Source organism: Nocardia vermiculata NBRC 100427 (assembly GCF_001613265.1).
Taxonomy (GTDB): Bacteria; Actinomycetota; Actinomycetes; order Mycobacteriales; family Mycobacteriaceae; genus Nocardia; species Nocardia vermiculata.
Genome location: NZ_BDCA01000004.1, coordinates 1 through 115,343 on the forward strand (window position 1 = coordinate 1; position 115,343 = coordinate 115,343).

The window sequence follows — 115,343 nt, forward strand, 5'->3', positions numbered from 1 at the left end:
CGCCGGGATAGTCGACGATGGTGTATGCCTGCCAGGTGCGGTAGCCGACCCCGAGGCGCCCGGAGATCATCTCGGCCGACACCACACAGATCCAGGCCACACCGATGCCCACCGACAGACCGCTGAACACGCCCGGCAGACTGCCCGGCAGCACCACCCGCAGCAGCACATCCCAGCGGCTGCCACCGAGGGTTCGCACCGATTCCTCCCAGATGGTGGGCAGTGCGTGCACCGCGTGCCGGGTGCTGACCATGATCGGGAAGTATGCGGCGAGAAAGGTGATGAATACGATTCCCGACTCGTCGCTGGGGAACAGCAGAATCGCTACCGGCACGATCGCGATCGCCGGAATCGGGCGGGCCAGCTCGGTGAGCGGGCCGAGGATGTCGGCGAACCACCTCGAACGACCCAGCGCAATCCCGCTGGCTACACCGAGCACGGCCGCGAGGCCGAAGCCGGTCAGAATGCGGATCAGGGATTGGGCGAGATCGAGCCAGTAGGTGCCGGTCTGCAGTTGTGCCCCGAGTCGGTCGACGACCTGTGTCACGGTCGGCAAGGTGTCGAATCGGACCCAGATGCGAATGTGATTGGCGGTCAGTACCTGCCATGCGCCCAGGGCGACCACCACCGAGGCGATCCGCACCAGGCGAGAACTCCGGACCCGCTTGCGTGCACTGCGTTCGAGCGTCGGTTCCGCCGCGCCCACCGCGGTCTCGGGCGCTGTGGTGAGGGTCGTGGTGCTCATGCGCGCACCTCGTTCACGGCCTGATCGAAGCTCAGGACCACGGCATCGGGATGCGCGGTCCGGTATCGCTGCACCGCGCTGGGGGTGATGAACGGCAGGTAGGTGTCACCATTGCGCACCCACTGCGCCTTGTCCGCGAACCAGCGGGTACCGAGTTCGGCGTCGGGGACGTAAGCGGCGCGGACCTTTTTGCCTTGTGCGCGACCATGTTTCACGGCGCGCAACAGTGCGGCCGGGTCGGCTGCCGGCTGTGCCTCGGCGGCACCATCGAACCAGACCTCGCCCGCGGTCGCCGGATCGTCGACCTGGTTCCCGCTGATCGGGTCGGTACCGGCCACCGGGGCGGGATTGGCGAAGTTCGATACCGCGGCGTCGTAGTCGAGCCCGCGTTCGGCGAAGACTTTGCGCAGCGGGGCATCGTCGACGAAGGAGTCGATATCGAAATCGGCGAAATCGCCGATGGACTTCAAATAGGGGACGTCACCCTTGAATGCCTCGATGAGCTGCGGCTTCAGCGGGGTGTCGAACGAGGTCCCTCCGGGTCCGTTGTAGAGGTAGACGACTTCCGGCGGCAGTCCGGAGTTGTCGGCCACCAGCTGCGCGGCCTCGGTGGTTCCGCATGCAGGAAGTCCGTGGCGTCGATTTGGGCCTGCAGAAATGCATCGAGTACCTCGGGATGAGAATTCGAATAAGCACGGCGCGCGACCACACCATGGAAGGTCGGGACATCGAGTTCCGCGCCGTCGTAGAGGAGTTGGGCCTTGTTCTGGAAGACCAGTAGCCCGGGCCAGGCCACGAACTGGGACAAAGCCTGCACCTGACCGGATTCGAGCGCCGAAGCGCCGATCTGTGGTTGCTGATTCAGTACTTCCACGCCGTGCGCGGGGTCGATATTCGCTCGGCTCAAGGCCTGCCGGAGGGTGCCGTCACCAGCGGAGCCGACGCTGGCCGACACCTTCTTGCCGGCCAGGTCGGGCAGGGACGTCGCGGTCGACTCCGGTGCGGTGACGACCATATTCAGCGACCCGTGCGGCTGGTAGCCGGTGATCGATACCAACTCCGTGGCCGCGCGTTCGACGGGAGAGGTCCGGGAACCGTTGATCAACAACGGATAATCTCCCATCGAACCGATATCTATCTTCTCGGCGACCATCTGGGCGGTGATCGGTGCGCCGGTATCGTAATCCTGCCATTCGACCCGATATTCCGGCCCGCCGGCCGCGGTCAGATCGTTCAAGCGTTTCTCCAGGAAACCCTTGGCGCGCAGCAGAGTACCGGCGGTGACGGTATTGATCGTTTTGGACTGATAGCCGACGACGACGCGGACGGTATCGCCGGAGCCGGTGTCCTCGAGCGAGCATCCGGCCGCCAACGTCGCGATGAGTGCGGCGGCGAGTATTCGGGCACGGCGGTACTTCATGGTTTTCCCCAGAGATTCGGCGCAACGAGGTTCAGCGCAGCAGATACGGCATATTCACGGAGACAGCACCGGTGGGACAGCGTGCCGCGCACGGCCCGCAATACCAGCATTCGTCGACATGCATGTAGGCCTTGCCGTTGTCCGGGTTGATCGCCAGTGAATCGAGCGGGCAGATCTCCACACACAGGGTGCATCCTTCGATGCACAGCGATTCATCGATGGTTACCGGGACATCAGCCCGCTGATCGACCGACGCCATGGTGGCTCAGCCTCCAATCGTTACCTTCGGTGGTTCGGAACAAGCTGTCGCGCAGCGTGATTCGATCGCCCCGCATCCGGATGTACTCCAGATCGACCGGCCGGCCGTCGGCGAGGTAGGTGAGTCGCTCCAGGAGCAGTAGCGCGCTGCCTTCGGGCGCCTGCAGGGTCGCGGCGCTGTGGATATCGGCGGTGATCGCCTCCACCGCCAGGTCGGCCTGGCCGAGCGGCCGGCCACCGATCTGTTCGATCAGGGCGAAGATGTCCTGTGATCCCAGATCACAGTCGAGCACCTGTTCGCCGATGTCGGGGGCCAAATAGGTGTGGTCCAGGCTCAGTGGCAGATCACCCAGATAGCGCAACCGCTCCAGGTAGACCACTGTTTCATCGGTGCCGAGCCCGAGCCGGCGTGCGACGGCCGGCGGTGGGGTGAGGCGCAGTGCGGCGCGCACCTCGTTGCGTACCTCGCCGTGTCCGCGCAGGGTTTCCTTGAGTCCGCGCAGGCTGTCCAGCCCGTGATCGTATTTCCGCTGCGCCACGTAGGTGCCGACCCGTGGCACCCGGCCGACGAGTCCTTCATCACGTAGCAGGGCCAGCGCCTCACGGACGGTATTGCGCGAGATCGAGAATTCGGTGGCCAGTTCGGTTTCGGTGGGGAGTGGGTCGGGGCACTGGCCGCAGTGGATCTGCTGCCGCAGCAGATCGGCGACCTGCCGGGCCCGATCCGCCTTGCGAATGGTTGCCGGGTTCGCCGTCATCTGCACCTCCTCACGCTTGTGACCTGCGATTCGGCGAGCGTAATGGCGGGCGGCGGCGTTCGTTGCTCGCTCGCCCGGCGCCCGCGCGGGCAAGGAATCGTTTGCGCCACCCGCCCATCGGATGGACCTGGCGTGATGATGTGATGGACGGTGAATGCGCCACCCGGCGCCCGGTAGCGCCGCCTTGAAATCAGGGTGAGCGCAATTGCATCCTGACCCGTTCTCTGGCGCGCGACAGAATCGTGATGTTACCTTTGTGAACATGCCCACCAGTCGCTCGAACCGCGCAAAGGTCACCTACGTGACCGTGGCGCTCGGTGTGCGGCTGCCGCGGCAGCGGGAACTGTGTTGTTCCTGGCCGCGCAGCTGAGACCGCTCCAGTCGTTCATCAGTCGACCCTTTCCGGGCCCCTCTCACTGCCTTGTTGCCGTTGTAGATCTCTCCGCGAAATAGCTGGACACATGTCCGGTCGTGGATGTTGAACAAGGAACACACCATGACGAGCCCCGCCCTAGAACGCCCGTCCCGAACCGTACGCCCGGCCCGTGGTGTACCTCGTCCGGTGGTCGCGCCGGAACTACGGATCAGTGACAACCCCGCCGCCATGGTCCTGCGGGCCGCTACCGCCGGGCCGATATTTCGTGATAATGCCGCTCGGACAACGGGTTTGAGTATTGCCACGGTGAATCGTCAAGTTTCGGCGCTGCTTACCGCGGGTCTGTTGCGAGAGCGCGCCGATCTCACCGCATCCGGAGCCGTCGGCCGTCCTCGGATTCCGTTCGAGGTGGAAACCGATCGTTTCGTCACCGTCGGGGTGCATATCGGTGCCAATCTCACCCGTATCGTGGCCGCGGATCTGTCCGGGCGCATCCTCGGCGGTCTGGAGATCGCCACCCCGCAGGCCGCGCAGGATGCCGCGATCACCATCATCGCGCGCAGTGCGAAGGCATTCCTGGATCGGCTGCCGCGCCGCCGCCCGCTGTGGGTCGGTGTGGCATTGGCGGGGCGGGTCGATCCGGTCGCCGGTGTGGTGGATCATCCCCGGCTGGACTGGCATTCGGCACCGGTCGGCTCGATCTTCGGCACCGTGCTGGACCTGCCGGTATCGGTCGCCGCCCATGTGGAGGCGATGGCTGCCGCGGAACTACTGCTCACCGGGACGAGCCAGGAGCGCACCGGCGCGGCGGAACGTCCGGGAAGCAGCCTCTACCTCTACGGCCGTGAAACCGTGGGTGTCGCGGTGACACTGCACGATCGGGTGTACACGCCGGCCAACGGTCCGGGTTCCATCGCGCATCTGCCGACCGGCTCCGAAGTGGAATGCTCCTGCGGCCGGCGTGGCTGCTTGGAGGCCACGGTCGGGGAGGCAGCGGTGCTGGCACGCGCGGTACGTGCAGGCGTGGTGCCCCGGCGGGAGGCACCGCGCAAACCGGTAATCGCCGATCTGTACCGGGCCGCCGACCAAGGGTCCGAGCAGGCGCGGTCCATACTGTTCGAACGGGCCGAAATCCTCGGTCGCACCGCCTCTCTGGTGCGGGACATGTTCAACCCGGACCGGGTGGTACTGGGTGGGCAGGCCTTCACCGGGTACCGGCCGGCCCTGGAACGGGTCGTACGCTCGTTCGGCGAGTCCACCACGCTGGCGCCGACCGATCTGCGCATCAGTCGATTCGGGGGCCGGGTGCAGGAGCACGCGGCGGCGGTCACCTCGCTGAGCGTCTGCTACGCCGACCCGCTGTCGGCGCTGCGCCGGTCCACCCGCGCGCCGCGCTGAGCGGCGGGCGGGCACCGGCCCGCATCAGTGCCTGGAATCGCTCGCGGTGGTGAACAAGCCCTGCAGTGCGGTGATGAAATACGGGAACTGCCCGGCGAATCGGTGCAGATTGCGATCCTGGTCGAAGCCGGCGAACCAGTACAGTCCGGCCTGCCGGTCCGCACTCGGGTCGAGATCGCGGAAGGTCCGGATCCAGTTGTCGGTCCGGCCACCGATGATCGTGAACGGCAGTGCGCGGGAGAACAGCATCTCCCGGCTTGCCGCGGCGATCTCCTCCGGGCGCTGGGCATCGAGGCCGTTCTGCAGCGCCTTCACCTGCGCGGCCAGCGCCCGGCCCGCGGCGGTCCGCGCCGGGAGGTAGCGGCCCAGCATCAGCATGGCCGCGCCACCCAGCGCGACGGCCACCCCGACCAGCGCATAGCCACCCGAGATCGCCAAGCCGACCGTCGCCGCCACACCGACCACCAGCAGGACGACGCCCAGCCAGAACGCGAGGCCGCGGCGGTCGTGGTCGGTCAGAGTGCCGCGCGCAAGCGCATCGGCACGCAGCGCGGCCCGGATCGGCTCGGCGGACAGGCGGCCGGGGGCGCGCAACTCCGACATCAGCACCGCATCGGTCCCGTCGGGTAGCAGTGCGGCGTACACCTGCTTCTCGTACTCACGCAGTTGGTCGTCGACGGCGTTCACCCGGGTGATGCGCCAGTCCGAATCGCCGGCCGGGGCGATCCACAGATATCGGCGCACCGCCAGATCCACCACTGTCGCGGCGATATCGACCGCGTCGGAGGATCCGTCGAGCAGCAGCCCGGCCTCACCGGGCAGCACTCCTTCCGGCGAAACGAATTCCGCATTCCTGCCACTGCGCTGCACCGGATCCAAGGTTGCCGAGGAGGTGAGCGCCGCGGCGTCCTGCCGGCGTGCCCACATGAGATATCCGCCGAAAGCGGCCAACGCCAGCAGCAGCAGACCGAAGGAGACGAGTACCGGTGCGGTCACCGCGAACGGGCCGGAACCGCGCCCCTCGGTGATATCGGCATTGGCCTGCACGGTCCCCGGGGGCATCTGCAAACTCACGTCCAGGGCGTCACCCTTGTGCAGATTCTCCTCGTGCATGGTGAGTACGCCGTCGGGCTCCACCCGTGCGTCGTTGCACTTGCGGGTGCTACCCGCGGCGCCGACCGTGCAGTCGACGATGCCCATCCGGTAACTGGGGCTGATGATCGAACCGTCGAACGAGGCCACATCGGTGTTCAGCAGCCCACTCCAGTGGAACAGCTGGGTACCGGGCGCATCGCTGACGGCGCCGTGCACCGTGTACGCGAATGTGGACTCGCCCGGTGGCGCATCCACACTGAACACCTCCTGCGCGGTCTCGGCCTTACCGGGACCGGTCGTGGAGATATCGGTGACGCTGAAGCGACGTTCCCCGCCTTCGCCGTGGGCGACCCGCAGCGGAATCGCCATATGGAACTGCCCACCCGGCGGGACCTGGACGGTTTCCTCGACCTCGAGCAGACCGTCCTCGCTGAGTTTGATGTCCGCGACGATCGATACCCCGGCCGGTTCCTGCGCCTGCGCGGACGGCGCCGCGGCGAAAATTCCCGCCGCTGTCAGCAATAAGGCGCCGAATGCGCCCCCCCGAAAGTTCAGCATGGGCCCATACCTTAGCGGGGAGGTTCGGCGCGAAGCAGTCCGAAAGTGCACACCGCGACCCGCTCCGCTGCTTGCTATCCTGCCTCCGGGCCTGTCGTACGTGCGGATGAACAAGGGGGAGGGCGGGGGAGTGAGTCGACCACCGTATGGGCCCGGCCCGAATATGCCCGGCGGACCACCCGATCCACGCTATGGGCAACCGCCCGGATATCGCCCCGCACCACCGCCCGGCTACCCACCGCCGCCCGGATATGGGCGACCGCCCGGCTACCCGCCGCCGCCTGGTTACGCACCGCAGCCCGGTTACGCACCGCCGCCGGGGTTTCCGGCTGCACCGCATCGACCACCGCCGGGATATCCGGCACCGCACTCACATCGACCGCCACGGTTTGCTCCGGGGCATCGCGCGCCGATCCCACCGCCACGCCCGTACGGTCCCGCGGGTTCTCGTCCGCCGCAGCGTAAAAGCGGTGGTGGCGGCAAGTTCGCCGCGGTACTGGTGGCGCTCGTGGTCGTGGTGGTCGCGGGCATGATCCGCGCCGCGGTCGGTAACGGACTGCACGACGGCGAGGGCTCCGGCTTCAAGTACGGGCCGGACGAGACAGCCTCCGGCGTGCAGGAAACCGCGACGAATCCATTGGTGACTGCGCCGGGTTCGCCGCTGAGCCCCGCCCAATGCCCCTACACCCCCTGGGGGACGGAGGTCGATACCGCCCGCGCATTCTTCGCCGGCGCCGCCGATTGTCTCGCCGCCGCGTGGAAACCCGCATTCGAGGCCGCCGGACTCGACTTCGTCGCGCCGGAGCTCAGCGTCAGCGCTTCGACCGAGGGGATCACCACGCCGTGCAGCGGGTCGAGCAGTAATTTCGCGGCCTTCTACTGTGGCGCCAACCAGACGATATACATGCCGATCAGCCAGTTGCAGACCGATATCTTCGGTACCCACTGGGAGGTCTACCTGTCGGTCTTCGCGCACGAGTACGGCCACCACATCCAAGCGTTGTCCGGAATTCTCAGCGCCGCTAACAAGGAGCGCGGCCGGACCGGACGCTACAGCGACACCGGACTGGAACTCTCGCGCCGGATCGAATTGCAGGCCAACTGCTTCGACGGAATGTATTTCGCCTCCTCGACCGGCGGGCGTTCGCTGACCCCGATCCAGGCGCAGAATGCCCGCACCGATGCCTACGGTCGTGGCGATACCGCGGGTGACATGCGCAGTCACGGCACAACCGAGAACGCCGGCAACTGGTGGAGCGCCGGATTCGACCAGAACCTGACGGTGCAGTGCAATACCTTCACCGCGCCCTCGGGGCAGGTGAACTGATCGAATATGGCGCCGCCGAGAAATACACCGCCGCCGGGTAATCCGCCGTCCGGAGGACGGCCACCACACCGACATCCGCCCGGAGCGCCGGGATACGGACCGCCACCCGGGTACCGGCCGCCGCCCGGCTATGCACCGCCACCCGGGTACGGACGGCCACCCGGCTACGGACCACCACCGGGATACGGACCACCGCCCGGCTATCGCCCGCCGCCGGGCTACCCGCCGCCTTACGGTGCGCCCCTGCCGCCGCCCGGGATGTACCCCGCCGGTCCGAATCTGCGCCCGCTGCCGCCGCCCGGCTATCACGGGCGCCCCTATCCACCACCGAAATCCGGCAGCGGGTGGGGCACGGCCTTCGCGGTCCTGCTGGTTGTCGCGATGGTGGGCGGCCTGGTCGGCTTCGCCACCCTGGGCGGACACGACAATTCGTCTGCGGCGTACACGACATCCACGCCCAGCTATACGTATTCGACGCCGAGCTCGTCGAGTGCCGGCGCCGATCCGACGACCACCACCGCCTATCCGTCGCCCACCCGGACGACGACGCGCTATCGGATCACGACCACGGTGCCGCCGAAACCTGCTGGACCACAACCGGTTGTCGCGACCGCGACCAATCCGCTGTTCAGTGATCACAACTCCGGTCTGATCAATATCGTGTGCGATTATCCGACCTGGGGTGCCGACGTCGCCTCGGCCCGAGCGTTCTTCACGGCGGCCACCTCATGTCTGGACCGGATGTGGACACCGGTCCTGCAGGCGCAGAACCTGCCCTCCGACACGCCGTCGGTCAGCGTCACGGCCACCGGTGCGGAAGCGATCTCCCCCTGTGGCAGCTCGGGTGGAAGCTATGCCGCGTTCTACTGCTCGGTGAACGACACCATCTACATGCCGCTCGACCATATCCAGACCGAGATGTACGGCGACCGCTGGGCCATATACCTCGCGGTGTTCGCCCACGAGTACGGCCATCATGTGCAGGGCATCACCGGGATCGCCGAGCGAGCGCACTCCGACCGGTACCAGGCCGGAACCTATTCGCCCACGGGCCTGGAGTCCTCACGCCGGCTGGAACTGGAAGCGCAATGCTTCGGCGGGATGTTCATCACCTCCAACGAGGCAGCGGGAACGATCGCCGGACCCGACGCGGCTTTCGTGCGGCAGGACAACTTCGGGCGCGGAGACGACAACTCCGATATCCGTGATCACGGCACCAACGACCATTACGGCGCCTGGTACGCACAGGGCGAGGACAACAACCGCACCTGGATGTGTAATACCTGGGCCGCGTCGTCGGACGCGGTGTCCTGACCGGCAGTCGTCAGCGGGTCTCCCGCACCTGCGCCAACCAGCGCGCGCCCTCGTCGGGACTCGGAGTGCCACCCATGATGTCGAGCACCGCGTGCCCCAGGCAGGCGGCCGCCATCACCCGGTCGGCGATGACCTCGACGTCACCCCACGGGAGATACGGCTTGGCGATCACCAGCGAGACGATGCCGTGCGCCGACGACCACATTTCCAGCACCATCGGCATCGGGTCGCCCGCGGCGAATACGCCGGAATCCATCGCCTCCTGCACCGTTTCGGAGAACCGTTGGAACGCACCACTTCCGAGCACCTGATCGACTGCGCTCGGACCTTCCCCGATGGAGGAGGTAGCGACGCGGTACTGCCCCGGATGTTGCAGGGCGAACCGCACATAGGCCATGCCCTGGTCGCGCAGCCGGGTGATGGGTGAGGTATCGGGGTCGCCGGCGGCGGCGATCGCAGCGTCGAGTTCTTCGAAAACCTCCGCGACCGCGGCGTCGATCAGTTCGTCCTTGTCGGCGAAGTGCCGGTAGATCGACGGCGCGGTCACCCCCACCACCTTGCCGACCTCCCGAATCGACACTGCGTCGGCATTCCCGTTGCGCGCCAGCAGTTCGCGGGTGGCCGCGAGAATCTCCGCACGCAGTCCGGGCCCGGAACCGCGCGCCGATCGGGGACGCCGCGGGCACATCATCGTCGTCCCGCGGGCTCGCGTAGGCGCACCGCTGTCGCCTCGGTGTTGTCGGAATGCTCAGTGAGACCGAACCTTTCGTGCCAGCGAGCCAGTGGGCCCGGCGCCCACCAGTTCGCGCGGCCGATCAGGCGCATCAGAGCAGGTACCAGCAGCATGCGGATAACGGTAGCGTCGGCGAGCACGGTGATGGTCAAACCCAGCCCGAACATCTGCATGAACGACACCTGCGAGGTGATCATGGCACCCAGCACGATGGCCATCAGCAGGGCGGCCGCGGTGACGATCCGGCCGGTGCGCGCCACGCCCACCGCGACCGAATGTTCGTTGGCGGCAGCGCTGCGATCGGAGGCCAGCCAGGCCTCACGCACCCGGGACAGCAGGAATACCTCGTAATCCATCGACATGCCGAAGGCCAGGCAGAACATCAGAATCGGCATGGTCGGTACCAGGAATCCGGTGGGGGTGAAGCCGAGTAGATCGGCGAAATGCCCCTCCTGGAATATCCACACCATCATGCCGAACATGGCGGTCAGCGACAGCGAATTGATCACCACGGCCTTCAGCGGCAGCACCAGACTGCCGGTGAACAGGAACAGCACCACGAACGTCGCGAGGGCGATCAGGGCGATCGCCAACGGAAGCTTGGCACCCAAGGCATGCAGGGAGTCGACATTCATCGCCGCCGCCCCACCGAACAGGGCGGGCGCGGGGGCAGGCACCTCGCGCAGCGCCTGCAATTGCTCCTTCGCCTGCGGGGAGAACGGATCGAGAGTGGAGGTGACCGTGAGGTATTGGCCGCTGTCATTGGCCATACCCGGTGGCGCCTGGCCCATCCGGGCACCCGAGACGTAGACACCGCCGCTGGAAAGTACCGCGCTCACCCCGTCCACCTTCGACAGCGACTCGGCGTAGCCGTCGACGACCGCCGGATCTTCCGAGACGCCGGGGAGCACGATGGTGGTACCGGTTCCGGAATCGACGGCCGGGAATTCCTCGCGCAGCACATCTCCCACCGCGCGGCTGGCGTGCCCTTCGGGCAGTACCCGGTCGTCGGGATAGCCGAATTTCACGCCGAGGAACGGTGCGCCGACGGCCAGCAGTACTGCGATGATGGCGATCGACACCGGCACGGCGCGGCGCATCACCCAGGTGACCGTCCGGTACCAGGCGGTCTTCTCCTCCGGCTTCGGTGCGGGCTCCGGCCGGCCGGTCAGCCTGCGCAGCGCAGTACGCAGATTCCACGCGTTGATCCGGTCGCCGAGCAGCACCAATGCCGCCGGCAGGATCACGATCGAGGCGAGTGCGGCGGTCGCCACCACCGCGACGCCCGCATAGGCGAACGATTTCAGGAAGTACATGTCGAACACGGCCAGCACCGCCAGCGCGAGTGCCACGGTCAGTGCCGAGAACAGGACGGTCCGTCCGGCGGTCTGCACGGCGCGCACCGCGGCCGCCTCATGGGTCGCGCCCGTGGCCAATTCCTCGCGATACCGGCTGACGATGAACAGGCTGTAGTCGATCGCCAGTGCCAGGCCCAGCGCCGTGGTCATATTCAGCGCGTAGATCGAGACATCGGTGAACAGGGTGAAGCCGCGCAGCAGCGCGAGTGTGCACAGGATGGCGAAGACGCCGACCGCCAAGGGCAGCGAGGCGGCGACCACGCTGCCGAAGACCAGGATCAGCACGACGGCGGTCAGTGGAACCGCGATGCCCTCGGCCATCGCCAGATCCTTGGTCACCTGGCTGTTCACATCGTGGTAGATCGCCGACAGCCCGCCCGGCCGCACGGTGATTCCCGCGGGCGTGTCCGCCAGGTTTCCGGCGATCTCGCCGGCGGCTCGCTGCGCCTTGTCGTCGCCCCCGGTGAGGTAGGCCATGATCAGCGCGCTCTTACCGTCGGTACTGCGCAGCGCCGCGGCCTGCTGCGGTGGACTGGTCCAGTAGGACCGCACGCCCACGGCGTCGGTGCGCGCGCTCAGACGTCCGGTGACCTCGGTCGCGGTCGCCCGCGCCGCCGCGGTGTCGACACCGTCCTCCGATTGCACCAGCAGCACCAGATTGGGCTCGGCACCGTCGAATTCGTCGGCGACGAGGCTCGCGGCCCGGGTGGATTCGGAGTTGTCGGAGGTGAAGCCGCCGGCCTGCAGGCGATCGGTCACGGTGGCGCCGAAGCCGCCGCAGAGCAGTGCGAGCGCGAGGGCGGCGAGTAGCACCCGTTTCGGATAGCGGGTGGCGAGCCGTGCGATTCGGGTCAGCATCGGTGCTCCTCGGTGCAGATAGGTAACGCCGTTATCGTAACGCTGTTACCTAACCTGGACGCAAGGCCCGATGCCGAGAAATGTGGTGTTCCAGATCACCGAATGTGCGGTGCGGACTACTCGGGTCTGCGTGCCCGCCTGGTCAGGGCATGGCGTCCGCGTGGGCCCGGGACGGGGAGATCGTTCTCGACCGCGAGCCACTGCGCGGTGATCAGCCAGTGTTGCTGGGCGCGCAGATCGGCGGTGTCGGCGAAGATGCGGCGTCCGCGGCCGTCACGGAGTTCGCGGGCGACCACCGACCACTGAGGTGGATGCCGGTGTTCGGTCCGGTGGTCGTCCAGGAAGCCGGCCAGCAGCGTGCCGATCGTGTTCACCGGCTGCCGGGAGACGCGGTCGCCGTAGCGCGCGGAGTAGAACTGCCGCGCGGCACACAGCGATCGGGGGCTGGCGTCGTAGGCGATCCAGCCGGCGCGCTGAGTCCGCTCCACTAGCCGGAGATGTTTGATCGCAGGAGGTGCGACGTCGCCGACCCGTTGCCGGATGAGGGTGAGTACCGGTTCGGCGCTCAGAATATCGCGCCGGGTGGGCCCGATTCCGTGTGTGTGCCGATAGTTCTGGGTGAGTTCGGCGAGCAGTCGGCCGAATTCGTCGACACTGCGCTGCGCCCGCCGGCCGAGCCCCTCGATGCGTTCGGATTCGGCGCGAATCCGATTCTGTGTGATCAGTGTGTGGATCGCCGGCAGGGTGGGCACCTGGCCGCGGTCGAGCAATTCGAGAATTGCGTCCGAAGTAGCCGGATCGGCCGCCGCCGATACCGGCAGCGAATCGCGGTTGCGGGAGAAATCGCGCGGGCTGATGGCGCGGCTGAGTAGGTCGGTGGCGGCGGGATTGCCGGCGAATTCGGTGTAGGAGAGCCAGGCGGTGGCGATGTCGTCGCAGGACGGCATGGTGTCACACCTCCGGAACGATCCGATCGTTGCTGTGGCGAAACATTGTTGTGCCCCGGCCGGGATGAGGGACCGACCGGGGCGACCAACCTGATGAAGGTTTGGCTACCGAAGTTGCCGAAATCAACGGTATCCAGACGATTGCGGCGGCGGCCAACCCATTGACGTAATCGTTACGTCCTGAAAATCGTTGTCGATCGGGGATCGAGTTCATACTTTCGGCCGCGCACCTGGTGTGCGCCGAAATTGCTCGGCGATTTGCCTGGAAACCGAATTGTGCTATCCGGCAATAATGTTGATCCAGTCGGTTGTTCGGGCAACGAACAAGTGACCAGGATGTATGTGATATGGATCACTGTTTAATCGGCGTCATCTCCGTGCACGCCGATCGCCACGGTACCGGGTGCGCGAATGGATAGCTGTCGGTGCGCGCCGGTACCCTCGGGCCGTGGCTCTGTACCGGAAGTATCGACCGGCAACCTTCGCCGAGGTAGTGGGGCAGGAGCACGTCACCGATCCGCTGAGTACCGCGCTCGACACCGGCAGGATCAGTCATGCCTATCTGTTCTCCGGCCCGCGAGGTTGTGGCAAGACGTCCTCGGCGCGCATCCTGGCGCGCTCGCTGAACTGTGTCGAGGGACCGACCTCGCGTCCGTGTGGCGTGTGCCCGTCGTGTGAGGCGCTCGCACCGGGCGGGTCGGGCAACCTCGACGTGATCGAACTCGACGCCGCCAGTCACGGCGGCGTGGACGATACGCGTGAACTACGCGACCGCGCCTTCTACGCACCGGCGGAATCGCGCTACCGGGTCTTCATCGTGGACGAGGCCCATATGGTCACCACGGCCGGCTTCAACGCGCTGCTCAAGATCGTCGAGGAACCACCGGCGCATCTGATCTTCATCTTCGCCACCACCGAGCCGGAGAAGGTGCTGCCGACCATCCGGTCGCGCACCCATCACTACCCGTTCCGGCTGCTGCCGCCGGCCACCATGCGTGGTCTGCTCGGCACGATCTGCGACCAGGAACAGGTCCGTGTCGAGGAATCGGTCTACCCGCTGGTGATTCGCGCGGGCGGCGGATCACCGCGCGACAGCCTGAGTGTGCTGGATCAGTTGCTGGCCGGTGCGGGGCCCGAGGGTGTCACCTATCCGCGCGCGCTGGCCCTGCTCGGGGTCACCGATATCGCTCTGATCGACGAGGCGGTCGACGCCCTCGCCGCAGACGACGGCGCAACCCTGTTCGCGACGGTCGACCGGGTGGTCGAGGCCGGGCACGACCCGCGGCGCTTCGCCACCGACTTGCTCGAACGCATTCGCGACCTGATTCTGCTGCGCGCGGTACCCGATGCGGCCGAACGAAACCTGGTCACCGGCCCCGGCGATGTCATCGCCCGCATGTCCGCCCAGGCCGATCGGATCGGTGCGGCCACGCTCGCGCGCTACGCGGAACTGTTGCACGAGGGCCTGGGCGATATGCGCGGGGCAACCGCACCGCGCCTGCTGCTCGAGGTCGTCTGCGCGCGCATGCTGCTGCCGGGTGTTTCGGAGGCCGAATCCGCCACCTTGCAGCGGCTGGAACGCCTGGAACGCCGGGTCGAGTCGGGCGCAGTCCCTGCCGCTGGGGCGGTACAGGCGCCCGCCCAGGCGGACCGCGAGCCCGCTCCTTCCGCACCGGTGGGAGGAGCGCCCGCCGCATCCCGCCCGTCGGGTGAACCACGCCGCCGTGGCGCGGAAGTACTCGCAGCCATGCGCGAACAGAAGAACGCGGCACCGCATCCCGCGCAGCGGGCCCAATCACCGACCGGCCCGCAACAGTCCAGGCCACAACCGGCGCCGGACACCGGAGCCGCACATCCTGATTTGCCGGCAGTCGCAGGGCCGCCGGAATCCGGTGCTCCCGCCGCGAACTCCGAACGGACCGCGTCCGATGCCGCCCGGCCCGCCGCCGATGCCGAACGGGATGCTCGCGGTACCGAAGAGACTGTGGCCGATGCCGATCGGACCGACGTCCGCGCCGAGCGGACTGCGGAGAACCCCGTTCGGTCTGATTCCGATGCCGAACGGAACAGTTCAGGTGCCGAGCAGCAGGCCCGTGGCGCCGCACGGCCCGGTGTCGATGCCGAACAGGACCCCGTCGAACAGGCTGCCGCCGATGCTGTTCGGACCGGCAGCGGGTCCGAACGGACTGCTTCCGGCGCGAAGCATGCCCCGGATTCCGAACGGACTGTTTCCGAAGCCGGGCGGCCCGCCGACGATGCCGAACGGATGGGTAAGGCCGCCGAACGGCCCGCGTCTGATGCCGAACGCGCCGATCATCAGGCTGAGGGGGCCGCGGCCGATGCTGTTCGGATCAGTGGTGAGGCCGAACGGCGCAATGCCGACTCCGTCCCGAGTGGTGCCGATGCCGAACAGGCCGATCGGCGTGCCGAGCGGGCTCCTGATGCCGAACGGACTGTAGGCGAATCCGGTCGGCCTCCTGGGGAGTCCGAACGGACCGTTGACGCAGCTGAACGGACTATCGACGCCGGCCGCGCCGGATTCGAGTCCGAACGACCCGCGGCCGAGGCCGGACAGCCTGCTCCCGATGCCGAACCGATCACTGAGGCCGCCGAACGGCGTGCTCATGATGTCGACGAGCGCGTGGCCGATGCCGTTCGGACCGCTGGTGGGGTGGAACGGAGTGCAGCGGCCGGCGAGCGCCCCGCCGCGGATGCCGAACCGGCTGCGGTGCAGGCCGTGCCGACCGGTGATGGGGGTGAACGGGCGGCTTCCGAGTGGAATGGCGCGTCCGATCGACACGGTGAGGACTCCGAGCGGGCTGCCGGTTCGCCGATCCGGGCACCCGAGTCGAGCCCCGCCGAGCCGAGTGCCGCCGGGGCGACGGACACCCCGGGCGGTGGCGCGGAGGTTGCTGGTGCGGCCGGTGGCGATGTCCTCGGTGAGGTCGAAGGCGCGTGGGCCGATATCCGGGCGAAGGCCCGGGAGTCCGCCGCCACGCTGCATGCATTGTTGTCGGCCGCGGCGCCGGTGCGGGTGGAACAGGACACCATCGTGTTCGCGCACCCGCATGCGCCGCTGGCCGAGCGGTTGTCCGGGCCGGGGAATATCCAGGCGCTGCAGCAGGCGGTGGTGGCCGTGCTCGGCCGGGCGTACAGCGTGCGCTGGGAGGTCGGGTCGGCCACCGGTTCCGCAGGCTCGCGAGGGCAGGGCAGCGGCGCGGCCGAGAAACCCGCGCGCGGTGGTGAGCGCTCCCCGGCGCGCGGCGGTTCCGGGCAGGCACCACCGCGGTTCGTGCGGCCCAGTCAGGCGCAGGCGCAGTCCCCGGAGGGGGAAACCCGGAGCGGTGCGGCCGATGCGTGGGGCAGCGGTGGTACGGACGGCGCCGGGGCGGGACCCGGGCGCCGGGACAACACCGGTCAGGCTCCGCGGCGGGAATTCCACCCGCCCCGGGGCGGATCTCACGGCGCTCACGGTGCCTCCGACGACGATATTCCACCGCCCGAGGCGCCGGACTATCCGGACGATCCCGGGCCTCGGGACTACTCGCCGGTAGGTTACGACGGTGTCCCACCTGCGTTGACGCCGGAGGAAGAGCAGGAGATGCTCGCGGAATCCGCGCGCCCGGTTCCTCCCGAGCAGCGCCGCGACCCTGATGAGGTGGCCTTGGAGTTGCTGCGAACTGAGTTGGGTGCCACACAGCTGGGTGGTTGACAGCCACCCGTCATCCTGCGTTAAGTTAACCGGAGTTCGCATCCCGCTGTACTATGAACGGGTGGTCGTCAGCACCTGCGCGACGAGGTTCTATGGTGGGCCCAGGCATACGGGCTCCCCGGAGCGTGCGTGGGCCGGTGCGTGTCGGCGTTTGTACAGCGTTATGCGCTCGGTGTGCCCGGAAGGAAGGTTCGTTCGACCTCGAGGGCCCGCCGGTGTGGTGAGTCGCTGCCGGCTCACCGGGATCGAACACGGTCGGTCGGATGGCCGGTCGGCACCTTTAAGGAAGGAAACACTCCGATATGACCACAGAGGCCTACATTTTCGAGGCCATCCGCACTCCGCGTGGCCGCAACAAGAAGGGCTCGCTGCACTCGGTCAAGCCGATCGATCTGACGACCGGTCTGGTCCAGGAGCTGCGCAACCGCTTCCCGAACCTGGATGAGGATCGGATCTCCGACATCATCCTGGGTGTCGTCTCGCCGGTCGGAGACCAGGGCGCCGATATCGCGCGCACCACCGTGCTGACCGCCGGCCTGCCCGACACCGTCGGTGGTGTGCAGATCAACCGCTTCTGCGCCTCCGGCCTCGAGGCCGTCAACATGGCCGCGCAGAAGGTTCGTTCCGGCTTCGAGGACCTGGTCATCGCCGGTGGCGTCGAGTCCATGTCGCGGGTGCCGATGGGCACCGATGGCGGTGCGCTGTTCACCGACCCGGCCACCAGCTACGACCTCTACATCGCCCCGCAGGGCATCGGTGCCGACCTGATTGCCACCATCGAGGGCTTCTCCCGCGAAGATGTCGACGCGTTCGCGGCGCGCTCGCAGGAACTGGCCGCCCAGGCCTGGACCGGCGGCTACTTCGCCAAGTCCGTCGTTCCCGTGAAAGATATCAATGGCCTGACCGTCCTGGACCGCGACGAGCACATGCGTCCGGGCACCACTGTCGAGGATCTCGGCAAGCTCAAGCCGTCCTTCGCCGGAATCGGTGAAATGGGTGGCTTCGACGCGGTGGCGCTGCAGAAGTTCCACTTTGTCGAGCAGATCAACCACGTCCACCACGGTGGCAACAGCTCGGGCATCGTCGACGGTGCCGCGATGGTGCTGGTCGGTTCCCAGGAAGCGGGGGAGGCATCCGGTTTGACCCCGCGCGCCCGCATCGTCGCCACCGCCACCAGTGGCGCCGACGCCACCATCATGCTCACCGGCCCGACCCCGGCCGCGCACAAGGCGCTGGCCAAGGCCGGTCTGTCGGCCGAAGACATCGATCTCTACGAGATCAACGAGGCCTTCGCCTCCGTCGCGCTGAAGTTCCAGAAGGATCTGAAGATCCCGGACGAGAAGCTGAACGTCAACGGCGGAGCCATCGCGATGGGCCACCCGCTCGGCGCCACCGGCGCGATGATCACCGGCACCATGGTCGACGAGCTGGAGCGCCGCAACGCCCGCTACGCCCTGGTGACCCTGTGCATCGGCGGCGGCATGGGTGTGGCCACCATCATCGAGCGCGTCTGATTCTCACCCTTCACATTCTCCAGGAGAACGAAAAACTATGACAGAGAACATGATCGGCTGGGAAAAGGACGCCGACGGCATCGTCGTGCTGACCATGGACGACCCGAACCAGGGTGCCAACACGATGAACGAGCTCTACAAGAGCTCGATGCACGCCACGGTCGAGCGCCTGGTGGCCGAGGCCGACGACATCACCGGTGTCGTCATCACCTCCGCGAAGAAGACCTTCTTCGCGGGCGGTGACCTCAAGAACATGATGCAGACCACCGCGGAGAACGCTCCCGACATCATGGAGGAGCTCACCAGCATCAAGGCCGACCTGCGTCAGCTCGAGACGCTGGGCAAGCCGGTCGTCGCCGCGATCAACGGCGCCGCGCTGGGTGGCGGCCTGGAGATCGCGCTGGCCACCCACTACCGCGTCGCCGCCGATATCAAGGGTGTGCAGATCGGCCTGCCCGAGGCTTCGCTGGGCCTGCTGCCGGCCGGCGGTGGTGTCACCCGCATCACCCGCATGCTCGGAATCGCCGACGGCCTGATGGGCGTGCTGTTGCAGGGCAACAAGTTCAACGCCCAGAAGGCCAAGGCCAAGGGCCTGATCAACGAGACCGTGGGCAGCGTCGACGAGCTGGTCCCGGCCGCCAAGGCCTGGATCAAGGCCAACAAAGATGACGCCAACGCTGCCGTGCAGCCGTGGGACCGCAAGGGCTACCGTATGCCCGGTGGTTCGCCGTCGAGCCCGTCGCTGGCCGCCAACCTCCCGGCGTTCCCGGCCAACCTGCGCAAGCAGATCAAGGGCCAGAACATGCCGGCTCCGCGTGCCATCATGGCCGCGGCGGTCGAGGGCGCACAGGTCGACTTCGACAACGCCTCGCTGATCGAGTCGCGCTACTTCGTCTCGCTGCTCACCGGCCCGGTCGCGAAGAACATGATCCAGGCGTTCTTCTTCGATCTGCAGCACATCAACAACGGTGGTTCGCGCCCCAAGGATGTGCCCAAGCGTGAGATCAAGAAGGTCGGCGTGCTCGGTGCCGGCATGATGGGCGCGGGTATCGCCTACGTCTCCGCGAAGGCCGGCTTCGAGGTCGTGCTCAAGGACATCTCGCAGGAGAATGCCGATCGCGGCAAGGGCTACGCCGTCAAGATCGAGGAGAAGGCGCTCTCGCGTGGCAAGACCACCGAGGAGAAGTCCAAGGCGCTGCTGGACCGCATCCACCCGACCGCCGATCCCAAGGATCTGGCCGGGGTGGACTTCGTGGTCGAGGCCGTCTTCGAGAACCCGGATCTGAAGGCCAAGGTCTTCCAGGAGATCGAGGACGTCGTCGATGCCGACGCGGTGCTGGGTTCCAACACCTCCAGCCTCCCCATCACGCTGCTGGCCAATGGTGTGAAGCGGGCCGAGGACTTCATCGGCATCCACTTCTTCTCCCCGGTCGACAAGATGCCTCTGGTGGAGATCATCAGGGGCGAGAAGACCTCGGACGAGGCGCTGGCCCGGGTGTACGACTACACCCTCGCGATCCGCAAGACCCCGATCGTGGTCAACGACAGCCGCGGCTTCTTCACCTCTCGCGTCATCGGCACGTTCATCAACGAGGCCATCATGATGCTCGAGGAGAACATCGACCCGCAGAGCATCGAGCAGGCCGGTCTGCAGGCGGGCTACCCGGCCGCGCCGCTGAAGCTGAGCGATGAGCTCAACTTCGAGACCATGCAGAAGATCTTCAAGGAGACCAAGGAGGCCGCCGAGAAGGAGGGCCAGAAGATCTCCGAGGCGTCGCTGGCGTCGGGTCGCGTGGTCGACACGATGATCGACAAGTACAACCGCAAGGGCAAGCTGCACGGTGCCGGCTTCTACAACTACGTCGACGGCAAGACCGCCGGCCTGTGGGAGGACCTGCGCAGCACCTTCGATTCCAAGCAGGATCTGCCCGAGGGCGTCACGCTGCAGGATCTGAAGGACCGCATGCTGTTCGCCGAGGCCATCGAGACCCAGAAGTGCTTCGACGAGGGCGTGCTGACCAGCACCGCCGACGCGAACATCGGCTCGATCTTCGGCATCGGCTACCCGGCCTGGACCGGTGGTGTGCACCAGTTCATCGTCGGTTACCCCGGCGGCACCGCGGGCTTCGTCGCCCGTGCCGACGAGCTGGCCGCGAAGTTCGGTGAGCGCTTCCAGGTGCCTGCTTCGCTGCGCAAGTAGCGTCGAGTCGCCTGCTCGGTGTACGGCCCGGACCATGCTGTGGTCCGGGCCGTCACGCGTTTTCGGGCCGGGCCGGTACCGACCGCCCGGAGACGGCTGGTCGCGGGCCCTGGATCAGGGAATCGGCCCGTTCGGCGATCGTGCGCGCTACGTTGGAGTCAGGCGGAGAGCGTTCGAGGTGGCCACATGAATCCACAACCGGGCAAGGTCCGCAGTACCGATACCGCTGCCGGGGAATCCCCCGCGCAGGATTCCGGTGTCTCCGGGGAATCCGGAGAACCGGGGAAGAATACCGAGCGCCACCAGCCGATCGACATCGCCGGCGAACTCGAGGCGATGGGGTTGTTCGACGCGCGCGAGATCGGCCGTGGCGGATTCGGCATCGTATTCCGCTGTGCGCAGCGGGCATTGGATCGCATCGTGGCGGTGAAGGTGCTGTCCTCCGAGATCGATGAGGAGAGCCGGGAGCGGTTCCTGCGCGAGGAACATGCGATGGGCCGGTTGTCCGGCCATCCCAATATCGTCGATGTGCTGCAGGTCGACGTGACGCCCAGTGGGCTGCCGTTCATCGTGATGCCGTATGCGGCGCACGGGTCGCTGGAGCAGTTGGTGCGCGATCACGGCCCGTTGAGCTGGTCGGATACCGTGCGGGTGGGGATCAAGCTGGCCGGCGCGATCGAGAGTGCGCACCGGGTGGATGTGCTGCACCGGGATGTGAAACCGGCGAATGTGCTGCTGAGTCGCTTCGGCGAACCGCAATTGACCGATTTCGGCATCGCCCGGATTCCCGGCGGGTTCCAGACCTCCACCAATATGATCACCGGTTCGCCGGCCTTCACCGCCCCCGAGGTACTGAAGGGGGAGGAGCCGACGGTCCGCTCCGATGTCTACGGTCTGGGCGCCACTCTGTTCGCGCTGTTGACCGGCCACGCCGCATTCGAACGCCGCTCCGGTGAGCGGGTCGTGGCGCAATTCCTGCGAATCACCACCCAACCCGTCCCGGATCTGCGTGAACAGGACATCCCGGCCGATGTGGCGGCCGTGATCGAGGCGGCGATGGCGCCCGACCCGGAGGAGCGCCCGGCCTCCGCGCTGGAATTCGGTCAGGCATTGCGGACGGTGCAGATCGCGCACGGTGAGAGCCCGGACGATATGGCCCTGCCCGATGGTGACCTCGCGGACGGGCAGTCACACCGGGCCGGCGGTGGCACCCCCTCGCTCACCTCACGCCGCCGCCGCTCGGTTTCGGGACTGCCCGCGCTCCGCAGTGGCGGGCTGCCTGCGCTGCCGAATGCCCGCCCGCCGGCACTGCCGGACGCCGGCCCACCCACGGTCGCGCAGCCGGCCACCCTGCCGCCGACGGCCGCGACGAAATTTCGTCCACCCACCCCGGCACGGGAGCCTCTCACCCGGCCCCGGCTCCTCGACACCCTGCGGGCGGGCGGGCGCCGCCGCCTGGCGGTGATCCACGCTCCGGCCGGTTTCGGCAAGAGTACGGTCGCGGCGCAGTGGCGCGCGGACCTGTCCAGGCACGAGATCCCGGTGGCGTGGATCGGTCTGGACCGCGACGACGACAACGAGGTGTGGCTGCTGGCCCACCTGATTCAGGCCATTCGCCGAGTGGCGCCGGAAATCGGTACCGGGCTCGAAGAAGTGCTCGAGGAGCGTCCGGCCGAGGCCGTCGGTTACGCGATCACCACGCTGATCGACGAGGTACACAGCGGGGGCGAGACGATCGTGGTGGTCGTCGAGGACTGGGACCGGATCGCCGACGACGGCGCGCGCAGAGTTCTGGATACGTTGCTGGACAACGGTTGTCATCATCTGCGTTTCGTCGTCACGACCCGGGACCAGGACGGGTTGCCGCTGAGCCGGATGCGGGTGCAGGACGAGCTGGTCGAGATCGACAGTAACGAACTGCGGTTGACTCTTGCCGAGACCCACGAAATCCTGGTGGAGCACAACAACTTCGACCTCACCGACGAACAGGTCGAGCAGATTCACACCGCCACCGACGGCTGGCCCGCCGCCATCCAGCTGGTGAGTTTGTCGCTGCGGGCCGAGTCCGGTGAGCAATGGGATGCGGCCCGGCTCATCACGCACCTGACCGGCGGGAATCAGGCGATCCGCGACTATCTGGCCGAGAATGTGCTCGCGGGCCTGGAACCGCGGATGCTCGAATTCCTGATGTCGATCTCGGTGGTCGAGAAGCTCGACGGTGGGCTCGCGGCGGCTCTCAGTGGTGAACTCGATGCCGCGCAGCTGCTGGAACAGGCGCAGCTGCGCGAACTGTTCGTCACTCGGGTCGAGCACGATCCCGAGTGGTTCCGCATCCAACCGCTGTTCGCCGAACAACTGCGCGCCCGGCTCGAGCGTACTCATCCGGGGAAGGTGAAGGTACTGCACCGCAAGGCCTCTCGCTGGTACGCCGAGCATCAGCAGCTGCGCAAATCGGTCGATCATGCCCTCGCCGCCACCGATCTGAAACTGGCGGTGGATCTGGTCGAGAACGGCGGTATGGATCTGATCGACACCTCGCGGCTGGCCACATTGCTCGGCACCGTGTCGAAACTGCCGGTCCAGCAGGTGACTTCGCGGTCCAAGCTGCTGATGGCGCTGGCGCGGGCCAATGTGAATCTGCAGCAATCGCACGCCGCACGCACCGCGCTGGGCCGGCTGTCGAGCATGCTCGCTCGCTCTCCTTCCGATGCGGACATCGTGAGTCAGCGCTGCGAAGCCGCGGTGCTGGCCGCGGCCGACCTGGTCGCTCGCGACCGCACCGACGGTGTGCTGGACAAGGTGCTGCCCTGTGTGGAGCGCGCCGACGACCTGCCGCCGTGGACCGTGTCGACGGCAGCGAATCTGCTGTCGTTCGTACGACTGTGCGATATCGATTTCAGTGGTGCGCTGGCGGTGCAGGAGTGGGCCGCGCCGTATCACGCGCGCTCGAAGGATCCGCTCGGGGTGGTGCTCGGGCTGCTCAGCAAGGGTGCGGTCGCCTATGAGCAACTCGAGGTGGACGCTGCCACCGCGAGTTTCGACAAGGCGTGGCGAATCGGCAGACAACGGTCCGGTCCACGCTCCCATGCGGTGGGAGTGTCGGCGGCGCTGCTGGGGGAGCTGGCCTATCGGCGCGGCGATCTGGACACCGCCGATCGGCTGCTCGAACAGAGCCATCAGCTTCCGGCCCGGGTCGGCGCGGTGGACTTCACCATCACCACGTTCGTGGTGGGCGCACGGGTCAAAGCCGCACTCGGCGATCTCGAAACCGCGCGGGCCCGCTTGGACGAGGGCGCTCGGATGGCCGGTGAACGCAAGTTACCGCGGATGGCGGCCCATATTCGCGCCGAACGGCTGCGCCTCGGGCCGGCGGAGCTGCCCCTCGGGCCGGATCCGGTGCCGTCCAGTCTGCGGCACGGTTCCGGAATCGCGGCGCTCACCGCGGAAGCCGAGGAGACGGCGGCGGTGCGATTGCTGCTCGCGCGTCATTACCGCGGAATGGACGGGGTGGGCGCCGAGGCCGAGGGGATCGAATCGGCGGTGAAGCGGGCCCGCGCCCTCTACGGCAGGATGATCGAGCAGTCCCGTCCCCGTGCGGAATTGGATGCCGCCCTGCTGCTCGCCGAATGTCTGTCGGTGGCCGGCTGGAACGGTGAAGCCATCACCGCGCTGCTGCCGGTGCTGGATCGGTGTGCCCGGTTGGAGTGGACCAGACCGCTGCTCGATGCCGGCCCGGAGGTGCGGCGCCTGCTGCAGTCGTTGCACGACGATGTGCTGCTGACCGGCGAGCAGACCGGCTCGTTCGCCATACCCCGGCCGTTCCTGAACTCGCTACTGCGGTAGCGCTGTCGAGTCCGACGCACAGGCCGGATCCACCGCGCGGGTGAATCCGGCCGGGGTGTTCCGGCGTCAGGCCTTCCACCAGGGGCGCAGCGGTACGTCCCAGGTCTGCTCCGCGCCGAGCTTCATTCCCAGCACCTGATGCAGCTGAACGACATTGCGCTCGAAGCCGAGTCGGCTACCGGCCATGTACAGACCCCACACCTTGGCGGTGCCCTCGCCGGCTTCCTCGACGCAGGCATCCCAGTTCTCGACCAGGTTCTTGCACCATTCGTGCAGTGTGAGGGCGTAGTGCGGCCGCAGGTTCTCCTCGTGCAGCACCTCGAGGCCGACATTCTGGATATCGGTGATGATGCGGCCGGAACCGATCAACTCACCGTCGGGGAAGACATAGCGGTCGATGAAGTGCCCGGCCTTGGTGGCCCGGGAGTTGGCCGGGCGGGTGATGCAGTGGTTCAGGAACAGTCCGCCGTCGCGCAGCTTGCTCTTCATGAAGCCGAAGTAGCTGGGATAGTTCTGCACACCGATGTGCTCGGTGAGGCCGATGGACGATACCGCGTCGAAACCGGATTCCGGGATGTCTCGGTAATCGCTGTGCCGCACCTCGGCGAGGTCGGTGAGCCCTTCCTCGGCGATCTTCGCCTGCGCCCACTCGGCCTGTTCCTTGGACAGGGTCGCACCGATGACCCGGACTCCGCGGTGCGCCGCGTAGCGGACCATTCCGCCCCAGCCGCAACCGATGTCGAGCAGCCGGTCGCCCGCCTTCAGGTTCAGCTTCTCGAACACCAGGCGGTATTTGTTCTCCTGCGCCTGCTCGAGCGTCTGACTCTCGTCCTCGTAGCACGCGCAGGTGTAGGTCATCGAGGGACCGAGGACCAGTTCGTAGAACCGGTTGGACACGTCGTAGTGATGATGGATGACCTCGGCGTCGCGAGCCTTCGAATGCCGCAGCCCTTCCAGAGCGATGCGGCGCCAGCGCGGCAGCGTCTCCTGCGGCGGCGGCGGGACCGGCCGCAGTGCCTCCCAGCCCAGCGACCGCGCGATCGTGACGAGTTCCAGCGCCGACGGGCGACGGAACTTCATCTCGCCCATCGCCTTCAGGATGTCGTACGGGTCGCCGGGGTGGATCCCTTCGGCGGCCATATCGCCCGAGACGTAGGCGCGGGCCATACCGAGATCCCCCGGCGCTCCGGCGATATAGCTGATACCGCGCGGGTTGCGGATCTCCAGGCTGAATTTCGACTCGTCCGACCCGGTCGCGCTGCCGTCGTAGGCCGACAGCCGGACCGGCGCCTCGCCGTTGATCAGTAGTTCGAAGATCTCGGCGATGGTGAGTTTCGTGCCCAGCTCCGAGAAGGGGGGAACCTGAGAGTCCTTGAACGTGGTCACTTGCGTTGCACCGCCTTCGAATACAAATCCAGCAAACGATGATCGGGGTCGTATCGTTTCTTCAGATTCGGATAGATATCGCCACCTCCGTAGAGGCGTGTGAATTCTTCTTTTTCGTAATAGGAATCCGAGTAGAGGGATTTGTGCCCGTCCAGCCGGGCGACCTCGTCCTCGATGGCCCGGTTGGCCGCACCTTCGCGCTGCCCGGGCTGTTTCGGCACCGCCGACCAGAAGCCGACGTTGACGTAGCTGCGCTTCGGTTCCAGCGGATACAACGGCCAGGGCCGGCCGGGATCGCCGGCGGCCGGCTCGTCGCCGGTGTCGCGCAAGCGGAGTGGGCACAGCCAGATCGGCTCGATCGGAATCTCGTCCAGGAACCAGTGCACGAAATCGGCGGTGCGCTCGATCGGCACCTCGATGTCCTGAACCACTCGTTCCTGCGGCGGATTCCCCTTGCGGGCCTCCAGCTTGTCGCCGATGTTGTACTTGTGGTCCAGCGCGATGAGCTTCCAATAGAAGCTGGAACGCCGGTACTGCCGCGGCCAGAAGCGCCGGATCTTCGGGTTCTGTGTTCCGAAGGCCCGTGAGCACCAGAACCAGTCGGTATCCCAGCGCCACAGATAATCGTGAATCGTCAGGCGGTCCCGCTTGGGCGCGGTGCTGTCGTGCCGGATGGACTGGTAGTAGATGTCCATATCGGTGTAGTCGCTGACCGGACCCGGTTCATCGGTCTGGCGGCCCAGGACGAGATAGCTTTCGTCCGCGGTGAATACGACGCCGTCCAGGTAGTCGACGGGCTCGCCGTCGTAGGTGCGTTCGTCGACGATCCGGATCATCTCGGCTTCCAGCGCACGCACGTCGTGGAAACGCACATGGCGCAGCGCCACATACGGTTGCACCGACTCCAGCTCGATCTTCAATCGCGTCGAGTAGCCGAGCGTGCCATAGGAATTCGGGAAACCCCGGAAAAGGTCGGCGTACTCACCGTCCGGTGTCGCGGTGATGATCTCACCCGCCCCGGTGAGCACGTCGATCTCGAGGACCGATTCGTGCGGGAGACCGTTACGGAACGACGAGGATTCGATTCCGAGCCCGGTGACCGCACCGCCGAGTGTGATGGTCTTCAGCTGCGGCACGACCAGCGGCGCCAGGCCGTACGGCAGCGTCGCGGCGACCAGATCCTCGTAGGTGGTCATCCCGGCCACGTCGGCGGTTTTCGCCACCGGATCGACCGCGATAACTCGGTTCAGTCCCGAAACGTCCAATCCGGGTGCGGGGTTCTCGGCCCGGGCGCGAAACAGGTTCGAGGTCTTCTTCGCCAACCGCACGTTGGCATCGGAAGGAATCGCACGATAGCTGGCGAGCAGACGCTCGACACCTTCTCGATGCGCGGCAAATCCTGATTCGCGTGCGGCCGGCGCCCGGCCGGCCTTCCCCAACAGACTCACTGCCACACCCAGACGCTATCTCTCCGGGTTTGCCGCGGCCACCGGGAGGGTACCTATGCCGCGTTTTCTTGACGCATCTGTTGCAATCGGCGCGACGCTGCGACACTACTGTCCGGTAATAGTGTCGATGCAGGTGAGCGGCATGGTTTCGGTCTCTCGCGATGGCTTCTCGGCGCCGGATTCGGCCCTCGCGCGATGGTTGAAAAACGTGGCCGATCCCGGAACCAGCGTTCCGCTTCGGCCCTCCGGCGTCCGCCCGCACCCCACCGTCCGCATGGTCCGTGTCCACCCCGGGCGCGGCGTAGCATTGCCCCGCAGAACGACCCGAATCAACCGATCCAGGATCGAACGAGGAGCTCATTGTGGGACAGGTCAGTGCATCCAGCTCGACCGTCGTCGCTGCCGAACCGCAGCGTGTGCTGGAGGCCATCGCGGACTACCAGGACGTGCGGCCCCGGATTCTGTCCGCGCATTATCGCGATTACAAGGTCCTCGAGGGCGGTCACGGCGCCGGAACCGTCGCCGAATGGACCCTGCAGGCCACCGAGAAGCGCTCCCGCAACGTGCACGCCGTCATCACCGTCTCGGATTCGATGGTGACCGAACGGGATTCGAACTCGACCCTGGTGACGACCTGGACGGTGAGCCCGTCGGGAGAGGGCAGCCTGGTGACGGTGCGCACCAACTGGACCGGCGCCGGCGGTGTCGCGGGAATCTTCGAGGGAATCTTCGCACCACTGGGGCTGAAGAAGATTCAAGCCGAGGTGCTGGAGAATCTGAAGCGCGAACTGGCCTGACAAGCTCTCCTTCTATTGTTCGGTCAGGGCGAAGGTGAGCAGTAGGGGAGTCTGCAGTGCTCCCCGCCACCACGAGTAGCCGAACCAGACGCCCGGGGTCACTTCGCGGATCTCGTCGAGAACCTGCGGGGTGATCGACGGGGCGTAATCCAGCAGCCAGGCGTCTCGGCCGTCCAGCCGGGCCGGCCCGGTGAATACGTTCGCCGGGAAGCCCCGTGTCCCGGCGGCGGTGATGCGGTTGGTGAGGGTGCCGCCGTCCGGGCCGGTGTAGAAGGTCTTGCCGATCCACAAGGCGGGGGCGATGCCCTCGATCGCGGGCGGCCGGGTCACCCAGCCGTTGGTCACCCCGTGTGGCACGGTGCCGCGGGAGGCCGCGCGGAAGATCTGATCCTGTTGTTCCGCCGAACAGTTGTCGCGCAGCGCCGCGATGGTTGCCTCACGATTGCCCGGATAGAGCGTGCAGCCACCGCCGTAGTCGGTGTCGGCGGCGGCGGTGGGTGCCGCGACCGCGGGGGCGATACCCGCGGCGGCGATTGCGCCGATTGCCGACAGTGCGGTTAGAAACCGCAAATACCTGGTCTTTTGTTGCCGATCGTGGCGCCTGTCGGGTGCCTGATCGACATTCGGGACAGTTGTGGGTGACTTCGGATTCCGATGCATGGTCGACCTCCGTCGGATTGCCCCCGACTTGTTTGCCGATGCCCGACCCGTTGCTGATCGTAAGCCCGCACATTCGCGCCCGGTACCTACCTCAACCCGAACGTGACTACGCTGGTGCGCATCCGCATTCCGCAGAGAGGACGTCCCGGTGGAGCCTGGTGGCCAGTTCGATATGCAGGCATTGCTCGCGCAGGCGCAGCAGATGCAGCAGGCGGTGATGGAGGCGCAGGCCGAGATCGCCGAAACCGATGTCACCGGGGAAGCCGGTGGTGGTCTGGTCCGGGTGCGTATCAAGGCATCCGGTGAGGTGCAGTCGCTGGATATCGATCCGAAGGTCGTGGACCCGGAGGATGTCGAGACCCTGCAGGACCTGGTGGTCGGCGCGTTCAACAACGCGATGGAGAACGCCCAGCAGCTGGCCGCCGAGAAGCTCGGCCCGCTCGCCGGCGGTATGGGCGGCGGCGGATCCCTGCCCGGTCTCCCGTTCTGAGCCCCCGGTGTACGAGGGTCCGGTACAGGATCTGATCGACGAACTGGGCAAACTGCCCGGAGTCGGTCCCAAGAGCGCCCAGCGCATCGCCTTCCACCTGCTGTCGGTGGAGCCGCCGGAAATCGACCGTTTGCAGGCGGCGCTGCAGAAGGTGCGCGACGGGGTGCGCTTCTGCGCGGTCTGCGGCACCGTGTCCGACGGCGAACTGTGCCGGATCTGCGCCGATCCACGCCGCGACCGCACCATGATCTGTGTGGTCGAGGAGCCCAAGGATGTGCAGGCAGTCGAGCGCACCCGTGAATTCCGCGGCCGGTACCACGTCCTGGGGGGTGCCCTGGATCCGTTGTCCGGGGTCGGACCGGACCAGTTGCGGATCAGGGAACTACTGGGGCGGATCGGCAACCAGGAGGACGGCGTCGATGTCACCGAGGTGATCATCGCCACCGACCCCAACACCGAGGGGGAGGCCACCGCCACCTATCTGGTGCGCATGCTGCGCGACTTCCCGGGATTGTCGGTCACCCGGCTGGCCTCCGGACTGCCGATGGGCGGCGATCTGGAATTCGCCGACGAGCTGACCCTGGGCCGGGCCCTGTCCGGGCGCCGATCGCTCTAGCGGCGCGGACCGGGCGGCCCGGTCAGAAGCTCACCTGTTCCCAGTCCAGAGCGTCCAGCCCGGCGTGGCCGCCCGTGGTCCACTCCCAGATGATCGCGGCGACCTGCGCCCCGTCCTCGACCTTGGTACCGAAGTGCCGGTCCGGGCTGCCGTCGCGGTATTCGAGCAGGTACAGCCCAGGCTCATCCCGGTAGGTCTGGATGTAGCGGTGCTCGCCACGCTCCACGATCAGATACGGATTCGGTTCGGCCAGCTCGGTCACCCATTGCCGGGCGAGCTGCTCGGTCAGGTAGGGAAACTCGCCGGCGCCACCGTGGGTGACCGTCGCGTCGACTCGTCCGGCAGGGTCGATCAGCCAGTTCAGCTGCGGATCGTAGAGCGCGTAATCCTGCGGGGTGCCCAGTTCGAACAGCAGGGCGCGCACATGGCCGATCGCGTCGTACGGGCTCGCCACGTACAGCGCTGCGCCGGCGACGTCCACCGGAGCGCTGAGGAAGGCATCCTGTTCGGGCAGCTCCTCGTTGCGCCGGTTCACCTCGGCCGCGATGGTCGCCACGGCGTCGGTTTCGGGCTGACCCTGCTGGGTGGCCAGATAGGCTTCCACCGCATCGGCCGAGGTGGCGACACCCGAGGGCAGCAGCACGTGGTCGTAACTCATTCGGCACAGGCTACGCGGTGGTGTAGTGAGGCTCCTTTCGTCGCGATGCCGGCGGCCTGTAAACTGGCCCCATCATGCAGCGGGCACTCCTCCTCGGCCGCCGCGACGGGGTCTGAATCGGACCGGCTCCCGTCGCGGGGTTCAGCTGTGCCGGTCGACCCAAAAAATTGGGACACCTACCCACACTCTCGGAGAAACGCCATGTCACCCGCTGACGCTTTCGTATCGGGCACGCGCTCCATCACCGCGCCGTCCAAGCCCGCACCCGCCGACCAGCCGGTGTGGAACACCCAGAAGAATTCCTCCATGCCGGCCTTCCGGTATCGGCCCTACGCCGAAGAGGTCCAGCCGATCGAGGTGCCGGACCGCAGCTGGCCGGACAAGATCATCGACCGGTCGCCGGGCTGGTGCGCGGTGGACCTGCGCGACGGCAACCAGGCGCTGATCGATCCGATGAGCCCGGCCCGCAAGCGCCGCATGTTCGACCTGCTGGTGCGGATGGGTTACAAGGAGATCGAGGTCGGCTTCCCGTCGGCCAGCCAGACCGATTTCGATTTCGTGCGCGAGATCATCGAGGACGGTGCGATCCCCGACGACGTCAGCATCCAGGTGCTGACCCAGTGCCGCCCGGAGCTGATCGAGCGCACCTTCGAGGCCTGCCAGGGTGCCGGCAATGTGATCGTCCACTTCTACAACTCGACCTCCATCCTGCAGCGCCGCGTGGTGTTCCGCGCCGATCGCGATGCGGTGAAGAAGATCGCCACCGACGCCGCGACACTGTGCCTGGAGATCGAGCAGCGTTTCCCGGACACCAACTGGCGCTACGAGTACAGCCCCGAGTCCTATACCGGAACCGAACTCGACTACGCGCGTGAGGTGTGCGACGCCGTATCCGAGATCATCGCACCGACGCCCGAGAGGCCGCTGATCATCAACCTGCCGGCGACGGTGGAGATGGCGACCCCGAACGTGTACGCGGATTCGATCGAGTGGATGAGCCGCAATCTGGCCCGCCGCGACTCGATCGTGCTGTCGCTGCATCCGCACAACGACCGCGGCACCGCCGTCGCCGCCGCCGAACTGGGCTACCAGGCCGGCGCGGACCGCATCGAGGGCTGCCTGTTCGGTAACGGTGAACGCACCGGCAACGTCTGCCTGGTCACCCTGGGCATGAATATGTTCTCCCGCGGCGTGGATCCGCAGATCGACTTCTCCGATATCGACGAGATCCGCCGCACGGTCGAGTACTGCAACCAGCTGCCGGTGCACGAGCGCCATCCCTACGGTGGCGATCTGGTGTACACCGCCTTCTCCGGCAGCCATCAGGACGCCATCAACAAGGGCCTGGACGCCATGAAGGCCACGGCCGACGCGGCCGGGTCGGATGTGGACGACATCGTCTGGGAGGTGCCCTACCTGCCGATCGATCCGAAGGATGTGGGCCGCACCTACGAGGCGGTCATCCGGGTGAACTCGCAGTCGGGCAAGGGCGGCGTCGCCTACATCATGAAGACCGATCACGGCCTGGTGCTGCCGCGCCGGCTGCAGATCGAGTTCTCCCAGGCGGTCCAGGCGATCACCGACGGCGAGGGCGGTGAGGTCACCCCGAAGGAGATGTGGGACGTCTTCGCCGAGGAATACCTGAACCCGATCCTGCCGCTGGAGCGGATCCGGCAGAAGATGACCGCGGCCGAAACCGATTCCGGCACCGACTCGATCACCGCCGTGGTGAAGGTCGACGGGGTCGAGCAGGAGATCGTCGGTACCGGGAACGGGCCGCTGGCGTCCTTCGTCGACGCACTCACCACGATCGACTACGACGTACGGGTGCTGGACTACTCCGAGCACGCGATGTCCTCGGGGGACGACGCTCAGGCCGCCGCCTATGTGGAATGCGCGATCGGCGACAAGGTGACCTGGGGCGTGGGTATCGCCACCTCGATCACCACCGCCTCGCTGCGTGCCGTGGTGTCCGCGGTGAACCGCGCACTGCGCTGATTCTCCGCTCACCCGAATCCGCCCGCCCACCGTCGCCGACGGTCGGCGGGCGGTCGGCTGTCACCACCCTGTTCGACCGGGTGCGGTCTCACCCGTCCGGCGGGGTCTGCCTCCCATTCACCGGCGAACCGCTATCAGGCCAGCGTGCTAGCGTTGTGGCGCATTGGCCGCGAGCTCTCTGCTCGAAATCTCCGAGCAGATGGGGGAAACGTGACGACTAACGACAACTCCACTTCACCGCCGTGGTTGCAAGGTCCGGGAATGGGCGATTCAGCCGCCGATCAGGACAATCAGACCTCGTCGCCGTCGCAGCACCAGACAGATGCGCAACCGTCCGCCGGTTCCGCGCCCGACTTCGACCCCACCGGCCCGGCATCGGACGGGGTGTCCGCCGACTCCGAGCACGCCGCATCCGGAATCATTCCGCCGGTCCCGGACAGCATCGAACAGACCACCGTCTCGCCGGGGCAGTTCGGCCCCGAGGGCGGCCCCTTCGCGCCTCCGGGACAGGGCGGATTCCCGCCGCCCGGGTTCGCGCCGCCGGACGGCGGACCGTATCCGCCGGATCCGGGCTTCGCGCCGCCCGGCGGATTTCCCATGGGTGACCACTCCGGCCCCTTCGCGCCGCCCGCCGATCCCAGCGGCTTCGCCCCGCCGTGGGCCGGCGGTCCGGGTGGATTCCCGGGCGAGCAAGGCGGTTTCGCGCCCCCGGGCGACCCGAACGGCTTCCCCCCGCAGCACGGTGGTTTCGCGCCGGGGCAGCCCGGTGACCCGAACGGTTTCCCGCCGCCCGGCGACCACGGTGGTTTCGCGCCGGGACAGGGCGGTTTCCCGGAAGGGGTCCCGCCGCCGGCTGGCTTTCCCGGCGAGCAGCACGGATTCGCACCGGGACCGCCGGCGGACCAGGGCTTCCCGCAGGGCCAGGGTGACCCGAACGGTTTCGCGCCTCCCGGGCCCGATGGGCCGGCGCCCGGTTACGGGGAGGTACGTCAGGAGACTCCGTACGGCGACGCCCGGCAGGAGATCGGCAGTGACGGCATGGTGCGCCGAGTCTTCGATCAGCAACAGGGGCCGCCGCCCGGATTCGACCAGCCCACCGGTGACGGTGCCGCTGCGGGAGCTCCCGCGACGGGTGGCTGGGCGCCGCCCGCACCGCAGCCCCAGCAACAGCCCGAACCACAGCCGCCGCAGACCGGCTGGCCCGGCGGTCCGGGTGGTCCCGGGCCGCAGCAGGGATATCAGCAGCCGCCCTTCCAGCCACAGCATCTGGGACAGCCCGGGCAACCCGGGCAGCCAGGACAATCGGTCGGCGACCTGAACCTGCTCAGGCGGGCCCGGCGCTCTCCGCGCAGTGGCTGGCGCCGCGCCGTGCACAAGATGTCCGGTGGCGCCATCAATCCGGGGGAATCCTCGGCCGATGTGGTGCATCGTGAACTCGTCGACCGGGTGAATCAACCGGTGCGTGGCGACTATCGCATCGCCATCCTCTCGCTCAAGGGCGGTGTCGGAAAGACCACGACCACGGTGGGCCTGGGCTCCACCTTCGCCTCGATGCGCGGCGACCGGGTCATCGCGATCGATGCGAATCCGGACCTCGGCACGCTGGCGCATCGCGTACCGCGCCAGACCCGCTCCACCGTCCGCAACCTGCTCGAGGATCAGCACATCAGCCGGTACTCCGATGTGCGGGCACATACGTCCCAGGCGCCGAGTCGGCTGGAAGTGCTTGCCAGTGAACAGGATCCGGCCGTTTCCGAGGCTTTCAGCGAGGACGATTACCGGCGCGCGATCGGCATTCTGCAGCAGTTCTACAACATCATCCTCACCGATTGCGGTACCGGACTGATGCATTCGGCGATGGCCGGTGTGCTGGATATGGCGAGTTCGCTGATCCTGGTGACCTCTCCCGCCATCGACGGTGCCCGCAGCGCCTCGGCCACGCTGGACTGGCTCGAGCACCACGGCTACAGCAAGCTGGTGGAACGAACTGTGGTGGTGGTCAACGCTTCTCGTCGTGGCGCCTCGACGGTCGATCTGGACCAGCTACGCAAGCTGTTCCTCGATCGGACCCGCGCGGTGCAGGTGGTTCCCTTCGACGACCACCTGGCCGAAGGGGCGGAGATCGACCTGGAACTGGTCAGCAAGCCCACCCGGACCGCGCTGCTGGAGCTGGCGGCCATGGTCGCCGACGACTTCGGATATCACGTTCCGCAACCCCCGTTCCCGGGCCCGCAGACCCAGTACCCCGGTCAGCCGCCGCAATATCCCGGTGCGCCGGGGCACTACCCGGGGCAGCAGGGCTACTGACCCAATCGTTACCCCGACCGGCCCGCGACCCCGCCGCACCGCATACAGTTACCCGCGGTGTGGAGGTCTCGATAGATGACAGAACGATACGGGGCTGTCTCGCGAAGGACGGTACTTCGCGGTGCGGCCGGGGCGAGTGTGATCACTGCGGGTGCGCTGCTGCACCCGGTCGGCGCCGGGGCCGAACCCGCCCGCCCGGGCGGCCCCGGGGCGAAGGTCGCGATATTCGGTGGTGGTGTCGCGGGCCTGACCGCGGCACACGAGCTGGCCGAACGCGGATTCGACGTCACGGTCTACGAGCGCCGGGCGCTCGGCGGTAAGGCGCGCAGCATTGCGGTGGCCGGCACCGGCCGCGACGGGCGGCCTGACCTACCCGGTGAACACGGCTTCCGCTTCTTCCCCGGCTTCTACCATCACATCCCCGACACGATGCGACGAATCCCCTTTGCAGGCAACGCAAATGGCGTCTGGGACAATCTGGTACCGGCGGTCGAGGCTCGATTCTCCCGGGCCGACGCCGACGACACCCTGATCCCGATGGGGCGCTCCGGGCAGCCGTGGGCGAATCCGGAAGATTTCCGGCAGAGCGTGGCCTCGGTGATCGCCACGACGATGAAGATGCCCATGGCGGATGCGGTCCACTTCGCCAATCGGCTGCTGGTTTTCAATACCAGCTGCGACGATCGCCGGCTGGGTCAGTGGGAGAAGCTGGCCTGGCGCGACTTCATCGGCGCGGACGAGCGGTCCAAGGAATTCCGCATGCTGATGTCGCGGACCCTGACGACGTTGCTGGTCGCGGCGAAGGACGATCACGCCAGCGCCCGAACCATCGGCACCATGGGTGAGCAGTTTCTGGGGAATCCGCTGGAAATCGGCAACGACGGACCGATGGACCGGCTGCTCAACGGCCCCACCAATCAGGCGTGGATCGACCCGTGGGTGGCGCACCTGCGCGGACTGGGTGTGCGGTTCGAGACCGCCGAACTACGCGCGCTCGAGATGCGCGATCGGCGTATCGCCGGTGCCACGGTCCGCGCTGCCGAGGGGGATCGCTCGGTTCGGGCCGACTACTTCCTGCTCGCGGTACCGGTCGAGGTCGCGCGCCGATTGTGGACGCCGGAGATTCTGGCGGTCCGTCCCGAGCTGGCCGCCATGGACAACCTGGTGGTCAACTGGATGACCGGTATGCAGTTCTATCTGCGCCGGCCCACCGACATCGCCCGCGGCCACGTTGCGTATGTGGATTCTCCGTGGTCGCTGACCTCCATTTCGCAGAATCAGTTCTGGTCACGTACCCGGCTGCCCGAATTCGGCGACGGTTCCGTCCAGGATTGCCTCTCGGTCGACATTTCGGACTGGCAGACCCCGGGGATTCTCTACGGCAAACCGGCGATCGAATGCACCCACGACGAAATCGCCAGGGAAGTCTGGGCGCAGCTGCGCGCACATCTGGAAGGCCGTAGCGCACCGCAGGATTCGGATCTTATCTCCTGGTTCCTCGACACCGGTGTCGGCTGGGACGCCGCGCGTGGGCGCAATACCAACGACGATCCGCTGCTGATCAACACCGTCGGGTCCTGGCAGTCGCGTCCGGATGTGCACGGTGGTATCGAAAACCTGTTCCTGGCAGGTGATTACGTGCGTACCACGATCGACCTGGCGACCATGGAGGGGGCGAACGAGGCGGCACGCACCGCGGTGAACTCACTGCTGGACGTATCCGGTTCGGATGCACCGCGCTGCCGCCTGTTCTCCCTGTATCGCGCGCCGGAACTGGAACCGTTGCGCCGAGCCGATATCGCCCGGTACGCGGCCGGTGAGCCGAATATGTTCGACATTCCGGCGTGACCGCCCGGTAGGCCGCGCCGCGAATTGTGGCGGCCGGCGCCCGCGCCGCCGGGCTGCGGTCGAGCTCACAGCGACCGCTCGCGCGCTGCACGAGGACCACCAATACACTCACGGCGTGGCAGACATTTCGGTGCGCGGACGGCTGGCGCTGCGGGCGGCGGCAGCGGCGTCGTGGGCCTCGCAGAAGGCCGGACGCGGTAAAGGGTCGATGATCGGCGGATTGATCGCCCTGCAGATCGCCCCGGACCTGATGAGGCAGCTGGGCCAGGAGTGCCCGGGCCGGCGCACGGTGTTGATCACCGGCACCAACGGCAAGTCGACGACCACCCGGATGACCACCGCCGCACTCGGTGAGCTGGGCCGGGTCGTCACCCAGGCCGACGGCGCCAATATGGACGCCGGAATCGTCGCGGCGCTGACCGTGGACCGCACCGCGCCGCTGGCCGCCATCGAGGTCGACGAACTGCATCTGCCCCATGTCGCCGATGCGCTGGACCCGGCCGCGGTCGTACTGCTGAATCTGAGCCGGGACCAGCTCGACCGGGTCGGCGAGATCAATATGATCGAACGCAAGCTGCGCGAGGGGATGGCCCGCCATCCCGGCGCCGTCCTGATCGCCAACTGCGACGACGTGCTGATCACCTCGATCGCCTACGACCACCCCAACGTGGTGTGGGTCTCGGCTGGTAGTGGCTGGGCCGCGGATGCCACCAGCTGCCCGCGCAGCGGTGAACCGATCGTGTGGGAGGGAAAGCACTGGCGCAGCACCGGTGCCGATTTCGCGCGCCCGGAACCGCAGTGGTGGGTGGACGGGGAATACCTGTGCGGACCCGACGGGCTGAAATTGCCGCTGCATCTGGCTCTCCCCGGCCGCGCCAATCGTGGTAACGCCGCGCAGGCGGTGGCCGCGGCGGTGGCGCTGGGCGCGAAGGCCGACACCGCTGCCGCTGCCGCGGGGACGGTGCGCGAGATCGCGGGGCGGTACCGGACGGTGCAGGTGGGTCAGCACTCCGCGCGACTGCTGCTGGCCAAGAACCCGGCCGGCTGGCAGGAGGCACTGTCCATGATCGACCCGGCCGCAACGGGTTTGGTGATCTCGGTCAACGGTCAGGTGCCCGACGGCGAGGATCTGTCGTGGCTGTGGGATGTGCGCTTCGAGCACTTCGAGGGCACTGCGGTGGTCGCGGCCGGGGAACGCGCCACCGATCTGGCGGTGCGGCTGACCTATGCCGGAGTCGAGCACACCACGGTGCCGGATACTTTGCAGGCCATCGAATCCTGTCCCCCAGGACAGGTCGAGGTGCTCGCCAACTACACCGCGTTCCGTGATGTGAACCGCGATCTGGACGCCCGCGCGTGAGCGCCGGGATGCCCGAGAGGAGACAGGCCATGGGTGAGTCGACGGTGCGCATCGGCCTGGTGCTGCCCGACGTGATGGGCACCTACGGTGACGGCGGAAACGCGCTGGTACTGCGGCAACGGCTGCGGATGCGCGGGATCGACGCCGAGATCGTCGAGATCACGCTCGCGGATCCGGTGCCGGAAACGCTGGATCTGTACACCCTCGGCGGTGCCGAGGATTCGGCGCAGCGGTTGGCGACCCGGCATCTGCAGCGCTTCCCGGGACTGCAGCGGGCGGCCGCGAAAGGTGTTCCGGTGCTGGCTATCTGCGCAGCGATCCAGGTACTCGGCAACTGGTACGAAACCTCGTCGGGTGAGCGAGTGGACGGCGTCGGACTCTTCGATGTGACCACCGCGCCGCAACAGGTGCGTTCCATCGGCGAGGTCGCCACCACACCGTTGCTGCCCGGCGTGACCCAGCCGCTGACCGGGTTCGAAAATCACCGCGGCGGAACGTCGCTCGGTGCGGATGCCACCGGCCTCGGCCGGGTCACCAGGGGAGTCGGCAACGGGGTGGGCGACGGTCTCGAGGGCGTGGTGCAGGGGTCGGTGATCGGAACGTACATGCACGGTCCGGTCCTGGCACGCAACCCGGAGCTGGCGGACCATCTGCTGCGACAGGCGCTGGGCGTCACCGACCTCGAGCCGCTGGACCTGCCCGAGGTGGACCGGTTGCGCCGCGAACGCCTGCGCGCCTAGATAACGATCCGGCAACCGAGCTCGATCATGTTGAGGCGGCGGCGGTTCGACGGTAATCTCCCGCCCGCCAGGCGTGAGGGAAAGAGGTGGCCGGTGCGTAGACGCGCCTTTCTACAGGCGGCCGCTGTGGCCGCACTGCTCGGTGCCGCGGGAGCGGTTCGTGGCACCGGAACCGCCACCGCCGATCCGACGTGGAACGGCCTGTTCCGGGACTGGGTGCCCGAGATCTTCCAACCGGTTCCCGATCCGCCCGAACACACCTCGGCCATCGTGGTGGGCTCCGGATTCGGCGCCTCGGTCGCGGCGCTGCGCCTGGCTCAGGCGGGAATGACCACGACCGTGCTGGAACGCGGTTCGCGCTGGCCCAACGACCCGTGGCGCGAGATCTTCACCGGCGACGATCTGCCCGACGGCCGCGGTTTCTGGCATCGCACCAGTTTCACCGGTGTCACCAAGGTGCCCATGTCGTTCGCCGATTTCGGTGGCGTTCTCGACGTCACCGAATTCGACGGTATCGATGTGTGGCATGCCGCGGCGGTGGGCGGCGGTTCGGTGGTCTTCACCGGCTGCATGATCGCCCCCGAGCGCCGCCACTTCGACGAAATATTCCGGGGGACGGTCGATTACGGCGAGCTCGAACGCATCTACTATCCGAGGGTCCGGGAGTTGCTGCGGCTGTCGCCGATGCCGTCCGACATCTACGAGTCGTCTCCGTTCGCCCATTCACGCATGTGGGACGACCAGGCCCGCAAGGCCGGGTACGAACCGACGCCCAGCGATTCGATCTTCGACTGGGATGTGCTGCGCGCCGAGCTGTCCGGTGCCAGCCGTCCGTCGGCCACTGCCGCGCGCAGCAACCTCGGCAACTCCAACGGCGCCAAATTCGATCTGAATCAGAACTATCTGAAGTACGCGCAGGACACCGGACGTTGCGGCGTGTACCCGGGGCACCGGGTGGACGGTATCGGGCGCGACGGCGATCGGTTCGTGGTCCGGGTGAGCAAGCTCGACCCCACCGGCGCCGTACTCGGTACCCGCACCCTGACCTGCGACAAGCTATTTCTCGGCGCAGGTTCGATCGGTACCACCGAACTGCTGGTCCGCGCCCGTGACACCGGCGCGCTGCCCGAACTCAACGAGCACGTCGGAGACGGCTGGGGCACCAACGGCGATGTGGTGCTGGCGCGCGGAGAGAGCCGCCTGGCCGGTCTGGGCCAGGGGGTACCCAGTGCCAGTCGCATCTTCGACGATTCCGAGCTGCCGTTGACGCTGGAGAGCTGGTACATCCCCGGGATTCCGGTGGAGACCGGGGCGCTGGCCTCGCTGGGGCTGGCCATCGACCCCACCCGCGCACGCATCGGCTACGACGCCGGACGCGACGCCGCGGTACTGAACTGGCCGAGTGCGGCCCAGCATCGGATCATCGACGCTTGCCGCGCGGTCGATCGGCGGATTGCCCAACATGCCGGTGCGTTGTTCGACTACGACGCGATCGGATATGCCGCCAATGCTCCGTTCACCGCACATCCGCTGGGTGGTGCGGTGCTGGGGCAGGCCACCGACAACTACGGCCGGGTCGAGGGCTACTCCGGGCTCTATGTCGTCGACGGTGCGGCGATCCCGGGCAGTACGGGCGCGGTGAACCCCTCGCTGACGATTACGGCTGTGGCCGAGCGCAATGTCGAGGCGATCATCCGCGCGGGCCACTGATGTGGCGGCCGGCTTCCCGGTGCCACGGGTGCCGCTAGTCTCGGCGGGTACCCATTCGACGTGGAAGGGACCGTTTTGCCGCAGCACACGGGTGTGACCGGATCGGTGCGCGAGGAGTATCCCCGAAAACCTCCGGCGCTGTGGACCGATATGGCCATGCTGGTACTGGCCGTGGTGTCGGTGGTGCTGGTCGGCTGGATCACGTTCTTCCCGGTGTCGGGCCACACCTATCACGTGATCATGGTGGTCGATTATTCGATCTGCGCCATCTTCGCGGCCGAATTCCTGTGGCGCTGGCGCCGAGCGGACTGGTCGTGGACCTTCCCGTTCGTGTATTGGTACGAGGTGCTGGGCATGATCCCGGTGACCAGCCCGTTCTTCCGTGGCTTCCGGTTGCTGCGCATCGTGGTGATCCTGGTCCGGCTGGCCCGGGTCGCCGACCGGGCTTTCGGTGATCGGGTCACCGCCGCGGTGGTCAACCGTTCGGTGGGCGTGATCGTGGAGGCGGTGAAGCGACCGGTGACCATGGCGGTGCTCGATCAGGTCGCCGATGTGCTGCAGCGTGGGCAGTACACCCGCAATATCGCCGCGGCGCTCGAGGAGAACCGCGGCGAACTGGACGCGATGATGCTCGAATTGATCAAGCGCGATCCGGCGGTCGGGCGGGTTCGCTATGTCCCGTTCCACGACGAGATCATCCGCACCATCGCCGACACCAGTTTCCGGATCGTCTTCCAGGTGCTGGCCGATCCGCGTACCGATGAGCTGGTCAGCGATGTGCTGCGGGAAAACATCGATCAGATGCGGGATGCCGTGCGCGACGGCGAGCCGGTATCTCCGCCGTCGCGCAGCGATATGCCCGGCCGGAGGTCCGGCGAGATGCCGGTGTCTCAGCCGACCTCGTAGTTCTCGCTGAAGGGGAATTTCTCGATGTATTCGATGAGGTTGGCGACCGCCTCGTCGTTGGCCCGGGACAGGGTGCGCTTGAGCAGCAGTCCGGGGACGGGGATCGGCAGATACACCTCGGAGTGGTACCAGACCTCGGTGCCGTCGTCGGTCTCCTCGATATCGAACCAGCCGGAACCGCCGCCGCCGGCGGCACTCTCTACCACTTCCCAGGCGATGCGGTCTGCGGTGCAGGTGTACTCGAGCACCTGGCGATCGGAGTTGTTCAGGGTGGTCACGGTTGCATAGACCCGGCGCGGACGGTCGAATTCGTCGCGGGTCGCCACGCGCACATCACGATGTGCCGGCGACCACTCCGGGATCCGGTCCACGGCGATCAGTGCGTCGTGCACCTGGTCGGCGTCTACCTCGATGATGAATCGGTGGTCGGTCTTCGTGCGCATGTCTGTCTGTCCTCCACCCCCCGAACTGCTTCGGCCGATTGTCTCCGTGGTCACACCCGGCCGTCAACCGTTTGGTCTGTTCCAGAGTTACAGAGACCGTCCAGTTTTATTTGGACACAATCGGGGCGCATCGTTTGCGGTCGCGCTGCCGGACGGCGCAACTCTCGTCGCCGTTCGTGCGGTGGATGCGTCGGCTCGCGAGGTCGACCCACAGATGATCCCTGTCGATCCCCTGTGCTGGGAAGAGTGCTTGACGTAGTCGGCGGTCACGGTTAACCGTGGTGGTGGACCTGTTCGCGGAAATCACGCGGACCGTCCGTATCGATCGACCTCGGCGCCCGGAGTGACGATGCCGCGGAATTCGCTCGCCACGAGCGTCCGATATTTTCCCCGGACTTTCGAGTATTTCCACGATATTGCTGTCGGCCGGCCTGTGATCGCAGCCATATTGCTGCACAGTCGGCATCAACAAGCTATGTGACAAGCTTCACAGGGTTTTCGGTGTGTCCTGCCCTGTCGGGAGTCTGCTGCCCACTTCTCGGCAGCACTACCCGTACCGGCAGCTGCCGGGCACGAAGGTCAACTGGCCGCGCGCAGGAAAGAGAGGCGTACCCGCCGGATCGGGTTATCGACGTTGAGGTCCACGAACGCCACCGATTGCCAGGTGCCCAGTGCCATGTCACCACCCAGCACCGGCACGGTGGCGTAGGGCGCGATCATGGCCGGCATGACGTGCGAGCGGCCATGTCCCTGCGAGCCGTGGGCGTGCCGCCAGCGATCGTCGGCCGGCAGCAGCTCGCCCAGTGCGCGCAGCAGATCGTCGTCACTGCCCGCGCCCAGTTCGATCAGGGCCACTCCGGCGGTGGCGTGCGGCACGAATACGTGCAGTAACCCGTCCGCGCCCGCGGCGACCTCACGTAAGAACATGGCGCACTGCGGGGTGAGATCGTGCACGACCTCGCGCTTGCCGGTGCTCAGTTCGATCTCGATGCTGTCCATTCCCTCATCCTGCGCTCTCTGCGCGCTGTGCGGAGTCCGTATCACCGGGGCCGGACCGATATCGAGGCGTGCCACGCCGCGCTGTTCGAACGGTTTCACAAGGGGGCCCATTCGGACGGTGTGGCGGACCAGGTGCGCTTTCTCACATCCGACGTCGCGCCGGCGCATGGCAGGGGTGCGGTGGTGAAGGGAAAACAGCAGCGCAACCGCCGTAATCCGAAGGTGCAGACATGGGTTGCGGTGCGCCGCAACGGCCTCTGGGAGGTCGCCGCATTCCACAACACCGAATATCACTGGTTGATGGTGGCGCTGACCTCGAAATTCGACGCGAGAACGGGCGCCTCCGCGCTGCCCGGCCCGGAGGTAGGCGGCCTACCGGCGTAGGCCGGTCGGTAGTCTGGGTAGCTGGTAACAGCAGCTAGTCGATCTTGGAGGACCCCACTGTGGCTCTCGTCGTTCAGAAGTACGGAGGATCTTCGCTCGAAAATGCCGAGCGAATCCGGCGCGTCGCTGAGCGGATCGTCGAGACGAAGAAGCAGGGCCACGACGTCGTGGTCGTCTGCTCGGCCATGGGCGATACCACCGACGAACTCCTGGATCTGGCACAGCAGGTAGCTCCCGCGCCCCCGGCGCGCGAACTGGACATGCTGCTGACCTCCGGTGAGCGCATGTCGAACGCCCTCGTCGCAATGGCGATTCATTCACTCGGTGCCGAAGCCTGTTCGTTCACCGGCTCCCAGGCCGGTGTCGTCACCACCGGTACGCACGGCAACGCACGCATCATCGACGTCACCCCCTCCCGGGTGCGCACCGCCCTCGACGAGGGCATGATCGTGCTGGTCGCGGGCTTCCAGGGGGTATCCCAGGACAGCCGTGACATCACCACGCTGGGGCGTGGTGGTTCCGACACCACCGCGGTCGCGCTCGCTGCCGCGCTCGAGGCCGATGTCTGCGAGATCTACACCGATGTCGACGGAGTGTTCACCTCCGACCCGCGCATCGTGCCGGACGCGCAGAAGCTGGATCAGGTCAGTTTCGAGGAAATGCTCGAACTGGCCGCGACCGGCGCCAAGGTGCTCATGTTGCGCTGCGTGGAGTACGCCCGCCGCTATAACGTTCCGGTGCACGTGCGGTCGTCGTATACCGACCGCAAGGGCACCTACATCTACGGATCGATGGAGGACATCCCCTTGGAGGACGCAATTCTCACCGGCGTCGCGCACGATCGCAGCGAGGACAAGGTGACCGTGGTCGGCCTGCCGGACGAGCCGGGCTATGCGGCCAAGGTGTTCCGTGCCATCGCCGATGCCGAGATCAACATCGACATGGTGTTGCAGAACATCTCCAAGATCGAGACGGGCAAGACCGACATCACCTTCACCCTGCCCAAGGCCGACGGCCCGCGGGCGGTGGAGTTTCTGACCAAACGGCAGGCCGAGCTCGGTTTCTCGCAGGTGCTCTACGACGATCACATCGGCAAGGTGTCGCTGGTCGGCGCGGGAATGAAGAGCCATCCCGGCGTCACCGCCACCTTCTGTGAGGCGCTGGCCAACGCCGGTATCAACATCGACCTCATCTCCACGTCCGAGATCCGTATCTCGGTGCTGGTCACCGACACCGATCTGGACAAGGCGGTGCAGGTGCTGCACAAGGCTTTCGATCTGGGCGGCGACGAGGTCGCGGTCGTCCACGCCGGGACGGGGCGATAAGCATGGGTGTACGCGTAGGAGTTGTGGGCGCGACCGGTCAGGTCGGAGCTGTGATGCGCGCACTGCTGGAACAGCGCAATTTTCCGGCCGACGAGGTGCGATTCTTCGCCTCGTCCCGCTCGGCCGGGAAGAAGCTGCCCTGGCGGGGGGGCGAGATCGTGGTCGAGGACACCGAGACCGCGGACCCCTCCGGCCTCGATATCGCGCTGTTCTCCGCCGGCGCGACCATGTCGCGGGTGCAGGCGCCGCGCTTCGCCGCCGCCGGTGTCACCGTGGTCGACAATTCCTCGGCCTGGCGTAAGGACCCCGAGGTGCCGCTGGTGGTCAGCGAGGTGAATCCCGAGCAGACCAGGAATCTGGTCAAGGGCATCATCGCCAACCCGAACTGCACCACGATGGCCGCGATGCCGGTGCTGAAGCCGCTGCACTCCGAGTCCGGGCTCCGGCGCCTGGTCATCTCCAGCTACCAGGCCGTGTCCGGTAGCGGCCTCGCCGGTGTGGAGGAGCTGGCCTCGCAGGTACGCGCGGTCATCGGTGACGCCGAGAAGCTGACCCACGACGGCAGCGCCGTGCAGTTCCCGGCGCCGAACAAATATGTCGCGCCGATCGCGTTCAATGTGCTGCCGCTGGCCGGCTCGCTGGTCGACGACGGCTCCGGTGAGACCGACGAGGATCAGAAGCTGCGCAACGAGAGCCGCAAGATTCTCGGCCTGCCCGAGCTGCTGGTCAGCGGTACGTGCGTGCGTGTTCCCGTCTTCACCGGCCATGCGCTCTCGATCAACGCCGAGTTCGATCGGCCGCTGTCGGTCGAGCGGGCGCAGCAGTTGCTGGGTGCGGCACCGGGGGTGCGGCTCGTCGATGTGCCGACTCCACTGGAGGCGGCGGGTAAGGACGAATCGCTGGTCGGCCGGATCCGTCAGGACCCCGGTGCACCCGAGGGACGCGGCCTGGCCCTATTCGTCGCGGGCGACAATCTGCGTAAGGGCGCCGCGCTCAACACCATTCAGATCGCGGAGGTGCTGCTGGCGCAGCGCTGACAGATCTTTTCGAATGGGCCGTCCGGATCAGGGCGGCCCATTCGTCTGCCCGGCGGCTGCGATCAGCGGCAGGTGCGCAAACCGTCGAAGACGATGGCGAAGGTGCGGGCGCGCTGCTCGGCGGTCGCGGTATGGGTGACGGCGAAGGCGCCCTTGAGGGTGCGCAGGAGGTCCTCGCCGTCGATATCGGTGCGGACCGCGCCGGCTTCCTGTGCACGGGCCAGAATTCGCGCGGCCACTTCTTTGAATTCCATGGTGGGGCCGGTGATCTCGATCGTCTCGTGACCGCCGAGGGCCTCGGCGAGGTCGCGCTTCACGCCGCCCTGGGCGACCATGTGGCCGAGGAGTTCGAAGAAGGCCGCGCCCGGATCGTCGGCGTTCTCCAAGCCGCGCGCATAGTCGATCATTCGCTCGATATTGTCCACGATCGCGGCCTGGAACAGGGCTTCCTTGGTGGGGAAGTGGCGGTACACGGTGCCGGGCCCCACTCCGGCGCGGCGTGCGATCTCGTCCAGCGGCACCGAAATGCCTTCCGCCGCGAAGGCTGCGCGTGCGGCCGAAAGCACCCGTTCACGATTGCGGCGAGCATCGGCACGTAGGGCGCGCCGCGGTGCCGCCCCGGCCTCTGCTGTCTGATTCTGCGCCACAGCGAAAGTCTACCTGCAGAGCACGGATAAGCGGGGCAGACGTTCCGCTTATCCGTGCTCGCCGATATCCGGCCCGGAACTTTCACATGCCGGGCTCGGCTCAGTGGATGCCCGGCGTGCGAGGGTCGGGCCCCAGGCACACCACCAGGAGGCAGCCGGGTGGCGTGTCGGCGAACGGTGCGGCCAGGGGAGTGTTCAGGCAGGACAGCACGTTGCAGTCGGGATAGGCATCCGGGCCGATACCGAACAGGGCCAGGCTGATGTTCGGGTCGAAAAAGGCGCGCGGGTCCAGCGTGACCGGCGGCTCGGTATACGGTCCGGGGTCGGGGATCGGCGGGTCCTGGAATGCGGCGAGCAGTCGCCGGAAGAATTTCCAGGTCAGTTCGGTCGGGTTCTGCAGGATCCCGGCTGGGCCGCCCGAACTGTGGTTGCCGAAGATTCCGGTCCACACGACGGTGAGATCCAGGCTGGGAATGAAGAAGGCGTTCTGCAGGCCCATGCCGGACATGGTGAACACATCCGCGGGCAGGAAGGCCGGCATCTCGATGCAGCCCGGGCCCACCCAGAACAGGTAGCCGTAACAGGTGTGGGTGGCGCCCGGCTGCTGCGCCCGGTGCAGATAGTCCGCCGAGATCACCTGCCGTCCGTCCCACCGGCCGTTCGAGCTGACCAGGAGTGCGAGTTTTGCCAGGTCGTCGGGTGGGATGAACAGGTGGGCGTAACCGTAGGTGTGGCCGGAGCGGTCTCGGGCCCAGTAGTAGTCGCCACGTTCGATACCCAAGGGGGAGAACAGTTCCCGCTGCGCGAACTGCTGTAGTGGTTCGCCGACCGCCAACTCCACCACATACGACAGCAGGTCGACATTGCGCTGGCTGTAGGAGAATTCGGTTCCGGGAGGACTATCGAACCGCAGCCCCAGGGCCTGTACGGCGCTGTTCGGATCGACCGGGACGACACCGGATATTCCCTCGTTGACCACGCCGACGCGCAGGCCGGAGGTCTCGGTCAACAGATTCTCGACCGTGATCGCGCGATGGGCGGCATCGCCGAGCCCGGGTGGCAGGTAGGTGCCGATCGGAGCATTCAGGTCCAGCCGGCCCTGGTCCCGGGCGATGCCGGCGATCAGCGATACGACGGACTTGGTGACGCTCCAGACGTTCCATGCGACCGTGCCTGCCGTCTCGTTGTGTGGACCGGAGCCGACCAGGCAGTTGTGTCTGAATACCTTGATGTCGAGCCGGTTTCGCTCGGATGCGAAGTTCACGGCCGCGGCGAGGCGGTCGGTGTCCATACCCACTGCCTCGGGGGATGCGGTGGCGAACTCCCGGCCGGAGGTGGGCGTGCAGTGTGTTTCACCGCCCGGTTGCGCCTGTGCCGGGGTGGTGCAGAGTCCACCGATCAGCATCGTCGTCACAGCCCCGATCACCCAACCACGTAGGCGTCCCATGGGTCGAGGCTAAACCGGCGGTGTCGGTGTCGATGGTCAACACGCAACGCCCGCAACCAAAACGGAATAGGCCGGAGCGTTCGTGGCCGCATGTGCCCGATGAGGTGCGCGACACACCGCCACACTCTTTTCTTGACTTATTCCAGAAAATGGGCAGACTGGGTTCATGCACACCGAGGGCTTCGATCCACGACAGCGCTTACGCGAGGTCGGCTTGCGGGTTACCCGCCCGCGGGTGGCGGTGTTGGAAGCGGTAGCAGCCCAACCGCATTCGGACGCCGACCGGGTCACCGCCACGGTGCGTGCGCAGCTGGGTTCGGTGTCCACCCAGGCCGTCTACGACGTACTCCACGCCTGTGTGGGCGCCGGCCTGCTGCGCCGTATCGAACCGGCCGGATCGCCGGCGTTGTACGAGGCCCGTATCGCCGACAACCACCACCATCTGGTGTGCAGGAGTTGCAACACCGTCGTGGACGTGGACTGTGCCGTGGGTGGCGCGCCCTGCCTCGATCCATCGGACACGCACGGTTTCACGATCGACGAGGCCGAGGTCGTGTACTGGGGCCTGTGTCCACAGTGCCGGCGCTCCGGTGACGCTTCACCTCGATAGTCCGGGTCTCCTCCCGGGCAGTAGCACCACTACAGGAGGATTCGATGACAGAGTCGACGACCAAACCCACGACGACCAACACCGGAACCCCGGTACCCAGCGACAACGAATCGCTGACCGCGGGCACCGAAGGCCCGATTCTCCTGCACGATCACTACCTGATCGAGAAGCTGGCGCAGTTCAACCGGGAGCGGGTGCCCGAGCGCATCGTGCATGCCAAGGGTGCGGGCGCATTCGGTGAGCTGGTCGTGACCAACGACGTCAGTCGCTTCACCAAGGCGGCGCTGTTCCAGCCCGGTGCGCGGACCGAATCACTGGCCCGGTTCTCCACCGTCGCCGGTGAGCAGGGCAGCCCCGACACCTGGCGTGACCCACGCGGTTTCGCGATCAAGTTCTACACGCCCGACGGCAACTACGACCTGGTCGGCAACAACACCCCGGTGTTCTTCATCAAGGACCCGATCAAGTTCCCCGACTTCATCCGGTCGCAGAAGCGCCTGCCCGACAGCGGACTTCGCGATCACAACATGCAGTGGGACTTCTGGACCCTGCGACCCGAGACCGCACATCAGGTGACCTGGTTGATGGGCGATCGTGGCATTCCGAAGACCTATCGCCACATGAACGGCTACGGCTCGCACACCTACCAGTGGATCAACGCCGAGGGGGAGCGCTTCTGGGTGAAGTACCACTTCAAGACCGATCAGGGGCAGCAGCATCTGACCCAGGCCGAGGCCGACACGTTGGCCGGCACCGATCCCGACTACCACCGCCAGGATCTGTGGGACGCCATCGAGCGGGGTGAATTCCCCAGTTGGACCGTGTATGTCCAGGTGATGCCGGTGGGCGAGGCGGCGAACTATCGCTTCAACCCGTTCGACCTGACCAAGGTGTGGTCGAAGCAGGACTACCCGCTGATCGAGGTCGGCACGTGGACGCTGAACCGCAACCCGCGCAACTACTTCGTCGAAATCGAACAGGCCGCGTTCGAGCCGTCGGCCATCGTGCCGGGTATCGGTTATTCACCCGACAAGATGCTGCTGGGCCGGGTGTTCGCCTATGCCGACGCGCATCGGTATCGCATCGGCACCAACTACCATCAGCTGCCCTCGAATCGTCCGCGGGCAGCCGAGGTGAACTCCTACTCGAAGGAGGGCGCCATGCGGTACGAATTCAACGCGCCGGAGGTGCCGGTGTACGCGCCCAACTCCTTCGGCGGCCCGCATGCCGATCCCGCGGCGGCGCCGGAGGAGGCGGCGTGGAGCTTCGAACCAGAACAGGTCCGGGCCGGCTACCTGCAGCACGCCGAGGACAGTGACTGGGCGCAGCCCGGCACACTGGTCCGCGAGGTCTTCGACGACGAACAGCGTGACCGGCTGGTGAGCAATGTGGTCGGCCACGTGCTGGGCGGCGTCCGGGAACCGGTGCTCGGCCGGGTCTTCGAGTACTGGAAGAACGTCGACCCCGAGATCGGCAAGCGCATCGAGGAAGGTGTCCGGGCCGGATCGAACGGCAACGACTGACAGCATCGGACCGACGGGCCCGCATCGCGGTAGGCGATGCGGGCCCGTCGTCGTTTCGGAAGGGACCGCGAGGGCTCAGGCGTGCCGCCGGGCATGTAACCCGTCCATGATGAGCCCGATTTCCTCGTCGAAGTTCTCTTCCCGGATTCGCGCGGAATCACCGCCGCGCTGGTCGAGATAGCTCCGGTAGATCCGCGGATACGGTCGCGCGGCACTTTCCGCGGCAGCCATGAACCGGGCGAACCATTCCTGCTCGGCCAGCCCGCTACGGGTCACCGAGGTGAGCATCGCCGCCTCGGTCGAGCTGGTGCCGATGACGTAGGCCAACAAGGTATTCGAGGCGCGGTCCGCGGCCGACGGGCCGAACCCGGCGTTCTCCAGGATGGTCAGCAGCGATTCGGACAACCGCATCATGTTCGGGCCCAGATAGGCCAGGCCCGCACTGCTCATCACCACGGGAATCCATGGGTGCCGCAACATGATCCGGCGGATGTCGCGGCACAACTCGAGCATCGTGGCACGCCAATCGGCCGCGGTGCCGGTCGGCAATCGCAGTTCGCCGAAGGCCTCGTCGACCACGAGTTCCAGTAGTTCGTCCTTGTTGGCCACATGCGTGTAGAGCGATGTCGCGCCCGCGCCGAGCCGGGTGCCCAGCTTGCGCATGCTCAGCGCTTCGAAACCGTCGGTATCGAGCAGTGCGATGGTCTCGGCAACGATCTGCTCGCGGCTCAATGCCGGTTGCTCGCGCCGCCGGCGCTGCTCCCGAGTCCACACCGATTGCAGCTGCGCGGGTGCGGACTCGCTCGCCTCGGTGGGCGCGGTCGGCTCCGGGTGCGGCGCCATGGCTCTCCCTTCGGATCCTGCTGATCCCCTGTCCAACTCCGGCACCAGCATAGCCCGGTCCGTACATTGTTCGAACCCCCGCACGCCGTACCCTTGCCGAACACTGTGCGGTGACCGTACAGTGTACGGAATAGCGTACGGTGTGCGCTCGAGGATTTCGAGAGATATCGAAAGGTTCGGCAATGGATAGTTCGGAATCGACCTCGATCGGCAGCTCGCGCCGCTGGCTGATCCTGGTCGTGTTGTGCCTCAGCTCGCTGGTGCTGGTGATCGACAATATGGTGCTCACCGTGGCGATCCCGCAGATCGCGACGAACCTGCACGCCGACGCCCAGCAGATTCAGTGGATCATCGATGCCTACCTGCTGGTGTTCGCCGGTCTGCTGCTCACCTCCGGCATCCTCTCCGACCGCTTCGGCCGGCGCCTGGTCATGGTGATCGGTCTGGTGGTCTTCGGCGCCGCCTCACTGCTGGCCGCCTATGCAGGCAGCCCGGAACTGCTGATCGCCGGACGTGTCCTGATGGGTATCGGCGGGGTGCTGATCATGCCCAGCACCCTGTCGATCCTGATCACCGTGTTCGATGACCGGGAACGGCCGAAAGCGATCGCGGCCTGGAGTGCGGTGGCCACCCTGGGGATGGTCGGCGGTCCGGTCCTCGGCGGCGTCCTGCTCGAGCACTTCTGGTGGGGTTCGGTATTCCTGATGAACGTGCCGATCGCCGGCCTCGCCATCGTGGCGGCCCTGGTCCTGATGCCGGAATCGAAGGGGCCGTGGCGCACACCCGATCTGCCGGGCATCGTGCTGTCCAGCGTCGGGATGGCAGCGCTGGTATGGACGATCATCGCGGTGCCGCAGCGTGGGTGGACCGATGCCGGAACTCTCGCCGCGGCGGTCGTTGCGCTCATCGCCCTGAGCGGTTTCGTCGTGCGTGAGCTGCGGACGGATGCACCAATGGTCCCGCTGCAGTTGTTCGCCGACCGCACCTTCACCGGTTCCAGCTTCTCGCTGGTACTGGTCACCTTCGCCAACGGCGGACTGGTTCTGGTGCTGACCCAATATCTGCAGTTCGTCCTCGACTACTCGCCGATGCGCACCGCGCTGGCATTCACCCCGATGGCGGTGGCGCTGCTCGCATTCAATGCGCTGGGGGCAGGTGCGGTGCCGAAGCTCGGCGCGAAAATCGTCACGGTGGTGGGCTTGGTGATCGTCGCCGCCGGTTTCGGGGTATTGGCGACCCTCGACGCGGGTACCGGCTTCTGGTTGCCCGCCCTGGCCATGGCCCTGCTCGGTGCCGGTGCCGGACTGGCGATGCCCGCCGCGATCGGTGCCCTGATGAGCGCGGTGCCCACCGAGCATGCCGGTGTCGGTTCCGCACTCAACGACACCATTCAGCAGACCGGCGGCGCTCTGGGCGTGGCCGTCCTCGGCGCAATTCTTGCCGGTACCTATGCGGCGGATATGCCGGATTCGGCACCGGCCTCGGCGCGTGAGTCGATCGCGGGGGCGCTCGGTACCGGTGACGACGTGCTGGCCGGCCTCGCGCGTGCGGCCTTCAGCTCGGGTATGCAGGCGGCATTCGCGGTCGGCGCGGCGGGTGCGGTGGTCGCCGCGGTGGTGGCGATGCTGCTGATGCGGAATGCGAAGAATGGTGCGGCACAGACAGACCCGGACGAATCCGGGGAACTGGTCGAAAGCCGCTGACCAGGTCTGATCGAGGACTACCGACCAGGGCTGGTGGAAACTCGCCGACCAGCCGGGTGCGGGCTGCGTCTCCCGCGGACGCGAAGCCCGCGGGCGAGCCGGGAAGCCGGCACCGGGCTCAGATCAGTCCCCACCAGTAGACCAGGCAAGCCAATACCAAGACGACCGCAGTTTCCATACCTCCATCATTCCTCGAGATGGATTCCGCTGCCGCCTCGCCTCGGCGGAGACTGCGGAGATCGGCGGCCCAATCCGGGGAGCCGCCGGAACGCCGACGATCCGCGCGGTCTGTCAACCCTCGTGGACAGGCCGAGCGGATCGGCTCGGTGTGCGCCGGGTGGTGATCCTGCCGCCCCCTCTCGCGGCAGGAGCACTCCCGGTGTCGAGATCAACAATGCCGGGGAGTGCTTGCCGCGCACTTAACGGGCGCTTGTGTAGTTCAGCCCACGATGACGACGATCAGCCGCCGTTCGGTCTCCTCGATGACGCCGCCGACCCGGCCGGTGTCGGCCTCCGGGTCGGTCATCACGGTGGGGCCGCCGAACCAGGTGATGGATCGGCGGGGGTCCAGCTTGTCGAGGACCTGGGGGAGCGAATGGTCGATCTGGTCGGCACGGACCACGCAGATATGGCAGTCCGCCAGGACGGCCGCGTCGCGGCGGCATTGACCGGGCCCACCGTCGAGAATCAGCGTTCCGGCGTCGGCGACCGCACCGGCGCACGCGGTGACGACGGCATCGGTGCGTTCGCGGTCCAGTACCGACAGCTGGGGTTGGTCGTCGAGAACCCGATGCTCCGCGGCGGCAGCCCAATCCGACAGCCAGTCCTCGGGAAGACCGTCGGGGGCGAGCGCGGAAACCGCGCCGTGGCCGCGCAGAGCCACATCGATGGTGGTACTCACCTGCTCGGCATCGGTCCGATGGACCTGAGCGCCGTAGTGCTCGAGCCGCTCGGTGAACAGTTCGATGACGGCGGCCTGGTCCTCGGCCGAGGTCACCGGTGCATGGCGCTGATAGTTGCGTGGAACCGGCACCGTGCGTTCGTCATCGGGTAGCGCCTCGAGGGCATCGCGCACGCGGCGCAGGAAATCCTCCCGCGAGGTCACCGTGTATCTCCCGTTCGATAACTCCGGCCCTCCCGCCGGATACTGCATCGGCACCAGGCTACCGTGAGGTAGGAGCAGGCGAGTTCACGGTGTGGATTCGATGCGGCGCCGACGCCGGCTCGAGGTGATGACCAGGTCCGCCGCAGTTGCCGTCCACACCGCCAGCGCTACCCAGGCCTCCCCGTGGCCGAAATCGACCATCCACTGCTGGCCGGTGGCCGTGCCCAGCTCGGCAGTCCCGACGCCGTACATCCCCACCGGGAAGACGATGCTCCACAGGCCGGGTTCGTAACTCAGCCCGAAATGCCGGATCACATGGCGCCAGATCCCGGCGGCCAGCAGCAACGGCACCAGCCAGCTGCCGAAAGCCCACAACACCAGCACCGATCCCTCGATCATCGGCCGCACGGTCACGATCAGCCCTACCGCGCGCTTCTCCAATATCTGGGTGCCGGCCAGCACGCTGATTGCGGTGGCACCCATGAAGATCCAGTACGTAGGGGCCAGGCGCTGCTCGGTCAGCGAGGTGCTGAACAGGCTGCCGAGTACCACCGTGGCCACGAATCCGTACAGCACCACGCCCACCGACCAGCACAGCAGCGCGGGGACCGCGAAGCGCTGACTCCACGGCTGCGGCAGTGCGGTCGCGGCCACCGCGACCGATTGCGTGCCGACCACCCACAGGAACCACGTCCCGTTTGCGCCGGTGACCGTTGTGGGCCCACCGTGGTGCAGCATCAACAGCGCCGGGATCACGTAACACAGCACTCCCCACGACAGCACCGCCACCAGCAACAGCACCAGCGCGGCGCCGATCCACCCGTGCCGGGACAGCCCCGCCGACATCACCCCGGTCGCGGCCACGAAGGCCAGATAGGTGAAGCCGGTGGCCGGGTTCAGGGCATCGGCCACCACCCGGTCCCGGAACCATCCGATCCGCACGGCCGTGGCGAGCAGGAGAACGACGTAGGCGATCAGGCCGAGGATCAGCAGCGCGGTCCCGCCCCAGGACCAGCCCGCGGCACCCACCGCGCGCGAGACGATGCCGGTCGCCATTACCGAGGCGAACCAGCCGGGCCCGAGATCGGCCACGAAACGCATTCGCCGCCCGAACGACTCGTTCACAGCGTGAGTGTTCCACGCGACGGCCGGTACCGGTGGTAACAACACCGGGCACTGTCGAGCGTGCTCCACCGGGGCGCCGCAGGAACGGGGCTGCCGGTGAAGCGTGTCGCGATCAGGAGACGGCAACCTTCTCGCGCTCGACCGCGGGGTCGTCGCGCACCACGAGCAGACGTTCGCGGTGGTGTTCCTCGTGCAGGTCCTGCCGGCGTGCATGGAGCAGCTGTTCGAGGGTGATGATGCCGCACAGTGTGGCCGGATCGTCGCGCTCGACCACGGGTGCCGCGGTCACATGTGCCAGGGCCAGCGCATTCGCCACCTCGCGCAGCGTGTTGTCCGGGTGCACGGAGGTCCGGATCTCCAGCGTCGCCGCGGCGACTGCAGCGCCGCGGTGATGCTGGAGCACCTGCTTGGTAGTGACGCCGACCAAGGCGCCCGAGCGGTCCAGCACCGGATACAGCCCGGCGTAATGGGTGTGCGGCAGCACCGCATCGGTGAGCTGATCGGATTCGAGAATCATCGGCTCGGCCGTCATCACCTCGTGGGCGAAGAACGTCTCCAGCGGATCGGTGGTGTATTCGCGGGTGAGGTGCAGGCGCCGGCGCGCGATCTTCTCGGTGAGTACGGATCGCTTGAGCAGCAGTACCGAGACCGCGTACGCCGAGACCGAGGCGACCGCCAACGGCATCACATCGTTCCAGGCGTGGGTGAGTTCGCAGGTGAATACGATGCCGGTCAGCGGGGACCGCATCACACCGCCGACCACCGCGGCCAGCCCGCACATCGCCCAGAAGCCCGGGGTCACCTCGGGCAGCAGGCCGCCTTCGGCCGCGCCCAGCGCGGCGCCGATCATGAAGACCGGGGCCAGCACCCCGCCGGAGGTTCCCGACCCCAGCGACAGCGACCAGATCAGTGTCTTGACCACCAGGATGCCGACGATCAGCGACATGGTGGCGTGGCCGGTGAGCAGTTGGTCGATGACGTCGTAGCCGACGCCCAGTGCGCGCGGTTCGAACAGCCCGCCGACACCGATGATCAGCCCGCCGATCGCCGGCCACCACATCCAGTGCACCGGGAGTTTGGCGAAGGAGTCCTCCGCGAAATACACCATCGCGGTGGCGGCGATCGCCAGCAGGCCGCCGGTGATGCCGGGGATCAGCGCCAGGCCGTCGGCGAGGGCGCCCGGGTTCAGCCCGTCGGTCGGCACCGGGAAGATGGGCCCGTCGCCGAGCAGTGCCCAGCGGCAGATCGTTCCGGTGACCACGGCGGCCACCACCGGAATGAAACTGCGCGGGCGCCACTCGAACAGCAGCAGTTCCACCGCGAGCAGGATCGCGGCGAGCGGGGCGTTGAAGGTGGCCGCCATTCCGGCTGCGGAGCCCGCCACCAGCAGTGTTTTACGTTCGTCGGCGGACAGTTTCAGAAACTGCGCCAGGATCGAGCCCACGGCGCCGCCGGTCATGATGATCGGCCCCTCCGCGCCGAACGGCCCGCCGGAACCGATGCTGATGGCCGCCGAGGCCGGCTTGAGCACCGCGACGCGGGGCTGCACCCGGGATCCGCCGGTCAGGATGGCCTCGATCGCCTCGGGCATACCGTGGCCGCGGATCTTCTCCGAGCCGTAACGGGCCATCACGCCGATGATCAGGCCGCCCACGACCGGAGCGGTGAGCACCAGCCACCAGGGGTGATGGGCGGCCCCCGGCGCCACCATCTCGGTGTTGATGCGCTGGTAGAAAACCAGATTCGTGATCAGCGCGATCAGTTTCAGCAGAATGTAGGCGGCCACTGCCGCCGCGCCGCCGACCGGGACCGCGAGGGCCGCGATGCGCAGTAATCGTGGGGTGACCTGGAAATCGCCCAGATGGGCTGCTCGAGTATGTCCGCTCACAGCGCACCCGGCCCGGTCCAGGCGATGAGCGGGGTGGTGGCGGCCGCTCGGACGAGATCGGTGGCGGCGGCCAGTGCGCGGGCGCGGGCCTCGGGATCCAGTCCGTCGAGCAGCGCGCCGAAGGCGACGTTGCGGCGTTGCAGTACCTGATCGACCACCGCCCGGCCGGCATCGGTGACCTCGACGGTGACGACGCTGCGGTTGTGTGGATCGGTGCCGCGCACGGCGTAGCCACGAGTCTCCAGCTTGTCGGCGAGCCGCGTGACCGATGAGGCGTTGACGCCGAGTGCCCCGGCCAGTTTCGAGGACGACACCCGGCCCAACGCCTGCAGGATCAGCAGGAAGCGCATCTGCGGAAAGGTCACCCCGGGAGGTGCGGCGTGGGCACTGTCCCAGGCGATCGAGACCAGCATTCTGGTCAGTGCCTCGAGCGCTTCGATTTCTGCTGTCTCGTCGTGTTCTCCCGCGACAGAGAGTGGCGCGGGAGACCCCTCATGGTCTTGCATTAAACAAGACTTGCAATGTGCAAAAGGTGCGTCAAATCGAAGGCCCCGGCTGTGGGTTGATTCACAGCCGGGGCCATGTCGAATTCGGACGAGATTCGCCTATACGACCGAATCGACGCGGTGGGGCGGGTACCTTACGCCGAAGCGGCCAGGAACTCCGCTGCCTTCTCGCCGATCATGTAGCACGGCGCGTTGGTGTTGCCGCCGGTGATGCTCGGCATGATCGAAGCGTCCGCCACGCGCAGACCCTCGATGCCACGCACGCGGAGCTGTGGGTCGACCACGGCCCGCTCGTCCACACCCATCCGGCAGGTGCCCACCGGGTGGTACACCGAGTGGATGCGCCGGGGCAGCTCGCGCCGCAGGGCGGTCTCGTCGATGTAGGCGGGTCCGGGGGACAGTTCCTCGGTGATGTCGCCGGCGATGGCCTTGTGCGCTGCCGCCTCGCGAATCATGCCCATGGCCTCCACCAGGAAGTCCATATCGGCAGGGTCCGACAGGTAGCCCGGGTCGATCACCGGCGAGGCCAGCGGATCGGTGGAGGCCAGCCGCAGTTCGCCGCGGCTCTTGGGGTAGATCAGCGTCGGGAAGACCGTCATCGCCTCGCGGCGATCGACCATGTGCAGCTTGTCCTCGTCCTGGTTGGGCGTCGGGTAGCTCCACGGCAGGGTGTGGATCTGCATATCCGGGACGTCCTTGGCGAACGAGGTCCGCACGAAGCCGACCGATTCGAACACCGTGCGGCCCATCCAGGAGCTGCCCGGGCGCACCAGTTCGCGCGCCAGGCCGGCGGCGAAATGCGAGGGGATACCGCGGTGCAACGCCTTCTTCGACACGAAGGTCATCGGCACGAACAGGTGATCGTGCAGGTTCTGACCGACCGGCAGGTCCGCATTAACCTCGATGCCGAGGTCACGCAGTTGCCCGGCCGGGCCGATGCCCGACAGCAGCAGCAGGTGGGCCGAACCCATGACGCCGCCGGAGACCACCACCTCCTTGGCCGCGCGGATGATGCGGCGACCCTTCTTCTCGATGACCTCGACGCCGATCGCCCGGCCCTTCTCGATCACCACACGGGCGACGTGCGCACCGGTGACGACCTTCAGGTTCGGGTTCGGGCGGTTGGTGATGAAGCCGCGCGAGGAGCTGTAGCGCAGACCGTCTTTCACGCTCTGCTGGAAGATGCTGATGCCCTCTTGGGATTCACCGTTGTAATCCTCGATCACCGGGACGTTGAAGGTGTCGGCCGCGGCCTCCATCCACTCCTTGGCGATGGGAGTCAGTTCCTTCTGCCGGGTGACCTCGATCGGGCCGCCGCTGCCGCGCAGGTCGCTGGCGCCGTCCTCCCAGTTCTCCAGCCGCTTGTAGGCGGGCAGGACGTCCTCGTAGCTCCAGCCCTCGCAGCCCTCGGCGGCCCACGAGTCGTAGTTCGCCTTGTTGCCGCGTACGAACAACATGCCGTTCACGGAGCTGGAACCGCCGAGCACCTTGCCGCGGGTCATCGGGATCTCGCGCTCGGCCGCATGCTTCTGCGGTACCGAGTACTGCCCCCAGGTGACGCGATGCTTGAGCTGGGGAACGACGTGCAGTGTCGAGATCATGCCCGGCACGGTCACCGTCTTGGAGGTGTCCTTGCGGCCCGCCTCCAACAGGATCACGCTGGCCCCGCGTTCGGCGAGCCGGCCCGCGACGGTGGCACCGGAGCTGCCCGCACCGATGACGACGTAATCGGCTTGGCTGGTATCCGCGGTGCGCGGAGAGTCGGTCATGTTCGGTTACCTCATCCTCGAAGTGTGCGGGCAGATCGCGGCGGCGCCCGGCCGGGGGGAGCGTGCCTGGGACTCACCACACGAGCGCGTGCCTGCGATCACTGTAGAACAAGTTCTAATATTGGTGAAGACGTCAGTTCGAGAAGCTTGGGTCCGAGGTTCGGTACTGGGAACGATATCGTGCCGATGACCAGGGATGTTCGATAGGTCACAGCATAGAACAGGTTGCAGTTGATCCGATCGTCGCGCGATTGTGGACCGTCGGACGGGTCGCTGTGGAACGGGTGGGGATCGTGTCACCGCCGCGGAAGTCGCCCTGGCGTACGCCGAGATTCCACCTATCATTTCGAGGGTGACCGATATTCGTGAAATCCCCGTACAGACTCTTGCCGGCGAATCCGCGACCCTGGGCGATGTGGCCGGTGACAAGGCCGTCCTCGTGGTCAACGTGGCCTCGAAATGCGGTCTGACACCGCAGTACACCGGTCTGGTGGCGCTGCAGCAGGCCTACGGCTCACGTGGTTTCAGCGTGGTGGGCGTGCCGTGTAATCAGTTCATGGGACAGGAACCCGGCACCGCCGAGGAGATCCAGCAGTTCTGCTCCACCACCTACGGGGTGGACTTCCCGTTGCTCGCCAAGGTCGATGTCAACGGGGACGACCGCCACCCGCTGTATCGCGAACTGGTGCAGACCGCCGACGCCGAGGGCGAGGCGGGCGACATCCAGTGGAATTTCGAGAAGTTCCTGGTGGGGCGGGACGGGAAGGTCGTCGGCCGGTACCGTCCCCGCACCGAACCGCAGGACCCGACCTTGGTAGCAGCCATCGAAGCGTCGCTGTAATTTTTGCGGTGTCAGTCCCGCATGACCTGTAGGGCCGAGGTTTCCAGGCGGTCGGCGATTTCGGCGTACGACGCATAGCCGACGCCGGCGCGGACCAGGGCGCCCGCGTAGAGCAGCTCCAGGGTTTCCACTACATCGGGATCGGCATCCGTGCCCAGCGCATCCAGCAGGCGCCGCCGGATCTCGGTCCCGATGCGGGTGCGCAGATGTGCGACATCCGGATCGGTGCCCAGTAGTGCGCTGGTGACCGCGCCTGCCAGGGCGGGTTCGTCGGCGACCAGCATGGCGATCTGCCGCAGTACCGCGACGACGCGCGCGGTCCGGCCGGAACCGTCCTCGGGCACCGGGGGTGGGTTGGCTGCCAGGCGCCGCCAGAACACCTCCGCGACCAGGTGCTCCTTGGAGGAGAAGTAGGTGTAGGCGGTCGCCGTGCCCACTCCGGCGGCTGAAGCTACCATGCGTACAGTGAGGCCGGCGAAGCCCTCGCGCGACAGCACTTCCAGTGCGGCCCTGGTCAGCCGGTCGACGGTATCGGCCTGCTTCTCGGTGAGGCGGCGACGCGTTGCCTCCATATTCACCGGGGTAGGCTCGGTGGAAATGGGATCAGACACGTGTCCGGATGCTACTCTGGTGAAGCTTCGATAGCAACTCGCAAACACCGTGGGGGAGTCGGCCCGGGCGAGTGGTTATAGTCGTTGATCGCATATATTCGCACCCCGCTCTCTGACATTTTGCGGCGGGTTCGGAAAGGGTGTTCCACAGATGACTCGTGCCGATTCGGAAATTTCCGCGGAAACCGGGCGATTGTTCGATCTGGCCGAGCAGGCGATCGGATTCATGCCGGTAGACGAGGGAAGAGCTCTCTACGACGCCGTACTGCGATATGCCGCTGATGGAATTGTCGTCGAAATCGGGACCTATTGTGGAAAGTCTTCTATTTACCTGGGTGCGGCCGCGCGGGAAAATGGCGCGACGGTCTATACGATCGACCATCATCACGGTTCGGAAGAACATCAGCCGGGTTGGGAATATCACGATACTTCGCTGGTCGATCCCGAAACCGGTCGCTTCGATACGTTGCTCACATTCCGCCGGACGCTGGTGCGTGCGGAATTGACCGACACCGTCATCGGGGTCGTAGGGTCCTCGGTTACCGTCGCCCGGCACTGGTGCAGCCCGATCCGCATGCTCTTCATCGACGGCGGACACACCGAGGCCGCCGCCCAGCGCGATTACGACGGCTGGGCACATTGGGTCGCGCCGGGCGGCGTGCTCGCCATCCACGACGTGTTCCCGGACCCGGCCGACGGTGGCCAGGCGCCGTTCCACATCTATCGGAAGGCGCTCGACAGCGGCAACTTCCGTGAGGTCGGCGCGGTCGGATCGCTGCGCCTGCTCGAACGCGGCACCGGATGCGGCGGTAAGGGCTGAGTTCTCGGCGTTCTGGACTACACCCGACTACCCGGCGCCCCCGACGACCCAGCGGGGGCGCCGGTTCGTTCAGCTGCGGGAGGCAGCGCAATCGCAGCTGCCGCCGGTGCTGATCGCGGCCCCGGGGAGCGGATCCCGGAAGATCCCGTTACCCGGGGTGGTGCGGGTCAGCGCGTCGGCCGCCAGCACCATCGCGGCGCCGGTCCAGGTGGTGCGTTCCTCCGGCCAGCGTTTACCGTCGGCGAAAACCAGACCGGTCCAATAGGAGCCGTCGTCCTCGCGCAGATGTTGCATGCTCGCCAGCAGCCGGTGTGCGCGCTCGGCATCGCCCAGGGTGTCCAGTGCCAGCACCAGTTCGCAGGTTTCGGCACCGGTGACCCACGGCCGGTCGGACACACAGCGGATGCCGATCTCGCCGACCACGAAATCGTTCCAGCGTGCGGCGATTCGCGCATGTCCGGCCGCTCCGCGCAGCGCGCCGCACAGCACCGGGTAGTACCAGTCCATCGAGTACCGGTCCTTCTCGGCGAAGGCCTCGGGATGGTGCCGCAGGGCGTGGCCCAGGCGCAGTGCCGCGACCTCCCACTCCGGCTGCGCGATGCCGAGCAGTTCGGCGAGCGCGAGACCGCAGCAGATGCTGTGGAACATGCTCGAGCAGCCGGTCAGCAGCGCCTCGGGCAGGAAACCGTGTTCGGTCTGCAGCCAATAGATCTCACCGTTGCCGCCGCGCTGCAGCGAGATGACGTAGTCGATGCCGGCCCGCACGGTCGGCCACATCGAATCCGCGAAGGCCAGATCTCCGGTGCTGAGGTAGTAGTGCCACACGCCCGCAGCGATATAGGCGCAGAAGTTGGTATCGGTATCGGGGTTCTCCACCACCGCACCGCGAAACTGCTGCGGCCAGGAGCCGTCTGCTCGCTGTGTGTTCGCCGACCAGTCGTAGGCTGCGCGGGCGCTGTCACGCAGGCCCGCGACGGTCAGGGCCATCGCCGATTCGACGTGGTCCCAGGGGTCGGTGTGCCCGCCCTGGAACCACGGAATCGAACCGTCGGTGTGCTGCTGTGCGGCAATGGATTCCGCGGTGATCAGGACCTGGCGGCCGGAGACCACACCGGGAATCGATGGCAGGTCAGCGCCGCGCACCGGATACCGCCGGTTTGGTGAAGTACAGTGCGACGCTCTTGCCGATCACCGGATCCAGCGCCGATTCGGCGAGCCGGGTCAGCAACGGGCGTTTCATCATGTCCCACACCAGCATCCGGTGATACAACTTGACCGGCAGCGCATCCGGCTTCTCCACGCCCACCGCACATTTCAACCACCAGTACGGTGCGTGCAGCGAGTGCGCGTGCTCACTGTGAATGAACCGCATCCCGCGTGCGGCGACCTTGCCGCGCAGTTCGTCGGCCTTGTAGATACGCACATGGCCGCCCTCGTTGGCGTGGTACTCGTCCGACAGTGCCCAGCAGATCCGCTCCGGAAGCCAGCGGGGCACCGTGACGGCAAGGGCGCCACCGGGTTTCAGGATACGAACCAGTTCGGCGATCGCGCGGTCGTCGGCGGGGATGTGCTCGAGGATCTCCGAGGCGATCACCACGTCGAATTCACCGTCGTCGAACGGCAGCGCCAGTGCGTCGCCCTGCACCGTCTCCGCGGTCGCGTATTCGGGTGCCTCGCCGGCCTCGACCAGGGCGCCGAACATGATCTTCACATCCGCCAGGTCGTCGGCGTTCTGATCGAAGGCGACGATGTCCGCGCCGCGCCGGTACGCCTCGAAGGAGTGCCGACCCTGACCGCATCCCACATCGATGACGCGGGCGCCCGGGCCCACACCCAAGCGGTCGAAATCGACGGTCAGCATACGTTCGCCTCCTGTGTTGCGGTGGAAAGTTCGGTGCCCAGGCGCCGGGCGATGGCCCGCTCGTACACCGAGACAGTTTGTGCGGCAACGGCTTCCCAGCTGTACACGGTGAGTGCACGGTGTCGTCCGGCCGCGCCGAGCTCATCGATACGCCGCGGTGCGTCGAGCAGTTTCGCCAGTACCCCGGTCAATTCACCGACATTGCCCGGTTCCACCAGTTCCGCGCAGTCGCCCACCACCTCCGGCAGCGCACCGGCCCGGCTCGCGACCAGCGCGGTACCACTGGACAGCGCCTCCACCGCGGGCAGTGAGAAGCCTTCGTACATCGAGGGGATACAGGAGATCTGGGCGGAGGCGAGCAGTTCGGCGAGTGCCTCGTCGGACAGGCCGCTGGAGACGGTGACGATATCGGACAGGCCCAATTCGGCGATCAGCTTCTCGGTGGGCCCGTTCGGCTCGAGCTTGGCCACCAGTTGCAGTTCGACCTCGTGCGACAGACGCAGCCGAGCCAGTGCGGCCAGCAGATGCGAGATGCCCTTGAGCGGTTTGTCGGCGCTGGCCACGGCCACGATCCGGCCGGGGACCCGCCGCTCGCGCGGGCGGAACAGTTCGGTATCCACGCCCAGCGGCACCACGCGTAGTTGCGCGGCGTCCACGCCGAAGTCGTCGGCGATATCGGTGGCCGAGGACGAGGAGACGGTGATCAGATCCGGAATCGCGCGCGCCACCCGCTGCTGCATTCCGAGGAAGCCGTACCAGCGCCGCACGAATGCCTTGCGCCGCCACGGTGCCGCGGCCAGATCGACCTCGCGGTCGCGGGTGATCGGATGATGGATGGTGGCCACCAACGGCAGGTCGCGGGCGATACCGAGCAGGCCCGAACCCAGGCACTGATTGTCGTGCACCACATCGAAATCGCCGAGACGCGAACGCAACAGCCGCGCCGCGCGCATGCTGAAGGTGCGCGGCTCGGGGAATCCGGCAGTCCACATCGTCCCCAGTTCGAGCAGGTCGATGCGGTCGCGGATCTCGCTGGGCCGCGGTGTGCGGAACGGGTCGGAATCACGGTAGAGGTCCAGGCTGGGGACCTCGGTCAGCCGCACCCGGGGATCGAGCAGTTCCGGGTACGGCTGACCGGAGAAGACCTCGACCTCATGGCCGAGTTCGGCCAGACCGTGACTCAACTTCCGGACATACACCCCCTGCCCGCCACAGTGGGTCTTGCTGCGGTAGGACAGCAGGGCGATTCGCACGTCTAAGACTCACTTCCTGTTTCAGGCGCTCAATCCCAGCGGCGCCAACTTGCCTGCCAGCCGATCCAGATACGCCAGCACCTCGGCTTCGGACTTGTCCGGCAACCCGTACAGTACGTCGGTCACTCCGGCCTCCTGCCACTCGGTCAGGCGCTGCGGGTCGGGCTTGCCGTCGAGCGCCACCACACGCGGGGCCTCCGCACGGCCGGCCTCCTGCCACACCTTGGTGAGCAGCCGGAGGCGTTCGAGCAACGTTTCGGTTTCGTACGGGGTGGTGATCCAGCCGTCGGCGGAGCGGGCGATCCAGCGGAAACCCTGCTCGGTCCCGGCCGTGCCGATCAGCACCGGCACGTGCGACTGCACCGGCTTGGGCCAGGCCCAGCTCGGCCCGAACTTCACGAATTCGCCGTCGTAGCTCGCCTCTTCTTCGGTCCACAACGACCGCATGGCCTCGAGGTACTCCCGGAGCACCGTACGGCGCTTCTTACCGGGCACGCCGTGGTCGGCGAGCTCATCGGTGTTCCAGCCGAATCCGGCGCCGATGCTGACCCGGCCGCCGGACAGATGATCCAGCGTGGCAATGGTTTTCGCCAGCGTGATGGCGTCGTGCTCGGTCGGCAGGGCCACCGCAGTGGACAGCTCGATGCGCTCGGTCACCGCGGCCGCGGTGGCGAGGGCGACCCAGGGATCCAGGGTGCGCATGTAGCGGTCGTCGGGCAGGCTCGCGTCGCCGGTCAGCGGATGCGCTGCTTCCCGTTTGATCGGGATGTGCGTGTGTTCGGGGACGAAGAACGACGAGAAGCCGCGTTCCTCGGCCGCCTTGGCCGCCACCGCGGGTTTGATGCCGCGGTCACTGGTGAACAGGACTATGCCGAAACGCATGGTGTTCCTTTCGGTGCTCCGGGCCGGCCCGGAATCAGTTCGACTCGGGGCCGTCGTGCGCGGCGGCGCGGCCGGCGCGGCGGCCGTAGAAGCTGCCGTCGCCGAGCGAGGTGCCACTGGCGTAGCCGCCCGCACACACACCGGAGGTGCAGCGTCCGGCCGCGTACAGACCCGGGATCGGCTCGCCGCTGACGTGCACGACCCGGGAATCGAGATCGGTGCGCAGACCGCCGAGAGTGAAGCCCGCGGTGTAGTTGCGCATATCGAAGCCCGCGACCGGGGTGCCGATCGGCTTCACCCATTCCGGCTTCTTCTTCAGCAGCGGGTCGGTGCCGGCTTCGGCGTGCCGGTTGTAGACCTCGACGGTGCTCTGCAGGGCACCGGCCGGCAGGCCCATCTCGGTCTCGAGCTCCTCCACCGTCTCCGCGGCCCAGGTCGGCGGCTGACGGAAGAAGCGGGTGGCGGTCTCGGTCCCCAGGGCCTCTTCCAGCGCGGCCTCGTCGATGACCAGATAGGCCTGATTCTCCTGCTGGATCAGCGTGGCCTGGCCGATCCGGCCCGGGTAGGTGTCCTCGGCGATATAGCGCTGACCGCGGCCGTTGACCATGATGCCGCGGGCCATCATCTGCGGGTCGCCCATGAACGCGACCTCGGTGGCGTCCATGTGGGCCAGCTGCGCGCCCAGCGCCTGGGCGACCCGGATACCGATACCGTCGTGCTCTTCGATGGCGGCGGCGGGCCGGCCGATCAGGCGCGGTGCATACCCCTCGATCATCTGCTGCTCGTAGGCGAAACTTCCGGTGGCGAGCACCACGCCGCGGCGGGCGCGCACGGTGAGCAGCTTGCCGTAGCGCTTGGCGACCACTCCGACCACCCGGTCGCCGTCGACGATCAGGCGCTGGATCCGGACGTCGTATTCCGCACGGACACCGAGTTTCTCGGCGACATCGCTGAGCGGCTTCATCAGCATGTAGCCGCCGCCCTTCTCCCCGGTGCGCTTGTTCTCCATCTGCGGGAGATGTCCGCGCGGCGCGGGCGTCGCGATCTCGTTGAAGGGTGCGGCGTTCTCGCCGCCGGAGTACATCAGGCCCTCGTCGTGCGGCGGCTCCCAGCCCGGCTCGCCCCAGAATTCCTCCTTGAAGGGGACTCCCTGGGCGACCAGCCAGTTGAAGTGCTCGACGCTGCCCTGGCAGTAGTCGTGCACCTTGGCTTCGTCCACGCCCGGGCCCAGCGCGGCCCGCATGAACTTCTCCATGTTCTCCGGAGTGTCCTCGAAGCCGAGGGCTTTCTGCAGCGGGGTGCCGCCGCCCAGATAGATGAAGCCGCCCGACAGTGCGGCCGCACCGCCCCAGCCGCCGGTACGTTCCAGTACCAGGACGTCGGCACCGGCCTCGGAGGCTTCGATGGCGGCTGTGACGCCGGCGATGCCGTAACCGGCGATCACCACATCGGCTTCGTAATCCCACTCGTCGATCTCGGAGGCGGGCTGCGGGCGTACACCCAGGGTGTCGGACATGCTGGCGTGATTCCTTACTTCTCGGGGGATGCGGCTGCGGCGGCCTTCTTCTGCTCGTCCGCCACCACCTTGCCGACGACGCTGTCGAATTTCGTCCCGGCGGCCCAGCCGGTGTAGTGACACAGGAAGATCGCGATCTCGCGCAGCTGCTCCTCGGTGAGTTCACCGTTGCGCAGTGCGGCACTGACCTGGATCTCGGAGACATCGTGCAGGTTCTGCGCGGTGAGCGCGCCGAGTAGCAGCAGTCGGCGATCGCGCACCGACAGTTCCGGGCGGCTCCAGATGTCGGCGAACAGGTGGTCGACGGTGGTCGCGAAATGTTTGCCGGGGCCGTCGGACACCTCCCAGCCGTAGACCTCGCTCATCTTGGCCAGCCCGCGGGCGCGGCGCTGCTCGGGGGTGAGCTCGTCGGGACTATCGCTCATGACTCTCCTTGGAAATCTCTCCGGGGCCCACGCCGAGCCCGTCACCGAGACCGTCCAGGGCCATTCGCGCGAAGGGTAGTTCGACGCCGAGGCGATCGCCCAGGGCCATCGCCAGTGACAGATCCTTCTCGCCCAGATCGCGGGTGTGGGTGAAGATCGAATGCCAGAAATCGCCGGGCGGAACCGCCGCCGTGGTGTCGCGCAACATGATCGCGCCCGCCCCACCGGTGATCGCGTCCGAATGCCGGACCACCTTACCGAGATCGACGATGTTCAGTCCGGCCGCTTCGGCCAGCCGCTGCGCCTCCGCGGTCGCGGTGAAGGAGACGAAATGCAGCAGGTTGCGGGCCAGTTTCATCCGGGTCCCGGCGCCGACCTCGCCGGCGTGAACCACCAGTTCGGCCCAGTACCCGAACGGTTCGCGCACCTTCTCGAAGGCGTCGGCGCTACCGCCGACCATGACTGCGAGGGACCCCTTCTTGGCGCCCGCACCGCCGCCGCTGACCGGGGCGTCGACGAATTCCACCCCTCGTTCGGCACAGATCCCGGCCAGCTCCACCGCGGTGCGGTCCCCGATGGTCGAGTGCACCGCGACGACGGTCCCCGGTCGCGCTGTGGACAGCACTCCGTCGGGGCCGGTCAGTACGGACCGCACCTGGGCGTCGTTGAGCACCACGATCGAGATCACGTCGGCGCGCTCGGCGACTTCGGCCGCTGTTTTCGCGGCCGCGGCGCCACCGTCGACGAACGGCTGGACCGCCTCGGCTCTGGTGTCGCAGACGACGAGGCCGCCGGGGCGGCCCAGGAGTCGTTCGGCCATCGGTGCACCCATATTGCCCAGGCCGATGAAGCCCGCAGCGTTGGTGCTGTCGTTCGTGGACCCGCTCATGGGCGCCTTTCGATGCTGTCTGGACACGTGTACGGAACTATAGGTTCGACTCTGATCATGGCGCAAGAACTTGTTTCAATTCTGCGGTGTCGCCGGTGTCGCGCCGATCGCTCCCGAGCACGCCGTTCGTCGCCCCGACGTGCTGGTCGAACGTCCGTTCCGTAGGAACGAAAACGTTCGTTCCATTGTCGGGTCCGGATTGCGGTGGTACCGTCCAGACACATGTCCAGCGATGTGTCTTCCGGGACCGGTCGCACGGGTTCCCCGGGCCGAACATGTTCTCGCAGACACCGCTGGCCGACCACGGCTCCCACGGTCACCACCGCCCGGTGACCGTTCCGACTCAGGCCGCGCCGAGCGCCGGCGCCGGCCCGCGACACCGAATGTGAAGGAAGCTGCCATGTCCGGTTTTTCCCGGGACGAACTCGACGAGATGGTCCGCCGCTGGGTGGTGGAGAACGAGCGCTGTGAGGCCGCCGGTGACTGGCGCCCGCTGGCCGATATGTACACCGAGGACGCCACCTACGGCTGGAATTACGGCCCCAAGCAGGAATTCATGTCCGTAGGCCGCGAGGAGATCCGCGACCTCGCGCTCGGGCAGGAGATGGAAGGCCTCGAGGGCTGGACGTACCCGTACCAGGAATTCGTTGTCGACGAGCGCAGCGGCAATGTGATCGGCCTGTGGAAGCAGGTCAACGAGAAGACCCGGGCCGACGGCCGCCACTACAGCCCGGAGGGTATCGGCGGCAGCTGGTTCCGCTACGGCGGCAACTTCCAATGGTCCTGGCAGCGCGACTTTTTCGACTTCGGAAATGTCTCCGCACTGTTCCTGGACATGATCACCGACAAGGCACTGTCCGACGGGATGAGCAAGCGGATCGAGCGCTCGGCGGGCGGCACGCTGCCGGGCTGGTACAAGATCGGCGAGTCGCCGGCCCCGCTGTGGTGAGTGCGATGTCCGCGAGCAGGTTCGCCGATCTCAGCAGGGAACAACTTGCGGTGCTGGTGCCCGAGCTACTGCTGTGCGGGCACCTCATCGACCGATCCGGGATGGCCCATTCCATCGGCGCATTCGGCCGGGACGGTATGGCCGAGATCGCCATCGAGGAATGGCAGCTGGCCAGCCCGATCTACACCCGCCGCATGCGCGCCGCCCTCGATATTCCCGGCGACGGTGTGGTCACGATATTCAAAGGGCTGCAACTGGATATCGGCGCACCACCGCAGTTCATGGACTTCCGCTTCCGGGTGGACGACGACCGTAACGGCGAGTTCTGGCTGGATCATTGCGGTGCGCTCGCCGATGTGGAGCCGATGGGGGAGGACTTCGTGGTGGCCATGTGCCACACCATCGAGGACCCCACCTTCGACGCCACCGCACTCGCGACCAATCCACACGCGCAGGTGCGGCCCATTCATCGCCCGCCACGCGCGCCGGCGGACCGAGTACCGGTGTGCGCGTGGACGGTTCGCATCGACCCGGCGAACGAGCCGCCGGCGGTTCCGGCCAACGCCGAACGGATGTCCCGGTTCGCCGCGGTGGATCTGGAACTGGCACCGATCTCCGCCGACGGCCCCGGCCGCTCGCACTACCGGGGCCCGCTGCTCAGCGATCTCGACTTCACCGATTTCTCGCATTCCGCGCTGGTCCGGATGGCCGACGAGATCTGCCTGCAACAGCATCTGCTCAACCTCGGCTTCCTGATCGCGGTCGAGCAGCGGGCGGATCCGGAGCAGCTGACCGCGATCGCTCGCAAACAGTTCACCGGCATCGCCGGGCTCACCTCCGAGCGATTGCGCACGGCCCTGGGCCTGGGCACCGGATTCGACGACCTGGCCACGGTGCTGCGTTTGCATCCGGCCTGGAATCCGTTGCCCTACGTCGATATTCATATCGATGCCTATCACGATTCGGCCGTGCTCCGGATCGCGCGCGACAGCCCGGGAGTCCGCGACGGTGGCTGGCCGGCCGCCATCGACGCCGACCATCTCGAGCCGCTGGCCGCGATGGTGCGTGGGGTGAATCCGAATTTCGACGTGCAGGCCCGCGACAGCGACGAGCACGAGCTGGTCGTCGAGATCACCATGGCGCCGCAACCGTTCGCCGAAGCACCGGAGGTGGCGATCACCCGGTTCAGCACCGGCGCCGAATTCCAGTTCGGTGAACGACGCTCACTACCCCTGACCGTGGTCTGAGATTGCCGACCGAACTCGATCCGAACCGCCGCTTCAACGAGAGATCTCACTATGCCGAACAATTTCGCCGACCTGTTCGAGCACGCCGCGGACGCCATGCCCGACCGGGTGGCGCTGATCCAGGGCGAGCGCCAGGTCACCTATCGGGAACTGGAGCACCGCAGTAACCAGCTGGCTCACCATCTGGCCGCCGCGGGACTCGGGCAGGGCAGCCATATCGGCTTCCATATGCACAACAGCATCGAGACGATGGAAACGCTGATCGCCTCGTTCAAACTGCGCGCGGTGCCGATCAATATCAACTACCGCTACGGCGCCGACGAACTGCGCTACGTCTACGACAACGCCGACCTCGACGCGGTAGTGCACCACCGGTGCTACTCCGCGGTGGTGGACGAGGTGCGCCCACAAATCGCGACGCTGCGGCACGCCCTCGTGGTCGAGGACGATCAGGGCGGCACGGGACTACCCAGCACGTCGACACCGTATGCGGAGGCCTTCGAGAACACCTCTACCGCACGCGATTTCGACGAACGCAGCCCCGACGATCTGTTCATGATGTACACCGGTGGCACCACCGGTATGCCTAAGGGTGTGATGTGGCGCCAGGAAGACATGTGGCGGGTGCTCGGCGGCGGCATCGACTTCTACACCAACGTGCCGGTCGCCGACGAGTTCGAGCAGTCGCGCTCGGGTGCCCAGAACGATCCGCTGCGCTGGCTGATCCTGCCGCCACTGATCCATGCCTCCGCGATGATGCCCACCTTCACCGGCCTGTGGTCGGGCCAGACCGTGATCTACGAACCGCGATTCGACCCCGATCGGATCTGGCAGGTGGTGAACGAACAGCGCGCCAACGTCATGGTGATCACCGGTGATGCCATGGCCCGCCCGCTGCTCCAGTCCTATCAGGAGAATCCGGTGGATGTCGCCACGATGGTGGTGCTGGCCTCCGGTGCCGCACTGCTGTCGCAGCCGGTGAAGAACCGTCTGCTGGAAACGTTTCCACACGCCATGATCAGCGACTCGATCGGCTCGTCGGAGACCGGATTCGGCGGTATGGGGGTGGCCCAGAAGGACGACGACCCCGGCCGCGGGCCGCGGGTGCAGACCGGCCGCGGTGCCGTCGTGGTCGACGACGAGGGCCGCGAGGTTCCCGGCGGGCAGGAAGGCTGGATGGCCAAGACCGGCTCGGTGCCGATTGGTTATTACAAGGATCAAGCCAAGTCGGACAAGCTGTTCCGGACCGTCGACGGTGTGCGCATGGTCATCACCGACGACCGGGCCCGGGTGGAGGACGACGGCAGCATCACCCTGCTGGGCCGCGGCAACATGGTCATCAACACCGGTGGTGAGAAGGTGTTCGTCGAAGAGGTGGAGTCTGTCGTGAAATCCCACGACGGCATCTTCGACGTGGTGGTCATCGGCGTTCCGCACGAGCGCTGGGGGCATCAGGTGGCGGCGGTGGTGTCGATGAGCAGTGGCGAGCAGGCGCTGGACTTCGGGGCGCTCGAGGCTCATGTGCGCAAGCATCTGGCCGGATACAAATTGCCGCGCAGTATCTGGGTGGTCGATGTCGTCGGCCGGACGCCGAGTGGCAAACCGGATTACCGCTGGGCGAAGTCGTATGCGGAGTCCCAGCCGCCCGCATACATCGTCGGCTCCTGAACAGGTGATTGTCGCAGCCGAACGTCGCGCTCGAGGGGTGCGACGTTCGGCGTTCAGCCATGTCCGCATACCCCGCGCGGGGCCTGGTACCGGGCGGATTTCGTGGCCCGCGGGGGCTGCCCAATCGCACTGGAACGTGTTCTACTTGGAGGATGACAGCGGTCCACTCCGTACTGGATGAAAAAGTCAGGATGCCGGTCGAGATCCGCGATGCCGACGCCTGCGCGGCGACATTTCTCGTCGACGAGGGCGCGGCGCGCGAGATCATCGCTCCCACCGGTCTCGAGCCACTTCGTGTCGCCGGGCGAGCGCTCTCCTCGCTGGTCTTCGTGCGTTACGTCGACGGCGACCTCGGCCCGTACCACGAATTCGGGCTCACCCTGATGGTGCGCGGGCACGACGGGGGCATCGGCGTCTACATCCCGTGGTTGCCGGTCAACCAGAGCTTCACCTGCGCCGCCGGTCGCGAGATCTGGGGATTCCCCAAGGAGATCGCCGATATCGAGGTCACCCCGGTGCGGCGTGGCAAGCGCTGTGCGGTGCGGATCGATGATCGGCCCGTGGTCACGATGGAGACCGCCGGCGGTATCCCTTCGCCCGGTGGCATGGGCGGCGCCTCGATCGCGGCCTACACCCTGATGGACGGCGTGCTGCGCCGCACCCCCTGGGTGATGAACCCCGCTCAGGTGCGGATGGGTGTCGGCGGCACCAAGATCGAGCTCGGCAACCACCCCGTCGCCGACCAGATGCGCGCGCTCGGCCTCCCCAAGCGCGCCCTGTTCAGCAGCCGGATCGGGCTGCTACGCATGACGTTCGAGGATGCGGAGGTTGTTCGATGACCCGGACAGCAGTGGTTACCGGCGCGGCCAGCGGTATGGGCCGGATGGCGGCGCAACGGCTGGCAGCGGGCGGATACCGGGTCGCCGCACTCGACATCAACGAGATGGGCCTCGCCGAAACGGCCCGCCGTTCCCCCAACACCACCACCTACACCTGCGACATCTCCGATGAGCAGGCCGTCCGCACCGTGATCGAGAAGGTACGCGCCGACCTCGGCCCCATCGACCACCTGGTGCACGCCGCCGCCCTGTGCCGGGTCGGCTCCGCACTCACTCACGATGTGGCGGAAATGCGCAAGGTGATGGATGTCAACTACGGCGGCACGGTCAACATCTGCCAGGCCGTCGTTCCCGAGATGAAGCAGTCCGGCGGCGGCACCCTGGTGCTGTTCGCCTCGGTCGCCGGCTGGCTCCCCTCACCGGGCCTGGCCGCCTACTCGTCCTCGAAGTTCGCCGTCGTCGGCTACCACGACGTCCTCGCCCAGGAACTCGCCGGCACTGGCGTCCGCGTCATCTCGGTCTGCCCGCCGATCGTGGAAACCCCACTGCTGGATGGTATCCGGGCCGACAATGCCTCGGTGGTCGCGGGCCAGAAGGGTGTGACACCGGAGAAGGTGCTCGACGCGGTGGAACAGGCCGTCGCCGACCCGAAGGCGCCGCTGTTCATCTTCCCCGGCCCGGCCAAACCCATGGTGCTGGCGCGGCGGTTCATGCCGAACTTCCTGCGCAAACAGGTGGTGCGGATGGTCAAACCGGAGTTGTGAGTCGATACACGGCAGAGGCCCCGACCAATCCACTGGTCAGGGCCTTGTGCTGTGTCGGATCACTCCGAGCGGGTTCTCAGCGCCCCTTGAATTCCGGCTTGCGGCGCTCGGCGAACGCCTTCGGTCCTTCCTTGGCGTCTTCGCTGCGGAAGACCGTGAGGCCGAGCTTCGCGTCCACCTTGAACGCCTCGTCCTCGTGCATGCCCTCGGTGTCGCGCATGGTCTTCAGGATCGCCTGGACGGCCAGCGGGCCGTTGGCGTTGATCTTCTCGGCGATCTCGAGCGCCTTCTCCAACGCGGTACCGTCCGGCACCACGTGACCGATCAGGCCGTATTCCTTGGCTTCCGCGGCGGTGATGCTACGGCCGGTAAGCAGCAAGTCGGCGGCGACGGTGTAGGGGATCTGACGGGGCAGCCGCACCGCCGATCCCCCCATCGGGAACAGGCTCCAACGGGCTTCGGCCACACCGAACTTCGCGCTCTCACCGGCAATGCGAATGTCGGTGCCCTGCAAGATCTCGGTGCCGCCGGCGATGGCCGCGCCCTCGACCGCTGCGATCAGCGGCTTGGTCAGGCGCCGGCCCTTGAGCAGACCCGGAATGTTCGTCGGATCGAAGGCGCCGCCCGAGCCCATGTTCTTGGCCGGATCCTGCTTGGTCATGGCCTTGAGGTCCGCGCCCGCACAGAAGGCGCCGCCGGCACCGGTGAGGATGCAGGACCGGATCTCCGGATCGTTGTCGACCATATCCCAGGCCTGCACCATCAGATCGAGCATCTCGCCCGAGAGCGCATTGCGCACGGCCGGGCGGTTCAGGGTGACGATCAGCGTGGCGCCGCGTCGCTCGAGCAAGGCGTGGGGTTCCGTATTGCTACCTGTTTCAGTTGCTGCCGTCGTCATCGCCGACCCACTTTCCTCATCGTATTACTCCCGTTTTGCGGACGAAGTTACCCCGCGCTGTTGTCCATAACAATAACGTGTTCTAGTTTGTATGATGGTGACGGGCGTCACGGGTGGCACAGTTATGGAGATCGCTGATGGAGACAACCACGCACGGCGGCGCGACGACGCTGCCGCAGCGGATCACGACGACGTTGATCGACCGGCTGACCGGGATGGTCGTCGCGGGTACTGCGGGACAGTCGCGTGCACCGTACGAGATGATCGAGGTGTACACCGGCGCCGTCGTCGGTGAGTTGCCCCAGTCCTCCCCCGAGGATGTCGCCGCTGCTGCCGAAAGGGCCCGCGCAGCGCAGCGCGAATGGGCGAGCCGATCGGTCAAGAGCCGTCTGGAAGTCTTCGCACGGGCTCATGAGCTGCTTCTCGCCGAACTCGACACCATCGCGGATCTGATCCAGATCGGCTGCGGGAAGACCCGGCGCATGGCGATCGAGGAGTCGTGCGATCCGGTCATGGTGATCAGCCATTACCTCAAGCACGCCGAGCGCATCCTGAAGCCGATCCGGCGCGGCGGCGCGATGCCGGTCATCTCGAGCTCCGCGGAACACCATCGCCCCAAGGGCCTGGTCGCGGTGATCGCGCCGTGGAACTTCCCCTTCGCGATCTCGATCTCCGATTCGGTGCCGGCCCTCATCGCCGGCAACGGCGTTGTGCTCAAGCCGGACAACAAGACCGCGCTGTGCACGCTGTACGGGGTCGAGTTGCTGCGCCGCGCGGGACTGCCGCGCGATCTGATCCAGGTCGTCTGCGGCGCCGGTCCGGACGTGGGCCCGACGCTGATCGACAACAGTGACTACGTGATGTTCACCGGATCCACCGCGACCGGCCGCACCATCGGAGAGCGGGCCGGGCGTAACCTCATCGGCTGCAGTCTGGAACTGGGCGGCAAGAATCCGATGCTCGTACTCGAAGACGCGAACCTGGACGATGTCATCCCCGGGGCGATTTTCGCCGTCTTCGGCAACTCCGGGCAGGCGTGTATGCACATCGAGCGCATCTACGTCCACGACCGTGTGCACGATGAATTCGTCCGCCGATTCGTCTCCGCCGCAGAGCAATTGGGTGCCACGGCCGGTGCCTCCTACACCGCCGACCCGGAATTCGGATCGTTGGTGTCGGTGGAGCATATGAAGCGGGTGGCCGCCCATGTCGACGATGCGGTCGCCAAGGGCGCGACCGTACTCACCGGCGGGAAGGCACGCCCCGATATCGGTCCGGCCTTCTACGAGCCGACGATCCTGACCGGCGTGACCGCCGAGATGGATCACGCGACCGTGGAAACCTTCGGCCCGGTGGTGACGATCTATCGCTACACCGACGAGAACGAGGCCGTCCGCCAGGCCAATGCCACCACCTACGGCCTCAACGCCAGCATCTGGAGTACCGATCTGGCGCGTGCCGAGCGCATGGCCGATCGGCTCGAGGCCGGCAATGTGAATATCAACGACGGTTTCGTCGCGACCTATTCGGCGAAGACGACACCGTCCGGCGGGATCAAACAGTCCGGCGTGGGCACCAGGCACGGTGATGCGGGGCTGCTCAAGTACACCGACACGATCAATGTCGGCGTGCAGAAGAAGCAGGTGCTCTCGGCGCGTTCGGCCATGCCGTTCGACAAACAGCTCAAGAGCACGCTGATGACGCTGCGGCTGAGCCGGCGGCTGCGTATTCGATGAAATAGGAAACAGCTCCGGCAAATTCGAATCAAGCGGTAAAGCCGCGCCGACGCGGCGAGTAGGTCACACTCGACATGACGCCGTGTGCGTGTTCGTGTTCGATGAAGTCCGTGCTTGAAGAAACGCCAGGGGAGCCTTCATGTCGCAACCTTCCGCCGCGTACCCGAGTGTGGTGCCGGTCGGGGTCGATACCGCCCGAGCCAGCATCGCCCGCGTCTACGACGCCGCCCTGAACGGCAAGGACAACTTCGACATCGATCGGGATGTGCTGGCGCAGGTTCGTACCGTGGCCCCGCAGGTGAACGACCTGGCCTGGGCCAACCGTGATTTCCTCATCCGGTCGTGCCGTTTCCTGGCCTCCCAGGCCGGGATCGACCAGTTCCTGGACCTGGGCTCCGGCCTGCCGACCGCGGAGAACACCCATCAGGTGGTGCAGCGGATCAGGCCGGAGGCCCATGTGGTCTACGTCGACAACGACCCCATGGTGCTGACTCACGCACGCGCGCTGCTGGAGTCGAATCCGCAGACCTCCATCGTCTCCGCGGACATCTTCCGCCCGCACGAGGTGCTCAACAATGCCACTGTGCGTGACGAATTGGACTTCAGCCGGCCCATCGCCGTCTTCCACATCGGCACCCTGCACCACTATCTCGGTGACGACGGGTCCGCGCTGATGCAGACCTATGTCGACGCACTGCCCTCGGGCTCGTATCTGGCCATCGCGCACTTCTACGATCCCGGTGACCCAGAACTGAGCGAACTCGCCCGCCAGATGGAGGACAAGTTCGTGCACAGCCCGATGGGCAGTGGGCGCTTCCGCACCCGCGACGAGATCGCCGCCATGTTCGGTGGCTTGGAGCTGGTCGAACCCGGACTCGTGCTCTGCGACGAGTGGTGGCCGGACGGCCCGCAGCTGGCTCCGCTGTCACCGGTGCGCCGATGCATCGCGGGCGGCATCGCTTACAAACCCTGAGCGGTTTCACCGAATCGTCGTGATTCAAAGGCGTGGCATACGCGGCGGCCGATCCTAGGCTCGGCCGAGCACGCCGGTACCACCGTTGCCGGCGTGCGCACCACCGCGAAAGGAAGTCCGCGTGTTGCCCCGCCGCATTCGCCCCGCCCTGACGATCATCACAGCCGCCGTGCTCGCCACCGTCGCGCTCACCGGGTGCGGGTCCCGAGGTGAGGCGCGCACCGATGCGAACGGCGTGACCCTGTTGAGCTACATGGGGTGGGCCGATCAGGTCACCCCGCCGGAACTGGCGGAGAATCTCGGATTCTTCGAGGGCAAGGTGAAACTCGACTGGATCGGCAATACCAACAGTGGTCCACAGGACATCCAGACCGCGGCCACCGGGCAGGTCGACTTCGGCGGCGCCTTCGCCGGCGCGGTCGCCAAGCTGGCCGCGGCCGGTGCCCCGATCACGGCGGTGCTCAACTACTACGGGTCGGACGAGAAGTCCTTCGGCGGCTACTACGTGACCGACGACAGCCCGATCCGTTCGGTCACCGATCTGGTCGGCAAGAAGATCGGCGTCAACACCCTCGGCGGCCAGAACGAGGCCGACGTGTACGAGGCGTTGAAACGAGCGGGCCTGAACTCGCAGCAGATCGACTCCGTGCAGCTGATCGCCCTGCCCACCCCCAATATCGAGGATTCCCTGCGCAAGGGACAGATCGATGTGGCCGGGCTGACCGGACAGTTCCAGCAGCGCGCACTGGCCAACGGGGGAGTGCGGCCGGTGTTCACCGAGATCGACGAGTTCGGCGGACCGATCAACGGCGGCCCCTACGTCTTCCGCAACGACTACATAGAGAAGAACCCCGACGTGGTGCGAACATTCACCACCGGCGTCGCCAAGGCGCTCGAATGGGAACGCACCACACCGCGCGACCAGGTGATCGCGAAGTTCACCCAGATCATCAACGACCGGCATCGCGCCGGTGAGAGCACCGAGAGCCTGAAGTACTGGCTGTCGGTGGGGGTGCCGTCCCGCTACGGGGAGCTCTCCGACGGCGACTTCATGCGCTGGGAGCGCTGGCTGCGCGACACCGACGCCATCGACGGTGATCTCGAACCACGCAAGTTCTACACCAACGAGTTCAATGCGATGCTGCGGCCGGAGGCGAAGGGCACCACGGCTCAGGGCGAGGCGCACCGGAAGGGCTCCGGTACGGCCGATACCGGCAACTGAGCGCTCGAGCCGACAGTCCGTCCAGCTCCGGGGCCGGAAAACGGCGGGTCGAACCCCGCGATCCACGCCGTCGATGCGGCAGTATGCACCCCATGAGCGACTCCGTATCTCCCGGCTCTCCCGGCGGCGAGCGCGGACCCGCGCACCGTCGCATCCCGATGATCGGCCGCGACCCCGGTGAACGGGGCCGCGTGTCCTCACCGCTGGAACTGCTGTTCGACCTGACCTTCGTGGTCGCCGTGGGCACCGCGGCGTCCTATCTCGCGGAAATGATCGGCGCCGGACATCCGGGTAAAGCGGTGATCGCCTTCGTGCTGGCGATGTTCGCGATCGTCAACGCCTGGATCAGTTTCAGCTGGTTCGCCTCCGCATTCGCCACCGACGACTGGCTGTATCGAGTGCTGACGATGCTGCAGATGATCGGGGTGGTGATCTTCGCACTCGGGATCCCGCCACTGTTCCATTCGGTCGAGGAGGGCGACCACATCGAACTGCGGATCATCGTGGTCGGTTACGTCGTCATGCGGATCGCGATGGTGGCGCAGTGGTGGCGGGCAGCGCGGGAATCACCGTCGTTCCGGCACGTCGGATACGCGAACATTCGCTGGGTCGTCATCGCTCAAATCGGCTGGGTCGTACTGGGGTTCGTACGGTTGCCGGTGGCGGTGGTCGGCGTGGGATTCGTCGCACTCGCCGCACTCGAGATGCTGCTTCCGGTGCTCACTCAAGGACGGGCGAGTGGAACGCCGTGGCATCCGCATCACGTAGCCGAGCGCTACAGCCTGTTCGCGATCATCGTCCTCGGTGAGGGCGTGGTCGGAACCATCGCCTCCTCCGGTGACCTGCTCGGCGGCGCCGACGGCACCGAATGGACCTTCGACGCCGTCGCGATCGTGATCGCCGGCGTCGGCCTGACCTTCGGCATGTGGTGGGTGTATTTCACGACCCCGTACGGCGAGATCCTGGAGCGCCGTCGCAACCGTGGCTATCTGTTCGGCTACGGACATATCCCGTTGTATATGGGCATCGCCGGTGCCGGCGCCGGTCTGCATGTGGCCGGACTGCAACTGGAGCACCATTCGGGGATCAGCGCGGTGGCGGTGGTGGCGTCGCTGGCGGTACCGGTGGGCGTGTACCTGCTGATGATCTACCTACTGCACACCCTGATGCTGTCGGCGACCGATTCACTGCATCTGCTGCTGATCACGGTCACCGCAGTCGTCCTGGTTCTCGCCGTGGTCCTCGCCGCCGTCGGCGTCTCGGTCGCGTTCTGCCTGCTGGTGGTGATGCTCGCGCCGTTCGTCACCGTGGTCGGCTACGAAACCGTCGGCCACCGCCACCAGCGCGAGATGCTGGAGAACCTGGACCGCGCCTGAACCCTGGCTAGCGGGTGTAGGGCCGCTGCGGCCACTGCGTCTGCTGTCCGGGCCATGTTTGCTGCTGCCCCGACCACTGCGCCTGCTGCGCCGAGGCGTCCGGGGTACTCCCGTTCGGAGGCACTGAAAGCATCTCCGCTCGCTTGCGTGAGTGCTGGACCAGAGTGACGCCGATGAACACCATCCCGACGACGAGAATGATGATTCCGAGGATCGCAACAATTCCGATGACTCCAGCCACGAGGCCAGTTGTAGCACAACGTTTTCGATCATGGCCGGAACCCGATGGCGCGTTGGGCGATCCGTTGCGACCCCGCGTTGCAGGCGGCGGTGCTCCGGCAAAGCAAGAGGCCCTGACCAGTGGATTGGTCAGGGCCTCTGCCGTGTCTCCACACACGAGTCGGGGTGACAGGATTTGAACCTGCGACCTCTTCGTCCCGAACGAAGCGCGCTACCAAGCTGCGCCACACCCCGTGAGTTGAGCCTGCTGTAGCTTACAGCAGGCAGGGCGGGAACATTAAATCGGCTGGTCAGCGGACCGGGAGTGGGCGGATAGTGGAGACGATACGCTTGGCGGTTTCGCGGTCCACGGACTTGTCCAGGCCGGTGTCGGCGGCGATGGCCATCACGAAGTTTCCGTTTTCGCTCGGGAAGGCGAAGGCATAGACCGAGAAGCTGGTGGCGCAGCCCGGAGCCGGGGGCGGGGCGGTGCCGGTCGTCTCGACGAAGGAGCCGTGCAACTGCCCGTCGAGCGAGACCATCGGTTCGGGGGTGCCGGCGGGCCCGAGAGTGGCTCCGGACCAGCCGAAGGCGGCCATCCGCTTGCCGATATCGGCGGCCGCCGCGGCCGGCTCCGCCTCGGGGGACAGGGTGAGGAAAGCGTTGGTGCGGGTGTAGTTGGGACAGTAATTCTTGCCTTCCTGGGACAACCCGGCGATCTCGAGCGGCTTCGAGCCGGTTCCGGTGCCCCAGATCGCCGTGCCGAGCGGATCGACGGTCCAGTCGGCGGGTGCGTCGTAGGCCGCGCCTCGGTCCAGGATCTGCACCACCTGATAGCCGGGGATCATCGGTGCCGGCGTCGGCCCCGGAGGTGCGGGCCGAGGTGGATCGGCGGCCGGGGGCGGGGGATTCTCGGCGCCCAATGCGCTCACCATGGACGGTGTGGTCGATCCCGCGGCATCGGCGCCGTCCGCATTCCGGCCTGTCACGACGGCGGTCGCCGCCAGTGCCGCCACGACGGCGACCCCGATCCCGGTGAATACCCACATCTTTCGGCGTCCCGGACCCGGATCGGGCGGTGCGGGACGTGCCGGTGGCGCACCCGGTGGAGTCCATTCCGAATGCTGTTGCGGAGCAGGAGTCCGGGGCTCGGCAAGCCATTCCGGGGCGGAACCGCCGGTGTACGGTCCGTGCTGCGGAAAGTGATGCTGCGCCGCAAAATTCGCTGTGGAAGCCGGGTTGCTCAGTGGCGGGGACAGCGGGCCGTGGTTCGGCTGGGCGCCGAAAGCGGTTGTCGCTGCCTCGGTCCCACCGAGAGCAGGGCCAGGACCGTACCCGCTCGGCGCATTCGCGCCCACGGACGCGGGTACGACATCCGGCACCCCGGAGCTGTCGGTCGCAGGTGCCTGGGACAGGGGAGGGGCCACCGAACCCGGTCGTGCCCACGGAGACACCTGCGGCACAGCGCCGTTCGCTGCGCCATCGCCACCGGGGGGTGGTTGCGGTGCGGGTCCCGGTTCGGCGGTCGCGTCGTCGTGCCGCTGGTCGAACCCACTGCCCACCGTGAACCCCTGCCTCATGTCGTGCCTCGGCAGGTCACCCTAGCGCGCCACGGCCTCCGATTCCGAGACACCGTGGCCACTATCGGACTTCGGGTGGTTCGGCGGGGCGGCGACGAGTGTCAGCAGGGTGGCCTCGGGCCGGCAGCAGAACCGGTACGGCGCCCACGGTGAGGTGCCGACGCCGGCGGATACGTGCAGCCGGGTGTGCGCGCCCCAGCGCGAGGGGCCCTTCACGCGCGACCGGTCGATACCGCAGTTGGTGACCAGGGCACCGAAGCCCGGCAGGCAGAGCTGCCCGCCGTGGGTGTGCCCCGCCAGTACCAGGTCGTAGCCGTCGCCGGCGAAGCGGTCGAGCACCCGCGGTTCGGGGGAGTGGGTGAGTCCGATGCTCAGATCGGCCATCGGATTCGGCGTGCCGGCCACCGTGTCGTAGCGGTCCCGGGTGAGATGCGGGTCGTCGACACCGGCGGTGGAGATCTTGATCCCGGCGACCTCGAGATCACGCCGCACATGGGTCAGATCCAGCCAGCCACGTTCGGTGAACGCGGCACGCAGATCCTTCCACGGCAGCGGATCGCCGTGGACCCGCTTGTGGTTCTTGTCGAAATACTTGAGCGGGTTCTTCGGCACGGGGGCGAAGTAGTCGTTGCTGCCGAAGCAGAAGATGCCAGGGCGTGCCAGCAGCTCCGACAGCGACTGCACGACCGCGGGCACCGCCTTCGGATGCGCGAGGTTGTCGCCGGTGTTCACCACCAGGTCGGGTTCCAGGCCGGCGAGTTCGCGGACCCAGGCCTGTTTGAGCTTCTGGCCGGGCGTCATGTGCAGGTCGCTGATGTGTAGCACGCGCAGACTCGACGAGCCCGGCTGTAGCACCGGCATCGTGGCTTCGCGCAGGACGAAAGCGTTGCGTTCGATCAGCGAGGCGTAGCCGACTCCGGCCACTGCGGTACCGGCGGCCGCGGCGACAACCTTGGCTCCGGAGCCCAGCGCTGCTCGTCGAAGTGCGGGGGACGAGAATACGGGCATCGGTCCAGAATAGGCGACCTGTGTGACGAATACCGAGTGTGTTTCCGCACAGGCATCCGGATTGGGCGCGTCGCGGTGGGGCCGCTGGGCGGCTCGCCACGGCAAAAGCGGTGGGAGTGGCACTGCGCAGCGGCTAGCGTGTGCCACATGTCGGAACTCAAATCCACGTTGCGCGCCGATCTGACCGCGGCGATGAAAGCCAAGGACAGCCTGCGCCTGAATACCCTGCGCATGTTGCTGGCGGCCGTGCAGAACGCCGAGGTCGCCGGCTCCGAGGCGAAGGAACTCAGCGATGCCGAGGTGATCGCGGTGCTCGGCAAGGAGGCGAAGAAGCGCAACGAGGCTGCCGTGGTCTACGAGCAGGCCGGGCGCGGTGAGCTCGCCGCGAACGAGCGGGCCGAGCAGGAGATCATCGACGAATACCTGCCGACTCCGCTCACCGATGCCGAGGTCGCCGATCTTGCCGATACCGCCATCGCCGATGTCGCCGAAGAGCTGGGCGCCCGGCCCGGCATGCGGCAGATGGGGCAGGTCATGAAGGTGGCGACGGCACTGGCCGCCGGTCGCGCCGACGGCTCGCGGATCTCGGCCGCGGTCAAATCCCGGCTGTAGCTCGCAACCGGTTCCCCGGCGGGAGCCCGCAGCCGGATCCGTGCACGCAAGAGGCCGGCGAATTCTCATTCGCCGGCCTCTCAGCGCCTTTTAGCGCGGTATCGGAATCGGGATGGGGATCGGTGGCAGTCGCGGCACCGGTGGCAATCCGGGCACCGCCGGCGGTGGAGCCTCCTGGCGGCCCGGACGCGGAATCTCGCGTTGGGTGCCGTCACTGACCAGAACCGTCACCACCGAACCCGGGATGGCCGAGCCGTTCGGCGTGATCGCGTTGACCTTGCCCTTGGTCGCCGCCGAACCCGGTGTGGTGCTCGTCGTCACCTGGAATCCCGCGCCGATCAGGGCGGCCCGGGCCTCGGACTCCGACATACCGAGTACATCCGGTATCTGCGCGTTGTTGGCGCCACGCACGTATTTGTCGTCGAGTGGTGGCAGCGCAGGCGGTTCGAATTTGTCGGCCACCGGTTTCAACCCGGTGAACCAACTGCGAGCGGGCTCGTTACCGCCGTAGAGATTGCCGTCGCCGCAGCTACGCAACGGGAACGAGCAGATCTCGCCGGGGCTGGTGCCGTCGCCGTAGATGTAGGCGGCACCGGCCATCGAATTGGTGAATCCCAGGAAGGCCGAGGAACGGTGGGCCTCGGTGGTTCCCGTTTTCGCCGAGACCGGTGCGGTCCAGCCCGCCGCATGGGCGGAGCCGGCCGCGGTGCCGTGGATCGCATCCTGGCTCATGGCGTTGGCCAGCGTGTTCGCCAAGCCGGGATCGATAACTTGTTCGCAGCCCTGCTCGGTGAGCGGAACCTGCTTACCTTCGCGGTCGACCACCTCCGCGATCGGCGAGGGTGGGCACCATTTGCCGCCCGAGGCCAGCGTTGCCGCGACATTCGACAATTCCAGTGGATTGATCGCGACCGGGCCGAGCGTGAACGAGCCCAGGTTCTGCTGTTTGAACATATCGGCCAGGCTCTGGTTACCGTTCCCGGAGGTCCCGGGCTCGGTGTAGGTGCGCATTCCCAGCCGGACCGCCATATCGACGGTCGGCGTGACACCGACGTCCTGGATGAGTTTCACGAATGCGGTGTTCGGTGACTGTGCGAGTGCCTCGGTCACCGACATCGACGGTGCGTAACCACCCGCATTCTTGACGCAGTAGGTCGCGGGTGGACAGCCTGCCGCGCCGCCGTTACCCATTCCCTTGGCCGCGAAGAACGACGGTACGTCGAGATTCGCGCTGGTGCCGAGTCCCTTTTCCATCGCGGCGGCGGTGGTGAAGAGCTTGAAGATCGAGCCCGCACCGTCACCGACCATCGAATAGGGCTGTGGCTGCACCGTTTCGTGCGCCTCCTGGTCGAGACCGTATGTTCGGCTCGAGGTCATCGCCAGAATGTGATGGGAATCCTGTCCCGGGGCGATGATGCTCATGACCTCGGCGATATCCGGCAGATTCGGATCGGTCATCTTGTTGACGGCGTCCTTCACCGAACGCTGCACGTCCGGGTCCAGCGTGGTGCGGATGGTGTAGCCGCCCTTGTCGATCTGCTCCTTGCTGATTCCGGCGTTGTCCAGGTAGTTCAGCGCATAGTCGCAGAAGTAACCGCGATCGCCGGCAGCGATACATCCGCGCGGCAGGCCCTTCGGCTCCGGAAGTACGCCCAGCGGCTGTTCCTTGGCCGCACGGAATTCCTCCGCCCGGCTCGGAATGTTCTGCATGAGCGTGTCCAGCACCGTATTGCGACGCTCCAGCACGCCGTCCGGATTGGTGTACGGATTCAGCTTGGAGCTGGACTGCACCATTCCGGCCAGCATCGCTGCCTGGGTGGCATTCAAGTTCTTGGCATCGATACCGAAATAGGTCTGGGCGGCGTCCTGAATCCCGTACGAACCGTTGCCGAAGGGGACCAGGTTCAGATAGCGGGTGAGGATCTCGTCCTTGGTGAGTTCCTTCTCCAGCGTCAGAGCCATGCGAATTTCCCGCAGTTTGCGGGCCGGAGTCGTTTCGATGGCTTTGCGGCGTTCGGCGTCGGTTTTCGCGACCACCAGCAGTTGATAGTTCTTCACATACTGCTGGTCGATGGTCGAGGCACCCTGCTGAACTTCACCGCTCGAGGTGTTGGTCAGAAATGCGCGCAGGGTGCCCTGCCAGTCGACACCGCCGTGCTCGGTGAAGCGCTTGTCCTCGATGGAGACGATCGCCAACTTCATTTCGTTGGAGATCTGGTCGCTGGGGACTTCGAAACGTCTCTGGTCGTACAGCCACGCGAACGGATTCCCGGCCGCGTCGACCATGGTCGACACCGCCGGGGCGTTGCCCTCGACCAATTCCGAGGAAACGTTGTCCACGGCGTCGGCTGCGCGGTTCGACATGTACCCGAAGCCACCAGCGAGCGGGAACAGCAATCCGGCAACCAGCACGGCCGCTAGGACGCAGGCGCCGGCGAGCCTCGCGAGCGTTTGTGTGATCGGCACGGATCACAGCCTAATTGGCCCGGCCGACCTTCGGCGGTGCGCGGTAGGCGGCGCGCCTCGGCGCCAGGTCACCGATGCCCCGCAGGGACGGGCGTACCAGAAAATCCGGGCATGGTCTTGCGCTCACCCCATACCTTTACCTAGATTGAGAACTCAGTGTGATAGAGCTAACACTCAATGAGGAATGTGGTGCGGAGCGCAGCGGGGTTGGGTTGCTGTGGGCTGCACGCGATTCCGGAGCGCCGTTGACCCGGTGTTCGGACTGCAAAGGGGCACACCAAATGCACATGACTACCCCCATCGCTCGATTGGACGTGGAGCAGGCCGAAGCGAGGATCGCCTGGGTATCCCAGGCCCGATGCAAGGAAGTGGATCCCGACCAGTTGTTCGTCCGCGGTGCGGCCCAGCGCAAGGCCGCCACGATCTGTCGGCACTGCCCGGTACTGATGGAATGCGGAGCCGACGCGCTCGACAATCGGGTGGAATTCGGTGTGTGGGGTGGGATGACCGAGCGGCAGCGCCGCGCGCTGCTCAAACAGCATCCCGAAGTGACATCCTGGGCGGACTTCTTCCGAGCCCAGCGCCAGCAGAAGGTCGCGATCTGACCGACGCCAACTTCCGGCAGGTGACGTGCGGAATCGGGACCGCACGTCACCACGCCGGAAACTCGGGGAGCGTCAGGAAACCGATGGCTTCACGTTCGAGGTGATCCCGGCGAGCTGTTCGCCGACCACTCGCAGGGCGTCCAGATCCGAGACCTCGAACGGCAGGGCCGTGACGGCGACGATCGGCACCCGCGGATGTGCGCCGGTGAATCGGTGCAGCAGGTTCCGTTCGCGCTTCGCGGTCACCGCGCGGTGCGCGTGAATACGCAGGATGTCCGCGGTCAGGGTGGCGGGATCGGTCACCGATTCCGACGCGGCCGTGGTTTCGCCCGAGGTGCCGTCGGTATGGCTGCCGGCGCCGGGACTCAACCGGTCGGCCGCGGCGGCCGCCTGCGCCGGGGACAGGCCGCACAACAGCGGGTGGGTGCGATTGAGCACCAGCCCGGCCAAGGGCATCTTGTCGGTGGAGAGCCGATCCACGAAGAACGAGGCCTCGCGGAGCGCGTCGGGTTCCGCGGCGGCCACCACCAGGAAGTGGGTCCCCGGGCGGGAGAGCATGGCGTAGGTGCGTTCGGCGCGGTCCTGGAAGCCGCCGAACATCGATTCCAGCGATTGCAGGAATCCGGACGCGTCCTTGAGCATCTGGCCGCCGACGATGGTGGACACACCACGTACCGCCAGGCTCATCGCGCCGGTGACGAATCGGCCGACGCCGCGGCCCGGTGCCATGATCACGCGGATCATCCGGCCGTTGAGAAAATTCCCCAGCCGCTTGGGCGCGTCGAGGAAGTCCAGTGCGTTGCGCGAGGGCGGCGTGTCGACGACGACCAGATCCCAATCTCGCTTGGAGACCAGCTGCCCCAGCTTCTCCATCGCCATGTACTCCTGCGTTCCGCCGAAGGAGGACGCGACGGTCTGATAGAAGGGGTTGGCGAAGATCTGCTCGGCCTTGTCCGGGCTGGTGTGCTCGAGCACCATCTCGTCGAAGGTGCGGCGCATGTTGAGCATCATCGCGTAGAGCTCACCCTTGGCGGTCTCCGGCAGCGCGACCCGTTGCGGAGCATTGCCGAGGTCGCTGACGCCCAGGGACTGTGCCAGCCGGCGTGCCGGATCGATGGTCAGCACCACGACCCTGCGGCCTCGCTCGGCCGCGCGCAATGCGATCGCCGCGGCGGAGGTGGTCTTGCCGACTCCGCCGGACCCGCAGCACACCACGACCCGTGCCGTCGGATCATCGATGATCGCCTCGATGTCGAGTGCCGGTGCCGTCGGCGGTATCAGCGGACTCGGATGGCTCATCAGCGGACTCCCTGGGCGCTCAGATGTTGGGCCAATTCGTACAGTCCGCCCAGATCGATACCGTCGAGCAGAGCGGGCAGATACAACCTGCTGATATCCACCTTCGCGAGTTCCGCGGAACTGTCGTCCTGTGCCTGCAGCGTGGCGGAATGCTCCACCGCTTCCTGGATCAGACCGTCGAAGTCGTTGTCGTCGAGTTCGATCCCGGCCTCGGACAGACCCGACCGCACCGCCTCCAGGTCGAGTTCACCGGCGGCGACCCGGGCACGCACCGGGGCCGGGAGGAACCCTTCGGTGGCGCGGTTGACGATGACGGTGCCGATCCGGAAATCGGATTCGGTCAGTTCGGCGATCGCGTCGGCGGTCTCCTGGACCGGTAGTGCCTCGAGCAGCGTCACCAGATGAACCACGGTCTGCTCGGAATGCAGCAGTGCCGAGACCCCCTCGGCCTGCGCGGCGATCGGCCCGCCCTTGGCGACCTCGGCCATCGCCTTGGTGACGTCGAGGAAACTCGCGATCCGGCCGGTGGGCGGGGCGTCGATGACTATCTCGTCGTAGGCCCGCTTACCGGACTTGTCGGTGCGTACCGCGCATTCCTTGATCTTCCCGGTGAGAATCACGTCGCGCAGGCCCGGTGCGATGGTGGTGACGAATTCGATCGCGCCCATGCGCCGCATCGCCCGGCCCGCGAAGCCGAGGTTGTAGAACATGTCCAGGTATTCGAGGAAGGCATGTTCGATATCGAGGGCCAGCGCCATCACCTCGCCACCACCGTCGGCGGTCGCGATTTTGGTTTCGGTGGGCGGAAGCGGCGGCAGATCGAACAACTGGGCGATCGATTGGCGCCCCTCCACCTCGACCAGCAGTACCCGCCGGCCCCCCGCGGCCAAGGTCAGCGCCAGCGCGCCCGCGACCGTCGACTTTCCGGTGCCACCCTTGCCGGTCACGTAATGCAGCCGCGCGGTGTCGGCTCGGTCCGGCCACCCTAATTTCAGCCCCGATTCATCCGAATCGGGCACTGCTGTCGGTACTCCCACGTTCGCGAGCCTATAACCCGTTACGAAACAGCCACCACAGGATCGCTCTACTGTTCGGTACGACACAGGACACTTCCGTCCCGGCCCGAATTGTGCTGATCGCGTGGAGCGGGGGCGCATTCCACACCCGTGCACCCAGTACGCTTCGCGACATGAGTGATGTGACGGTGTGGGAATATTCGACGGTGCCGCTGCTGACGCACGCCACCAAACAGATTCTGGACCAGTGGGGAGCCGACGGCTGGGAACTGGTGACGGTGCTGCCCGGACCGACGGGCGAGCAGCATGTGGCCTACCTGAAGCGGCCCAAGCAGTGACGACCCCGGGAACCGGCTGGCAGGCCGGTCTCGATCGCCTGGGACTGACCCTGCCGGCGGTCGCGGCCCCGGCGGGCGCCTATATTCCGGCCGTTCGCAGCGGATCGATGGTCTATACAGCCGGACAGTTGCCGTTCGTGGACGGTGCCCTGTCGGCCACCGGCAAGGTCGGTGCCGAGGTGAGCGTGGAGCAGGCTGCGCACGCCGCCGGGCTCTGCGCCCTGAACGCCTTGGCCGCTGTGCACGATCTGGTCGGACTGGACGCGGTGGTGCGCATCGTGAAGGTCGTCGGGTTCGTCGCCTCGGCCCCCGGATTCACCGATCAGCCGCTGGTCGTCAACGGCGCGTCGGAACTACTGGGTGAGATATTCGGCGCGGCCGGGGTGCATGCGCGCTCCGCCGTCGGTGTCTTCGAGCTGCCCAAGGCGACGCCTGTCGAAGTGGAGCTCATCGCCGAAGTGCGGTAGCAAGGTCTGTAACCCGCGCGTTGGCGCATCGGCGTTAGGACCCCTCATGAGCCTCACACATCCCGCGTACGAGCAGCTGCGACAGGTCACCGAGACCGCTTCGGTGCTGTTGGCGGACAACCCGAACCAGATGACCCTGGACGGCACCAATACCTGGATCCTGCGGTTGCCGGGGCGATCGGATTGTGTGGTCATCGACCCGGGGCCCAAGGACAAGGCGCACAGTGAGGCGATCGCGCGGGAGACCGGTGGTGAGATCGCGTTGACGCTGATCACGCACCATCATCACGATCACACCGGCGGTATCGACCGGCTGGTGAAGCTCACCGGAACGCCGGTGCGGGCGATGGATCCCGGATATCTGTCCGGTTCGGATGCCCCACTGGCCGACGGTGAGCTCATCGAGGCGGCCGGATTGCGCCTGCGCGTGGTGGCCACACCCGGACATACCCAGGATTCGGTGAGTGTCGTGGTCGACGATGCGCTGCTCACGGGCGATACCGTGCTCGGCAGCGGTACCACGGTGCTGGAATCACGCGACGACGCCCTGGGGGACTATCTGAGTTCGCTGGACCGGCTCGCCGAGCTGGCGCCCGGCCGGGCACTGCTACCGGCACACGGCCCCGACCATGTGCAGGCCGAGCCGGTGATCGGCTACTACATCCAGCACCGGAAGCAGCGCCTGGATCAGGTGCGGGCTGCACTGCACGAACTCGGTGACAGCGCTACCCCGATGAAGATCGTGGCGCACGTCTACGCCGATGTCGACAAGAAACTGTGGCCGGCCGCACGAAGCTCGGTCCAGGCGCAGCTGGCCTACCTGCGCGGGGTCGGAGCCCACTGACGCAGGCCGGCACCCACCGGCGCCGAACCGGCCGGCGCCGGAGCGCGGTGGGAGTTCCCTACCGCGCTCGGCGAGCCAGCCGCTCCGAATCGGAGATCAGCACGCTCTTACCTTCGAGCCGCAGCCACCCGCGGTGGGCGAAATCGGCCAGCGCCTTGTTCACCGTCTCGCGCGAGGCGCCGACGAGCTGGGCGATCTCTTCCTGGGTGAGGTCGTGGGTGACGCGCAGCGCACCGGCCTCCTGGGTGCCGAACCGCTGGGCGAGCTGCAACAGCGCCTTGGCAACGCGACCGGGGACATCGGTGAAGATGAGGTCCGCCAGGTTGTTGTTGGTACGCCGCAGCCGGCGGGCGAGAACCCGCAGCAACTGTTCGGCGATCTCCGGGCGCTGATCGATCCACGTCTTGAGCGCTTCGCGATCCATGGTCACCGCGCGCACCTCGGTGACGGTGGTGGCCGTGGAGGTACGCGGACCCGGATCGAAGATCGACAGCTCGCCGAACATGTCCGACGGGCCCATGATGGTCAGCAGGTTCTCGCGCCCGTCCGGGGAGCGCCGACCGATCTTCACCTTGCCCGACGTGATGATGTACAGCCGATCGCCCGGCTCGCCCTCGTTGAAGATGACGTGGCCACGAGGAAAGTCCACGGGCTGCAGCTGTTTGGCGAGAGCGGCCACCGCGGTGGGCTCTACGCCTTGGAAGATGCCTGCTCTGGCGAGGGCCTCGTCCACGAATGTGCTCCTTATGGGAATTGGCGGTGCTCACTGCGGCGTCAGCGGGTCCAGCGTGTCACTCCTACGTGTTACGCAGGCTCCGCCTGGCTCGTACCACTCTCGCCACAGTGCGGACCGAAGCGTTCGGCCGACAGTGCAGTCTACTTGGCATCTCCGCAGCGTAGTGACAGACACCACGTAACGTGCGGTATGTGAACGCGTACGCTCCCGCGGAAAGTTCCCGAGAGTGGGGACAGGTGAGTGTTGCGCGGCGCCTCAGCTGGCCTGCGCGACGTCCAGTTCTTCGCGGTTGCGTCGGCGCGGCGCGGGGCCGGCATGGGTGGGTACACCCAACTGAGCCAGTTCGTTGACCTCGGCATTACTTGCCCTGTCCAGATATTGCTGGACCTCTTCGCCCGGTTCGAGAAGTTTCCGGAGTCGGTTCTCGACACGTTCCATAGACAAAGCGAACAGCATCAACGCCACCGGGAAGAGCACCACAGCGAGTCCTTGCATACGGGTGAGTAAACACGGAGAAGGTCTCAGATGGAACACGGGGTGAGTTCGCGAATGCGCTCACGTCGGTGTGGTTCCGTATGGTGGACGAGTGCGTGAACCCAGATCCACCGGCGTGAACGGGCACGAAACGGCCGCGCCGGCCACCGATGCGGCATCGGTCACACCGAAGGAATCGAGCGCGTCGACTGCCGGAAAATCCACGAAATCCGTGCGAGGGACCACGAAGCAGGCCGCCCGATTTGCCGGAGAAACCCGATTAGGCCTGGTGCGTCGCGCCCGTCGGATGAATCGCACACTGGCGCTGGCCTTTCCGGACGCGCACTGTGAACTGGATTTCACCACACCTCTCGAATTGGCCGTCGCCACAATCCTTTCCGCGCAGTGCACCGATGTGCGGGTCAATCTGACAACGCCGGCGCTGTTCGCGCGCTACCGTGATGCCAAGGCCTATGCCGAGGCCGACCGGACCGAACTCGAGGAATTCATCCGGCCTACCGGATTCTTCCGGAACAAGACCAATTCACTGATCGGGTTGGGGCAGGCACTGCTGGAACGCCATGACGGCGAATTACCGCGCACTCTGCCCGAATTGGTGAAGTTGCCGGGTATCGGCCGCAAGACCGCCAACGTTATTCTCGGCAATGCCTTCGATGTGCCGGGAATCACTGTCGACACGCATTTCTCACGGCTGGTGCAACGCTGGAAGTGGACCACCGCGGACGATCCGGTGAAGATCGAACATGCCGTCGGAGAATTGATCGACCGCAAGGACTGGACGATGCTCTCGCACCGGGTGATCTTCCACGGCCGCCGCGTCTGCCATGCCCGCAAGCCGGCGTGTGGCGTTTGCCTGCTGGCCAAGGATTGCCCGTCCTACGGTGTCGGCCCGACCGACCCGGTCACCGCCGCCGCCCTGGTGAAGGGACCCGAGGCCGAGCATCTGCTCGAATTGGTGGGCCGGTGAAGTCGGTACCCGCGGCGTGGAGATGGGCTTTCGTTGTACTTGTCGCAGTAGTAGCGCTGGCGGTCGCGCTGTGGCCGCGCGAGAGTGGTGACGGCGCCCCGGCGACCCCCACCGCAGCCTCCGGTGGTGGCGGCACGGTCACCGACGCCCAACGCGATGCGGCGGACCTGGCGTCGTGCCCACGTCCGCACGACGGGGCGAGCACCGCGGCAGGACCGCTGGCGACCATCGACGTCGAATGCCTGGCCGACGGCAGCTCGATGGCCGTGGGCAAGTCGCTGGCGGGCCGTCCGGCACTGCTGAACCTCTGGGCCTACTGGTGCGAACCCTGTGCCCGGGAACTACCCGCTCTACAGCAGTACGCCGGACGCGCCGGTGACGCGCTGACGGTACTGACCGTGCACAGCGATCCCGACGAGGGCAAGGGCCTGGCGCGCCTGCGCGACCTCGGGGTCCGCCTGCCCGGGGTACAGGACGGCAGCGGAAAGGTCCGCACCGCGGTGGGAGCCCCCGCGGTCCTGCCGGTGTCGGTCCTGGTCCGCGCCGATGGATCGATTGCGAAGGTGGTGGTCCGGCCGTTCGACTCGGCAGACGACATCGCCGCCACCGTCGCCCGGGAACTGGGAGTCGACGTATGAGCGGGCCGGACATACCGCAGTGGCTACGCGGTGTGGCCGAGCACGAACCCGCCGATCCCGCGGGCGTGAACCCGATCCTCACCCGTACCGTCGCGAAACTGGCGGCCACCGCACTGCGCCCTCGCGACGCGGCGGTCCTGGTGCTGTTCGGTGGTGCCGCCGAATCCGATCCGGACGCACCGGGCGGGCTCCCGGCGGATGCCGACGTACTGCTCACCCAACGCGCCGCCACACTGCGCCAGCACCGCGGCCAGGTCGCCTTCCCCGGCGGTGGGGTCGAACCGGGCGACGACGGGCCGATCGGCACCGCGTTGCGTGAGGCGTGGGAGGAGACCGGCCTGGATTCGCGCGGCGTCGAGCCGTTCGCGGTGCTGCCGAAGATCTTCGTCCCACCGTCTCGATTCGATGTCACCCCCGTGGTGGCCTACTGGCGAACGCCGGGAGAGGTCGGGGTGGTCAGCGAAGCCGAGGCTGCTCGGGTGGTCCGGGTGCCGCTGGCCGACCTGCTCGACCCGGCGAACCGCTTCGTCGTGCGGCATCCGCTCGGCTACGTCGGTCCGGCGTTCGCCGTCGACGGCATGCTCGTCTGGGGTTTCACCGCCGGCGTCCTCGCCGGTCTACTCGCGGTATCGGGATGGGAGCCGGAGTGGGATCACCACGATGTGCGTGATCTGCAGACTTCGCTCGCGGCAGTGGGGATGACGTTATGACCAGTTCCGGATGGCTCGATCTCGCGGTCCTCATCATCGCGCTGCTGGCCGCGACCTCGGGGTGGCGGCAGGGGGCGGTCGCTTCGGCTCTCGGATTTCTCGGTGTGGTGCTCGGCGCCGTCGCCGGGATCCTGATCGCGCCGCACATCCTGCAGCATGTCAGCGAAGGCCGGCAGCGCGTCCTGGTCGGCGTGGTACTGATCGTCGCGCTGGTGATCGTCGGTGAGATCGCGGGCATGGTGCTGGGGCGCGCGGCGCGCAGCGGCATGCGGCATCCGTTCACCCGCAGCGTGGACAGTGTGGTCGGCGCGGTGCTGCAGTGCGTTGCCGTACTGGTCACCGCGTGGCTGCTGGCGCTGCCACTGGCCTCGTCCTCACAGCCCGGCATCGCGGCCGCGATCAACGGTTCCCGCGTGCTCGCCGATGTGAACGGCGTTGCGCCGAACTGGTTGCGACGGGTTCCGAACGAGTTCTCGAACCTGCTCAACACCTCCGGTCTGCCCGAGGTCATCGGCCCGTTCGGGCGGGCGCCGATCGCCGCCGTCGAACCACCGGATCCCAGCGTCCTGGACTCTCCGGTCGCGCTGAATCTGCAGCACAGTGTGCTGCGGATCAACGGTGTCGCGCCGAGCTGCCAGCGCGCGCTGGAAGGCTCCGGGTTCGTGGTGGCACCCGAGCGCATCATGACCAATGCCCACGTCGTGGCCGGCACCTCCACGGTGCAGGTCGACACCGCGCGTGGCCGGCTCGACGCCACCGTGGTGCTGTTCGATCCGCGTAAGGATGTCGCGATCCTGTCGGTACCCGGACTCGAGGCCCCGGTGATTCCGCTGGCGTCGGAATCCGCGAAATCCGGTCAGAGCGCGATCGTGCTCGGATATCCGGGCGGCGGTCCCTACACCGCCAGCGCGGCCCGGGTGCGCGAGACGCTGGAGCTGACCGGGCCCGATATCTACAAGACCAATACCGTCGAGCGCCAGGTCTACACCGTGCGTGGCCAGGTACGCGCGGGGAATTCGGGTGGTCCGCTGGTCGACACCGATGGCCGGGTGCTCGGAGTGGTCTTCGGCGCGGCCGTCACCAACGACGACACCGGGTACGTGCTGACCCGCAAGGAGATCCAAGCCGATCTGGACACCGCACAGGGGTCCACCGCGCAGGTCGGTACGGGGGAGTGCGTGCTGAGTTGAGGTGCGGCCGGTCAGGCGCAGCGTGCCGTGGCCGGGCCACCCAGTAGTTTCGCCACTTCGGCGGTGACCGCCTCCGGATTCTCCTGATGGGCGAAATGGCCGGCATCCGGAATTCGCACCACCCGGCGGTCCGGGGCCAACCGCGCCGCACCGCGGACGGTCGCCTCCAGCATGTACCGGTCGGATTCACCGTGCAGCATCAGCGTCGGCACGCGCACCGGCTCCCGCATCGCGGCCAGGAACCGGCGGCCGTCGGGACGCCACTGGCTACGGAAGGCCCAGCGCTGATACTCCAGGGCGCAATGCGCCGCTCCGGAGATCCGGATCGCCGAGCGCATCCGCTGCGCGGTGTCGACGAACTCCGCGGTTGTGGCCCAGTGTGTGCCGGCTCGGTCGCGCATCAGTCGCTCGACTTCGAACCCGTCCTGTCGGGTCAGCAGTTGCTCGCCGTAACGGGGCAGCTGATAGCGCAGGAAGTTCGGCAGGTATGCGGCGCGCTGCCGGCGGTTTCGCAGCACCGCGCGTTTGAGCGCCACCGGATGCGGTGACGCGATCAGTGCGATGGACCGCACCACCCGCGGATGCAGCACCGCGGTCGCCCAGCAGACCAAACCACCTTCGGCATGGCCTACCAGGGTGGCGTCGGTGTGGCCGAGCGCGCGGACCAGTCCGGCGATATCACCGGCCAGAGTCCACCCGTCGTATCCGCGCGGAGGTTTGTCCGAATCGCCGTAGCCACGCAGATCGACTGCGACCGCTCGATATCCGGCCTCGGTCAGTCCGGTGAGCTGATGACGCCACGACCACCAGAAATCACCGAAGCCGTGCAGCAGAACGACCAGCGGGCGGTCGGAACCGCCCACCGCATCGTTCGCGTCGCCCTCGGCGATGTGGAAACGGATGCCGTTGGCGCGCACGTCACGATGCGTCCACGGACCGTCGAAACGGACACTGGACGGATCAGGAAGCGGATTCGACGACACGCCGGAAGCGTAATAGCCGAGTCAGGAAGTGACCTTGTCGGCTGCGGTCTCGGCGGTTGCGGCCGAGGACCCGAAGCTCTGCGGCAGCACCGAACGGGTCTCCTTGAGCGATTCGATGGTCTTCGCCGGCGCCCTCAGCTTGCGCACCTTCAGATAACCGAGCAGCGCCAGGACGACCACCACCACGACCATCAGCGCGAAGACGATCAGGAATGCCGCCCACCGGTACAGCCAGACATCCAGCAGTTCCGCGAGGAAGAAGAAAAAGAAGAACGAAGAGAACAGCAGAACCGTGAGCGCACCGATGAAGAAGATGCTGCCCTGCAGACCCTTCTTGATCTCACCGGTCACCTCGGCCTTGGCCAGTTCCACCTCGGCGCGGACCAGGGTCGACATCTGCTCCGTGGCATCGCGCACCAGGTCGCCGACGCTGGCATTCCCGGTGGTATCGACCTCGGACAGCGGAATCGAGGTGATGGTCCGGTTTCGGCCCTCGTGCCCGTTACCGCCGTGTGTGAAGCTCAATTGCTCGACCCTTCTCCATGTCCCGGTGCTGTCCGGCTTTCACTCGTCTCGGTGGCCGTACTCGCGTCTCGCCGTGCCTGGTGTACCCGGCCACGCCGCAACAGTAGCGCCGAACCGAGCAAAGATGCCGTCAAGGACGTCATCAACACGGCGGCCTTCGCCAGTTCGGTCGCCTCACGATCTGTCAGTGCGAGTTCTGCCACCAAGAGGCTAACGGTGAAACCGATTCCGCCCAGTACCGACAGGGCCGACATGTCCCGATTACCGAGTCCGGTGGGTCGGGTGGCGATTCCGAACCGGATCGCCAACCAGCTGGCCCCGAAGATGCCGACCGTCTTGCCGACCAGGAGTCCTGCGATGATCGCGAGCGAGAGCCGGGAGGTGAACAACTCGCCGAAAACCTGGCTCGACAGGGGAACTCCGGAGGCGAACAGGGCGAACAGCGGGACACACAGGCCCGCGGAGACGGGCTGGAACAGATGCTCGAGCCGGGCGGCCGGCGCCTCCTCCTCATCCGGATCGGGGCGTACGCGGGTGAGCAATCCACAGAACACGCCCGCCAGCGTCGGATGAATTCCTGCCTCGTGCAGCGCGAACCACGACACCAGCGCCAGCGGGACATACACCAGCGGCGTGCGAATCCGGTAGCGCTGAGCCAGCGCCCACGCCGCGAAACAGGCTGCCGCCGCCACCAGCCAGCCGATGGCGATCGCCGTGGTGAACAGGATCGCGATCAGGAGAATGGCGATCAGGTCGTCGACGACCGCCAGGCTGAGCAGAAAGACCCGGGCGCCGGCCGGAATCCGGGACCCGGTCATCGCCAGCACCGCGAGAGCGAAGGCGATGTCGGTGGCCACGGGAATGGCCCAGCCGCGGTCCATCCCCGGCACACCCCAGCCGACGATCAGGGCGATCAGGGCGGGTGTGACGACACCGCCGATCGCCGCGAGCACCGGCAGGACAGCACGTTTGCGGTCGGCCAGTTCGCCGACGACCAGTTCGCGTTTGAGCTCGAGACCGGCGACGAAGAAGAAGATCGCCAGCAGACCGTCCTGGACCCATTCGGAGAGGGTGAGATCCAGGTGTAAGGGTGGGATCGCGACGGTGGTGTCGGTCATCGCGAAGTAGCCGTCGCTCCAGGGCGAGTTCGCCCAGAGCAGCGCCACGGCCGCAGCCACCAGCAACAGTGCGCCACCGACCGTTTCGGTGCGCAGGTAACGGGCGAGCTCGGAACGTAGTGCAGCGATCACAGGTGCCTTTCGGGAGCGGACGGCGACAGCGGCGGCCTCCCTTGCCAGGGCATCGCCTACCGCTCGCCGACCAGACTTCCCGGCACTCCGAGTGACATTTTAGTCGGTGCGCTCGGGTTGTGATCGCCCCGCCTCATGCGCGAGCCCGGCGCCCGGAGTGATCACCGGGGCGCCGGGCTCGTGACTCGACGGACGGACTCGGCCGATCAGGACTTGGCGGAGCGGATCGCCTCGAACACGTTCGGATCGACCAGCGTGGAGGTATCGCCGAGTTCGCGGCCCTCGGCCACATCGCGCAGGAGCCGGCGCATGATCTTGCCGGAGCGGGTCTTCGGCAGCTCGGGCACGATATGGATCTCGCGGGGGCGCGCGATCGGGCTGATCTCCCGGGAGACCTCGGCTTTGAGGGCGTCCACCAGTTGCGGTCCGGATTCGGTCGCGTTGCCGGTAAGGATGACGAACGCGACGATGCCCTGCCCGGTGGTGGCGTCACTGGCACCGACGACGGCAGCCTCCGCCACCTGGTGGTGGCCCACCAGGGCCGATTCGACTTCGGCGGTGGAGATCCGGTGTCCGGAGACGTTCATGACGTCGTCGACGCGGCCCAGTACCCACAGCGCGCCGTCGGAGTCGATCTTGGCGCCGTCGCCCGCGAAGTACCAGCCCTGCGCGGCGAACCGCTCCCAGTAGGTGGCCTTGTAGCGTTCGTTGTCGCCCCAGATGCCACGCAGCATGGACGGCCAGGGCTGATCGAGGACCAGATAGCCGACGACCGCGGAGCTTGCGGAGCGGTCCGAAGACTCGGCTTCGGTTCCGTTGTTTTCTACCTCGTTACCTTCTTCGTCGACGACCTTCGCGGAGATGCCCGGCAGCGATTCCATCGCGGCACCCGGTTTCGCGGCGGTGACGCCGGGGAGCGGGGAGATCATGATGGCGCCGGTTTCGGTCTGCCACCAGGTGTCCACGATGGGCGCCGAGCCCGCGCCGACGACCTCGCGGTACCACCGCCAGGCTTCCGGATTGATCGGTTCACCGACCGAGCCCAGCACCCGGATCGAGGACAGATCGTGCGCATCGGGAATCTCGCGGCCCCACTTCATGAAAGTGCGGATCAGCGTCGGTGCGATGTAATAGATCGTCACACCGTACTTTTCGATGATCTGCCAGTGCCGGTGCTCGTCGGGGAAGTTGGGGGTGCCCTCGTAGACGACCTGGGTGGCGCGGTTGGCCAGCGGGCCGTAGACGATATAACTGTGCCCGGTCACCCAGCCGATATCGGCGGTGCACCAATACACGTCGCGGCCCGGTTTGTGGTCGAAGACGTAGTGGTGGGTGTAGGCGACCTGGGTGAGATATCCACCCGAGGTGTGCAGGATGCCCTTGGGCTTACCGGTCGTGCCGGAGGTGTAGAGGATGTAGAGCGGATGTTCGGCATCGAACGGCTGTGCCTCGTGTTCCGTCGACGCCTGTGCGACGGTGTCGTGCCACCACAGGTCGCGGCCCTCGGTCCAGGGTGTTTCGATATCGGTGCGGCGTACCACCAGCACGTGCTCCACACTGTGCGGCACATCGCCGCCTGCGTACAGCGCCTCGTCGACGGCTTCCTTCAGCGGTGCGGCTTTACCGCGGCGCCACTGCCCGTCGGTGGTGACGACCAGTCGTGCGCGGGCATCGTCGACGCGCTGGCGCAGTGCGCTGGGCGAGAAGCCCGCGAAGACCACCGAATGGGTCAGGCCCAGGCGCGCGCAGGCCAGCATGGTCACGATGGCTTCGGGGACCATCGGCATGTAGATCGCGACCCGGTCGCCGGATTCGAGGCCGAGTTCGGTGAAGAAGTTGGCGGCCCGGCAGACCTCGTCCTGCAGTTGCGCATAGGTGATGGCGCGCGAATCGCCCGGCTCACCCTCCCAGTGGATCGCGACCTGATCGCCGTATCCGTCGGCGACGTGCCGGTCGACGCAGTTGTAGGCGACGTTGAGCTTGCCGTCGGCGAACCAGCGCGCGAAGGGTGCGTCGTCCCAGTCCAGGACCCGGCTCCACGGTTGATTCCAGTGCAGCCGCTGCGCCTGCTCGGCCCAGAACTCGTCCCGGTCGGCGGCGGCGCGGTCGTAGATGGACGCATCGGTATTGGCCGTCGCCGCGAATTCGGGGGAGGGTGGGTACACGTCTCGGTGCTCAGCGGTGGTGTCGGTCATCTCGCCTCCTGTAACTCACGGGTACCCGCACCCGGTCTCCCGTCGTTCGGGCTGCTGCCGTTCGGCGGGTCGGGCGCCGTGTCATTCGTCGGGCCTGTCGATCGGATACGCGTCGGCCGGGGGTGACCACGGCCACCGTGTGACCCTAACGGAGTGTGACCTGCGCCGCGTAGCGGTCCGGCGCTGGAACCGCGTCGCCGGTGCGGTGCCCGGCCCGGCTAGCGTGGGAGGCGTGAGCGATGTGCTGCAGCCTCTGGCCGACCTACCCGGTGTGCGTGACGCTGCCGACCGGGCCCGTGAGGCACTCGCCGAGGTGCATATGCACAAGGCGAACCGTCGTGGCTGGCCGACCACTGCGGCCGAGGCGGCGGTGCGGGCCGCACGCTCGTCCGCGGCGCTGGACGGTGGTGCCACCGAGATACCGGCCGACGGCACGATCGCCGATCCGATTCTCACCGGCGCGCTACGGGTCGGGCAGGCCCTCGACGGGGACGCGCTGCGCAATATGAGCGGGGTGTGGGAGCGGGCACCACTGCAGGCGCTGGCGCGCCTACATCTGCTGGCTGCCGCGGATCTGGTCACCGAGGAGATCGAACTCGGCCGTCCCCGTTCGGAACCCGGCGTCGCCGACCGGCTCGACCTGCTGGCGCAGACCGTACTGACTTCGAAGGCTCCGGCACCGGTGCTGGCGGCGGTGGTGCACGGTGAGCTGTTGTCGTTGCGGGCGTTCGGCTCCGCGGACGGTGTGGTCGCGCGCGCGGCCGCGCGGTTGGTGACGGTGACCTCCGGCTTGGACCCGCACAGCCTGGGGGTACCGGAGGTGTTCCTGTTGCGGCGTCGCCAGGCATATCTCGATGCGGCGACGGGATTCGCGGAGGGTACGGCTGCCGGCGTGGGCGGCTGGGTGGTGTTCTGCTGCGGTGCCCTCGAGGACGGTGCGCGCGAGGCCCGCTCCATAGCCGATGCGGCGGGCTGAGCGGGCCTACACATCGAAGCGGGCGGCGTAGCCGAACCGACAGACTCGGCCTCACCGCCCGCTAGCACGGACTACCCGGTTACCATGCGTGCTGGTTCGGGTTGTGTTCTGCGGCCTCGGCGATCAATCCGCACTCCACCGGTTCATCCCCGCAACCTGTGCGGGGCCATTGCCGATGTGAATCCGAATTTCGCAGGCCCACAACGCTGGTGCCCTTGTAGCGGCGTGCTCCGCGTGGGTACCTGGCGTCCGTGCTGGGGAAGTACGGTCGGGAGATCGAACCTTCTCTTCCGCTTCGATCTTGGCCTTCCGTCCTCCCGTGCGTCCATTGTTACTCTGTGATGCCCCTCACAGCAAGGTTCCATCGGACTTCCATCCGACATTGTCATATTCGGCGTGGGGCCCGTCGATTCATGGTTACATCGATAGGTTGCGCGCCATTGACCAGGCCTGATGGGTGGGGATCGCGAGACCTCAACGGCGCCGGCGCAACAGCCGGTAGCTGAGGGCACCCGCCAGGAGCGCACTCACACCCACGGCTGCCGTGGCGGCCACTGTCGTAGTCGACGGCGCCGGAATTCGCGACCACAACGACACCGGATTGGAGAAGGTCAGGATGGGCCAGTCGCGGGCCAGCGCCTCACGCCGCAGGCTCCGGTCCGGATTGACCGCGGTGGGATGTCCGACCGCCGCGAGCATCGGGACGTCGGTGATCGAATCGGAGTAGGCGTAGCACCGCGACAGGTCGTAGTTCTCGCTCGCGGCCAGCTTCTCGATCGCCTCGACCTTGCCCTCGGCGTAGCAGTAGAACTCGATATCGTCGGTGTACTTGCCGTCCTCCACCACCATGCGGGTGGCCGCGGTGTGCGTGGCGCCCAGTGCCGCGGCGATCGGCGCCACGATCTCCTCACCGGAGGCGGACACGATCACCACGTCGTGGCCACGGATCCGGTGGTCGGCGATCAGGTCCGAGGCCTCGGCGTAGATCAGCGGATCCACCAGGTCGTGCAGGGTCTCGGCCACGATCGCCTGTACCTGCGACACGTCCCAGCCGGCGCACATCTTGGCCAGATGCTCCCGCATGCGTTCCATCTGATCGTGATCCGCGCCCGAGAGCAGAAAAAGGAAGTGGGCGTAGCTGGATTCCAGTACCGTCCGGCGGTCGATCAACCCCTGGGCATAGAACGGCCGGCTGAAGACGAATGCACTCGACTTCGCGATCACCGTCTTGTCCAGGTCGAAGAACGCCGCGATCCGCGGTGCGGACGACGGATCGTTGCCCGTCCCGTTCGCGCTGCGGGTAGCGCTCGCTGCTGTGTCGTTGCGGTGCTGCGGAGGCTCGGACTTTCCGGCGGTCCGATCGTCCGTAGCTGCTTGGTCGCCCTCGGCCGTCACGGATCCAGGATAGGGAGCTTTGCCGTGGATGTGGTGACGAGCCCGACTACGAGAGCCTCGAAGGCATCAATTCTGCCGCTCCGACACGGTATGAACTTCGCCGTGCGATGGACTTGCGTCGCGGCCGGTGACTGGGTGTAGTATCGGTGGCACCTGGACATGGTCCAGGCGTGTTCAGCCCGACCCCCCGGGGCTGAACCCCGACGGCCCCAGCCTCCTCCCCCCCCGGCTGGGGCCGTCCTCTATTTCCAGCACGGTTCGTGCTGACGTTGTCGCCACTCTCAGCTGTTTTTCCACAGGCCACGAGTTGTCCACATTCGGCCCGCAGGCTCTGGCCCGCCCTGCCGATCCAAGCCACGCTTGCCTCATGAATCCCGTTGCGGCAGTACCGCCCCCGGCGCTGGTTCTGGTCGACGACCACCGGTTGCGCGACGAGGTGCGCCGCGTCGCGGCCGCCGCCGATCGCGCTCTCGACGAACCCGCCATGCCCATCGGCAGATACACCTGGACCGCGGCCCCGCTGCTGATCGTCGACCTCGGCGCGGCCCGGGCTTGTGCCGCGGCCGGATATCCGCGGCGCTCCGGGGTGGTACTGGTCGGCAGCGCCGAACCGGACCTCGAACTGTGGCGGGTGGCCGCATCCGTCGGGGCCGAGCAGGTGATCGCGCTACCGGGTGCCGCCGACACGCTGATCGAGGCGTTCGCTGCCTATTCCTGGCGCGATCCCGGAGACGGCGTGGTGCTGGCGGTCGCCGGGGCTGTCGGCGGTGCCGGTGCCTCCGTCTTCTCCGGCGCGGTGGCGTTGACGGCCGCGGCGCGTGGCTTCCGCTCGCGGGTTTTGCTCATCGATGCCGACCCACTCGGTGGCGGACTAGATCTACTGCTCGGCATCGAATCGGTCCCCGGGTTGCGGTGGCCCGAACTTTCGGTGGCCGACGGCCGGGTCGCCGCGCAGGCATTGCACGACGCCTTGCCGGCGGCCGCGCCCGGACTGGGTGTGCTGGCCTGCACCAGGCCCGCCGGTGTCGGGCCCGACGAGATCGGCACCGGGGCGGTACGAGCGGTCGTCGAGGCGGGCCGCGGCGCCGGAGACCTTGTGGTGTGCGACATCTCGCGATGCCACGGACCACACACCGATCAGGTCCTCGATATCGCCGACCTCGTCGTCTTCGTCGTCCCTGCACGGTTGCGGGCGGTCGCGGCGGCCGGTGCCGTCGTCGCCGACAGTCGGGGGCGAAATCCCAATCAGGGCTTGGTTGTTCGCGGCCCGGCGCCGGGTGGTCTCCGTGGCCGCGAGATCGCGCAGGCGCTGGACCTGCCGCTGCTGGCAGCGATGCGTGCCCAGCCCGGTCTGGCGGGCGTGCTCGAACGCGGCGGGCTCGCCCTGACCCGCGGCCCGCTGGCCGGTGCCGCCGAATCGGTGCTGGCAGCTCTCCCCGGAGGCGACCGATGACCGGGGTGGTGAATGCCGAACTGCTGGACCGGGTGCGGGAGCGGCTGGCAGCCCAGCCCGGCGAACACGACCCGGCCCGGCTGGCGTCGGCCATTCGCGCGGAGGCGGGCCGCATGCTCGGCGACACCGATCTACTGCGCGCCCTGCGGGTATTGCAGACCGAGATGACAGGTGCCGGCGCCCTGGAGCCGCTGCTGCACGACGCGCGGGTCTCCGATGTGCTGGTCACGGCGCCCGACGCCGTGTGGGTGGACCGCGGCAACGGCCCCGAGCGCACGTCGGTCCGGTTTCCGGACGAAGCCGCCGTGCGCCGCCTTGCACAGCGCCTGGCCCTGGCCGCAGGGCGCCGGCTCGACGATGCGCAACCGTGGGTGGACGGACGCCTACCGGAATACGAGCAGGCGTCGGGGGAAAGTGTCGGGGTCCGACTGCATGCCGTGCTCGCGCCCATCGCCCAGGGAGGAACCTGTATCTCACTGCGCGTGCTGCGGCCCGTCGGTCACGACCTGCGCGCGTTGCGGGCCCGCGGAGCGCTCAGCGCGGAGCCGGAGCAGCTCCTGCATCGGATCATCCGCGCGCGCCTCGCCTTCCTGGTCGTCGGTGGCACCGGGGCGGGTAATACGGCACCCCCCAAAAGACACACTTAGCTCGGTGGTAACTGGACTGTGCTGCGTGGATGCGTGGTAACCCAATTGCATTGTTTTGCAATGGGTTTCGCCGGTGCTAATGTGTGTGCATCGGCTCCCAAAGATCCCCGGCCGACACGCAACGCTCCGCACCGCAGTTCCCCCGGTTCACCGGGCTCCGGTCCTGCCCCCTGGCATAACGCGCTACCCAGCGCACCGCCGCTCCGCCACTTGTCTCGCGCCATCCGGCGCGCATGGGGACTGGTCTCGACACCACGGAGCGATTCGCATGGCCAACCGGTCTACTTACCTCACCCTGCACGACGTTGCCGCCGAGTACGGCGTGCACATCAATACCGCGCGCCGCTGGGCCGCCAACGGCGATCTGCCGTGCGTGCGTATCGGCAAGAGCTACTACGTCCACCCCGACGACCTGGAAAGGCTGCGCCCCGGCGGGGCGGCGGCCATGCCCGAACCCGTGGCCGCCCCGGTGGGCCGAGAGGCCTTCGCGGACTACATCGCCAAGGTCGTCGCGGAGGCACCGCCGCTCACCAGCGATCAGGTCGCCAAGATCAGCACGCTGCTGGGCAGCAAGGCGGTGGCGTGATCATGATCGACACCGGATTTTCGATGTATGCCGAGCCTGCCGAGTTCACGACTCTTGCCGGGGATGGAATCGGCGTTGGGGTAGGGCTCGGTGACGACGGCGAACGCGTGATGCTCGGCATTCACGCTCCGGACCGCCCCGAGATGGGCGTTCACCCGATGGCGCGAGTCTCGTGGCTCACGCCGGAACTGGCACGAAAGCTCGCGGGTGAACTGCTGGCCTGTGCCGACCTTCTCAATTCCGCTACCGCCTGACCTTCGCCACAACGCACGTAATCCGTGCTGGCACAACGTAATTCACCCACATACGAAAATGCCCGACCCGGTGCCTAGCCGGGTCGGGCGGAGGGAGTGCAGTCCCCATGAATTCCGAGCCTGATTCTACCGCAGGCGGCCACGACGAGCGTGTGTATACCGACGCCGCCGCCGAGGTCTTCAGTGGCCGACTTGCTGCCCTGCTGGGGCGCATGGACGAGGACGCGCCGCTGGAGAAGTACCTGAGCAAGACCGGCCTGGACCTGATGGCCCAGTTCTACGACAGGCATCGTCAGGACGTGCCGGGCACGCCCTTCGACGCGCCGGTTATCCGGCGGCACTGGCTGACTGGCGGTCTGCTGCCCGAGGCGCGGCCCACCCAGCAGGAGCAGCGCGACCACGCGGACGAACACGGATACGACGACCCTGCCGAGCTGACGGCGCGGTGGAAGCGCGAACGCGCTGCTCGACTGGACAGGCAGCGCCAGCAGACCCGCGCAACCAAGGCGACGACGGACGCCCTGCGGGCAGAAGGGCTGGACCCCATGGTGGAGTACACCCCCGGCGAGGTCGAGCGCGTGCACGGGCGCACGGAATGGGCGCAGCACGCTATTCGGCTCTGGCGGGACCACAACACTGCCCAGCGGGCGCAGGGCCTCCGGTCCGAGGCCCTGCTAGCCCTGACGGCCGCGCAGCTCATCGCAGCCGGGGCCACGCCGGTCGACCTGGCCCAGATGCGCCCGGCCGACACCAAAGCCAAGGCCGAGGCTGCCCGCCGCCTGGATGCCGAGCGGATGGCAGACGGCGACGCTGCCCGCACGCTGGCCCGGCGGATCACCGCAGAACGCGAGGGCACCACGATCGACCCCCCGGAACTGTGCGGCCTGGCGGAAATGCTGGCCGTGCCGGACGAAGACCTCACCTACCGGATCAAGGACCTGTGGCCTGTCGGGGGCCGGGTGCTGCTGGCAGCCCAGTACAAGAGCGGTAAGTCCACCACGGTCGGCAACGCGATGCGTTCCCTGGTGGATGGCGATCCGTTTCTCGATCGGTTCGACACCGAGCCGGTGGGCAAGGTGGTGCTGATCGACACCGAGTTGGACCCGCGCACCCTGCGCCGGTGGCTGCGGGAACAGGGCATCCGGAAGGCGGCGGCGGTATCGGTACTGCCGCTGCGCGGCCGGGTGTCGGCGTTCGACATTCTCGACAGGGCTGTGCGTTCCGAGTGGGTAACGCGCTTGGCCGGGGCGAATGTGGTGATTCTCGATTGCCTGCGCCCCGTGCTGGATTCGCTCGGGCTGTCCGAAGACAAGGACGCAGGCAAGTTTCTCGTTGCCTTCGACGACATGCTGGCCGAAGCCGGGGTAGGTGAGGCACTGGTGGTTACGCATATGGGCCACCAGAACGAGCGCGCCCGTGGCGATTCCCGGCTACTGGACTGGCCGGAGGCCCCCTGGAAGATCGTCCGCGATGACAACGGCACCGCGTATTTCTCGGCGTTCGGCCGGGATGTCGACGTGCCGGAAGGCGCGCTGAGCTTCGACCCGAGCACCAGGCATCTCACGTACGAGGGCGGTAGCCGTAGGGATGTGTCCGGCAAGGCGCTGATGCCCGATCTGCTGTCGCTGCTGCGCAAACAGCCGGGCCTGAGCGGGCGGTCAATCGAAACCGAACTCATGAATCAGGGCGCGGCTCAAAAGGATATCCGCGCCGCTCTCAAGACGGCACGCAATGACGGACTGGTTCGGGTCGAACCCGGCCCCAAGAATGCCCTGCTGCACTACCCAGCAGAAGGCGATCCCCTCCATGAAACCGCCGCCTGAACCCCCGTGTGCGTTAGTGCGTCGGAGTGCGTCAAAACAAACTAACGCACTGCTCACGATGTGTGCGTCAGTGCGTTCTATAGACGCACTGCACACAGAGGCCGCACAGGACGCGGTGAAAACAGGGGCCAACGCGCTCAATCCAACGCACTCAAACAGACCTCTCAACCACCCCTACCGATTGGAGCTGCGTAATGCCCACTCCCGAATGCCGTGCCCTGCGTGCTCGCCTGGCGGCCGAAATCGAGACCTTGCTGACCAGCCCTTACCCGCCGCCCGATATCGACCTGTGCGCTCGCCTGGCCGCGCTGGCTGCCCGGCTGCGCCAGCCGACCGCCGGGGGCAGCGTGTTGGGGGCTGCGGCATGACCGCGCCTCCGCCGCCCGATATCGACCTGGCGTTCTTCCTGCCCAGCACATGCCGCCAGTGCCCGGCGTCGGGCTGCGGCCCGCAGCACGACCACACCGAAGACCCGCAGGCCATCACCTGGCGGCGGGGTGCCAAGCACGTCACCTGTGAATACGAGTGCCGCGTGTGCGGCTGCACCTGGACCGACACCTGGCCTACCTGGGGTTTCTTCGGCGCCGAAATTCCCCAGTGACCTTGCTCTCCCCCGTCAACCTCCTATCGCACGTAATCCGTTACTCCCCAACGAAACCCAAGGAGACCAGCATGTTCCGAGGACACCGCAACGTCCGGCCGGAGGCCGTCATCGAAGCGATGGCCGACAAGGCTGCGGCCCGGCCGTCCGGCCCTGTCGAGACGCCACGCGGCTACTTGACGCCGCGCACCTACGACCAGCCCCTGCTCGACCACACCTACGATCAGTCCACCGCGCGGGACCGCCGCCGCCAGCACCTGGCGGTGGTCTACACGGAGTCGTTCAGCCTTCCGGATGAAGTGGCGGCGGTGCTGGGCGACATCCCCGACCGGATCGACACCGACCCGCGCCCGGCCCGGTGGACCGTGGCCGTGGGGGCTGCGTTCGCGTCGATGGCGCAGGCTCTCACCAAGATTGCGAAGGCGGTTGGTGCGCCGCGCCCGGCATGGCCGGACGTACTGCCCGCCGAGGCCGTGGCAGACGGCACCTGGGTGTCGGTGCTGGTATCGGCTGCCGATGCCCTGGACGGTCCGCTGCGGGCTGCTCTGGCCCGGCCGGGGCGTGTGGTGGGGGGTGAGCCCCTGGGCGAGTGGCTGGCCGAACCCCTGCGCGACCTGGACCGGGCAGCGGTCACTCTGGGCAGGTACGTGCACCGCGTGCACACCGCCGAGACCCCCGACGCCCCCGCATCGCCCAGCCCGTACGCCCTGGCCGTGGGGGAGCTGCGGGCACGGCACTTCCGCGAGCTGCGGGAACTCCGCGACCGCCACCGCGCCGAATGGGATGCCTTCGGCGCGGCCAACAAGGCGGGAACCCGTGCCTAGCAGGGAAAACGACGGCCGGGTGCTCTGGCCGGCCGAATGCCCGGACCGGGACGCTGCACCCGGTCCGGCGATTCTCGATATCACCACCTCACCGGAGGAAAACCGATGAAGCTGTCCGATCTGACCGCCGCCGAGCTCGACCACGCGGCGAACGCCGTCCATGAGGCTGCGCACGCGGTGATGGCCGTGCTGGCCGGTGCCGATGTGCTCTCCTGCGTGGCGTCCGGCGCCGACGGCCGCGTGGAGTTCCACGGGCACGACCCCGAACGTGCTGCGGGTATCGGCTGGGCGGGGCCGTATGCGGAATTGCTGTTCCTGCACCGGGGCCAGCCCAGCGAGGCAGCGGTGCGGGAGGCATTCGCGGCGGCCAGCGACGAGGACCGCGACCTGATGGGCCGCCGGGCGGCCCGGCACGTGGAGGCCGATGTGCGGTTCGCCATGCCTGCGATTCGCCGCCTGGCCGTGAAGCTGCACCGCACGGGCACGGTCCGTAGCCCGGACATTCACCTGGCGCTCGGTGTGCGGCCCGGCGTCGATATCGACACCGTGCGCTGGGCACACAAGCAGCGCATCGACCCGTTCGCTATTCGCCCGGCGGGGGCTGCGGCATGAGCGCGGCGGAGCGGGTCAGTGCCGAGGCCGCACGCGGGGCCGTTGCTCTGGACCACATGCTGACCTGCCGGGACATCGGCCGGGTGTTCGCGTCCAGGGCGCTCGCCGGAGATCCGGAGGCCGCCACCATCATTCGACAGGCAGCGCAACATATGCGCAGGTTGAAGGGAGTGTGACCGTGGCAGGACCGGATACCGCGCAGCCCGGCGAGCGGGACCGTCAGATGCGCGCCTTGCGGCTGCGCATGGCAGGCGCGCCCTGGGCAGCCATCGCTGAGGAGTTGGGCTACGCCGACCCCAGCGGGCCGTTCCGGGCGGTCGAGTCGCTGCTCAACCGGCAGGAATCCGAAGCCGCGGAGACGTATCGCCAGATGGAGGACATGCGGCTGGACGTTGCCCTGCGCAAGGTGTGGCCCGGCGTGATGACCGGGGACCTCAAGGCAATCGAGACGATGCTGAAAGTCCACGACCGCCGGTCGAAACTGCACGGCCTGGCAGCCCCGGCCAAGGTGATGGTGCAGAACGTGGGGCTCGGTCGCGAGGAATTCCTCACCACCGTGCAGGAGGACATCCGCGCGCTGGGCATCGACCCGGGCATGGACACGCCCCTGGCAGCAGACGACGGCACCTGGGCCAACACCTGACCCCGGCCGGGGCTGCCGGGCACCGCGCCTGCCCGGCACCCTGCCGCCGGTGCGGTGTGCGGTTGTGCTCGGGAACGCGGTGTGCATCTGGGGTACATGCGTACGAAACACCTGGTCCACGCCTGTTCTGCGTGTAAATAGGTTGCGTTTGCGAGTTTTTACACACTTGTGTAGCTTGACCTAAGAACCTACTTACACAATCAGGAGGTCATCGTGCGCAAGGGGCACAGCGTGGGGTACGTGCGTGTGAGCACGGAGGATCAGAACACCGCCCGGCAGTTCGACGGCCTGGACAAGGAGTTGGACGGCCTCGGGTTGGACAAGGTGTTCACCGATCACGCCTCCGGCAAGGACACCAACCGGCCCGAGCTGCGGGCCTGCCTGGACTACCTGCGCGAAGGCGACGACCTGGTGGTGTATTCGATGGATCGGCTGGCCCGATCCCTGGTGGACCTGCGCCGCACCGTCGACGAGCTGACCGGCCGAGGCGTCACCGTGCGGTTCATCAGGGAGAACCTGACCTTCACCAGCGACGAGTCCGACCCGTGCGCGATGCTGATGCTGTCGGTGATGGGGGCCGTGGCCGAGTTCGAGCGGGCGATCATCCTGGAGCGGCAGCGGGAAGGCATCGCCGTGGCCAAGCGGGCAGGCAAGTACAAGGGCCGCAAACCCGCGCTCAGCCCCGAGCAGGCCGCCGCCGTGGTGGCCCGCATGGACGCCGGGGAGTCGCCCTCGGCGCTGGCCCGCGAGTTCGAGGTATCGCGGAAGACCATCTACAACGTGCGCAACCAGCAGCAGGCGGCGAACTGATGGTGTTCTGCGCTCCGCCACCGGAGTACTGCTCCGGCCCCCTGTCGATCACCTATGAGCACCCCCGGCCCGGGAAGCCGAGCAGCGGCCGGTTCGTCGTGAGCTGCGTATGCGGTTATACCGCCGAACGCGAGCCCGGCGACGAGTGGTTCATGCAGCGGCAGGGCTCGCATCTGACGTCCGGCTGCGAGAAGTGGCCAGCCCCCGAGCCTGCCACCCGCCGGGGGCAGCTGTGGACCGCCGAGGAGGATGCTCAGGTCTGGGACGGCACCGTGCGGGAGGTCGCTGCCCGCCTCAAGCGATCACGGAGCGCCGTGCAGTCGCGTCGCCTGGTGGTGAAGGCCCCGCAGTAACGGCCAACCGCTCGCGAGATCCCAGGGCGGGGATCACCTAGGCTGTCATGCGCAAGGCCCCGGGACACCAGCTATGTCCCGGGGCCTTGCTCTGTATGTGAGGTGGGTGCGGTCTACGGTATTCGGCCTGTCCGCCGCTGCGGGTTGCGTACCGGCTGCATCGCGTCCTCAGCCTCGATCCGCCGCCTGATGCCTTCCACGCTGCGCTCCGGCGGTATGGGCTGCGGCCAGAACATCGCCCAGGTCAGTACTGCCAGGGGCAGCGCGATCACGGTGACCCACCCGAGCGCGATCATCGAACGACTCCGGCCACTGTCGACCGCCGGGGGAGGCTGCGCCGGGGGCTCGCGGTCTCCACGTCCGCGATCTCCAGGACTCTGCGCAGCTCAGCCACGTCCAGGTGATCCAGCGAGGGCATGAGCACGGTGTCGGCTCCGATGCTCGGGAGCTGCGCCGAGACCGGCAGCGCTGATATCTCGTCGGGCCAGACCAGCCCGTAGCCCAGCCTCCGCGCCAGCCGGGCGACGGCCGCCCGGTCCTGCTCGATGTCGGGCGATCGGTCCGCATCTACCCAGCCCAGCGCTCTGGGCTGGGCCGTCGTGTCGTGGCACATGGTGTCCTCCAGTGTCGGTGATTGAACACTGATAAGTGTGCGTCAGAGGTCACAGATTCGCACGGTTTACGTTCCATATCTGTATGGAGACGTATTGGTCTGTCGACCGGAAAGGGTGCACGCGTGCACCCTGAGAAGCACTATGGAAGGCCACCTACAGCGGACATTGGGCGAGAACGTGCGCCGAATCAGGCAGGCGCGCGGCCTCAGCCAGGAGGCATTCGCCGATGCCCTCGGTGTCCACCGGACCTACATGGGGACGCTGGAACGCGGGCAGCGCAATATGAGCCTGCGCGCCGTGGAACGGCTGGCCGGCCTCTTGGGCATAGACGACCCGCGCACCTTGCTGAGCGAGACCATGACCGTCTCGGTCACCGTGACCGACCCAGGGCGGTAGCTCGACCACGAGCTGAACGGCCCCCGGCAGAGACTCCACCAAGAGGACGCCGGGGGCCGTTGTGCTGCCCGGAGGCAGGCAGCACGTCTAAGGGGTGGCGTCGATGGTCACGGCCATCAGGTCGCATTCGTACGCCACGGTGACGATGCGCTCGCTCAGGCCGTAGACGGTGTTGTTCAGCGCGGCCTGCGGATGGCTGCCCGTGGTCACCACTTGCTCGAAAGCCGGATAGCGCCAAACGAACAGCGGCCCCGTGGCAACCAGCGTGTTGCCCAGCGCGCTGGCGTACCCACCGCCGAACACCCACCCATTGCCGATGTTGGTGCGGGGCACGGCCCCGGTGCCGTTGGTGGCCTTCAAGTCGGCTGCGCGGGCTGCCCAGCGTCGCGCAGCGTGGATGTAGCCGTTGTACCCCTGCTCGCCCAGAAACTCCTCCAGCGTTCCGATGGCGGACGCCAAATCGGGAACCGTGGTGGGCGTCCCGGCGTCGGCCAGCAGGCGCGCGGCGAAAGCCGACTCGACCAGTAGCGGTTCGTGGAGGCTGCGGGTGTGGGCTGCGCGGGCCAGCACCTCGGCTTCGGTCTGGTCGGTGCGGCATTCGCTGGCCGCGTACACGACCACCGGGTCGAAGGTCAGCGGGGCGCCGCGCTCGCCCGCAGCCTTCACGGCCGGGTCGTCGTCGCACAGCTCGGTGCTGTAGGTGCCGTACCCGTCGTCGCAGTTGTACGGGTACACCTCCACACCGCCCAATTGCCGAGCAGGGCCGGACATCTCGGTGACAGTGGCGGCGGCCAGCAGGCCATACCCGGCGGGGGTCACCGGCGGGGCCTCGAAAACGACCGGTGGCAGTGGGTTCGTCATGGTGGGTCTCCTTCTGTTTCCGCTGCTCACGCTACGGATTGACCCGGCAGCGGCCCCCGCCTCGCACATGCGGAAGGGGCGCGCCATGACCGACTACCGCAGTAGGAACAGCGCGCCCCCACGACTGACGGTAGGCGCAGGCTGTGCAACGGCTCCGCACACAACAACGGCCCCCGCTGTGGGCAGGGGCCGTGTGTGGATGGCCGTGCTACGGGCTGGGCCGTCCGGGTGCCGAGTTGATAGGAGCTCGTATCGACGCCACCGATACTAGGCGGCGGGGCTGCGGGGCTACTGCTTCCACTCCAGCCGGATGAACTCCGGGTCGAAGTACTTGCCCGACGCTCGCCGCCCCCGCGGCGCAGGCAGGACCGTCACGGCCAACAGCATGTCCACAATGGCCCGGCGCGAGCCCAGGGCGAGGCCGTCGCTCCGGTCGGGCTGTGTGCCGAACCAGGCGGTGCGGATGTCGCCCCGGCCCTTCAGTTCGTCGAGGGGGGAGCGCATCCCCAGCGAGGCGAGGGAGGAGTCGATCTCGGTGATCTTGGCTTTCAGGGTGCTGCTGCCCGTGGTCAGCTGGCGCTCGTCGATGTCCCCGGCGGCGAACATACCCGCCAGGGAGTCGAGCCGCTGCCGTAGCGCAGCCTGCTCCAGCCGCAAGGCGGCGGCGTCGCTGTTGGCGCTGCCCTGCCCGGCGGTGAGCTGCGCGATGGCATCGGGTTGCGCGAGCCTGGTCACGACGGTCTCCTCCACCAGGGCATCCACTTGCCCGGCGTCCCGGCTCACGTGGCCCTGGCCGGTCAAGTCGCGCAGCTTGCACCGGTACGAGGGCCGCCGCCCGCTGCCGGACACTCCCGCCCGCAGCCCAGGCTTCCCGCAGACGCCGCACAGGTACAGCCCCGAGCCCAACCACTTGGGTGTCGCGCCCGGCGTGGTGCGCCGCGCGGGGTCGGTCACCACGGCCACCGCCGCGTGCCAGGTCTCCTCGCTCACCAGGGCAGGCCACACCGCCTTACCGACAACCGCGCCCTTGTGTACCGACCACCCGGCATTGCGGTGCCGGAGGATGATGTCGCGCACGGTTTGGGAGGTCCACGGGCCGCGCGCGGTGGCCGTGGGTACTTCGCGCCGGTTGAGGTCCATCACGATCTGCCGCAGGGACACCCCGGCCACTACCTGCTCGTACATCCGGGCGATCTCCCGGGCCTCGGTCTGGCGCACGGTGACACCATCCGGCTCGAAGCCGTACGGCCTGATCCCTCCGTGGAACTTCCCGGCTTGGGCCTGCTGCACGCGCTGCAACTTGATGCGCTCGGACTTGATGTCGGATTCGTAGGCGGCCATGGTTGCCATCAGCCGCGCGTTGGCCTTGCCGGATGCCGTCGCCAGCTCCCATCGCCCGGCCGAGCAGAACTCCACCTCCACACCGGTCGCCTCCACCAGGTCGATGAGGGGCTGGAGGTCTTTACCCATGTCCCGGATGAGCCGGTCGTTGTGGTAGGCGATCACCATGTCCAGCTGCCCGGCTTCGATATCGGTGATCATGCGCCGGTACTCGGCCCGAGCCTTGCGGCCGTAGGCGGAGGCCGAGACGGTCTCCTTGTAAATGGTGACCATGGTCGCCCGGCCGCGCTGGACTCCGATGCGCTCGGCGAGGGCGAGGCACGCGGGTTCGTGGCGTGCAAAACCGAGTTCCTGCCCGGTCCGGTCCTGAGAGAAGCGCAGGTAGACCGCTATGCGGAGGATGGTGAGCTTGCCCGTGGTGGCCTTCGTGGTGGTCATGGCAGTAAGTGTGCCTTATTCAAGGTGCGGGTAAGACGACACTACTGTCCGCGCTGTTGGCACAGGTCGACCCCTCCGAACGCATCATCTGTGTGGAGGACGCGGCCGAGTTGGCGCCGCCTCATCCCCATATCGTCCGCCTTGTCGCCCGCACAACGAATGTGGAGGGAGCCGGGGCGGTCACCGTGCGAGACCTGGTCCGGCAGTCGCTGCGGATGCGCCCGGACCGGATCGTGATCGGAGAGGTGCGTGGGGGCGAAGTAGTCGATCTGCTCACCGCGCTCAATACCGGGCATGACGGCGGGGCGGGGACGGTGCACGCGAACTCTCCTCGCGAAGTACCCGCTCGGCTGGAAGCCCTTGCGGCGCTGGGTGGTATGAGCCGGGCCGGGCTGCACAGTCAGCTGGCCGCGGCGGTCCAGGTCGTGCTCGCGGTACGCCGCCGGGCCGACGGGGTGCGCGTGCTGCAGGAGATCGGCCTGGTCACCCGGGACCTGGAGGCGGGCGTCCGGATCGAGACGGCCTGGTCCGCGGAATCCGGCCCGGCCCCGGCGAGCAGCGCGCTGCGGCGGCTGCTGGACGAACGGCTCCGCCGGTGATCGCCGCCTTGCTGTGCGGTGCGGTCGCACTGTTCGTGCTGCCTACACGCAGCGGGCGGGCACGACTACGGTCACTGACCGGAGATTTCAGCGTAGCGCGAAAGGTAGTGCACCCCTGGATTATTCGTTCCGGAACTGTGTCGGCGGTCGCGGCCACGGTGGTACTCGGTCCCGGTGTCGCGGGCGCGGCGGCATTGCTCCTCACGACCTTCGCGGTGCGCGCGCGGCACCGTCGGCGCGAGCGTCGGCACGAGAACGAATGCCGAAAACTGCTGGAAGGGCTGGAGGTCGTGATCGGCGAGTTGCGCACGGGGACTCATCCCAGTGCGGCAGCGGCGGTAGCGGCCTCCGAAATCGGGGGTGATACGGGTGCCGCATTCGCTGCGAGCGCGGCCCGTGCCCGGCTCGGCGGCTCGGCCGCAGCTGGGTTACGCCATCGGATATGCGTTATCGGCACCGAATTGGACCGGGTTGCCGACGTGTGGGCTGTCGCGGAACGACACGGTGTGGCC

General features: G+C 67.1%; 104 protein-coding genes, 1 tRNA gene and 4 pseudogenes (1 of these 109 running past the window's edge). 60 read left to right on the forward strand and 49 right to left on the reverse strand.

Annotated features, from left to right (window positions below; genetic code table 11):
- From NV2_RS06890 to NV2_RS06905, 4 genes and pseudogenes are all read right to left on the reverse strand, one after another.
- Positions 1-745: ABC transporter permease (locus NV2_RS06890; protein ID WP_157102782.1), on the reverse strand; the 745-nt coding region annotated here is incomplete at its 3' end.
- Positions 742-2,165 (reverse strand): annotated as a pseudogene (locus NV2_RS06895) (ABC transporter substrate-binding protein). The pseudogene NV2_RS06895 and the gene NV2_RS06890, both read right to left, overlap by 4 nt.
- A gap of 31 nt (positions 2,166-2,196) precedes the next feature.
- The gene (locus NV2_RS06900) at positions 2,197-2,424 is read right to left on the reverse strand and encodes a 4Fe-4S dicluster domain-containing protein (protein WP_067870713.1); all 228 of its coding nucleotides are present in this window, start codon (positions 2,422-2,424) and stop codon (positions 2,197-2,199) included.
- On the reverse strand, positions 2,399-3,181 hold the full coding sequence (locus NV2_RS06905) for a GntR family transcriptional regulator (RefSeq protein ID WP_157102783.1): 783 nt from the start codon (positions 3,179-3,181) through the stop codon (positions 2,399-2,401). Before NV2_RS06905 ends, NV2_RS06900 begins: the two co-directional genes overlap by 26 nt.
- Before the next feature lie 496 nt (positions 3,182-3,677).
- Between NV2_RS06905 and NV2_RS06910 the strand changes: the two genes are divergently transcribed.
- Positions 3,678-4,955: an ROK family protein gene (locus NV2_RS06910; RefSeq protein WP_067870898.1), complete on the forward strand. Its 1,278-nt coding sequence runs from the start codon at positions 3,678-3,680 to the stop codon at positions 4,953-4,955.
- Positions 4,956-4,979: 24 nt separating this feature from the next.
- Here NV2_RS06910 and NV2_RS06915 read toward each other — a convergent pair whose 3' ends face one another.
- On the reverse strand, positions 4,980-6,608 hold the full coding sequence (locus NV2_RS06915) for a DUF2207 family protein (RefSeq protein WP_067870715.1): 1,629 nt from the start codon (positions 6,606-6,608) through the stop codon (positions 4,980-4,982).
- Positions 6,609-7,107: 499 nt separating this feature from the next.
- On the opposite strand from NV2_RS06915, the gene NV2_RS06920 reads away from it, so the two are divergent.
- The gene (locus NV2_RS06920) at positions 7,108-7,935 is read left to right on the forward strand and encodes a neutral zinc metallopeptidase (protein ID WP_157102784.1); all 828 of its coding nucleotides are present in this window, start codon (positions 7,108-7,110) and stop codon (positions 7,933-7,935) included.
- A 258-nt stretch (positions 7,936-8,193) separates the two neighbouring features.
- Entirely contained in the window at positions 8,194-9,249 is a 1,056-nt protein-coding gene (locus NV2_RS06925; RefSeq protein WP_084474057.1) for a neutral zinc metallopeptidase, read from the forward strand.
- Positions 9,250-9,259: 10 nt separating this feature from the next.
- Here the strand turns inward: NV2_RS06925 and NV2_RS06930 are convergent, their stop codons facing one another.
- From NV2_RS06930 to NV2_RS06940, 3 genes are all read right to left on the reverse strand, one after another.
- Positions 9,260-9,940 carry a TetR/AcrR family transcriptional regulator gene (locus tag NV2_RS06930; protein WP_067870716.1) on the reverse strand — a complete coding sequence of 227 codons (681 nt, stop codon included), beginning with the start codon at positions 9,938-9,940 and terminating at the stop codon, positions 9,260-9,262.
- Positions 9,937-12,198: an MMPL family transporter gene (locus NV2_RS06935; RefSeq protein ID WP_067870717.1), complete on the reverse strand. Its 2,262-nt coding sequence runs from the start codon at positions 12,196-12,198 to the stop codon at positions 9,937-9,939. The genes NV2_RS06930 and NV2_RS06935 overlap by 4 nt, the downstream gene beginning before the upstream one ends.
- Positions 12,199-12,314: 116 nt before the next feature.
- Positions 12,315-13,145: a hypothetical protein gene (locus NV2_RS06940; RefSeq protein ID WP_067870718.1), complete on the reverse strand. Its 831-nt coding sequence runs from the start codon at positions 13,143-13,145 to the stop codon at positions 12,315-12,317.
- A 448-nt stretch (positions 13,146-13,593) separates the two neighbouring features.
- Here NV2_RS06940 and NV2_RS30685 point away from each other — a divergent pair.
- From NV2_RS30685 to NV2_RS06960, 4 genes and pseudogenes are all read left to right on the forward strand, one after another.
- Positions 13,594-15,321, forward strand: a pseudogene (locus NV2_RS30685) (DNA polymerase III subunit gamma and tau); the annotation flags it as partial.
- Between the two features lie 1,838 nt (positions 15,322-17,159).
- Positions 17,160-18,371, forward strand: a complete 1,212-nt coding sequence (locus NV2_RS06950) for an acetyl-CoA C-acetyltransferase (protein ID WP_067870719.1) — start codon at positions 17,160-17,162, stop codon at positions 18,369-18,371.
- 37 nt (positions 18,372-18,408) lie between these two features.
- Positions 18,409-20,571 (forward strand): 3-hydroxyacyl-CoA dehydrogenase NAD-binding domain-containing protein, encoded by a 2,163-nt coding sequence (locus NV2_RS06955; protein WP_067870720.1) that lies wholly within the window; start codon positions 18,409-18,411, stop codon positions 20,569-20,571.
- Between the two features lie 186 nt (positions 20,572-20,757).
- The gene (locus NV2_RS06960) at positions 20,758-24,414 is read left to right on the forward strand and encodes a serine/threonine-protein kinase (RefSeq protein WP_084474059.1); all 3,657 of its coding nucleotides are present in this window, start codon (positions 20,758-20,760) and stop codon (positions 24,412-24,414) included.
- 66 nt (positions 24,415-24,480) lie between these two features.
- On the opposite strand, the gene NV2_RS06965 is transcribed toward NV2_RS06960, so the two are convergent.
- A complete protein-coding gene (locus NV2_RS06965; RefSeq protein WP_067870721.1) occupies positions 24,481-25,800 on the reverse strand; it encodes a class I SAM-dependent methyltransferase in 1,320 nt (439 codons plus the stop codon).
- Positions 25,797-27,248 (reverse strand): FAD-binding oxidoreductase, encoded by a 1,452-nt coding sequence (locus tag NV2_RS06970; protein ID WP_067870722.1) that lies wholly within the window; start codon positions 27,246-27,248, stop codon positions 25,797-25,799. Before NV2_RS06970 ends, NV2_RS06965 begins: the two co-directional genes overlap by 4 nt.
- Positions 27,249-27,610: 362 nt before the next feature.
- Here NV2_RS06970 and NV2_RS06975 point away from each other — a divergent pair, with 362 nt between their 5' ends.
- The gene (locus tag NV2_RS06975; RefSeq protein ID WP_067870723.1) at positions 27,611-28,045 is read left to right on the forward strand and encodes an SRPBCC family protein; all 435 of its coding nucleotides are present in this window, start codon (positions 27,611-27,613) and stop codon (positions 28,043-28,045) included.
- 12 nt (positions 28,046-28,057) lie between these two features.
- Here the strand turns inward: NV2_RS06975 and NV2_RS06980 are convergent, their stop codons facing one another.
- Entirely contained in the window at positions 28,058-28,615 is a 558-nt protein-coding gene (locus tag NV2_RS06980; protein ID WP_067870724.1) for a hypothetical protein, read from the reverse strand.
- 238 nt (positions 28,616-28,853) lie between these two features.
- Between NV2_RS06980 and NV2_RS06985 the strand changes: the two genes are divergently transcribed.
- Both NV2_RS06985 and recR read left to right on the forward strand, forming a co-directional pair.
- Entirely contained in the window at positions 28,854-29,195 is a 342-nt protein-coding gene (locus NV2_RS06985) for a YbaB/EbfC family nucleoid-associated protein (protein ID WP_084474061.1), read from the forward strand.
- Positions 29,196-29,202: 7 nt separating this feature from the next.
- Positions 29,203-29,811, forward strand: a complete 609-nt coding sequence (gene recR / locus NV2_RS06990; protein WP_067870726.1) for a recombination mediator RecR — start codon at positions 29,203-29,205, stop codon at positions 29,809-29,811.
- Between the two features lie 22 nt (positions 29,812-29,833).
- Here recR and NV2_RS06995 read toward each other — a convergent pair whose 3' ends face one another.
- Complete coding sequence (locus NV2_RS06995) at positions 29,834-30,469, reverse strand: hypothetical protein (RefSeq protein ID WP_067870727.1); 636 nt, start codon at positions 30,467-30,469, stop codon at positions 29,834-29,836.
- A gap of 201 nt (positions 30,470-30,670) precedes the next feature.
- Between NV2_RS06995 and leuA the strand changes: the two genes are divergently transcribed.
- The 7 genes from leuA to NV2_RS07030 all read left to right on the forward strand — a co-directional run bounded on the left by leuA (position 30,671) and on the right by NV2_RS07030 (position 41,338).
- Positions 30,671-32,467 (forward strand): 2-isopropylmalate synthase, encoded by a 1,797-nt coding sequence (gene leuA / locus NV2_RS07000; RefSeq protein ID WP_067870728.1) that lies wholly within the window; start codon positions 30,671-30,673, stop codon positions 32,465-32,467.
- A 261-nt stretch (positions 32,468-32,728) separates the two neighbouring features.
- On the forward strand, positions 32,729-34,774 hold the full coding sequence (locus NV2_RS07005; protein WP_307613166.1) for a nucleotide-binding protein: 2,046 nt from the start codon (positions 32,729-32,731) through the stop codon (positions 34,772-34,774).
- 75 nt (positions 34,775-34,849) lie between these two features.
- Positions 34,850-36,622, forward strand: coding sequence for a hydroxysqualene dehydroxylase (locus tag NV2_RS07010; RefSeq protein WP_067870730.1), 1,773 nt, complete (start codon positions 34,850-34,852; stop codon positions 36,620-36,622).
- Positions 36,623-36,737: 115 nt separating this feature from the next.
- Positions 36,738-37,982: a Mur ligase family protein gene (locus NV2_RS07015; protein ID WP_218018954.1), complete on the forward strand. Its 1,245-nt coding sequence runs from the start codon at positions 36,738-36,740 to the stop codon at positions 37,980-37,982.
- Between the two features lie 29 nt (positions 37,983-38,011).
- The gene (locus NV2_RS07020; RefSeq protein ID WP_067870731.1) at positions 38,012-38,722 is read left to right on the forward strand and encodes a type 1 glutamine amidotransferase; all 711 of its coding nucleotides are present in this window, start codon (positions 38,012-38,014) and stop codon (positions 38,720-38,722) included.
- Positions 38,723-38,815: 93 nt separating this feature from the next.
- Positions 38,816-40,432 (forward strand): GMC oxidoreductase, encoded by a 1,617-nt coding sequence (locus tag NV2_RS07025; RefSeq protein WP_067870732.1) that lies wholly within the window; start codon positions 38,816-38,818, stop codon positions 40,430-40,432.
- 60 nt (positions 40,433-40,492) lie between these two features.
- Positions 40,493-41,338 carry an ion transporter gene (locus NV2_RS07030; RefSeq protein WP_245662488.1) on the forward strand — a complete coding sequence of 282 codons (846 nt, stop codon included), beginning with the start codon at positions 40,493-40,495 and terminating at the stop codon, positions 41,336-41,338.
- Here the strand turns inward: NV2_RS07030 and NV2_RS07035 are convergent.
- A complete protein-coding gene (locus NV2_RS07035; RefSeq protein WP_067870733.1) occupies positions 41,323-41,781 on the reverse strand; it encodes an SRPBCC family protein in 459 nt (152 codons plus the stop codon). The two genes, NV2_RS07030 and NV2_RS07035, sit on opposite strands and share 16 nt — an antisense overlap.
- 579 nt (positions 41,782-42,360) lie before the next feature.
- Positions 42,361-42,780 (reverse strand): secondary thiamine-phosphate synthase enzyme YjbQ, encoded by a 420-nt coding sequence (locus tag NV2_RS07040; RefSeq protein WP_067870905.1) that lies wholly within the window; start codon positions 42,778-42,780, stop codon positions 42,361-42,363.
- A 27-nt stretch (positions 42,781-42,807) separates the two neighbouring features.
- Between NV2_RS07040 and NV2_RS30690 the strand changes: the two genes are divergently transcribed.
- Genes NV2_RS30690 through NV2_RS07055 form a run of 3 tightly spaced genes read left to right on the forward strand, consistent with a single transcriptional unit; the run spans position 42,808 to position 45,526 of the window.
- On the forward strand, positions 42,808-43,164 hold the full coding sequence (locus tag NV2_RS30690; RefSeq protein ID WP_168436089.1) for an SgcJ/EcaC family oxidoreductase: 357 nt from the start codon (positions 42,808-42,810) through the stop codon (positions 43,162-43,164).
- A gap of 59 nt (positions 43,165-43,223) precedes the next feature.
- Positions 43,224-44,489 (forward strand): aspartate kinase, encoded by a 1,266-nt coding sequence (locus NV2_RS07050; RefSeq protein ID WP_067870735.1) that lies wholly within the window; start codon positions 43,224-43,226, stop codon positions 44,487-44,489.
- 2 nt (positions 44,490-44,491) lie between these two features.
- Entirely contained in the window at positions 44,492-45,526 is a 1,035-nt protein-coding gene (locus NV2_RS07055) for an aspartate-semialdehyde dehydrogenase (RefSeq protein ID WP_067870736.1), read from the forward strand.
- Positions 45,527-45,588: 62 nt separating this feature from the next.
- Here NV2_RS07055 and NV2_RS32640 read toward each other — a convergent pair whose 3' ends face one another.
- On the reverse strand, positions 45,589-46,173 hold the full coding sequence (locus tag NV2_RS32640) for a TetR/AcrR family transcriptional regulator (protein ID WP_067870737.1): 585 nt from the start codon (positions 46,171-46,173) through the stop codon (positions 45,589-45,591).
- Between the two features lie 100 nt (positions 46,174-46,273).
- Entirely contained in the window at positions 46,274-47,620 is a 1,347-nt protein-coding gene (locus NV2_RS07065; protein ID WP_067870738.1) for a serine hydrolase domain-containing protein, read from the reverse strand.
- 166 nt (positions 47,621-47,786) lie between these two features.
- On the opposite strand from NV2_RS07065, the gene NV2_RS07070 reads away from it, so the two are divergent.
- Both NV2_RS07070 and NV2_RS07075 read left to right on the forward strand, forming a co-directional pair.
- On the forward strand, positions 47,787-48,230 hold the full coding sequence (locus NV2_RS07070; RefSeq protein WP_067870739.1) for a Fur family transcriptional regulator: 444 nt from the start codon (positions 47,787-47,789) through the stop codon (positions 48,228-48,230).
- Positions 48,231-48,274: 44 nt separating this feature from the next.
- Entirely contained in the window at positions 48,275-49,753 is a 1,479-nt protein-coding gene (locus NV2_RS07075) for a catalase (RefSeq protein ID WP_067870740.1), read from the forward strand.
- Between the two features lie 75 nt (positions 49,754-49,828).
- On the opposite strand, the gene NV2_RS07080 is transcribed toward NV2_RS07075, so the two are convergent.
- Positions 49,829-50,596, reverse strand: a complete 768-nt coding sequence (locus tag NV2_RS07080) for a TetR/AcrR family transcriptional regulator (protein ID WP_084474065.1) — start codon at positions 50,594-50,596, stop codon at positions 49,829-49,831.
- 182 nt (positions 50,597-50,778) lie between these two features.
- Here NV2_RS07080 and NV2_RS07085 point away from each other — a divergent pair, with 182 nt between their 5' ends.
- Positions 50,779-52,299 (forward strand): MFS transporter, encoded by a 1,521-nt coding sequence (locus NV2_RS07085; RefSeq protein ID WP_067870741.1) that lies wholly within the window; start codon positions 50,779-50,781, stop codon positions 52,297-52,299.
- A gap of 439 nt (positions 52,300-52,738) precedes the next feature.
- Here NV2_RS07085 and NV2_RS07090 read toward each other — a convergent pair whose 3' ends face one another.
- From NV2_RS07090 to NV2_RS07110, 5 genes are all read right to left on the reverse strand, one after another.
- On the reverse strand, positions 52,739-53,404 hold the full coding sequence (locus NV2_RS07090; RefSeq protein WP_067870742.1) for a LutC/YkgG family protein: 666 nt from the start codon (positions 53,402-53,404) through the stop codon (positions 52,739-52,741).
- Positions 53,405-53,488: 84 nt separating this feature from the next.
- Positions 53,489-54,529 (reverse strand): tellurite resistance/C4-dicarboxylate transporter family protein, encoded by a 1,041-nt coding sequence (locus tag NV2_RS07095; RefSeq protein ID WP_067870743.1) that lies wholly within the window; start codon positions 54,527-54,529, stop codon positions 53,489-53,491.
- 112 nt (positions 54,530-54,641) lie between these two features.
- Positions 54,642-56,417, reverse strand: a complete 1,776-nt coding sequence (locus tag NV2_RS07100; RefSeq protein WP_067870744.1) for a chloride channel protein — start codon at positions 56,415-56,417, stop codon at positions 54,642-54,644.
- Positions 56,414-56,923: a MarR family winged helix-turn-helix transcriptional regulator gene (locus tag NV2_RS07105; protein ID WP_084474073.1), complete on the reverse strand. Its 510-nt coding sequence runs from the start codon at positions 56,921-56,923 to the stop codon at positions 56,414-56,416. Before NV2_RS07105 ends, NV2_RS07100 begins: the two co-directional genes overlap by 4 nt.
- 134 nt (positions 56,924-57,057) lie before the next feature.
- Positions 57,058-58,692, reverse strand: a complete 1,635-nt coding sequence (locus NV2_RS07110) for a GMC family oxidoreductase (RefSeq protein WP_067870746.1) — start codon at positions 58,690-58,692, stop codon at positions 57,058-57,060.
- A 352-nt stretch (positions 58,693-59,044) separates the two neighbouring features.
- Here NV2_RS07110 and NV2_RS07115 point away from each other — a divergent pair, with 352 nt between their 5' ends.
- The gene (locus tag NV2_RS07115) at positions 59,045-59,533 is read left to right on the forward strand and encodes a glutathione peroxidase (protein ID WP_067870747.1); all 489 of its coding nucleotides are present in this window, start codon (positions 59,045-59,047) and stop codon (positions 59,531-59,533) included.
- A gap of 11 nt (positions 59,534-59,544) precedes the next feature.
- Here the strand turns inward: NV2_RS07115 and NV2_RS07120 are convergent, their stop codons facing one another.
- Positions 59,545-60,111, reverse strand: coding sequence for a TetR/AcrR family transcriptional regulator (locus NV2_RS07120; RefSeq protein WP_067870907.1), 567 nt, complete (start codon positions 60,109-60,111; stop codon positions 59,545-59,547).
- Between the two features lie 184 nt (positions 60,112-60,295).
- On the opposite strand from NV2_RS07120, the gene NV2_RS07125 reads away from it, so the two are divergent.
- Positions 60,296-60,964 (forward strand): class I SAM-dependent methyltransferase, encoded by a 669-nt coding sequence (locus NV2_RS07125; protein ID WP_067870748.1) that lies wholly within the window; start codon positions 60,296-60,298, stop codon positions 60,962-60,964.
- A gap of 69 nt (positions 60,965-61,033) precedes the next feature.
- Here the strand turns inward: NV2_RS07125 and NV2_RS07130 are convergent, their stop codons facing one another.
- From NV2_RS07130 to NV2_RS07160, 7 genes are read right to left on the reverse strand one after another with little or no spacing between them, the layout of a single operon-like run.
- A complete protein-coding gene (locus NV2_RS07130) occupies positions 61,034-62,107 on the reverse strand; it encodes a prenyltransferase/squalene oxidase repeat-containing protein (RefSeq protein ID WP_067870749.1) in 1,074 nt (357 codons plus the stop codon).
- Positions 62,094-62,825, reverse strand: coding sequence for a class I SAM-dependent methyltransferase (locus NV2_RS07135; RefSeq protein WP_067870750.1), 732 nt, complete (start codon positions 62,823-62,825; stop codon positions 62,094-62,096). The genes NV2_RS07130 and NV2_RS07135 overlap by 14 nt, the downstream gene beginning before the upstream one ends.
- On the reverse strand, positions 62,819-64,078 hold the full coding sequence (locus NV2_RS07140; protein WP_067870751.1) for a glycosyltransferase family 4 protein: 1,260 nt from the start codon (positions 64,076-64,078) through the stop codon (positions 62,819-62,821). Before NV2_RS07140 ends, NV2_RS07135 begins: the two co-directional genes overlap by 7 nt.
- Before the next feature lie 21 nt (positions 64,079-64,099).
- Positions 64,100-64,960 carry a TIGR03619 family F420-dependent LLM class oxidoreductase gene (locus tag NV2_RS07145; protein ID WP_067870752.1) on the reverse strand — a complete coding sequence of 287 codons (861 nt, stop codon included), beginning with the start codon at positions 64,958-64,960 and terminating at the stop codon, positions 64,100-64,102.
- Between the two features lie 34 nt (positions 64,961-64,994).
- Positions 64,995-66,476: an FAD-dependent oxidoreductase gene (locus NV2_RS07150; RefSeq protein ID WP_067870753.1), complete on the reverse strand. Its 1,482-nt coding sequence runs from the start codon at positions 66,474-66,476 to the stop codon at positions 64,995-64,997.
- Between the two features lie 14 nt (positions 66,477-66,490).
- Complete coding sequence (locus tag NV2_RS07155; RefSeq protein ID WP_067870754.1) at positions 66,491-66,901, reverse strand: carboxymuconolactone decarboxylase family protein; 411 nt, start codon at positions 66,899-66,901, stop codon at positions 66,491-66,493.
- Positions 66,891-67,790, reverse strand: coding sequence for an NAD(P)-dependent oxidoreductase (locus tag NV2_RS07160; RefSeq protein ID WP_067870755.1), 900 nt, complete (start codon positions 67,788-67,790; stop codon positions 66,891-66,893). The genes NV2_RS07155 and NV2_RS07160 overlap by 11 nt, the downstream gene beginning before the upstream one ends.
- 400 nt (positions 67,791-68,190) lie before the next feature.
- Here NV2_RS07160 and NV2_RS07165 point away from each other — a divergent pair, with 400 nt between their 5' ends.
- The 5 genes from NV2_RS07165 (at position 68,191) to NV2_RS07185 (ending at position 73,257) form a co-directional block, all read left to right on the forward strand.
- A complete protein-coding gene (locus tag NV2_RS07165) occupies positions 68,191-68,739 on the forward strand; it encodes a nuclear transport factor 2-like protein (RefSeq protein WP_067870756.1) in 549 nt (182 codons plus the stop codon).
- Positions 68,740-68,744: 5 nt separating this feature from the next.
- Positions 68,745-69,986: a hypothetical protein gene (locus NV2_RS07170; RefSeq protein ID WP_067870908.1), complete on the forward strand. Its 1,242-nt coding sequence runs from the start codon at positions 68,745-68,747 to the stop codon at positions 69,984-69,986.
- A gap of 51 nt (positions 69,987-70,037) precedes the next feature.
- Complete coding sequence (locus NV2_RS07175; RefSeq protein WP_067870757.1) at positions 70,038-71,654, forward strand: acyl-CoA synthetase; 1,617 nt, start codon at positions 70,038-70,040, stop codon at positions 71,652-71,654.
- A gap of 191 nt (positions 71,655-71,845) precedes the next feature.
- On the forward strand, positions 71,846-72,493 hold the full coding sequence (locus NV2_RS07180; protein WP_245662489.1) for an acetoacetate decarboxylase family protein: 648 nt from the start codon (positions 71,846-71,848) through the stop codon (positions 72,491-72,493).
- The gene (locus tag NV2_RS07185) at positions 72,490-73,257 is read left to right on the forward strand and encodes an SDR family NAD(P)-dependent oxidoreductase (RefSeq protein WP_067870759.1); all 768 of its coding nucleotides are present in this window, start codon (positions 72,490-72,492) and stop codon (positions 73,255-73,257) included. The genes NV2_RS07180 and NV2_RS07185 overlap by 4 nt, the downstream gene beginning before the upstream one ends.
- A 76-nt stretch (positions 73,258-73,333) precedes the next feature.
- Here the strand turns inward: NV2_RS07185 and NV2_RS07190 are convergent, their stop codons facing one another.
- Positions 73,334-74,155 carry a crotonase/enoyl-CoA hydratase family protein gene (locus NV2_RS07190; RefSeq protein ID WP_067870760.1) on the reverse strand — a complete coding sequence of 274 codons (822 nt, stop codon included), beginning with the start codon at positions 74,153-74,155 and terminating at the stop codon, positions 73,334-73,336.
- Positions 74,156-74,292: 137 nt separating this feature from the next.
- Between NV2_RS07190 and NV2_RS07195 the strand changes: the two genes are divergently transcribed.
- The 4 genes from NV2_RS07195 to NV2_RS07210 all read left to right on the forward strand — a co-directional run bounded on the left by NV2_RS07195 (position 74,293) and on the right by NV2_RS07210 (position 79,462).
- Positions 74,293-75,891: a succinic semialdehyde dehydrogenase gene (locus NV2_RS07195; protein ID WP_067870761.1), complete on the forward strand. Its 1,599-nt coding sequence runs from the start codon at positions 74,293-74,295 to the stop codon at positions 75,889-75,891.
- Positions 75,892-76,030: 139 nt separating this feature from the next.
- On the forward strand, positions 76,031-76,864 hold the full coding sequence (locus tag NV2_RS07200) for an SAM-dependent methyltransferase (protein ID WP_067870762.1): 834 nt from the start codon (positions 76,031-76,033) through the stop codon (positions 76,862-76,864).
- Between the two features lie 121 nt (positions 76,865-76,985).
- A complete protein-coding gene (locus NV2_RS07205; protein ID WP_218018955.1) occupies positions 76,986-78,086 on the forward strand; it encodes an ABC transporter substrate-binding protein in 1,101 nt (366 codons plus the stop codon).
- A 92-nt stretch (positions 78,087-78,178) separates the two neighbouring features.
- Positions 78,179-79,462 (forward strand): low temperature requirement protein A, encoded by a 1,284-nt coding sequence (locus tag NV2_RS07210; protein WP_067870763.1) that lies wholly within the window; start codon positions 78,179-78,181, stop codon positions 79,460-79,462.
- A 7-nt stretch (positions 79,463-79,469) separates the two neighbouring features.
- Here the strand turns inward: NV2_RS07210 and NV2_RS07215 are convergent, their stop codons facing one another.
- The 4 genes from NV2_RS07215 to NV2_RS07230 form a co-directional block, all read right to left on the reverse strand.
- Positions 79,470-79,703, reverse strand: a complete 234-nt coding sequence (locus NV2_RS07215) for a hypothetical protein (RefSeq protein ID WP_067870764.1) — start codon at positions 79,701-79,703, stop codon at positions 79,470-79,472.
- A 159-nt stretch (positions 79,704-79,862) separates the two neighbouring features.
- Positions 79,863-79,936 (reverse strand) — tRNA-Pro (locus tag NV2_RS07220).
- A 56-nt stretch (positions 79,937-79,992) separates the two neighbouring features.
- A complete protein-coding gene (locus NV2_RS07225; protein WP_067870765.1) occupies positions 79,993-80,730 on the reverse strand; it encodes a DUF8017 domain-containing protein in 738 nt (245 codons plus the stop codon).
- Positions 80,731-81,282: 552 nt separating this feature from the next.
- Positions 81,283-82,269, reverse strand: coding sequence for a metallophosphoesterase (locus NV2_RS07230; protein WP_067870766.1), 987 nt, complete (start codon positions 82,267-82,269; stop codon positions 81,283-81,285).
- Positions 82,270-82,416: 147 nt separating this feature from the next.
- Here NV2_RS07230 and NV2_RS07235 point away from each other — a divergent pair, with 147 nt between their 5' ends.
- Complete coding sequence (locus NV2_RS07235; RefSeq protein WP_067870767.1) at positions 82,417-82,881, forward strand: GatB/YqeY domain-containing protein; 465 nt, start codon at positions 82,417-82,419, stop codon at positions 82,879-82,881.
- A 90-nt stretch (positions 82,882-82,971) separates the two neighbouring features.
- Here NV2_RS07235 and NV2_RS07240 read toward each other — a convergent pair whose 3' ends face one another.
- Complete coding sequence (locus tag NV2_RS07240) at positions 82,972-85,347, reverse strand: penicillin-binding protein (protein ID WP_067870768.1); 2,376 nt, start codon at positions 85,345-85,347, stop codon at positions 82,972-82,974.
- 281 nt (positions 85,348-85,628) lie between these two features.
- On the opposite strand from NV2_RS07240, the gene NV2_RS07245 reads away from it, so the two are divergent.
- Complete coding sequence (locus NV2_RS07245) at positions 85,629-85,952, forward strand: WhiB family transcriptional regulator (protein WP_067870769.1); 324 nt, start codon at positions 85,629-85,631, stop codon at positions 85,950-85,952.
- A gap of 72 nt (positions 85,953-86,024) precedes the next feature.
- Here NV2_RS07245 and bagB read toward each other — a convergent pair whose 3' ends face one another.
- Complete coding sequence (gene bagB / locus NV2_RS07250; RefSeq protein ID WP_067870770.1) at positions 86,025-87,251, reverse strand: ATPase BagB; 1,227 nt, start codon at positions 87,249-87,251, stop codon at positions 86,025-86,027.
- Positions 87,251-88,270 (reverse strand): ATPase BagA, encoded by a 1,020-nt coding sequence (gene bagA / locus NV2_RS07255; RefSeq protein WP_067870771.1) that lies wholly within the window; start codon positions 88,268-88,270, stop codon positions 87,251-87,253. Before bagA ends, bagB begins: the two co-directional genes overlap by 1 nt.
- A 170-nt stretch (positions 88,271-88,440) precedes the next feature.
- On the opposite strand from bagA, the gene sp36 reads away from it, so the two are divergent.
- From sp36 to NV2_RS07270, 3 genes are read left to right on the forward strand one after another with little or no spacing between them, the layout of a single operon-like run.
- Positions 88,441-88,605 (forward strand): Sp36 family protein, encoded by a 165-nt coding sequence (sp36, locus tag NV2_RS07260; RefSeq protein WP_157102786.1) that lies wholly within the window; start codon positions 88,441-88,443, stop codon positions 88,603-88,605.
- The gene (locus NV2_RS07265) at positions 88,602-89,072 is read left to right on the forward strand and encodes a RidA family protein (RefSeq protein WP_067870773.1); all 471 of its coding nucleotides are present in this window, start codon (positions 88,602-88,604) and stop codon (positions 89,070-89,072) included. Before sp36 ends, NV2_RS07265 begins: the two co-directional genes overlap by 4 nt.
- A gap of 46 nt (positions 89,073-89,118) precedes the next feature.
- Entirely contained in the window at positions 89,119-89,916 is a 798-nt protein-coding gene (locus NV2_RS07270) for an MBL fold metallo-hydrolase (protein ID WP_067870774.1), read from the forward strand.
- A 58-nt stretch (positions 89,917-89,974) separates the two neighbouring features.
- On the opposite strand, the gene NV2_RS07275 is transcribed toward NV2_RS07270, so the two are convergent.
- Positions 89,975-90,649, reverse strand: a complete 675-nt coding sequence (locus tag NV2_RS07275) for a Crp/Fnr family transcriptional regulator (RefSeq protein WP_067870775.1) — start codon at positions 90,647-90,649, stop codon at positions 89,975-89,977.
- A gap of 258 nt (positions 90,650-90,907) precedes the next feature.
- Positions 90,908-91,147: a hypothetical protein gene (locus NV2_RS30695; RefSeq protein ID WP_210749038.1), complete on the reverse strand. Its 240-nt coding sequence runs from the start codon at positions 91,145-91,147 to the stop codon at positions 90,908-90,910.
- Between the two features lie 211 nt (positions 91,148-91,358).
- Here NV2_RS30695 and nth point away from each other — a divergent pair, with 211 nt between their 5' ends.
- The 4 genes from nth to NV2_RS07300 are packed head-to-tail and all read left to right on the forward strand — an operon-like array spanning position 91,359 to position 94,652.
- Complete coding sequence (gene nth, locus NV2_RS07285; RefSeq protein WP_067870909.1) at positions 91,359-92,114, forward strand: endonuclease III; 756 nt, start codon at positions 91,359-91,361, stop codon at positions 92,112-92,114.
- Entirely contained in the window at positions 92,111-92,752 is a 642-nt protein-coding gene (locus NV2_RS07290) for a TlpA family protein disulfide reductase (protein WP_067870777.1), read from the forward strand. The genes nth and NV2_RS07290 overlap by 4 nt, the downstream gene beginning before the upstream one ends.
- Positions 92,749-93,462, forward strand: a complete 714-nt coding sequence (locus NV2_RS07295; RefSeq protein ID WP_067870778.1) for an NUDIX hydrolase — start codon at positions 92,749-92,751, stop codon at positions 93,460-93,462. The genes NV2_RS07290 and NV2_RS07295 overlap by 4 nt, the downstream gene beginning before the upstream one ends.
- Positions 93,459-94,652: a MarP family serine protease gene (locus NV2_RS07300; RefSeq protein ID WP_067870779.1), complete on the forward strand. Its 1,194-nt coding sequence runs from the start codon at positions 93,459-93,461 to the stop codon at positions 94,650-94,652. The genes NV2_RS07295 and NV2_RS07300 overlap by 4 nt, the downstream gene beginning before the upstream one ends.
- Before the next feature lie 11 nt (positions 94,653-94,663).
- Here NV2_RS07300 and NV2_RS07305 read toward each other — a convergent pair whose 3' ends face one another.
- The 4 genes from NV2_RS07305 to acs form a co-directional block, all read right to left on the reverse strand.
- Positions 94,664-95,635 carry an alpha/beta fold hydrolase gene (locus NV2_RS07305; protein ID WP_067870780.1) on the reverse strand — a complete coding sequence of 324 codons (972 nt, stop codon included), beginning with the start codon at positions 95,633-95,635 and terminating at the stop codon, positions 94,664-94,666.
- 21 nt (positions 95,636-95,656) lie between these two features.
- Entirely contained in the window at positions 95,657-96,160 is a 504-nt protein-coding gene (locus NV2_RS07310; protein WP_067870781.1) for a phage holin family protein, read from the reverse strand.
- Positions 96,157-97,410 (reverse strand): Na+/H+ antiporter NhaA, encoded by a 1,254-nt coding sequence (gene nhaA / locus NV2_RS07315; RefSeq protein WP_067870782.1) that lies wholly within the window; start codon positions 97,408-97,410, stop codon positions 96,157-96,159. Before nhaA ends, NV2_RS07310 begins: the two co-directional genes overlap by 4 nt.
- Positions 97,411-97,616: 206 nt before the next feature.
- Positions 97,617-99,605, reverse strand: coding sequence for an acetate--CoA ligase (gene acs / locus NV2_RS07320; RefSeq protein WP_067870783.1), 1,989 nt, complete (start codon positions 99,603-99,605; stop codon positions 97,617-97,619).
- Positions 99,606-99,837: 232 nt separating this feature from the next.
- Here acs and NV2_RS07325 point away from each other — a divergent pair, with 232 nt between their 5' ends.
- Positions 99,838-100,581, forward strand: coding sequence for a Fic family protein (locus NV2_RS07325; RefSeq protein WP_067870784.1), 744 nt, complete (start codon positions 99,838-99,840; stop codon positions 100,579-100,581).
- Positions 100,582-101,055: 474 nt separating this feature from the next.
- Here the strand turns inward: NV2_RS07325 and NV2_RS07330 are convergent, their stop codons facing one another.
- On the reverse strand, positions 101,056-101,976 hold the full coding sequence (locus NV2_RS07330; protein WP_084474075.1) for an HAD family hydrolase: 921 nt from the start codon (positions 101,974-101,976) through the stop codon (positions 101,056-101,058).
- Between the two features lie 367 nt (positions 101,977-102,343).
- Between NV2_RS07330 and ssd the strand changes: the two genes are divergently transcribed.
- The 13 genes and pseudogenes from ssd (at position 102,344) to NV2_RS07390 (ending at position 110,582) form a co-directional block, all read left to right on the forward strand.
- Complete coding sequence (gene ssd / locus NV2_RS07335; RefSeq protein WP_067870785.1) at positions 102,344-103,429, forward strand: septum site-determining protein Ssd; 1,086 nt, start codon at positions 102,344-102,346, stop codon at positions 103,427-103,429.
- Positions 103,426-104,052 (forward strand): annotated as a pseudogene (locus tag NV2_RS07340) (ATPase, T2SS/T4P/T4SS family); the annotation flags it as partial. The gene ssd and the pseudogene NV2_RS07340, both read left to right, overlap by 4 nt.
- A gap of 292 nt (positions 104,053-104,344) precedes the next feature.
- A complete protein-coding gene (locus NV2_RS31700; RefSeq protein ID WP_067870786.1) occupies positions 104,345-104,662 on the forward strand; it encodes a helix-turn-helix domain-containing protein in 318 nt (105 codons plus the stop codon).
- Positions 104,659-104,916: a hypothetical protein gene (locus NV2_RS07350; RefSeq protein ID WP_067870787.1), complete on the forward strand. Its 258-nt coding sequence runs from the start codon at positions 104,659-104,661 to the stop codon at positions 104,914-104,916. Before NV2_RS31700 ends, NV2_RS07350 begins: the two co-directional genes overlap by 4 nt.
- A gap of 107 nt (positions 104,917-105,023) precedes the next feature.
- The gene (locus NV2_RS07355) at positions 105,024-106,739 is read left to right on the forward strand and encodes an AAA family ATPase (protein ID WP_084474081.1); all 1,716 of its coding nucleotides are present in this window, start codon (positions 105,024-105,026) and stop codon (positions 106,737-106,739) included.
- A 194-nt stretch (positions 106,740-106,933) separates the two neighbouring features.
- A complete protein-coding gene (locus NV2_RS31335) occupies positions 106,934-107,107 on the forward strand; it encodes a hypothetical protein (protein WP_157102787.1) in 174 nt (57 codons plus the stop codon).
- Entirely contained in the window at positions 107,104-107,340 is a 237-nt protein-coding gene (locus NV2_RS07360) for a hypothetical protein (protein WP_067870789.1), read from the forward strand. Before NV2_RS31335 ends, NV2_RS07360 begins: the two co-directional genes overlap by 4 nt.
- Positions 107,341-107,411: 71 nt before the next feature.
- Positions 107,412-108,164 carry a hypothetical protein gene (locus NV2_RS07365; RefSeq protein ID WP_067870790.1) on the forward strand — a complete coding sequence of 251 codons (753 nt, stop codon included), beginning with the start codon at positions 107,412-107,414 and terminating at the stop codon, positions 108,162-108,164.
- 105 nt (positions 108,165-108,269) lie between these two features.
- A complete protein-coding gene (locus NV2_RS07370; RefSeq protein ID WP_067870791.1) occupies positions 108,270-108,776 on the forward strand; it encodes a hypothetical protein in 507 nt (168 codons plus the stop codon).
- Positions 108,773-108,952, forward strand: a complete 180-nt coding sequence (locus NV2_RS07375) for a hypothetical protein (RefSeq protein ID WP_067870792.1) — start codon at positions 108,773-108,775, stop codon at positions 108,950-108,952. Before NV2_RS07370 ends, NV2_RS07375 begins: the two co-directional genes overlap by 4 nt.
- Before the next feature lie 2 nt (positions 108,953-108,954).
- Positions 108,955-109,419 (forward strand): hypothetical protein, encoded by a 465-nt coding sequence (locus NV2_RS07380; protein WP_157102788.1) that lies wholly within the window; start codon positions 108,955-108,957, stop codon positions 109,417-109,419.
- A gap of 240 nt (positions 109,420-109,659) precedes the next feature.
- Positions 109,660-110,229, forward strand: coding sequence for a recombinase family protein (locus NV2_RS07385; protein WP_373863537.1), 570 nt, complete (start codon positions 109,660-109,662; stop codon positions 110,227-110,229).
- Complete coding sequence (locus NV2_RS07390; protein ID WP_067870795.1) at positions 110,229-110,582, forward strand: hypothetical protein; 354 nt, start codon at positions 110,229-110,231, stop codon at positions 110,580-110,582. The genes NV2_RS07385 and NV2_RS07390 overlap by 1 nt, the downstream gene beginning before the upstream one ends.
- A gap of 113 nt (positions 110,583-110,695) precedes the next feature.
- On the opposite strand, the gene NV2_RS07395 is transcribed toward NV2_RS07390, so the two are convergent.
- Together NV2_RS07395 and NV2_RS07400 are read right to left on the reverse strand one after the other, a co-directional pair.
- On the reverse strand, positions 110,696-110,878 hold the full coding sequence (locus NV2_RS07395; RefSeq protein WP_067870796.1) for a hypothetical protein: 183 nt from the start codon (positions 110,876-110,878) through the stop codon (positions 110,696-110,698).
- On the reverse strand, positions 110,875-111,195 hold the full coding sequence (locus NV2_RS07400) for a hypothetical protein (protein ID WP_067870797.1): 321 nt from the start codon (positions 111,193-111,195) through the stop codon (positions 110,875-110,877). Before NV2_RS07400 ends, NV2_RS07395 begins: the two co-directional genes overlap by 4 nt.
- Before the next feature lie 142 nt (positions 111,196-111,337).
- Here NV2_RS07400 and NV2_RS07405 point away from each other — a divergent pair, with 142 nt between their 5' ends.
- Positions 111,338-111,592 carry a helix-turn-helix domain-containing protein gene (locus tag NV2_RS07405; protein WP_067870798.1) on the forward strand — a complete coding sequence of 85 codons (255 nt, stop codon included), beginning with the start codon at positions 111,338-111,340 and terminating at the stop codon, positions 111,590-111,592.
- An 87-nt stretch (positions 111,593-111,679) separates the two neighbouring features.
- On the opposite strand, the gene NV2_RS07410 is transcribed toward NV2_RS07405, so the two are convergent.
- Together NV2_RS07410 and NV2_RS07415 are read right to left on the reverse strand one after the other, a co-directional pair.
- Positions 111,680-112,453, reverse strand: coding sequence for a hypothetical protein (locus tag NV2_RS07410; protein ID WP_067870799.1), 774 nt, complete (start codon positions 112,451-112,453; stop codon positions 111,680-111,682).
- Positions 112,454-112,741: 288 nt separating this feature from the next.
- Positions 112,742-114,232 carry a recombinase family protein gene (locus tag NV2_RS07415; protein ID WP_067870800.1) on the reverse strand — a complete coding sequence of 497 codons (1,491 nt, stop codon included), beginning with the start codon at positions 114,230-114,232 and terminating at the stop codon, positions 112,742-112,744.
- 23 nt (positions 114,233-114,255) lie between these two features.
- On the opposite strand from NV2_RS07415, the pseudogene NV2_RS07420 reads away from it, so the two are divergent.
- Positions 114,256-114,831, forward strand: a pseudogene (locus NV2_RS07420) (ATPase, T2SS/T4P/T4SS family); the annotation flags it as partial.
- Between the two features lie 137 nt (positions 114,832-114,968).
- Positions 114,969-115,343: the 5' portion of a type II secretion system F family protein gene (locus tag NV2_RS07425; protein ID WP_307613195.1), read on the forward strand. Its footprint extends 276 nt past the window's final position; 375 of the gene's 651 nt are visible here — the first part of the coding sequence; the start codon lies at positions 114,969-114,971; the stop codon falls past the right edge of the window.

Coding starts and splice junctions, on each gene's coding strand:
- NV2_RS06900 (WP_067870713.1), bottom strand. CDS start 2,424: ATGGCGTCGGTCGATCAGCGGGCTGATGTCCCGGTAACCATCGATGAA.
- NV2_RS06905 (WP_157102783.1), bottom strand. CDS start 3,181: ATGACGGCGAACCCGGCAACCATTCGCAAGGCGGATCGGGCCCGGCAG.
- NV2_RS06910 (WP_067870898.1), top strand. CDS start 3,678: ATGACGAGCCCCGCCCTAGAACGCCCGTCCCGAACCGTACGCCCGGCC.
- NV2_RS06915 (WP_067870715.1), bottom strand. CDS start 6,608: ATGCTGAACTTTCGGGGGGGCGCATTCGGCGCCTTATTGCTGACAGCG.
- NV2_RS06925 (WP_084474057.1), top strand. CDS start 8,194: ATGTACCCCGCCGGTCCGAATCTGCGCCCGCTGCCGCCGCCCGGCTAT.
- NV2_RS06930 (WP_067870716.1), bottom strand. CDS start 9,940: ATGATGTGCCCGCGGCGTCCCCGATCGGCGCGCGGTTCCGGGCCCGGA.
- NV2_RS06935 (WP_067870717.1), bottom strand. CDS start 12,198: ATGCTGACCCGAATCGCACGGCTCGCCACCCGCTATCCGAAACGGGTG.
- NV2_RS06940 (WP_067870718.1), bottom strand. CDS start 13,145: ATGCCGTCCTGCGACGACATCGCCACCGCCTGGCTCTCCTACACCGAA.
- NV2_RS06950 (WP_067870719.1), top strand. CDS start 17,160: ATGACCACAGAGGCCTACATTTTCGAGGCCATCCGCACTCCGCGTGGC.
- NV2_RS06955 (WP_067870720.1), top strand. CDS start 18,409: ATGACAGAGAACATGATCGGCTGGGAAAAGGACGCCGACGGCATCGTC.
- NV2_RS06960 (WP_084474059.1), top strand. CDS start 20,758: ATGAATCCACAACCGGGCAAGGTCCGCAGTACCGATACCGCTGCCGGG.
- NV2_RS06995 (WP_067870727.1), bottom strand. CDS start 30,469: ATGAGTTACGACCACGTGCTGCTGCCCTCGGGTGTCGCCACCTCGGCC.
- leuA (WP_067870728.1), top strand. CDS start 30,671: ATGTCACCCGCTGACGCTTTCGTATCGGGCACGCGCTCCATCACCGCG.
- NV2_RS07005 (WP_307613166.1), top strand. CDS start 32,729: ATGGGCGATTCAGCCGCCGATCAGGACAATCAGACCTCGTCGCCGTCG.
- NV2_RS07010 (WP_067870730.1), top strand. CDS start 34,850: ATGACAGAACGATACGGGGCTGTCTCGCGAAGGACGGTACTTCGCGGT.
- NV2_RS07020 (WP_067870731.1), top strand. CDS start 38,012: ATGGGTGAGTCGACGGTGCGCATCGGCCTGGTGCTGCCCGACGTGATG.
- NV2_RS07035 (WP_067870733.1), bottom strand. CDS start 41,781: ATGCGCACGAAGACCGACCACCGATTCATCATCGAGGTAGACGCCGAC.
- NV2_RS07040 (WP_067870905.1), bottom strand. CDS start 42,780: ATGGACAGCATCGAGATCGAACTGAGCACCGGCAAGCGCGAGGTCGTG.
- NV2_RS07055 (WP_067870736.1), top strand. CDS start 44,492: ATGGGTGTACGCGTAGGAGTTGTGGGCGCGACCGGTCAGGTCGGAGCT.
- NV2_RS07065 (WP_067870738.1), bottom strand. CDS start 47,620: ATGGGACGCCTACGTGGTTGGGTGATCGGGGCTGTGACGACGATGCTG.
- NV2_RS07070 (WP_067870739.1), top strand. CDS start 47,787: ATGCACACCGAGGGCTTCGATCCACGACAGCGCTTACGCGAGGTCGGC.
- NV2_RS07075 (WP_067870740.1), top strand. CDS start 48,275: ATGACAGAGTCGACGACCAAACCCACGACGACCAACACCGGAACCCCG.
- NV2_RS07080 (WP_084474065.1), bottom strand. CDS start 50,596: ATGGCGCCGCACCCGGAGCCGACCGCGCCCACCGAGGCGAGCGAGTCC.
- NV2_RS07085 (WP_067870741.1), top strand. CDS start 50,779: ATGGATAGTTCGGAATCGACCTCGATCGGCAGCTCGCGCCGCTGGCTG.
- NV2_RS07105 (WP_084474073.1), bottom strand. CDS start 56,923: ATGCAAGACCATGAGGGGTCTCCCGCGCCACTCTCTGTCGCGGGAGAA.
- NV2_RS07110 (WP_067870746.1), bottom strand. CDS start 58,692: ATGACCGACTCTCCGCGCACCGCGGATACCAGCCAAGCCGATTACGTC.
- NV2_RS07125 (WP_067870748.1), top strand. CDS start 60,296: ATGACTCGTGCCGATTCGGAAATTTCCGCGGAAACCGGGCGATTGTTC.
- NV2_RS07135 (WP_067870750.1), bottom strand. CDS start 62,825: ATGCTGACCGTCGATTTCGACCGCTTGGGTGTGGGCCCGGGCGCCCGC.
- NV2_RS07145 (WP_067870752.1), bottom strand. CDS start 64,960: ATGCGTTTCGGCATAGTCCTGTTCACCAGTGACCGCGGCATCAAACCC.
- NV2_RS07150 (WP_067870753.1), bottom strand. CDS start 66,476: ATGTCCGACACCCTGGGTGTACGCCCGCAGCCCGCCTCCGAGATCGAC.
- NV2_RS07155 (WP_067870754.1), bottom strand. CDS start 66,901: ATGAGCGATAGTCCCGACGAGCTCACCCCCGAGCAGCGCCGCGCCCGC.
- NV2_RS07160 (WP_067870755.1), bottom strand. CDS start 67,790: ATGAGCGGGTCCACGAACGACAGCACCAACGCTGCGGGCTTCATCGGC.
- NV2_RS07165 (WP_067870756.1), top strand. CDS start 68,191: ATGTCCGGTTTTTCCCGGGACGAACTCGACGAGATGGTCCGCCGCTGG.
- NV2_RS07170 (WP_067870908.1), top strand. CDS start 68,745: ATGTCCGCGAGCAGGTTCGCCGATCTCAGCAGGGAACAACTTGCGGTG.
- NV2_RS07175 (WP_067870757.1), top strand. CDS start 70,038: ATGCCGAACAATTTCGCCGACCTGTTCGAGCACGCCGCGGACGCCATG.
- NV2_RS07180 (WP_245662489.1), top strand. CDS start 71,846: ATGCCGGTCGAGATCCGCGATGCCGACGCCTGCGCGGCGACATTTCTC.
- NV2_RS07185 (WP_067870759.1), top strand. CDS start 72,490: ATGACCCGGACAGCAGTGGTTACCGGCGCGGCCAGCGGTATGGGCCGG.
- NV2_RS07190 (WP_067870760.1), bottom strand. CDS start 74,155: ATGACGACGGCAGCAACTGAAACAGGTAGCAATACGGAACCCCACGCC.
- NV2_RS07195 (WP_067870761.1), top strand. CDS start 74,293: ATGGAGACAACCACGCACGGCGGCGCGACGACGCTGCCGCAGCGGATC.
- NV2_RS07200 (WP_067870762.1), top strand. CDS start 76,031: ATGTCGCAACCTTCCGCCGCGTACCCGAGTGTGGTGCCGGTCGGGGTC.
- NV2_RS07210 (WP_067870763.1), top strand. CDS start 78,179: ATGAGCGACTCCGTATCTCCCGGCTCTCCCGGCGGCGAGCGCGGACCC.
- NV2_RS07225 (WP_067870765.1), bottom strand. CDS start 80,730: ATGTGGGTATTCACCGGGATCGGGGTCGCCGTCGTGGCGGCACTGGCG.
- NV2_RS07230 (WP_067870766.1), bottom strand. CDS start 82,269: ATGCCCGTATTCTCGTCCCCCGCACTTCGACGAGCAGCGCTGGGCTCC.
- NV2_RS07235 (WP_067870767.1), top strand. CDS start 82,417: ATGTCGGAACTCAAATCCACGTTGCGCGCCGATCTGACCGCGGCGATG.
- NV2_RS07245 (WP_067870769.1), top strand. CDS start 85,629: ATGCACATGACTACCCCCATCGCTCGATTGGACGTGGAGCAGGCCGAA.
- bagB (WP_067870770.1), bottom strand. CDS start 87,251: ATGAGCCATCCGAGTCCGCTGATACCGCCGACGGCACCGGCACTCGAC.
- sp36 (WP_157102786.1), top strand. CDS start 88,441: ATGAGTGATGTGACGGTGTGGGAATATTCGACGGTGCCGCTGCTGACG.
- NV2_RS07270 (WP_067870774.1), top strand. CDS start 89,119: ATGAGCCTCACACATCCCGCGTACGAGCAGCTGCGACAGGTCACCGAG.
- NV2_RS30695 (WP_210749038.1), bottom strand. CDS start 91,147: ATGCAAGGACTCGCTGTGGTGCTCTTCCCGGTGGCGTTGATGCTGTTC.
- NV2_RS07295 (WP_067870778.1), top strand. CDS start 92,749: ATGAGCGGGCCGGACATACCGCAGTGGCTACGCGGTGTGGCCGAGCAC.
- NV2_RS07300 (WP_067870779.1), top strand. CDS start 93,459: ATGACCAGTTCCGGATGGCTCGATCTCGCGGTCCTCATCATCGCGCTG.
- acs (WP_067870783.1), bottom strand. CDS start 99,605: ATGACCGACACCACCGCTGAGCACCGAGACGTGTACCCACCCTCCCCC.
- ssd (WP_067870785.1), top strand. CDS start 102,344: ATGAATCCCGTTGCGGCAGTACCGCCCCCGGCGCTGGTTCTGGTCGAC.
- NV2_RS31700 (WP_067870786.1), top strand. CDS start 104,345: ATGGCCAACCGGTCTACTTACCTCACCCTGCACGACGTTGCCGCCGAG.
- NV2_RS07355 (WP_084474081.1), top strand. CDS start 105,024: ATGAATTCCGAGCCTGATTCTACCGCAGGCGGCCACGACGAGCGTGTG.
- NV2_RS31335 (WP_157102787.1), top strand. CDS start 106,934: ATGCCCACTCCCGAATGCCGTGCCCTGCGTGCTCGCCTGGCGGCCGAA.
- NV2_RS07360 (WP_067870789.1), top strand. CDS start 107,104: ATGACCGCGCCTCCGCCGCCCGATATCGACCTGGCGTTCTTCCTGCCC.
- NV2_RS07365 (WP_067870790.1), top strand. CDS start 107,412: ATGTTCCGAGGACACCGCAACGTCCGGCCGGAGGCCGTCATCGAAGCG.
- NV2_RS07370 (WP_067870791.1), top strand. CDS start 108,270: ATGAAGCTGTCCGATCTGACCGCCGCCGAGCTCGACCACGCGGCGAAC.
- NV2_RS07375 (WP_067870792.1), top strand. CDS start 108,773: ATGAGCGCGGCGGAGCGGGTCAGTGCCGAGGCCGCACGCGGGGCCGTT.
- NV2_RS07390 (WP_067870795.1), top strand. CDS start 110,229: ATGGTGTTCTGCGCTCCGCCACCGGAGTACTGCTCCGGCCCCCTGTCG.
- NV2_RS07395 (WP_067870796.1), bottom strand. CDS start 110,878: ATGATCGCGCTCGGGTGGGTCACCGTGATCGCGCTGCCCCTGGCAGTA.
- NV2_RS07400 (WP_067870797.1), bottom strand. CDS start 111,195: ATGTGCCACGACACGACGGCCCAGCCCAGAGCGCTGGGCTGGGTAGAT.
- NV2_RS07405 (WP_067870798.1), top strand. CDS start 111,338: ATGGAAGGCCACCTACAGCGGACATTGGGCGAGAACGTGCGCCGAATC.
- NV2_RS07410 (WP_067870799.1), bottom strand. CDS start 112,453: ATGACGAACCCACTGCCACCGGTCGTTTTCGAGGCCCCGCCGGTGACC.
- NV2_RS07415 (WP_067870800.1), bottom strand. CDS start 114,232: ATGACCACCACGAAGGCCACCACGGGCAAGCTCACCATCCTCCGCATA.